The sequence below is a fragment of the Rathayibacter sp. VKM Ac-2927 genome (assembly GCF_022815525.1).
In the GTDB taxonomy this organism is placed as follows: domain Bacteria; phylum Actinomycetota; class Actinomycetes; order Actinomycetales; family Microbacteriaceae; genus Rathayibacter; species Rathayibacter festucae.
Genome location: NZ_JALGRT010000001.1, coordinates 956732 through 1069330, shown reverse-complemented (window position 1 = coordinate 1069330; position 112599 = coordinate 956732). Strand labels below are relative to the sequence as shown.

Here is a 112599-nt window from a genome sequence, read left to right as displayed (position 1 = left end):
AACGCGAGGACCGCGCCGACGACGAGGAGGAAGATCCCTGCTCCGATGCTCATACGTGCTCCTTCTGCGTGCGCCGGCGTGCGCGGGAGCGCGATGGGCACCGGCGGGCGACGCCCCACCGTAGTGCCGCGGCGGCCCGCGGCCGAAGCCCTATCCGCCACCGCCGGCCGGGGTGTAGGCGGGCCGCCCGTGCTGATCGAGCAGCCCGCGGAGCGGGCGTCTCAATCGGGGAGGACCAGCGGTGGTGACGTCCCATTCTGATCGAGTAGCCCGCGGAGCGGGCGTATCGAGATCCACCCGTGTCAGGACCTGGGTCTGCAGACCCGCCCTGCTGGGGACCGGGGTCTCGATACGCCCCTGCGGGGCGACTCGACCAGCATGAAGGGCTGCTGCCGCGTCCTTTCCCCACCGACCCCAGGCGGGCGATCGTCGGGAAACTGCTGCTGCGCCGTCCGGGGCTTCAACCCTGGACACGGCGCCGTATCGCAGCGATCGCCTCGTCCCCCGTCAGCTCACGGCGTGCGGCCCGCCCGATGATGGCGCGCAGCGCCGGATCCTCGACCTCGTGGCCTCCCAGCGCGAGAGCGGCTTCAGCGAACAGCAGATGCCGATCGATTTCGGCTCGACCCGGCTTGACCGCCCCGACCGGACGCGTCATTCCGACCTCCTTCGTCAGCATTGGTTGTCTTCTTGCAGACCGGACGCGCGCCTCAGGGCGCCTTCGATCTCGTCTCGTCCATGACTTCCGTCGCGATCCGGGTGAGCGTCTCCTCCGCCGGCAGCGTCGCCTGATCGGCCGGCGACAGCTCATACCGGCTCACGGCGACCGCCTGCGTCGAGCCGGCGAGGGAGTACTTGACCACAGTCTCGTTCTTGTCCGTCACGAGCAGGATCCCCACGGTGGGCGCATGGAGTTCGGGAATGCGCATCGTGTCGTCGACGAGTGCGACGTAGAAGCCGAGCTGGCCGGCATCGCGCGGATCGAATCTGCGGGTCTTCAGTTCGACGACGACGAACCGCACCTGCTGCCAGTTGAAGAACAGCAGGTCGACGAAGAAGTCGTCGCCGTCCACATCGAAGTGAACCTGACGTCCGACGAAGGAGAACCCTGCGCCGAGCTCGCGCAGAGTGTCGACCACCTGGAGGGTGAGTCGCTCCTCTAGTTCGCGCTCGCCGGCGTCGGAGTCGATCGCGAGGAAGTCGAGTGCGTACGGGTCCTTGGTGAGCTGCTGAGCGAGCTCCGAGTCACGGCGCTCCAGCGCGGACGAGAAGTTGGACGGAGCGGCTCCCGTTCGCTCGTGCAGTCGAGTCGCGATCTGGTGCTGCAGGACTGCTCGGCTCCACCCGTGCTCGACGTCCTGCGCGGCGTACCAGTCGCGGAGGCGCTGGTCGTCGAGCTTGTCCAGCAGCTGGATCGTGTGGCCCCACGGCAATTCGCCAACAGGCTGTTGGCGAATTAGATCCTCGGACGGCCACGCCTCTGCGAACCGCCGCGCGTAGCGCAGGTTCGACTCCGAGAAGCCCTTCATCGTCGGGAACTCAGCGCGGAGATCCGCCGCCAGCCGGGCGAGCACACCGCTTCCCCACGGCTCCGCCCGCTGCCGCTCGACGAGCGTGTGGCCGATGAACCACCACAGCGCGACGACCTCCGTGTTCGCGGTCCGCTGCACCGCGAACCGCGCCTCGTGCGCTCGACGGACGACAAGCTCGAGTGTCTGCGCGTAGCCGTCCGGGAGCACCTGGGTCATCCCTCCAGTCTCGAACGGCGATCGCTGGAGTGCGGGGGATGGCGCCTGACGGTGGTGCGGCGACGCTCTGCGCGGCGGCGGCCCCCGGCTCAGCGGTCCGCGATGCGGAGCATCACGCGGGTGCGGTCGCCGCGGGAGACGATCCGCTCGATCACCATGAAGACGCGGTACTCGAGGCGGTACTTGCGGAGGAAGACGCGGCCGAGGCGCTCGACGGTGTCGGTGTCGGAGACGATGTGCGCCTCCGCCTCGAGTGCGGTCGCTCCGTCGGCGACGCGGCCGCGGCGGTCGCAGGGGACGAGGGTCACCCGCGGGTCGTTGCGCAGGCGCTTGACCTTGCCGCTCTTGCGGGGAGTCGTGACGATCAGGTCCGCGCCGTCCCGGGCGATCCACACCGGCGTCGACACTCCGACGCCCGTCTTCCGGAAGGTCGTGAGCGAGACGAACGAGGCGTCGGAGAGGGCCGCGAGAGCGGGCGAGAGGGTCATCCTCGAAGAGTAGGGGTGCGCGGGAGCGACTCCGCAAGCCTCCCTGGCAGCTCCGATCGCCGCCGTAGGGTGGAGGCATGACCGACCCGTCCCCCCTGATCGGTCCGATCCCGGCGCCCGAGCTCCACGTCATGACGTACAACATCCGCCGCCGCATGCCCCGCCTGACCGCCCGCGCGGTCGACCAGTGGGAGCGCCGGAAGCCCCTGGTGCGCCGGCTGCTGCAGGAGGAGAGCCCGTCGATCCTCGCGGTGCAGGAGGCGCTGCCCGATCAGGCGCAATGGGTGCACGAGTCGCTCGGCGCCTCGTTCGAGGGCATGGGCTTCGGCCGCGACGCCGACCGCGGCGGTGAGCGGGTGATGCTCTTCGTCGACCGGAGCCGCTTCGCGGTGCGCGACTGGTCGCAGATCGCGCTGTCCGCGACTCCGGACGTCGCCGGCTCGCGCAGCTGGGGCAACCGGATCCCGCGCACCGCGGTGATCGCCGAGCTGACCGACCACGCGACGAACCGCGAGTTCACCGTCGTCGCGACGCACTTCGACCACCTCTCGCGGCGCTCGCGACTGCGCTCGGCCGAGCTGGTCGCCGAGCGGATCACCGACCTCGGCCGGCCCGCGATCGTGATGGGCGACACCAACACCGACGTCGGCACCGAGCCGTACCGGGCGCTGCTGGACGAGGGCGGGCTCGCGGACTCCTGGGTCGTCGCCGGCACGCACCTCACCCCGCACTGGGGCACCTACTCCAACTACCGCCCGCCGAAGGCCGGCCGCCGCATCGACTGGCTCACGGTCAGCGCCGGGGCCTTCGAGGTCGTCTCGGCGGCGATCAACGCTACCCGCTACGGCACGGCGCCGGGCTCGGACCACGAGGCGGTCCAGGCCGTCCTCCGCTTCACGAAGCCGTGACCCGACCCGCCGTGAGAGCCCGCCCCGAGAACGAGCCCGTCCTGATCTCGACCTTCATGGAGCCCCCGCGCACCCGGGGCGAGTGGTTCGCCGACGCGGTCCGCGCCGTCGGCGCCGTGAGCATCGTCGCCGCGGTGATCGGCTGGGACCTCGTCGACGTCGCCGTGCTCGCCCTCGCCGCGATCGGGCTGGTGCTGCCGCGGTTCCTCGGGATCCGGCCGGCGCTGGACGCCACCTTCGGACTGGCCCTGCTGGTCGCGTCCTGGAGCAGCGTGCTCGGGCTCTACCAGGCCTGGGCGTCGTGGGACCTCGTCGTGCACTTCGTGCTGAACGGGCTGGTCGCGGCCGTCGCCTACATCGTCGCCGCGCGCGCCGGCGTGGTGCCGACGGTGGCCGGCGACCGCGGGCCGCTCGCCCCGGCGATCGTGCTCTGCGCCTGCTTCGGCCTGTCGATGGGCGTGGTTTGGGAGTGGGGCGAGTGGGCCGGGCACCGCTTCGTCGACCCGTCGATCTTCGTCGGCTACGAGGACACGCTGGGCGACCTGGCGGCCGGCGCGGCCGGCTCGATCGCGGCCGGTGCGCTGATGCGCTTCTGGTCGGCGAAGAGCCGCGTCGTCGGCGGTCGGCGGTGACCCGCCGGCACAGCCTCCTCGCCCTCCTCGTCGTGCTGCTCTGGGGGCTGAACTTCGTCGTGATCGACGTGGGGCTCGCGGACGTGCCGCCGCTGCTGTTCCTGGCGATGCGGTTCACGGTGGTCGCGGTGCCGGCCGTGTTCCTCGTGCCGCGGCCGCAGGCGCCGCTGCGGACGGTCGCGACGATCGGCGCGTTCATGAGCCTCGGGCAGTTCGCGCTGCTCTACCTGGCGCTGGCGCTGGGGATGCCCGCGGGGCTCGCGTCGCTGGTGGTGCAGGCGCAGATCGTGCTGACGGTGCTGATCGCGGCCGTGCTGCTGAAGGAGCGGCCGACGCGGCGGCAGAGCATCGGCCTGGTCGTCGGCGTCGCCGGGCTCGTGGTCGTCGCCCTCTCGCACGGGGCCGTCGCGCCGTGGCTGCCGTTCGTGGTCTGCCTCGGCGGCGCGCTCTCCTGGGCGATCGGCAACGTGCTGACCCGGCGCGCGAAGGGCGCCTCGGGGCTCTCGCTGGTGGTCTGGTCGGCGCTGGTCGTGCCGATCCCGGCGCTGCTGCTCTCGCTGCTCGTCGACGGCGGGCCCGCGATCGCCGAGGCGATCCAGGGGCTCTCGCTCGCGGCGGTCCTCAGCACCCTGTACACGGCGGTGTTCGCGTCGCTGATCGGCTACGGCATCTGGAACTCGCTGCTCGCCCGCTACCCCGCCGCGTCGGTGGTGCCGTTCACGCTGCTGGTGCCGGTTGTCGGCGTGCTGTCGGCGTGGGTGCTGCTCGGCGAGGTGCCGTCGGTCGGCGTGCTGATCGGCGGCGCGGTGATGGTCGCGGGGCTCGCGGTCGCGACGATCCGCCGAGGCCGGCGCGATCCCGTCCTCGCCGCTGTCGGCGGTCCGGCGTAGTGTCGCCCGCATGTGCGGACGCTTCGCGATGGATTCCGAGACCGACGCTCTGATCGCGGAGTTCGTCGCGGCGGGCGGCCGGGCGGCCGACTGGGCGCCCGACTTCAGCGTCGCCCCGACCGACGCGGCGCCGATCGTGCGCGAGCACCGGCACGAGGAGTCGCTGGAGCGCGAGATCGAGCTGGCCTCTTGGGGGTTCCGGCCGTCGTGGGCGAAGGGGAAGGGGCCGTCGCCGATCAACGCGCGGCTCGAGACGGTCGCCTCGAACGGGCTGTTCCGCGGGGCCTTCGCCAAGCAGCGCGCCATCGTGCCGATGCGCGGCTACTACGAGTGGGAGGCGCGCGCCGACGGCAAGCAGCCGTGGTTCCTGCACGGGGAGGAGCCGATCCTCGCCGCGGCGGGTCTCTACGCGGCGCGCAAGGAGGGCGACGAGTGGCGGGTCTCCTTCACGATCATCACCCGCGAGGCCCGGGACGCGTCCGGCGAGGTGCACGACCGGATGCCCGTCTTCCTCACGCCCGACGTCCGCGACGCCTGGCTGAGCCCGGAGCCGCTCGCCTCCAGCGAGGAGATGCTCGCGACCCTCGACCGCGCGTCGGTCGCGGTCGCGTCGACGATCACGGCCTACCCGGTCGACCGCCGCGTGAACAACGCGCGGACGGTCGACCGCCACGACCCGGGGCTACTCGACCCGGTCCTCTGAGGCACGCCTTGCCGGAGAGCGGGGTCGGTCGCCACATCGCGCGCCAGGCAGCACTCCGCCCGGTCTGTCGGTGACCGTCGCGAATACCCTCGCCGGATGTGTTTCGCGCGCCTGTCCTCGCTGGTCCTTCTGCAGGGCGGAGGTCGGTATCAGCCGGGCCGACGACACCGTCGGCTCCTCTCGCGCTTGGACGACGAGGAGATCGCCACAGTCATGGGCCAGCGCGGGGGCATGGAGAGCGAGCCGCTGTCGGACGTCGCCGCTCGCTTCGGCGTCGTACTCGACGAAGCGTGAGCCTGAATCGACCTGCACGAACAGCACGCGCCTTCGGCCGCACGCGCGGGTCGAGGTCGCCTCGACCATCATGGTGTGCCCGGTCGACCGCTGCTCAGCTCCTCCGAGACGATGCACGATCAGCGACCTGGGAACGATCGCCGAATACGTGGGGGAAGCCATGCTGATCGAGTAGCCCGCGGAGCGGGCGTATCGAGATCCACTCACGTCGGAAGACGAGTCTGCAGACCGCCCTGTCGGGGACGGCGGGTCTCGATACGCCCCTGCGGGGCTACTCGACCAGCATGAGTGGACGCCGCGCGTCCTTCTCCTCACCACCGAGATGTGAAGCGGCTTAGCCGCTCGTTACGACGCGGGAGCGGTTACTTGGTTCCGGCGTGGCCCGGGAACGGCTTGCCGTTCAGGCTGACCTCGTCGGGGTCGACCTCGACGGTGCCGACGTCGTCGGCGCCGCCGGTGCCGGGGACGGAGACGACCTCGGCCGAGCCGGAGACCTCCGTCCGGCTGGTGGTGGGGTCCTGATTCTGGCGGACCTCGGTCTCGCGCTCGCTGCCGGGGGATTCGGCGCGGTCCTTCTCGACCTGCTCGCTGCTGGTCCGCGTGGCCGGAGCCGCGCCGTCCGTCGCGCCGATCGTCGATCCCTGCTCGTGCTCGTCCATGTGCCTCTGCCTTTCGTCGGGACCAGCCACGCTACGCGCGGCCCCTCGGGCGAGCACCCGCTTGACAGCTCGTGAGCCCCCCGTCGAGCCCTGCGGCTCGGAAGACGGACGTACTACCCTGGGGAGACGGTCGCACCGGGGGGCGCGGCGTTGCCGCAGCATCCGCCCGAGGAGGAACCGTGTCATCCCACCGAACGGGCGAGAACCGCGTCGTCGGCACGACGATCGGCGGTCGGTACACGATCGAGGAGCTGATCGGCCGGGGCGGGATGGCCACCGTGTACCGGGCCCGCGACGGGATCCTCGGCCGCTCGGTGGCGCTGAAGATGTTCGCGCCGGGTATCGACGACGCGCAGGACCTCCAGCGCAAGTCCTCGGAGATCCGGCTGCTCGCGGCCCTCAACCACCCCGCGCTGGTGACCCTCTACGACGCCGACGACGGCGGCGACGACACCGGCGGCCAGGCCTACATGGTGATGGAGCTCGCCGAGGGACCGAGTCTCGCGGAGCGGCTGGCCAGCGGGCCCGTCCTGCCGAACGACGTCGCGTCGATGGCCGCCGACCTCGGCGAGGCCCTGCACACCGTGCACGCGGCCGGAGTGGTGCACCGCGACGTGAAGCCCTCCAACGTGCTGCTCGTGCCGAGCCCGCTGACGAGCCGCGAGTTCCGGCCCAAGCTCGCCGACTTCGGCATCGCCTACCTGATCGATGCCACCCGGATCACCTCGCCGGGCACGCTGATCGGCACCGCCGCCTACCTCAGCCCCGAGCAGGCGCACGGCGACGTGCTGACCTCGGCGAGCGACGTCTACTCCCTCGGCCTGGTGCTGCTCGAGTCGCTGACCGGGCGCCGCCCCTTCACCGGATCGGCGATAGAGGTCACCCTCGCGCGCCTGCTGCGCGACCCGGAGGTGTCGGACTCGCTCGGCGGCGGCTGGTCGGCGCTGCTGAACGCGATGACGCGGCGCGAGCCGGCCGAGCGGCCCACGGCGATCGAGGTCGCGGAGTCGGCGCGCGCGCTGATCGATCCGCGCCGCGACGGACCGCCGACGGCGATCGTCGTCCCCGACGTGCCGGTCCGGGAGCCCGCCGGACCGCCGCCGACCGAGCGCATGCCCGCGACCGAGCGCTTCGCTCCGACCGCGGCCGCGACCGAGCTGCTGGACGCGACGTCGGTGCTGCCCGTGGGGGCGACCGAGCTGCTGCCCGGCGCCGCTCCCGCGACTGCGACGACCACGCAGGTCGCGCCGAGCGCAGGGGTCACGCCGCCCGCCGCCGTCGCCCGACGCCGCACCGGGCCGAGCCCGTGGCTGATCGTCGTGGTGCTCGCGCTGGTCGCCGTGGCGGTCGGCCTCGTGATCGTGCTGTTCGACGGTCCGCAGTCGCCGCTGCCCGCCGTCGACGGGGAGCTCGGCGAGCACCTCCGTCAGCTGCGCGAGAGCATCCGCTCGTGAGGGGGCCGGGCCGACGGGGCGTGAGCCGGCGGGGCCTTCGACTGCGGGCCGGGGGTGCGGTGCTCGCCGCCGTGCTCGTGCTGTCGGGCTGCTCCGCCGCGGATCCGTCGATCGATGACGGCACCGCGCAGGCCCTCGACGACGCGGTCGTGGCGGTCGCCGAGAAGGCGTCGGCCGACGACTGGGCCGGAGCGCTCACCGCGCTCGACGCGCTCCAGGCGACGCTCGACGCGGCGGTCGCCGGCGGGAACGTCCGGGAGGACCGGGCCACGTCGATCAAGGCGCAGGCCGACCTCGTGCGCGCCGACCTCGCCGCGCTGATCGCCGCCGTGCCGGCGCCCGAGGAGTCGACCGAGCCCGAGCCGGAGGAGACCACTCCCGTCGAGGAGGAGCCGCCCGCCGAGGAGACCCCGGAGGAGGAGACGCCGGCCCCGGTCGAGAGTCCCGAGGAGGAGCCGTCGCCGACGCCCGAGGAGACCGAGCCGGCCGAACCCGTCGAGCCGACCGAGCCGCCCGAGGAGGAGTCGCCGGCGCCTGCCGCCACGACGCCGGCCGCCGGTGCGCCCGCCGTGCAGGCGCCGGCGACGCAGGCTCCGGTCGAGGAGCCGGTCGAGGGACCGGGGAACTCCGGCGGGAACGGCGGCGGGAACGGCAACGGCCGCAGCCCGGAGAGCGGCCAGAACCCCGGCAACGGGAACGGCCCGGGGAAGGGCTGAGCCCCTCCGCTCCCGCGACCTACTCCTCCGTGCGGACGACCGCGTAGGACGCGTCGAGGTCGACGTCCACGTCCGTGCCGTCGGCGCGGGTGACCTCGACGTCGAAGGCGTGGTCGGCGTCGTCGCTGCGCTCGGCCTCGGTGACCGTGCCGCCGCCGACCGCGGCGATCGCGGCCTCGCTCACGCGGGTCAGCTCCTCGCCGACGAGGTCGTCGGGGTCGACCGCGCCGGTGACGCCGGTGGTGCTGTCCTCGGTGGAGCCGGTCGTGCCGCCGTCCGTGCCGTCGTTCGTGCTGCCGCCGGTGCCGCGCATCGCGTCGTCGTCCGGGTCGACGACCAGCACGCCGAAGGAGTCGTCGAGCCGCACGTCGTACTCGAGGCCGTCGTCGCCGCGCAGCTCGAGCTCGTAGCCCGGCGTGCCGTCGTCGTCGCGCTCGGCCGAGGTGACGGTCCCGCCGCCGATCTCGGCGATCGCGACCTCGCTGGCGCGGTCGAGGTCGGCGCCTGTCAGCGCGTCCGAGCGCTCGAAGCCGTCGGTCGCGGCGAAGGCGATGCCCGTGCCGGCTCCGGCGAGCACGATCGCGCCCGCGACTCCGACGATGATCCCGGTCTTCTTCTTCATGATCCGCTCCGTCTCCGGCGCCGTTCCTCGACGCCGCAGCCACTGTCCCGCGGCGCCGCTGAAGCCAGCCTGAAGCGGAGCGGACCCGGCGCCGGTCAGCGCAGCGGCACCCGCAGCGTCACTCGCGCGCCGCCCCACGGCGACTCCTCGATCGCGACGCTCCCGCCGTGCGCCGCCGCGATCTCGGCGACGATCGCGAGCCCGAGACCCGAGCCGCCGGCGTCGCGGGCGCGCCCCTCGTCCAGCCGCACGAAGCGCTCCAGCACCCGCTCGCGGTCGGCCGCCGGGATCCCCGGCCCGTCGTCGTCGACGACCAGCACGGCCGAGTCGCCCGCCCCGCGGGTCGCGATCGCCAGCCGCGCTGCGCGGTGCCGCACCGCGTTGTCGACGAGGTTCCGCAGCGCCCGCCCGAGCAGCGCCTCGTCCGCCACCGCCTGCACCGGCGAGACGCCCGAGGCGTCCACAGCGATCCCGGAGTCGCGCAGCCGCCGCACCTCGCGCAGCGCCAGGTCGTCGAGGTCGACCGGCGCCGCGAGCACGGCCAGCCGCGCCTCGTCGGCGCGCGCGAGCAGCAGAAGGCCCTCGATCAGGCCGCCCATCCGCACCGACTCCTCGGCGACCGTCGTCGCCAGCCGGGCCGCGTCGAGCCGGTCGGGGTGCGCGAGTGCGACCTCGGCGCTCTGCCGCAGGGCCGCGACCGGCGAGCGCAGCTCGTGCGAGGCGTCCGAGACGAACCGGCGCTGCCGTTCCTGGCCGTCCTCGAGGCGGCCGAGCATCCGGTTCAGGGTCTGCGCGAGCCGGTCGATCTCGTCGCCGGAGCCGGGCTCCGCGACGCGGCGGTCCAGGGCCGCGGCGGTGACGGCGTCCGCCTCCGCGCGCATCCGGTCCACCGGCCGCAGGGCGCGGCCGACGACGATCCAGCAGACGATCGCGACGAAGGCGACCAGCAGCGGGACGGCGACCGCGAGCAGACCCGCGGTCGTCGCGAGCGCCTCCGCACGGCCCTCGTCGGGCACGCCGACGACGACGAGCGAGCCGTCGTCGAGCTCCTGCGTCGCGACGACCAGCGGATCCTCGTCCGCCGGCGTCGTCGTGAACGGCTCGTCGCGCTCCTCGGTCGCGAGCGCCGGCAGGTCGTCGGCGTCCTCGCCCGCGGCGGCCACGCGCCCGTCGACGATCAGCTGGACCACGCCCTCCGAGGCCCGCACCGCGTCCGCACCGCCGCGCTCGACCAGGGTCGCGACCCGCTCCGCCTCGGTCTCGGCGGCCGTCGCGGCACTGCCCGCGAGCACCGAGGAGAGCACCAGCAGGAAGCCGGCCGCGCCGAGCACCGCCGCGAGGGCGACCACGGCGGTCGCCGCGACCGTGATCCGGGAGTGCAGGGAGCGCCGCCGCGTCGTCCCGGCCCTCACGGCAGCACCGTGTAGCCCGCGCCGCGCTGAGTGCGGATCGTCTCGCGGCCGAACGGCCGGTCGATCTTGTTGCGGAGCGTCCGGATGTAGACCTCGACGATGTTGGGATCGCCGTCGAAGTCGAAGTCCCAGACCGCGCCGAGCACATCGCGCTTGGAGACGATGTCGCCCGCCCGCGAGACGAGGTACTCCAGCACGCTGAACTCGCGGGCCGTGAGCGGGATCGCGACCCCGCCCCGCTCCACCCGGCGCGCGGCCGGATCGAGCACGAGATCGCCGACGGTCAGCACGGTGGGCCTCTCAGCGGCGCCGCGGCGGATCAGCGCCCGCAGCCGCGCGACCAGCACGGGGAAGGAGAACGGCTTGGTGAGGTAGTCGTCCGCGCCGGTGTCGAGCGCCTCGACCTGGTCGAGGTCGCCGTCCTTCGCGGTGAGCATCAGGATCGGCGTCCAGTCCTCGGCCGCGCGCAGCCGCTCGCAGACGCGGAAGCCGCTGATGTCGGGGAGCATCAGGTCGAGCACGATCGCCGCGTACTCCGCCTCCCGCGCGAGCCAGAGCGCGTCGGTGCCGTTCGTCGCGGTGTCGACCGCGAAGCCCTCGCCCTGCAGCCCCGCCTCGAGCGCGCCCAGCAGGTTGATCTCGTCGTCGACGATGAGGATGCGGATGGGAGCCTCCCGGTCTCGGCGCGGACGCCCAGGTTAACCCGCGCGTTCCCCGCGTGCGCTAAGACGGTCCGGTGACAGCCGACGCCTCCCTCGCCCGCCGCCTCGGCCTCCGCGACGCCGTCGTGATCGGGCTCGGCTCGATGATCGGCGCCGGGCTCTTCTCGGCCTTCGCCCCCGCTGCCGCGGCGGCCGGGCCGTGGCTGCTGGTCGGCCTCGCGCTGGCCGCGATCGTCGCCTGGGCGAACGCCTCCTCCACGGCGCAGCTCGCCGCGCAGTACCCCCGCTCGGGCGGCGCCTACCTCTCCGGCCGGGAGCGGCTGGGCGAGTGGCCCGGCTTCCTGGCCGGCTGGAGCTTCGTCGTCGGCAAGACCGCGAGCTGCGCCGCGATGGCGCTGACCGTCGCCGCCTACGCCGCGCCCGCGGGCTGGGAGCGACCGGTCGCGGTCGCCGCGGTCGTCGCGCTCGTCGCGGTGAACGTGCTCGGGGTGACCCGCACGGCGCTCGCGACGCGGATCCTGCTCTCGATCGTGCTCGTGGTGCTCGTCGTCGCGATGGCCGCGGCCGCCGCGTCCGGACCGGCGGTCGTCTCCGGCACCGACCGGCCCTTCGACGCCTACGGCGTGCTGCAGTCCGCCGGCCTGCTGTTCTTCGCCTTCGCCGGCTACGCCCGCCTCGCGACGATGGGGGAGGAGGTGCGCGACCCCGCCCGCACGATCCCTCGCGCGATCCTCGGCGCGCTCCTGCTCGCGGTCCTGCTCTACACGGTCGTCGGCGCCGGGCTGCTCGCGGCGCTCGGCCCGGAGCGGCTCGCCGCCTCGACGCAGCCGCTCGTCGACGCGGCCGCCGCCTGGCCGTGGACCGCGGTGCCGATCCGGGTGGGCGCGGCGGCGGCGAGCCTCGGTGCGCTGCTCGCGCTGATCGCGGGCATCGGGCGCACGAGCCTCGCGATGGCGCGGAACGGCGACCTGCCGCGGGCGCTCGCCGTGATCGACCCGGTCCGCAGCGTCCCGCGCCGCGCCGAGATCGCCGTCGGCCTGATCGTCGTCGTGCTGGTGCTCGTCGCCGACCTGCGCTCGGCGATCGGCTTCTCCTCGTTCGGCGTGCTGCTCTACTACCTGGTCGCGAACGTCGCGGCGCTGACCCAGGAGGCCCCGCACCGCCGCTACCCGCGCCCGCTGGCGGTCGTCGGCGTCGCCGGCTGCCTCCTGCTCGTGGCGACCCTCCCGCCCGCCTCGATCGCGGGCGGCGTCGCGGTGCTCGCCGCGGGCGCGGCCTACCGCCTCCTCGCTCAGTCGCGGGTGCGGCGGAGCAGCCAGACGAAGTAGGGCGCGCCGACCAGCGCGATCATCAGCCCCGCGGGCAGCTGCGAGGGCGCGATGAGCGTGCGGCCGAGGGTGTCCGCGACGAGGACGAGCAGGCCGCCGAGCAGCATCGCGACCGGGACGATGCGCCCGTGCCGCGCGCCGACCAGCGTCCGGGCCAGGTGCGGCGCGACCAGACCGACGAAGCCGACCGTGCCGACGGCGACGACGGCCAGCGAGGCGAGCACGGCGGCGAGGGCGAGCACGCCCAGGCGGGTGCGCTCGGGCCGGACGCCGAGGATCCGCGGGGTGTCCTCGTCGATCGCCAGCAGGTCGAGGCGGCGGCGCAGCCCGAGGAGCACCGGCAGCAGCACCAGGATCCCGAGCGCGACCGGCAGCACGTCCGGCAGCGAGCGGCCGTAGGTCGTGCCGGAGAGCCAGGTGAGGATCCGCGGGGTCCGCCACGGGTCGGAGTTCAGCAGCAGGAAGGCGGTCACGGCGCTCAGCGCGTAGCCGGCACCGATGCCGACGAGCACGAAGCGGTCCGGCTGCAGCCCGCCGCGCCAGGAGAGCAGCGCGATCGCGCCGAAGGTCGCGAGCCCCGCGGCGATCGCCATCGCGATCAGCACCGGCCGGCCGCCGCCGCCCAGCCCGGTGGTGACGACGATCACGGCACCGAGCCCAGCGCCGGCCGTGATCCCGAGCAGCCCCGGCTCGGCCAGCGGATTGCGCACGGTGCCCTGCACGGCGGTGCCGGCGAGAGCGAGCGCCCCGCCCGCGAGCACGGCCGCGGCGATGCGCGGCGCCCGCTCGTCGAGGGCGCGGGCGACGAGGTCCGGTGCCGCGCTCTGCAGCCAGAGGACGACGTCGCCGAGCCGCAGCTGCAGGCTCCCCGCGAGCAGGGCGAGCACGATCGTCACGGCGAGCAGGACGGCGACCACCCCGAGCACGACCCGGAACCGCCGCGCCGTCCGCAGCGTCGAGCGGACCGTCCGCGCCGACCGCGCCGCGCCGGCGTCGCGCATCCGCAGGGCGAGGACCACGATGACGAGCCCGCCGAGCACCGCGGTCGGAATGCCCGTCGGGATGGCCGTGGCTCCCTCCGGGCTGAGGATCGCGCGCAGCAGCGCGTCGGCGAGCACGATCAGCGCGGCGCCGATCAGCGCCGACGCGGGCACCAGGAAGACGTGGCGGCGCAGCGCCGGCACCCGCGCGGCCAGGAGCCGGGTGAGGACGGGGGCGCCGAGGCCGACGAAGGCGATCGGCCCGGCCAGCGTCACCGAGGTGCTGGTGAGCAGGACCGCGCAGAGCACGGCGAGCGCCCGCGTCGAGCGGACCGGGACGCCCAGCGAGGCGGCGCCGTCCTCGCCGAGGCCGAGCACGTCGAGGCGGCGCGAGAGCAGCAGGGCGAGCGCGAGGACGACGACGATCAGCGGAGCGGCGCGCGCCGACGCGTCGATGTTGAGCTGCCCGAGCGAGCCGCTGCCCCAGGCGAAGAGCCCGGTGGTGTTCTCCCGGAAGAGGATCAGCAGCATCGCGGTGCCGGAGTCGAGCGCCATCGCGATGGCCGAGCCGGCCAGGATCAGCCGGGTGCTGGAGGTGCCCGCGGCCCGCCCGGTGAGCACCAGCACCAGCGCCGCCGCGGCGAGACCGCCGAGGAAGGCGACCCCGCTGGACGCCCAGAGCGGCACGGTCAGCGAGAAGGCGGCCACCGCGGTCAGGGCGAAGTAGGCGCCCGCGGTCACCGCGAGCGTGTCGGGGGAGGCGAGCGCGTTGCGCGAGATCGACTGCAGCAGCGCGCCGGCCGCGCCGAGGGCGAGGCCCACGGCGATGCCCGCGGACAGGCGCGGCAGCCGCGAGCCGGCGAAGACGTCGCCCGCCGAGACTCCGCCGACCGCCACGTCCTCGCCGAGCAGGGCGCGCAGCAGCCCGTCCGCGCCGATGCCCGAGGTGCCCTGGGTCAGGTGCCAGAGCCCGATGAGCACGACCGCGACGGCGAGGGCCGCGAGCACGCCGACGCCGCCGAGCGCCGCGCGCCGCCCGGAGGGGGCGGTCGCGCGGCGCTCGGCGGCGGTCGGCGTCGTCGTCACTCGCCGACGATGACGTCCACGAAGGCGTCGATGGCCTGCTCGCCGGACTTCGGTCCGCCCGCGCCCCAGACGCCGGGCGGGAACTCGAAGGCGCGGCCCTGCTGCACGGCGGGCAGCGCGGACCAGACCGGGCTCTTGGCGAGCTCGGTGACGTAGCTGTCGGGGGTGCCGTCGTTGGAGTAGACGAGGTTCGCCTCGCCGACCGCGGTCAGTCCCTCGATGTCGGTCTGCGCGAGTCGGTAGGAGGGGTCGACGCCGCCGCTGCCGTAGGAGTCGTTGATCTCGTCGGTCCAGGCGCCCTCGAGGCCCAGCTCCTCGCCGAGCTCGGTGAACAGCGCGCCCTTCCCGTAGGGGCGGATGACGACGTTGCCGCTCTCGATCCAGCCGTCGAAGAACACGAACTCCGGCGTCGCGAGCGCCGCCTCGGCGACCTCGGTCTTGGCGTCGGCGAGGTGCTGGTCGAACTCCGCGAGCACCGCGTCGGCGCGCTCGGTCCGGCCGGTGGCCTCGCCCAGGAGCGAGAACACCTCCTTCATGTTGTCGATCTGGCCGCTCGCGTCCGCGCCGATGGTGGCGAGCACGGGCACGTCGCGCTCCTCGAGCTGGGCGAGCAGCTCGTCGTCGGCGCTGTACGCCTCCATCACGATCAGGTCGGGGTCGAGGCCGTAGAGGGTGTCGAGGTCCGGCTCGCCGCGCTCGCCCACGTCCGCGGTGCTCGCGGGCAGCGTCTCGGCGCTGACGTAGGTGGCGTAGTCCTCGGTCGAGGCGGCGCCGACCGGGGCGACGCAGAGCGTCAGCAGGTCCTCGGTCTGCTGCCACTCCAGCACGACGATCCGCTCGGCGGGCGCGTCGAGCTCGACGGTGCGGCCGAGGCTGTCGGTGAGCGAGACGGCGCCGGTGGCGGTCGCGGTGTCGTCGGCGGCGCACTCGGCGGAGTCGACGGTGCCGGCCGCGTCGGCGCTCTCGACGGCGGTGGTTCCGCAGCCGGTGAGCAGGAGCACTCCGACGGCGGCCGCGGCCAGGGCGGCGGGGAGGAGGGGGGCTCGGGTCATTCTTCGGTGTCCTCTCGGGAACGGGCGGGGGTCTGGTCGTGCAGGCGGACGCTGTGCTTCGAGACGCTGTGCCGGCTGACGGGGTCGATGCGCAGGTGTCCGGTCCGCTCGTCCACGGCGACCTCGACCCGCAGTCCGTAGGCCGCCTCGATGTGCTCGGCGGTGAGCACGGCGAGCGGGTCGCCCTCGGCGAGGACGCGCCCGTCGCTCAGCAGCAGCAGGCGGTCGGCGACGCGCGCGGCGTGGTCGAGGTCGTGCAGCACGACGCCGATCGCGGCCCCGTGCACCTCGGCGAGATCGCGGATCAGGTCGAGCGTCTCCACCTGGTAGCGGAGGTCGAGGTGATTGGTCGGCTCGTCGAGCAGCACCACGCCGGTGTCCTGCGCGAGGCAGGCCGCGAGCCAGACCCGCTGCAGCTCGCCGCCGCTGAGCTCGCCGGCCGCGCGCTCCGCCATCGACAGCACCCCGGTGGTGGTCATCGCCTGCTCCACCGCCTCGCGGTCGCGGGCGGACGGCCCGGCGAAGGCCCGGCGGTGCGGGTGGCGGCCGAAGGCGACGACCTCCCGGACGCTGAGGCCCTGCGGAGCGGTGCGGCTCTGCGCGAAGAGGGTCACCTCGCGGGCGAAGTCGCGGCTGCTCAGCGCGGTCGCGGGGCGGCCGCCGTCGAGGGTGACGGCGCCGCCGCTCGGGGCGTGCAGCCGCGCGAGCGCGCGCAGCAGCGTCGACTTGCCCGAGCCGTTCGGCCCGACGAGCGCCGTCACCCGGCCGGGCTCGAGCCGCACCGAGACGCCGTCGACGACGGTGCGCCGGCCGAAGCCGAGCACGAGGTCGGAGCCGGCGAGGCGCGAGGACGGGCGCGCGGGCTCGGGGGAGGGAGGCATGGGAGGAGCGGATTCCTGCGTCGGAGGGGGAAGCGGGAGGGGATCCGCTGAGTAAGGGTTGGCTTACCTTCCTCAGGCTAGGCGGCCGCACCACCGTCCGCAATCGACTGCCGACGACACCGGATAGAGCGTTCCGGCCAGGTGCAGCCGCAACCGGTCAGGAAGCGGCCGTGCGCTGATCCTGCGCGAAGGCGCCGGGAGTGGTCCCCATCACCCGCTTGAACGCCGCGATGAAGGTGCTCGGGTGGGTGTGGCCCATCAGCTCGGAGACGTCCTGCACGCTGCGCCCCTCCGCCAGCAGCGCGAGCGCCCGGTGCGCCCGCAGCGCCTGGCGCCACTGCAGGAAAGACAGTCCGGTCTGCGCGCGGAGGACCCGCGAGAGGGTCCGCTCGCCGACACCGAGGTGCTCCGCCCAATCGGCGAGCGTCCGCCGGTCGGTCGGGTCGTCGAGGAGGGCCGCGACCAGGGGCGCGAGCCGCTCGCCCTGCGGCACGGTGACGGAGTACTGCTCCGCCGACGGCGCGATGACGTCGAAGACCACCGCCTCCGCCCGCAGCCGCGCCGCCGCCTCGAGGTCGGTCCGCGCGAGCCGGGTGAGCAGCGCGGCGAGCACCGGGGTGATCTCGACGAGGACCGGCGCCGTGATCGGCACGGGCGAGCGCTCCGGATCGAACAGCGCGTCGCAGAGCGCGGTGCGCGCGGTCGTCCGCCCGGCGTGCTCCGTCCCGGCCGGGATCCAGACGCCGAAGCCGTCCGGCACGGTCAGGATCCGGTGCTCGAGCCGGACCGTCATGGTGCCGCCGCGGACCCAGACCAGCTCGTGCAGCGCGTGCCGGTGCGGCGCGAACTCGTGCGGCGCCTCGAGCCGGACGCTGCCGGCCGCGATCGCGAACGGCTCGGCGATGCGCGTCGGCGCACCGGTGTCCGCGACGACGACGGTGCTCGGCTCGCGCCGCCAGGTGCCCCGTGCGCTGTCCTCGTCCATGCCCACGATCTTAGGAAGCGCCCGCGCCGGGCAGACTGTCCCGGTGACCGCAGCGCAGATCTTCCGCGACCGCCTCGTCGAGCACATCGACGCCGTCGGCTTCGGTGCGCACGGCCTGCACGTGCTGATCGGCGACGACACGGCCGAGCACCGCTGGACGCCGGACGTCCGCGAGGACGTGCACTCCGTCGCCAAGGGCGTCTGCGTGCTGGCCGCGGGGCTGGCCGTCGACGAGGGCCTGATCTCGCTCGACGAGCCGCTGGGATCCCTGGCCGCGGATGTCTCAGCGGATCTCGGCGAGGGAGTCGCCGACCTCACGCTGCGCCGGCTGCTCAGCATGACGAGCGGCATCGACCTGCCGTGGTCGCCGACCCTGATGACGGACTGGCCGGACCTCGCCGTCGAGTTCCTCCGCCGGCCGTCCGCCGGGCCCGTCTTCCAGTACTCCAACGCCAGCAGCTACACCGCGATGCGGCTCCTGGAGACGCGGGTCGGCGACGTGGGCGAGTACGTCGACCGCCGCCTGCTGCGGCCGCTCGGGATCGAGGGCGCGGAGTGGGAGCGCTGCCCGAACGGCCGCATCGTCGCCGGCAGCGGGCTGGCGCTCCGCACGCAGGAGACCGCCCGGATCGGCCGCCTCCTCCGCGATCGCGGCGTCTGGCGGGGCGAGCGGATCCTCGCGCCCGAGTGGAGCGACCTGATGCACTCCGGGTGGGTCGCCGCGGGCACCGGCCCGGGCTACCGGCGCTACGCCCTCGCCGGCTGGGACGGCCCCGGCGCGAGCTGGCGTCTGCACGGCGCCTACGGCCAGCTGCTCGTCTTCGCGGGCGACGCGGTGGTGACGATCAGCGCCGACGACCATCCGGGCGCCGACGCGATCGCCGTGTTCATCGCGGCGGAGCGGGCGACCGTTCAGGACTGACGGCCGGCCCGCTCCCGCGGACTACTCGTCGCGGTCGGTGTACTCGCCCTCGCCGGTGGAGTCGGGACCGGAGCCCTCGGTGTCGACGTAGCTGCCCTTCTCGGTGCTCGACTCCGCGTGCGAGGAGGTGTCGACGTAGCTGCCCTCCTCCTCGCCGTCGGTGTGCGAGACGCCGTCGGTCTCGGTGTACTCGCCCTCGTCGGAGGTGTCGGTGCTGTGTCCGTCCGTGCCGTGGCCGTCCGCGTCGCCGTCCGCGAGGTGGCGGCCGCGTCGGGTCGTCTCCTCGGTCGTGCCGCCGCTCTCGGTGGTCGTGGTGGTCTCGAACTCGTCGTCGTGTGCCATGGCGGGGCTCCTCGCCTCATCGCGTCGGGTGGATGCAGTCGACGATCCTGCACCCGGTCCGCCGGTGCAAGCCGTCGCGGCTGCACATCCGCGCACCTTGACATCCGGCGCACGTCCGCGTCACGAGCAGGTCCGCGTCACCGGCACATCGGTGTCCCGGCCGCTTCGCCGTTCCCCGCCCCGAGCGCAACTCCTGTCGCGACCCGTCCGCCGCCGCCTAGCCTCCGAGCATGACTGCACGGACTGCACGCACCCGCTGGAGCGTCATCGGCCAGCTCGGCCCCCTCTTCGACGACGGCGGCTCGATGCTGCTCGTCGAGGCCCGCTCGGCCTTCGGTCGGCGGCCGATGCACCGCGCGAAGGCGCAGCTGCTGCTGTCGGCCCTGCGCCATCGCGGCCGCGAGCTCGGCGACCGCGTCGAGTACGTCCGCGCCGAGACCTTCGCCGAGGGGCTCGCGGGCCGCGACGACCTCGAGGTGATCGACCCGCCGACCCGGGGCGGCCGCCGCCTCGCCCGCCGGCTGGGCATGAGCGTGCTGCCCAGCCGCGGCTTCGTGACGGAGGAGGAGGACTTCCGCGAGTGGGCGCTCGCGAAGTCCGGCAAGCGACTCCTCTTGGAGGACTTCTACCGCTGGAGCCGCGAGCGCACCGGGGTGCTGATGCGCGGCGACCAGCCGGAGGGCGGCCGCTGGAACTACGACCACGACAACCGCAACCCGCCGCCCAAGGGCGCCTCGCGGCTCGGCCTGCCCGATCCGTGGTGGCCGGAGGAGGACGACATCGACGAGGAGGTGCGCGCCGATCTCGCCCGCTGGGAGCGCGAGGGCGCGATCCGCCTCGTCGGCGAGGACGGCCCGCGCCGGTTCGCGGCGACCCCCGCGGAGGCGGAGGCGGCGCTCGCCGACTTCGTCTCGTCGCGGCTCGGCGACTTCGGCACCTACGAGGACGCGATGCTCTCCGGCGACTGGACGATGGCGCACTCGCTGCTGAGCGCCCCGCTCAACCTCGGCCTGCTCGATCCGCGCGCCGTCATCGACGCCGCCGCGGCCGAGCACGCCTCCGGCGGCGCACCGCTCGCGAGCGTCGAGGGCTTCGTCCGGCAGATCCTCGGCTGGCGCGACTACGTCTGGCACCTCTACTGGCACCTCGGCCCGGACTACCGCGAGCGCAGCAACGCGCTCGGCGCGAAGGCCTCGCTGCCGCAGCAGCTGCTCGACCTCGATCCGGCCGGCATCGAGGCGAACTGCCTGCACGAGACCCTCGACGACGTGCGCCGCCACGGCTGGGCGCACCACATCCAGCGGCTGATGGTGCTCGGCAACTGGGGCCTGCAGCGCGGCTGGGACCCGGCCGAGCTGAACGACTGGTTCGTCGACGTCTTCGTCGACGGTACGGAGTGGGTGATGCCCGCGAACGTGATCGGCATGTCGCAGCACGCGGACGGCGGGATCGTCGCGACCAAGCCGTACTCCTCCGGCGGCGCCTACATCAACAAGATGTCCGACTACTGCGGCGGCTGCCGCTTCAACCCGAAGGTGCGCCTGGGCGAGAACGCCTGCCCGGTCACCGCCGGCTACTGGGCCTTCCTCGACCGCACCGAGCCCGTCCTCCGCGGCAACCACCGGATGGCCCAGCCCCTCGCGGGCCTGCGAGCCCTCTCCGACCGCGCCGCCGTCGTCGACCAGGAGCGCCATCGCGAGAGCTACTGACCCGACGCCTGCAGGAGCCGGGTCTCGATACGCCCTGCGGGCTACTCGACCAGCATGAGCCGACCCGCGTCGACGCGCTGTGGGCGCACTGCATGCTGATCGAGTGACCCGCGCAGCGGGCGTATCGAGATCGGTCCCGTCGGAACGCCCCCGCGACGCGAGCGTCTCCGGCTCCGCCTAGCCCGCGCGGTACACCGACACCGTCACCGCGACGGTCACCGCCGTCGTCCCGTCGCGCCCCGTCAGCAGCGCATCCACCGCCGCCGCGTCGACGTGGTGCGCGCTCGGCCCCATCAGCACCTCCGCCCGCAGCTCGCCGGGTGTCATCGCGACCGCGTAGTCCAGCTCCTCGCGCGCCACCCGCTCGAAGCCCTGCAGCTGCTCGTCGAGCCGCTCCGCCTTGCCCGCGTCGATGCCGAGCATCCCGAACACCGGGCGGATCTCGCCGAGGTGCCGCTCGCGCGGCGTCACCACGATCGCGACGCCGCCCGCCCTCAGCACCCGCCGCATCTCGGGCGCGTTCCGCGGCGCGAAGACGGTCAGCAGCGCGTCCGCACAGCCGTCGGCGAGCGGCAGCGGCTGCCACAGGTCCGCCGTCGCCACCGCGGCCCGCGGATGCGCGCGCGCAGCCCGGCGCGCCGCCGCCGCCGACAGGTCCAACCCCAGCCCGCTCGCCTCCAGCCGCGCCTCGAGGACCGCCGCGAGGTACGCGCCGGTCCCGCAGCCGAGGTCCACGACCAGCCGCGCGTCCGCCGGCACCGCCGCGGCGACCGTGTCCTGGATCGGCCGGTAGTGCCCGGAGCTCAGGAGCACGTCGCGAGCCTGCACCATCGCCGCGGTGTCGCCCGAGGTCGCGTGCCGGCCGCGCAGCAGCGAGACGTAGCCCTGGCGCGCCAGATCCGCGCTGTGGCCGAGCGGGCAGCGCAGCAGGGTCGGCCGCGGCAGCGCGTCCGGCGCCAGCGGAGCCCCGCAGACCGGGCAGGCGAGCGCGGGCAGGACCGCCGACCCGGGGACGCCCGCCGGGTCGAAGGGGTGCCGGCTCACGCGGAGCGCCCCGGATCGCGGGGCACGGAGTCGGGCTGCTCCGGATCGTGCCGTATGGCCGTGATCGCCGAGTTCAGCGTCGCGATCACCGGCACCGCGAACAGCGCGCCGGCCAGTCCCGCCACCTCGAGCCCGGTCGCGACACCCAGCACGACGGCGAGCGGATGCACCTTCACGGCCGAGCCGAGGATGAGCGGCTGCAGCACGTGCCCCTCGAGCAGGTGCACGACGACGACGACGCCGATCATGATCAGCGCCGCCACCGGTCCGCTGAACAGCAGCGCGACGACCGCCGCGAGCGCCCCCGTCACGATCGCGCCGAGGAACGGCACGAAGGAGCCGAGGAACACCACGATCGCGATCGGCACGACCAGCGGCAGCTGCAGAGCGAGCGCGCCGATCCCGATGCCGATCGCGTTGATCGCCGCGACTCCGAGCTGCGCCCGCACGAACTGGCTGAGCGTCCGCCAGCCGGCCGCGGCCCCCGTGTCGAGCGGCAGGCGCGCGGCGCGCGGCATCAGCCGGAGGAACCAGGTCCAGATCCGCCGTCCGTCCAGCAGCAGGAAGATCAGCGAGAACAGGGTGAGCAGCGCGCCCGCGAACACCTCGGCCACCTGCGAGCCGACGGCGAGGGCTCCGGAGGCGATGGTCGACGCCTGGGTGTCGGCCCAGTCGATCGCCTTCTGCGCCCAGTCGCCGAGCTGCACGTCGCTGAAGCCGAGCGGCGGGCCCTGCAGCCAGGCCTCCACGTCGTCGACCGCGTCGAGCGCTCGCTGCCCGACGCCGCCGAAGCCTGCGCGGGACTGGACGACGACGAGCCCGATCAGGCCGACCAGCGCGAGCAGGAGCGCGAGGATCGAGACGAGCACGGCCAGCGGGCGCGGCAGCCGCCAGCGCTCGAGCCGGTCCCGCAGCGGAGTGAGCAGTGCGGTGACCAGGATCGCGATCAGCACCGGCACCACGACGACCGGCACCAGCGCGACCAGCTTCACGATGAGCCAGAGCAGCGCCGCGACGGCCAGCACCCGCCAGCCCCAGGCGGCGGCGATGCGCATGCCGGGGGAGACGTCGTGCTGCTCGTCGGCCGCAGGGATCGGGGGAGTCGCGGCCGGAGTCGGGGCCGCAGGGGTCGCCACCGCGTCGCGTCCCCCGTCGCGCGGTCGGCGTCCTCGCATGTCCCCTCCGATTTCCCTCGCAGTGTACGACCGCGGCGGACGACCTGCCCGGGAGCGCTGCGCCGGAACGACGGATCCGGTTGCGAAACGGCGGGAGAACTGACGTAATGGAGGCACTATGGCCCTCACGAGCACGGTTTTCGAACGATCCACCCCCGATCCCACCGTCGTCGACGCCGCCCTGGCCGGCACGCGGCGCGGGGTGTTCTGGCTCGAGGACCCCGATGCCCCGCATCCGGCCCTCGCCGGCGCCGTCCGCGCCGACCTGGTGGTCGTCGGCGGCGGCTACACCGGCCTGTGGAGCGCCCTGCGCGCGAAGGAGCGCGACCCGAGCCGCCGCGTGGTGCTGCTCGAGGCCCGCTCGCTCGGCTGGGCCGCCTCCGGTCGGAACGGCGGCTTCGTCGAGTCGAGCCTCACCCACGGCCGCGAGAACGGCCTCGCCCGCTGGCCCGCCGAGGCCGCCCGCCTCGAGGAGCTGGGCGTGCGGAACCTCGACGACATCGAGGCGACCGTCGCCCGCTACGGCATGGACTGCGACTTGGAGCGCACCGGCTCGCTCGCCGTGGCGGTGGAGGAGTACCAGGTCGGCCCGCTCGCGGACGGCGACGGCGTCGCGGGCGGCCGCTTCCTCGACACCGCCGAGGTGCGCGCCCTGGTCGACTCGCCGACCTTCCTGGCCGGCCTGGCCGCGCCCGCCGAGCAGTGCGCCCTGGTGCACCCCGGCAAGCTCGTCCGCGAGCTCGCGCGGGTCGCGGAGGAGCTCGGCGTCGAGATCCACGAGGACAGCCGCGTGCTCGGCCTCGAGCGCGCCGGCGCCGGCGTGCTCGTCCGCACCGCGGGCGGCTCCGTGGCGGCGGATCAGGCGATCCTCGGCACCAGCGCCTTCCCCTCGCTGCTCGCGCGCACCCGGCTGATGACCGTGCCGGTCTACGACCACGTCCTGATGACCGAGCCGCTCGACGCCGCCCAGCTGGCCTCGATCGGCTGGACCGGCCGCGAGGGCCTCAGCGACGTCGCCAACCAGTTCCACTACTACCGCCGCACCGCCGACGACCGCATCCTCTGGGGCGGCTACGACGCCGTCTACCACCCCGGCGGCCGGATCCGCTCGGCCTACGAGGACCGCCCGGAGACCGACCGCGCGCTCGCCGCGCACTTCCTGACCACCTTCCCGCAGCTCGAGGGCCTGCGCTTCAGCCATCGCTGGGCCGGGGTGATCGACACCAGCACCCGCTTCGCCGCCTTCTACGGCACCGCGCTCGCCGGTCGCGTCGCCTACGCCGCGGGCTACACCGGCCTCGGCGTCGGGACGACCGCCTTCGCGGCCGACGTGCTCCTCGACCTCCTGGCCGGCGAGCCGACCGAGCGGACCGAGCTGGAGATGGTCCGCAAGCGCCCGCTGCCGTTCCCGCCCGAGCCGTTCGCGACCGCCGGCATCCAGGCCACGCGCTGGTCTCTCGACCGCGCCGACCACGACGGCGGTCGGCGGAACCCGCTGCTGCGGACCCTCGACGCGCTCGGGCTGGGCTTCGACTCCTGACGGCGCCCTCCGCCCGGTAGCGTGCTCTGCGGGGGCACCGTCGGGTGCGGGGAGGGACACGGATGCTCGCGTCAGCGCTCGAGGTCCTGCTCGCGGTCGCCGGCGCCGCCGCCGGTGCCGTCCTCGTCGTCAGCGGCGTGCTGAAGCTCGGGCGGACGGAGCGGTTCCGTGCGAGCCTCGCCGCGCTCGGTCTGCCCGCCCGCCTCTCAGCCGGCCCGCTCTTCGCCCGCGCCTTCCCCGTCGTCGAGATCGCGCTCGGCCTCGCGATCCTGCTCGCCCCGTCACCGCTGCATCGCGGCGCGCTGCTCTGCGCGGTCGCGGTCGACGTCGTCTTCCTCGTCGTCGCGATCCGGGCGGTCCGCGCCCCGGAGCCGATCGAGTGCGAGTGCTTCGGCGGCCTCGGCGACGCCAGGATGACCGGCCGCACGGTCGCGCGGAACGCCGTCCTGCTCGCGCTGGCGCTCGCCGGGCTCGTCGGGGCCACGGCACCGGCGGAGCTGCTCGTCCCCGGGGTCCCGGCGCTGATCGCCGTGCTGCTCGCGCTCGCGCTCGTCCCGGTGCGCGACCGGCTCGCCGCGCGAGCACCCGCCGCGTCGACGCCCGCGCCGGCACCCGTGTCCCCGAGCGACCTCGGCGACCTCGCCTTCCTCACCGCCGCCGGCGAGCCGATCGCCCTCGCCGAGTGGGCGGACCCGCCGACGCACCTCGTCTTCTTCTCGCCGTCCTGCATCTCCTGCCACGAGCTGGTCGAGCGCTTCCGCTGGTGGCCGAACGGCCTGCGCGAGGGCGAGGAGCTGATGCCCGTCTTCCTCGGCGCCCCCGCCGACTTCGCCGCCCACGAGGTGTTCGCCCCGCTCGTCGAGCACGCGCTCTACGACCCCGACCGGTCGATCGCGGCCGCCCTCGGTCGTGGCGCCACCCCGGGCCACGTGCTGCTGGACCCCGAGCACCCCCTCGGCGACGGCTGGAGCAGCGGCGCGTTCGAGATCGAGAAGCGGGTGCTCCGCCCCGACTTCTTCGAGGACGTCCGCCGCGGCGCGGTCGGACCCGCCTCCGACGCCGCCGGGCACGCGTGACCCCGCTCCTGGTGGTGCTGGTCCTCGCGCTGGTCGTGATCGCCGGCGCCGCCGTCGTCGGCCCGCGCCTCGGCGTCGCCTCGCCGCTCGTGCTGGTCGGCATCGGCGTGGCCGCGAGCTTCCTGCCCGTCGTCGGCCCGATCGAGATCGAGCCGGAGTGGATCCTGGCCGGGGTGCTCCCGCCGCTGCTCTACTCGTCCGCGGTGTCGATGCCGGCGATGAACTTCCGCCGCGAGTTCGGTGCGATCAGCGGACTCTCGGTGCTGCTGGTCGTCGGCACCTCGCTCGTGCTCGGCCTGTTCTTCCAGCTGGTCCTGCCGGATCTCGGCTTCGCCTGGGGCGTCGCTCTCGGCGCGATCGTCAGCCCCACGGACGCGGTGGCGACCTCGATCGTCAAGGGCACCTCCGTCTCGCGCCGGGTCGTCGCGATGCTCGACGGCGAGAGCCTGCTCAACGACGCGACGGCCCTGGTGCTGCTGCGCACCGCGATCGCGGCCGCCGCGGCGAGCTTCTCGTTCTGGGGCGCGCTGGGCTCGTTCGGCTACTCCGTGCTGATCGCGGGGATCGTCGGCGGTCTGGTCGGCTGGTTGAACCTGGCTGTGCGCCGCCGGGTCCAGGATCCGACGGTCAACACGATCCTGTCCTTCACCGTGCCCTTCCTCGCCTCCGTCCCGGCCGAGCTCCTCGGCGCCTCGGGACTGGTCGCGGCGGTCGTCGCCGGCGTCGTCACGGGCATCCGCGCCCCGCGCGAGCTCTCGCCGCAGAACCGCCTGTCCGACTCGCAGAACTGGCGGACGGTCGAGCTGGTGCTCGAGGGCACGGTGTTCCTCACGATGGGCCTGCAGGTCCGGGCGATCGTGACGAGCGTCGAGGAGGACCACGCCGGCGTCGGCCCGGCCGTGCTGATCGCGGTGGGCGCGCTCCTGCTGACGATCCTGGTGCGCGCGGCCTACGTCGCCCCGCTGCTCGGCGTGCTCAGGAGCCGCGGCCGGCTGCGCGAGCGGATGCGCCCGCGCGTCGAGGGCCTGCAGGAGCAGATGGGCACCGAGGAGGGCCGCGAGGAGAGCCTGAAGCGGATCAGCCGCGGGCGCCGGTCGCCGACCGCCCGCGATCTCGAGCGCTTCGCCACCCGGCTGACCCGGATGCTCGCCGACATGGAGTACTTCGTCCGCGCGCCGCTCGGCTGGCGCGAGGGCACGGCCGTGGTCTGGGCCGGGATGCGCGGCGCCGTCACGGTCGCCGCCGCGCAGACCCTGCCCGAGGACACCCCGCAGCGCTCGGTCCTCGTGCTGATCGCCTTCGCGGTGGCCGCTCTGTCGCTGCTGCTGCAGGGCGGCACGGTCGGGCCGCTGCTGCGCGCCATCGCCCCGGACGTCGACGAGGCGGCCGAGGAGAGGGCCCGCGAGGAGGAGCGCACCCGCGTCTTCGCCCTCCTGCGCACCAGCGCCGAGGCCGTCCAGGAGCCGCCGCCCGCGCCGGACGCGCCGCGGACCGAGGCGTTCCTCCAGGCCCAGCGGCACCGGCTCGCCGTGATCGCGGCGCAGCGTTCCGACCTCCTGGACGCCCGCGACAACGGCACCTTCGACGCCGACGTCCTCGCCTCGGTGCTCGCCGCCCTCGACGCCTCCCAGATCGACCTCGAGATCCGCGCGCGCACCGCCCGCTGATCCCGGTCCCGCGCGCCGCTCGCGGGCGACCCGGTAGCCGCCCGAAACATGAGAGTCGTACGGTGAGCGCATGCGCGCAGAACTGACCCTCGGTGCAGAGGAGGAGCTCCACCTCATCGATCTCGAGTCGAGGCAGCTCTCCCCCCACGCCCCCCAGGTGCTCGCCCGGCTGCCGAAGGAGAGCTTCTCGGCCGAGCTGCAGCGGACCACGGTCGAGACGAACACCGCGGTGGTCGACTCGCTCGACGGGCTCCGGGAGCAGCTGATCTCGCTCCGGCGCGCGGTGATCGACGCCGCGGCACCCGACGGCATCGGCATCGCGGCCGTCGGCACCGCGCCGCGCTCCGAGCACGGCGACTTCGAGCTCACCAGCACCGGCCGCTACGGCCGCATGCAGGAGCAGTACCGGATGCTCGTGGACGAGCAGCTGATCTGCGGCACTCAGATCCACGTCGGCGTCTCCGATCGCGAGCTCGCCGTGCAGATCGCGCAGCGGATCGCCCGCGACCTGCCGGTGCTGCTCTCCGCCAGCGCGAGCAGCCCCTACTGGAACGGCCAGGACACCGGCTACGCCAGCATCCGCACGATCATCTGGCAGCGCTGGCCGAGCGCCGGCGCGACCGGGCCGCTGGAGTCCGCGGCCGAGTACGACCGCCTCCTCGACGACCTGATCGCCACCGGCGTCATCGCCGACTCGAAGATGGCCTACTTCGACGTCCGGCCCTCCTCGCACGCGCCGACCCTCGAGTTGCGGGTCTGCGACGCGATGCCGATCGTCGACGACGCGGTGCTGATCGCCGGGCTCTTCCGCGGCCTCGTCCGCACCGCCGAGCTCGACATCGAGGCGGGCCGCCCGTTCCGGCACACGCCGCCGCCGATCCAGCGCGCCGCCACCTGGCAGGCGGCCCGCGGCGGTCTCTCGGGGCCGCTGCTCGACCACACCGAGCACCCCCGGCCCGTGCCCGCCGCCGAGGCGCTGCGCAGCCTGATCGCCCGCCTCCAGCCCGCCCTGGACGAGCTCGGCGACCTGGAGCAGGTGCGCGCGCTCGCCGAGGCGCTGATCGCGCGCGGCAACTCCGCCGACCGCCAGCGCGCCGTCCTCGCCGAGCGCGGCACCCTCGACGCCGTGGTCGACGCCGTCGTCGCCGAGACGCACGGCCCGGCGAGCGGCCCGATCCTGCCCGCCCCGAGCCTGCGCACCTACCGCGTCCGCGCCGGCGACGAGGCCGTCGCGACCGGCGGCCGCGCGAAGAGCGCCTACCAGCCGATCCTCGAGCACTTCCGCGGCCTCGGCCCCGAGCGGCTCGAGACCCTGCACGAGTCCCGCGACCGGCTCGTCGAGCAGGCCGGGCTCACCTTCCGCGTCGGCGAGGAGGACCGGCCGTTCCCGGTCGACCTCGTCCCGCGCGTGCTGCAGGCCCACGAGTGGAGCGAGCTCGCCGCCGGTCTCGAGCAGCGCGCCCGCGCGCTCGAGTGCTTCCTGCAGGACGTCTACGGCGAGGGCCGGGCGGTCCGGGCCGGCGTGGTCCGCGATCTGCGCGGCGCGCCGGGCTGGAGCGAGGACGCGGCACGGCTGCCCGCCGGCACGGTCCGCGGTGCCGTGATGGGCTTCGACCTGGTCCGCAACGAGTTCGGCGGCTGGCGGGTGCTGGAGGACAACCTCCGGAACCCCAGCGGCCTGGCCTACGCCCTGGGCATCCGCGCGCTGCTCGACGACGTGCTGCCCGATCTGCCGCGACCCGCGGGCCTGCTCGACGCGTCGACGGCGCTCGCCGGACTGCGCGCGACGCTCGCCCACGGGACGAAGCGCGCCGACCCGGTGCTCGGGCTGCTCTCCAGCGGAGCGTCGAGCTCGGCCTGGTTCGAGCACCGCCGGCTGGCCGAGGGCGCGGGGCTCCTGCTGCTCGAGGCGGGCGACCTCACCGTCGAGGGCGGTCGCGTCCTGGCCGGCGGCACGGTCGTCGACGCGCTCTACCTGCGGCTCGACGTCGAGCTGGCCGACCTCCTCGCCGGCGACCGCGCGATCGGCCGCGAGATCCTCGAGGTCGCGGCGGCCGGCGACGTGTACCTGGCGAACGCGCCCGGCAACGGCGTCGCGGACGACAAGGCCCTCTACTGCGCGGTGCCCGAGCTGATCGGCTACTACCTCGACGAGCGCCCGCTGCTCGAGTCCGTGCCGACGTACCGCCCCGAGGACGAGGCCGAGCGCCGGATCGTGCTCGAGCGGGTCGGCGAGCTGGTCACCAAGCCGGTCGACGGCTACGGCGGCCGCGGCGTGATGATCGGCCCGTCGGCCCCCGCGGCGCGGGTCGCCGAGCGGCGCGCCGAGATCGCGGCGGATCCGGGCGCCTGGGTCGCTCAGGAGGTGGTCCGGCTCTCCTCGCTGCCCGCCTTCTCGGGCACCGACCTGCAGCCGCGGCACATCGACCTCCGCGCCTTCGTCTTCGTCACCGGCACCGGTCCCGGCGACGTCCGCCTCGCCGACCTCGCGCTCACCCGCGTCGCGGCGGAGGGCAGCATGATCGTCAACTCCTCGCGCGGCGGCGGCGCGAAGGACACCTGGATCGTCGGAGGCTGAGATGTGCGGCATCGCGGGCGAGATCCGGTTCGACGGCGCGCGCGCCGACATCGGCGCCGTCGACCGGATGACCGGCTGCCTCGTGCACCGCGGCCCGGACGGCGACGGGCTCTGGGCGGCGGGCCGCGTGGCGCTCGGGCACCGGCGGCTGGCGATCATCGACCTCTCCGCGGCCGGCGCCCAGCCGATGGTCGACGCCGCGCTCGGCCTGACGATCGTCTTCAACGGCTGCATTTACAACCACCGCCAGCTGCGCGCCGAGCTGGAGGGGAAGGGGCACCGCTTCTTCTCCCACTCCGACACCGAGGTGATCGGCAAGGCCTACGCCCAGTGGGGCGAGGACTGCGTCGACCACCTGCTCGGCATGTTCGCCTTCGCGATCGTCGAGCGCGAGTCCGGCCGGGTGGTGCTGGCGCGCGACCGCCTCGGCATCAAGCCGCTCTACCTCGACGAGACCCGCGAGCGGATCCGCTTCGCCTCGACCGTGCAGTCCCTGCTCGCGGCCGGCGGCGTGGACACCTCGATCGACCGCACGGCGCTGATGCTCTACCTGAGCTTCCACTCGGTCGTGCCCGCCCCGCGCACGATCCTCGCCGGAGTCACCAAGCTGCCGCCGGCGACCGTCCGCGTGATCGAGCCCGAGGGCACGAGCCGCGAGCGCGTCTACTGGGAGCCGGTCTTCGCCCGCGATCCCGACCGCGCCGCCTGGACCGAGCGCGACTGGCAGGAGGCGCTGCTCGCGTCGTTCCGCACCGCCGTGTCGCGCCGGATGGTCGCGGACGTGCCGGTCGGCGTGCTGCTCTCCGGCGGCATCGACTCCAGCCTGATCGTGGCGCTGCTGGCCGAGGCCGGTCAGACCGGGCTGCAGACCTTCTCGATCGGCTTCGACGCGGCGGGCGGCGAGTCCGGCGACGAGTTCGAGTACTCCAGCCTGGTCGCGGAGCGCTTCGGCACCGACCACCACCGCCTGCCGATCGACTCCGCGCGCCTGCTGCCCGGGATCGACGCCGCGGTCGGCGCGATGAGCGAGCCGATGGTCTCGCACGACGCCGTCGCCTTCCACCTGCTCAGCGAGGACGTCTCGCAGCACGTGAAGGTCGTGCAGTCGGGTCAGGGCGCCGACGAGGTGCTCGGCGGCTACGACTGGTACCCGCCCCTGGCGCGGGTGCCGCGCGAGCGCGCCGTCGAGGCCTACGCGGACGTCTTCGTCGACCGCCCCTTCTCCGCGCTGCAGGCGCTGCTGGCGCCGGCCTGGCGCGGAGACCCCGATGCGGCGACCGCCTTCCTCGCCGAGCGCTTCGCCCGCCCCGGCGCCGACACGGCCGTGGACGCGGCGCTGCGCAACGACACCGCGGTCATGCTCGTCGACGACCCCGTGAAGCGGGTCGACAACATGACCATGGCCTGGGGCCTGGAGGCGCGCGTGCCGTTCCTCGACCACGAGTTCGTCGAGCTCGTCGGCACGATCCCGCCGGAGCTCAAGCTCGCCGACGGCGGCAAGGGGATCCTCAAGCGGGCCGTGCGCGGCATCGTCCCGGACGAGGTGATCGACCGCACCAAGGGATCTTTCCCGGTGCCCGCGATCCGCCAGCTGGAGGGGCCCTACCTGGAGCGGGTGCGGGCGGCGCTGACCGACCCCGCCGCGCGACGCAGGGGGATCTTCGATCCCGCGACAGTCGACGCGCTGCTGGCCGACCCGAACGCGACCCGCACCCGCCTGGGCTCGAACGAGCTCTGGCAGCTCGCCCTGCTCGAGATGTGGCTCCAGGAGCACGGCGTCGGCTGAGCGGTGCCGGAGGATGGAGGCATGACGCTTCCGCTCACCGATCCGCTGCAGGCCGACCGCCTGACCGCTGCCGAGGAGCTCGCGCTCGGACTCGTGCACGCCTGGGGCAGCTGGGGTCCAACGATGACCCCGGACGCCGCCCGCGTCGCCTTCCTCAGCGATCGCGGCGGGTCGCCGGAGGTCTGGGTGCAGGACGTCGTCGTCGGAGCCGAGCCGAGCGAGGCGCGCCGCATCGCCCTCACCGAGGATCCGGTGCTCGAGGTCTCCTGGTCCGCCGACTCCGCCTGGCTGGCCTGCCTCGTCGCGACCGACGGCGGGGTGCGCAGCCAGGTCTGGGTGGTCCGCCCCGACGGCTCGGACGCCCGCCGCATCGCCGGCTCCCGCGACGCCCACGCCGAGCTCGGGCCGTGGACCCGCAGCGGCCACCACGTCGTCGTCACGATCCCGTCGGCCGAGCCGGAGCAGCCGACCCGCTCGTTCCTGGTCGACCCGGTGACGGGCGAGCGGAAGCCGCTCGTCGACGGCGACCTCATCTCGGTGCTGGACCTCTCGGTGGAGGAGCGCCTCGTCGTGGTCCGCGACGGCCAGCGCGGCCAGCAGTACTGCGTGGTCGTCGACCGGCTGACCAACGAGAACCACGCGCTCCTGCCCGACTCCGGCACCGGATCCACGGACGTCGCGCTGCTGCGCCCGTCGCCGCTGCACGACACCGAGAGCCCGATGGTCGCCTACCTCGCCACCGACGTCGACCTGCCGCGGCGCCAGCTCGTCGCGATGCCGCTCGGCCCGGACGGCTGGCGCGGCCGGATCCGCCGCCTCGCCGCCCGCGACGACGCCGAGCTCGAGGGCCTGGACGCCGACGACGCCGGCCGGATGCTGATGCTGGTCTGGAACGTCGCGGGCTCGAGCGAGATCGAGCTGCTCGACACCACCACCGGCGAGCGGGTCCCGGTCGCCGGACTGCCGGGGCTGGTGGCCACGACGCCGGTGCTCTCCCGCGACGGCGGCGCCGTGATCCTGGGCGTCGAGGGCCCGGAGCGCCCCCGCGAGCTGTGGCGGCTGGACACGGCGAGCCACGAGTGGTCGCGGATCACCGGGGTGCCGACGCTCGATGCGCCGCCGCTGATCGTGCCGACCCTCGAGCGCTTCACGGGCCGCGACGGTCTCGCGCTCTCCGGCTGGCTCTACCGCGCGCCCGGGTCGACCGGGCCCGGTGCGGCCATGCTCAGCCTGCACGGCGGTCCGGAGTCGCAGGAGCGGCCCACCTTCTCCGCCCAGCACCAGGCGGTCGCCGCCGCGGGGATCACCGTGTTCGCGCCGAACGTGCGCGGCTCCTCGGGCTTCGGCCGCGACTTCGTGCACGCCGACGACGTGGAGAAGCGCCGCGGCGCCTTCGACGACGTCCTCGCCGCCGCCGCGCACCTGGTCGACGCCGGGATCGCCGACCCGGCGCGGATCGCCGTCACCGGCCGCTCCTACGGCGGCTACCTGACGCTCGCGTCGCTCGCCTTCTCGCCCGGCGTCTTCGCCGCCGGCGTCGACATCTGCGGGATGTCGCACCTGCAGACCTTCTACCGCGACACCGAGCCGTGGATCGCCTCCGCCGCCGTCACCAAGTACGGCCACCCCGAGCACGACGCGGAGCTGCTCGAGGAGCTGTCGCCGCTGAACGCGGCCGCCGCGATCGACGTGCCGCTGCTCGTCGTGCACGGCGAGCTCGACACCAACGTCCCGATCGGCGAGGCCCGGCAGATCGTCGCGGCGCTCGAGGAGCTCGGTCGCCCGGTCCGCTACCTCCAGCTGGACGGCGAGGGCCACGAGTACCGCCGCGCCGACTCGAAGGAGACGCTGCTGCGCGAGCTCCTGCACTTCCTCACCGAGACCCTCGCCGCCCCGCCCATGCTGGTCGAGTAGCCCCGCAGGGGCGTATCGAGACCCGCCGATCAGCGCGACTCGAACTCCTGGCGGAGCGTCCCGTGGATCGGGTGCGCCGGGTCGTCGCCGACCGCGCGCGCCGGGTCGTCGATCTCGACGGCGCGTCCCGGTGCGAGGTCCGCGTCACCGCCGACCATCTCCGAGACGCCGTCGAGCAGATCCTCGGCGATCCGGCTCGAGAGCCCGCTGCGCTCGCCCGGCCCGGGGTCGGTGAGCTCGTCGACCGGAGCGGCCAGCGCCGCCTCCAGTCCCGTCCGCTCGACGCCGGCCTCCGGCTCGTGCTCGATCCGCCGCGCCTGCTCGTGCTGTGACTCCGACCCCTGGGGCATCGTCGCTCCTCGTCCGTCTCCTCGCGGCAGCGTCGTCCCGATTGGGGGCCGTGCACTCCCGCCGCTGCCCCGAGCGTAGATCACGGCGCGTCCGATCGCGGCTCAGTCGAGCAGCAGCCAGGAGTGCGCCTCGACCCGCACGCCGCCGACGGTCGCCGCCTCGTCGCCGAGGTTGAGCGCGAGCCGGGCGCTCTCGCCGGCCGGCCCCTCGGCCACCAGCAGCACGGCGGTGTTCGACAGGTCGACGCTCCTGGTCCGCGCGGCGACCAGCCACGGGTGCCGGCGGCGGAAGGCGATGACCTCCTGGTGCACGCGGTAGGCGTCGTTCCGCGGCCACTCGGCCGGGTCCGCCGGGAACTCCGGCCGGATCGCGTCGTCGCCGCCCGCGCGCTCCTCCTTGACGCCCTCGAGCCCGCGCTCGTCGCCCGAGTAGATGCTCGGCACACCGCCGACGAAGCCGAGGATCGCGACGGCGTGCCCGTGGTGGCGCGGGTCGCTGATCGCGCTGGCGAGCCGGGTCACGTCGTGATTGCCGACGAAGGTCAGCGGCACGAACGTCTCCAGGAACTCCGCGTGCCGCTGCAGCGTCCAGTCCAGCTCGAAGAGGTTGCCCTCCTCGATCGAGCTGCGCACCGACTTCCAGAGCTCGTACTGCGTGACGGAGTCCAGACCCGACTCCCGCACGTAGCCGGCGTAGTCGCCGTGGATGACCTCGCCGACGAACCAGGCCTCGGGGAAGCGCTCGCGCACCGGGTCGATCGCGGCGCGCCAGGAGGAGGGGTCCACCGCGTAGGCGGCGTCGAGCCGCCAGCCGTCGATCCCGCGCTCGAGCCAGTGGCTCAGCACGGCGGAGACGTGCGCGGCGACCTCGGGGTTCGCGGTGTCGAGCTCGACGAGCGCCTCGTGGCCCTCGAAGACGTCGACCGGCAGGCCGTCGACCTCGCGCGCCGCGCCCGTCCGCCGGAAGCGCCCGGCGGCGGGGGAGCCCTCGCCCGCCGCGACGGCCTCGCGCCACCACGGGTGCTCGCGGCCGACGTGGTTGAAGACGCCGTCGAAGACCAGGCGGATCCCGCGCTCGCGGCAGGCCGCGATCAGATCGTCCAGGTCGCGCTCGTCGCCCAGGCGCGGGTCGACCCGGAAGTGGTCGACGGTGTCGTAGCCGTGCGTCATCGAGGCGAACACCGGCCCGAGCAGCAGGCCGTTGCAGCCGAGCGCGAGCAGGTCGTCGAGCCAGGGCAGGATCCGGCGCAGGCGGTGCTGCGGCTCGTCCCCGGGCTGCGGCCCGTCGGCCGAGGTCGCCTCGGCGCCGAGGAACGCCAGCGGGTGGATCTGCCACCAGATCGCCGTCGAGATCCAGCCGTCCGTCGTCGTCTCCGCCACTGCGGCCGCCTCTCCCGGCGGGCTCGGGTGCGCGCCGTCGGCGAGTGTAGCGACGGCCCCTGACATCGCCTCCCAGCCGCTCCCGACGGCTCCGCGGGCTGCCGATCGGCGTGTTTCCGGGGATTCCGTCGCGCGAATCGCCGCCGATCCGGGATCGGGCTGGTAGGTTACGGACGGTCCGACCGGTCGACGGGGTCCGTCCCCGGCCGTTGGACGACACACAACCACCAGCTGTTCTCAACAGCGCGAACGTCCTGGGAGGACACTCCAATGGCTGACAAGTCGCTCAACCGCACCGAGCTCGTCGCGAAGATCGCCGCCGACTCCGGCCAGAGCCAGGCCGCCGTCAACGGCGTCCTCGACTCGCTCTTCTCGACCCTCGCCGACTCCGTCTCCAACGACGTGAAGGTCACCATCCCCGGCTGGATCGCCGTCGAGCGCACGTCCCGCGCCGCGCGCACCGGCCGCAACCCGCAGACCGGCGAGACCATCCAGATCGCCGCCGGCCACTCGGTCAAGGTCTCGGCCGGCACCAAGCTCAAGGCCGCCGCCAAGTAGTCGCGGTCCGCGCCCTCACGGCGCAGCAGTTCCACTCGAAGACCCCGGCCCTCCGCCGGGGTCTTCGTCGTCCTGCCGCCCCCCAGCCGCGAGAACGTAGGCTTGCCGGGTGAATCGAACCGTCCGGATCGCGGGCCCGGCGCTCCTGCTCGTGGTCGCCGCCCTCGTCGCGCTCCTGGCGGCGCTCGCATTCGGCGGCGGTTCGGCCGCACCGCTCCTGAACGACCCGGGGCCCGTCGTCCGCTTCGGCCTCCCGGTCGCCAAGCTCGCGGTCAACCTCGGTGCCGCCGGCATGATCGGCTCGCTCGTCCTGACGCTGTTCGCGCTGAGCCCTCGCGCGATCGCGAAGCGCACCGGCGCCCCCGCCGAGGCGGAGCCGCGCACCGAGTACACGATCGCGCTCGACGTCGCCGCCGCGAGCGCCGCGTTCTTCGCCGCCGCCTCCGCGCTGACCGGCTTCTTCACCTTCCTCAACGTCACCCAGACGCCGCTGAGCCTCGACCGCGACTTCGGCACGAAGCTCAGCTACTTCATCGGCAGCATCCCGGTCGGCCAGGCCTGGCTGATCACCACCCTCCTCGCCGCCGTCGTCACCGTCCTCTGCTTCGCCGTGCGCAACCAGACCGCCCTCGTCTTCGTCACCGCCGTCGCGCTCCTGACGCTGCTGCCGATGGCGCAGCAGGGCCACGCGGCCGGAGCGAGCGGCCACGACGCCGCGGTCACCGCCCTGGGCCTGCACCTGGTCTTCGCCGCGATCTGGCTGGGCGGCCTGCTCACGATCGTCGCGCTGCGGCCGCTGCTCGGCGGCGCGCGCCTGCTGCCCGTGCTCGGCCGCTACTCCAGCCTCGCCCTCGTCAGCTTCATCGTGGTCGCCGCCTCGGGCTACATCAGCGCCGAGCTGCGGCTCGCGACGCTCGGCAACCTGCTCACCGGCTACGGCGTGCTGGTGCTCGTGAAGGTCGCGGCGCTGACCGCGCTCGGCGTCTTCGGCCTCGTCCAGCGCCGCTTCCTGATCGCCCGGATGCGCAGCGCCGGCGGAGCGGGCGGGCGCAGCTTCTGGTGGCTCGTCGCCGCGGAGATCGCCTTCATGGGCATCGCCTCCGGCGTCGCGGCGGCCCTCGCGCGCACGGCGACGCCGGTCGACCAGGTCGCCGCGACCGAGCTGACGAACCCGACCCCCGCGGAGCTGCTCACCGGCGAGCCGCTGCCGCCGGCGCCGTCCGCCCTGAACTTCCTCACCCTCTGGAACGTCGACCTGGTCTGGCTTCTGGTCTGCGGCTTCGGCATCGCGTTCTACGTCGCCGGCGTCGTGCGCCTGCACCGCCGCGGCGACCGCTGGCCCGTGCACCGCACCGTGCTCTGGATCGCGGGCATGCTGCTGCTGGCGTACATCACCAACGGCGGCGTCAACGCCTACGAGAAGTACCTGTTCAGCGCGCACATGCTCGCGCACATGGTCCTGACCATGGCCGTCCCGGTGCTGCTGGTCCCGGCCGCTCCGGTCACGCTGATCGCGCGCGCCGCGGCCCGGCGCACCGACGGCTCCCGCGGCGGCCGGGAGTGGGTCCTGCTCGCCGTGCACTCGCGCTTCGCCACCGCGATCTCGCACCCGATCGTCGCGGCGCTGCTGTTCGTCGGCTCGCTCTGGGGCTTCTACTACTCGCCGCTCTTCCGCTGGGCGACGACCGACCACATCGGCCACGAGTGGATGATCGTCCACTTCCTGATCACCGGCTACCTCTTCGTGAGCGTCCTGATCGGCGTCGACCCGAGCGTGCACCGCGTGCCCTACCCGATGCGCCTGCTGCTGCTGCTGGGCACGATGGCGTTCCACGCCTTCTTCGGCCTGGCGCTGATGACGGGGGAGGGCCTCCTGCTCGCCGACTGGTACGGCGCGATGGGCTGGGGCACGAACGCCCTCGACGACCAGCAGGCGGCCGGCGGCATCGCCTGGAGCATCGGCGAGATCCCCACGCTCGCCCTCGCGATCATCGTCGCGGTGATGTGGAGCCGCTCGGACGCGCGCGACTCCAAGCGGCTCGACCGCCAGGCCGACCGCACCGGCGAGGCCGAGCTCACCGCGTACAACGACCGCCTGGCCGCCCTGCAGAAGCGCGGCTGACCCGGGGCGCCCCGCCCGGACGGACGTCCCGCGACAGCTCCGAGCGGGCTCCGCGGGCCCTTCCTAGGCTGGCCGCTGCTGTCCGACCTCGCCCGCGTCCGCGGGCTCGAGGCGCAGCACTGCGAGAAGGGGAGCGCATGATCGAGGCACGAGGCCTGACCAAGAGGTACGGAGCGAAGACCGCGGTCGACGGGATCGACTTCACCGTGGCGCCGGGGAGGGTGACCGGGTTCCTCGGGCCCAACGGCGCCGGCAAGTCGACGACGATGCGGATGATCGTCGGTCTCGACCGGCCGTCCGCCGGTTCGGTGCTGGTGAACGGCCGGCCCTACCGCGAGCACGCCGCACCGCTCGCCGAGGTCGGCGCCCTGCTCGACGCCAAGGCGACGCACCGCGGCCGGACCCTCCGCGACCACCTGCGCGTGATCGCCGCGACCCACCGCATCCCGCGCTCGCGCGTGGAGGAGGTCATCGAGGTCGTCGGCCTCGGCAGCGTCGCGCGCAAGCGCGTCGGCGGCTTCTCGCTCGGCATGGGCCAGCGGGTGGGCATCGCGACCGCGCTGCTCGGCGACCCGCGGACCCTCCTGCTCGACGAGCCGGTCAACGGCCTCGATCCGGAGGGGGTCCGCTGGGTCCGCGACTTCGTCCGCGCGAAGGCGGCGGAGGGCTGCTGCGTGCTGCTCTCCTCGCACCTGATGAGCGAGATGGCGCAGACCGCCGACCACATCATCGTCCTCGGCCGGGGCCGGATCCTCGCCGACGCCCCGCTGGACGACTTCCTCGCCGAGGCGCGGCCGCGCGTGCGCGTCGAGAGCCCGGACTCGGTGCGGCTCGCCGCGCTCCTCGCCGCCCGCGGTGCTGCGGTCGCAGTCACGGGCGGCGGGCTCGAGATCGAGGGGCTCGAGGCGCCGGTGATCGGCGCGCTCGCCCACGAGGCCGGAGCGGTGCTGCACGCGCTCACCGCGCTGACCCGCTCGCTCGAGGAGGCCTACGTCGCGATGACGGCCGACGCCGTCGAGTACACCGCCACCCGTCCCCACGGATCCCAGCCCCTCGAAGGAGCCACCCGATGACCGCGACCGCCCCGAGACCCGTCCGCGACGCCTCGAGCGGGGTGAGGGTCCGCCTCGACGGGGTCGTCCTCTCCGAGCTGCTCAAGCTCGTCACCGTCCGCTCGACCTGGTGGTCGATCGTCGTCTCGGTGCTCCTCGCGCTCGCTCTGGCTCTCGCCCTCGGCGCCGTCGTCGCGCCGCCGAAGGAGGGTTCCGTCTCCGCATTCGTCGCGGGCGGCGCGACCCTGCACCTGCAGTTCGTCGGCCTGGTGATCGCCGTCCTCGGTGCGCTGTCGCTCGGCGGTGAGTACTCGACCGGGATGATCCGCTCGACCTACACCGCCGTACCGCGCCGGGTCCCGTCCCTCCTCGCCCGCGGGGTCGTCGTGGCCGTCGCGTCCTTCGTGGTCGGCGTGCTCACCTGCGTCGGCTCGTTCGCCGTCATCGGCGGGATGCTCGCGGCGAAGGGCACGCCCACCTCGCTGCTCGACGACGGCGTGCTCGGCAGCCTGCTCGGCGGCGGCCTCTCCCTGGCGGTCATCGGCGCGTTCTCGGTCGCCGTGGCGGCGCTGCTGCGCAGCACGGCGGCCGCCATCGGCCTCTCGGTCGGCGTGCTCTTCGTGCTGCCGCTGCTCGCGAGCATCGCGGGCGGGCTGCTGCAGGCCCAGTGGATCATCGACGTCAGCCCCTACCTGCTCTCGAACCTCGGGCTGGCCCTGTCGAGCGTCCCGAGCGAGGGCTCGGGCGTGGAGCAGATCAGCACGACGTCCGCGCTGCTCGCCAGCGCCGGGTGGCTTCTCGCCGTCTGGGTCCCGGCACTGACGGCGACCCGCGTCCGCGACGTCTGACCGCGGCGCCGGGGTGCGGGGGTCGGCTGGGTACAGTGGAGCGGTGACCCAGCCGACCCTCTCCGACGAGCAGCAGCGGGTGTTCGACCTCATCGAGAACACCCGCGAGCACCTGTTCGTGACGGGCCGCGCCGGCACCGGCAAGTCGACCCTGCTCAACCACCTGAGCTGGAACACCGACAAGCAGATCGTCATCTGCGCACCGACCGGTGTCGCCGCGCTGAACGTCGGCGGGCAGACGATCCACTCGCTCTTCCGGCTCCCGATCGGGGTCATCGCCGACTCCGACCTCGATCAGCCGCCCGAGCTGCGCAAGCTGCTGAACACCATCGACACGCTCGTCATCGACGAGATCTCGATGGTCAACGCCGATCTCCTCGACGGCATCGACCGCAGCCTCCGCCAGGCGCGGCAGCGCCGGTCCGAGCCGTTCGGCGGCGTCCAGGTCGTCCTCTTCGGCGACCCGTTCCAGCTCGCGCCCGTCCCGGGCGATCCGGAGGAGCGCGCCTACTTCGCCGACCGCTACCGCTCGCTCTGGTTCTTCGACGCGCTGGTCTGGCAGGAGGCGCCGCTGCGGATCATCGAGCTCGGGAGGATCCACCGTCAGAGCGACGAGCGCTTCAAGTGGATGCTCAACGCCGTGCGCTTCGGCATGGTGACCAAGGAGATCGCGGACGTCCTCAACGCCGCCGGCGCCCGCACGCCGCCCGAGAACGACGCGATCACCCTCGCGACCCGCAACGACACCGTCAACCGGATCAACCAGACCGCCCTTGCGCGGCTCAAGGGCCCGGTCAAGACGGCCTCGGCCGAGATCAGCGGCGACTTCGGCGGCCGCGCCTACCCGGCCGATCAGAACCTCGAGCTGAAGATCGGGGCGCACGTGATGTTCCTGCGCAACGACGCCGAGCAGCGCTGGGTGAACGGCACGATCGGCCGCGTGACCAAGGTCGCCGGCACGGTCTGGGTCGAGGTGGACGGCGAGGTGCACGAGGTCGAGCCCGCGACCTGGGAGCGCTACCGCTACTCCTACTCCGCCGCGACCAAGAAGCTGACCCGCGAGATCGTCGCCGAGTTCGCGCAGTTCCCGCTGCGCCTGGCCTGGGCCGTCACGATCCACAAGTCGCAGGGCAAGACCTACGACTCCGCCGTGGTCGACCTCGGGCAGCGCGCGTTCGCCCCCGGTCAGACCTACGTCGCGCTCAGCCGCATCACGAGCCTCGAGGGGCTCTACCTCACCCGGCCGCTCCGGCCGAGCGACATCATCGTCGACAAGGACGTGCTGCGCTTCATGTCCGAGCGCCGGGCCGAGCCCGCGGCCGTCGCGGAGCCGGAGTCCGCGTCCTCCTGAGCGCCTGAGCGCCCGAGCGGCACGTCAGGCCGCGGCGCGCGAGCCGGCCAGGTCGCGGAACACCGCGGTGGTCAGCCGATACGCCTCCGCCACCTCGGCGATGACGCGCTCGCGCTCGTCCTCGTCCCAGCCGGCCGCGTCGAGCTGCTCGCGGTAGACCGCGCGGAAGGCGGACGGCGTCGCGATCTCGCCGTAGAGGTAGAAGCCGACGCCGTTGGTCTCGAAGCCGAAGCGCCGCTGGAGCAGCGTGCGGACGATCGAGCAGCCGGACAGGTCGCCGAGGTAGCGGGTGTAGTGGTGGGCGACGAAGCCGCCGCTCCAGCCGCTCGCGACGGTGCGGATCCGCTCGACGTAGGCCGCCGTCGAGGGGAGCGGGGCGATGCGCGAGCGCCAGTCCTCGCCGACCAGGAAGCGCAGGTCCTCCGCGATCGCCGGCAGGCGGGTGAGCTTGGGCGAGATGAAGGGTGCGGCGACCGGGTCGCCCGCCATCGCCTCCGCCACGGCCTCGAGCGCCTCGTAGACGAAGTAGTGCTGCGCGATCATCGCGACGTAGTCGTCCCGGCTGCCGGACCCGGTCATCAGCGCGGTCATGAAGGCCGACACCTCGTCGTCGGCGCCGGACCGACCGAGGCGCACGTGAAGGGCCTGCGAGAACGGGATGACGTTCGAGACGTTCGACACGGCGGCCTCCTTCGGCGTCTTAGGTTGCCCTTACCTTAGCTCGAAGGCACCGCGGTCGCCAGGGCAGGTCTCAGTGCGAGTGCCCGCTGTCGGTGACCGTCGTCATCATCCCGCCCATGTCGTGCGAGCCCTCGGAGGAGGCGGACAGCGCCGGCGTCGCGAGGGCGGAGACGAGGAGCGCGCCCGCGAAGAGGCCGAGGACCGCGCGCGGGGCCGAGACGGGCCGCTCCACCGTGCGCTGCGAGCGGAGGGTGGCGGCGACGACGGCCGCGGCCACGAGCTGCAGGGCACCCGCCGCGAGAGCCGGCAGGGGATCGCGCAGCAGACCGGCGGCGATCGCGAGGACGAAGCCGGCGACGGTGACGCCGGTGACGGCGAGCGCGGTCCGCGGGAGGACGATCCGGCCGCGGGCGAGGACGACGACGCCCCAGGCCAGCTCAGCGACGCCGAGGGCGGCGAGCGGGAGGGTCCCCGCGTCGAGCTGCCCGGCGGCGAGGGAGAGGTGCACGAGACCCGCGCCGATCCCGGCGAAGGCGGCGTTTCCACGGGCGACGGTGCTCATCGCGGTCTCCGATCGTGGTGGAGGAGGCAAGAGGAAGAGGCCCCGGATCGACACACCGCATCGTGTCGTCCGGGGCCGTTCAGTCCGTCCGCCGCGGAAAACGGCGGGCCCACGGCGGACGGAGTCTAGGGGGAGCGGACGGATCCGCTCCGGGTCAGGCGGTCGCGGTGCGCGCCCGGGCGCCCTTGTCGGCGGTGAGACCGACTCCGAGGAGGACGAGCGCGCTGGCGAGGTGCAGAAAGTGATCGGCGGTGTTCAGCGCGAGCACGTTCAGGGCGGTGTTGACCAGGAAGAAGCCGACGACTCCGAGCAGCAGGTAGACCGCGCCGACGGTCGTGTTGACCGTCTTGGCCGCCGAGGTGGTGGAGAGGCCGGCGATCAGCAGTGCGCCGCCGATGAGCAGGTGCGCGATGTTGTGCAGCGGATTGACCTCGAAGATCCCGAGAAGCAGTCCGCCCTCCGTCGCGAGGAACTGGACGCCGCCGGTGACGACGAAGCCGAGCAGTCCGACGACCACGTAGACCGCGCCGAAGAGCGTGGCGAGCAGCCGGTTCGGTGATGTGCGCATGATTCCTCTTCTCCTTCCGGGCAACGCCTCCGCGTCGCTTGTTCTTTCTTCGTAGCAGCCGCTCAGACGGTTTGGAAAAGGGGTGGCCGGATCCGGATCCGCGTGGTCGCGGGTCACGGTCGGGACACGAAAGCCCCCGCGCACGGCCCCCGCCCCGTGCTGCGCGAGACCGCGCCCGTACAGTGAAGGAGTTCCAGCACGCGTCTTCGGGGGGAGTCGAACGGCATGATCGGTGGCCGCAGGCCGACCCGGGTCGGAGCTCTCGTCGTGCCCGCCCTGGTCCTCGCCCTCACCGGCTGCACCGGCGGTGCCGACTCCGTCGTCCCCGATGCGCTGCCCGGGCCCGTGCCCGACGACCTGGCCATCGCCCTCTCCGGCTTCCTCGTCGAGGCGCAGAGCGTCGCCGGGGCTTCCGGTGTGGTCGCAGGCGTCTGGTCGCCCTGGGCCGGCGGCTGGGAGACGGCGATCGGCACGATCGGCGACGAGGCGAACACCCCGGTGACCACCGACGCGCATGTGCGCCTCGGCACCGGCGGCACCGAGGCGATGACCTGCGACGTCGTCGTCGCGCTCGCCGAGAAGGGCACCCTCGACCTCGACGCGGACGTCGGCGACGCGCTCACCTCCCTCCCCGGCATCGAGGGGATGACCCTCCGCCAGCTCTGCTCGCACACCTCCGGCCTCGCCGATTTCCGCTCCGTCCTCTGGCCGACCGTCGTGCAGAACCCCGCCCGCGAGTGGCCCACCCTCGAGCTGATCTCGGCCGCGCAGGTCAGCGCGCCGATCGCCGAGCCGGGCGCCGCCTGGTCCGAGTCCTCCACCGGCCCGCTCCTCGCGGGCGTGGTGGCGACGCAGGCCACCGGTCGCAGCATGCAGTCGCTCTACGACGAGTACGTCGTGCCCCGCTACGGCCTGAGCAGCACCGGCCTCCCCGGCGACTCGGAGCTCGAGCTGCCCGCCCCGGCGATGCTCGGCTTCTCCGCCGCCCTCGATCCGCGCTCCGGCGCCGTCCAGTGCGAGGTCCGCCGCGACCTCTCCGCGGCGTCGCCCTCCTCGCTCGGCGCGGCCGGCGGCGCCGTCACCGATCTCGACGATCTGCGCCGCCTCGCGCAGGGACTCGCGACCGAGCCCGCGGGCGACGCGATGTGGGCCGATCCCGTCCCGCAGGGGCAGGGGCGCGCGGAGTGGCTGCTCGCCGGTCTCGGCGGCCACGAGGCCGGCCCGCTCCGTGGCTTCTCCGGCATCGCGCCGGGCTTCCTCACCGCCGCCTACTCCGACCCGGAGTCGGGGCTGACGGTCGCGGTCGCCTTCAACAGCTCGACCGCCGGCGAGGGCTTCGCCGCCACGACCGCGCGCGCCCTCGCGGCGATCGCGGTCGAGCAGGGGGCGGCGACCGGCGCCGCCGGGCTGCCGCAGCTGCCCTGGACGGCCGACGGCGAGCGCGGCGCGGTGCAGGGCGCGCAGCCGCGCTGCTGAGCCGTCCTACCCTGGGTCCATGCCCATCACTCCCGATACCAAGGACTGGACCTGGGTGCTCGAGCGCCCCTGCCTCGAGTGCGGCTTCGACGCCTCGCTCGTGGAGTCCGACGCCGTCCCCGCGCTGATCCGCCAGAACGCCGCCGCCTGGCCCTACGTCCTCGAGCGCGAGGACGCCGCCGGCCGCCCCGACGACGAGACCTGGTCGCCGCTGGAGTACGCCGCGCACGTGCGCGACGTGCACCGCATCTACCGGCTGCGCCTCGGGCTGATGCTCGAGGGCGACGACCCGCTGTTCCCCAACTGGGACCAGGATGTGGCGGCGGTCGAGGAGCGCTACGACCAGCAGGACCCCGCGGCGGTCGGCCGCGAGCTCGTCGAGGAGGCGGCCCGCATCAGCGACGTCTTCGAGGGGGTCGACGGCCGGCAGTGGCAGCGGCCGGGTCGCCGCAGCGACGGCGCGTCCTTCACGGTCGAGACGATCGCGAAGTACTACCTGCACGACGTCCAGCACCACCTGCACGACGTCCAGGGCTGAGCACCCGGAGCCGGCTCGCCGGGCGGTGCGTCAGCAGTCGATCAGCTGCGGGTTGAGGAAGGACAGGGTCCGCGCGTAGGCGAGCGCGGCGGCGGACGGGCTGACCGACTCCCGCAGGGTGGCGTTCGCGAAGTGCCGCCCGGTGTCCGGGTAGGTGTGCGCGGTGACGGGCGTGCCCGCCTCCTTCAGCCGGCCGACGAACGACTCCGGGTCGTCGCCCTCGGGCCACTCGTCGCTCTGCGCGTAGTGCAGCAGCGTCGGGCAGGGCACCAGCGCGTGCTCCTCCCGGCCGAGGGTCGCGTAGTAGGCGACCACGGCGTCGACGAGACCGGTGGCGGCGACGAGCAGCGCCAGCCGCCCGCCGAAGCCGAAGCCGATGAGGGCGGAGCGGGCAGCGCCGGCGGCCGATCCGGTGCGCACCGCGTCGGCGACCGAGGCGAGGGCGCGGTCCTGCGCGGCCATCGCGGCGAGATCCCGCGCGTCCTCGGCTGCGAGCGTGGCCCAGCCGTCGTAGAGGTCGGGGACGAGCACGTGGTAGCCGTGCTTCGAGACTGCCTCGGCGAACGGCTCCAGCCAGGGCAGCCGGCCGAACACGTCGTGCAGGATCACCACGACGGGGCGACCGGGGTGCCCGTACTCGAGGGCGATGCCCGGAGACGGGATCTGGACGAGCTCGCTCATCCCTCCACCCTGCACCGCGGGACGGCCCGATCGGCCTGTCGGCGCCGATCCCGTCGGCGTGTCGCGATCCGGACTCACCGCTCGACGGTGAAACCCTGCTTGGCGCCGTACTCCTCCAGCTCGGCCTGCCAGTCGAGCAGCCCCGCCTGGAGGGTCGTCTCGCCGGTGTAGGCCGTGCCGACGGAGTCGTTGAACACCGCGGCCGCGTAGACCTGGTAGGGGAGGAAGCGGACGTCGTCGGGGGCGTTCTCCGACGCGGTCGCGTACTCCCTGTTGACGGCCTGCCCGCCGAAGTACTCGCTCGGCCGGTCGAGGAACGCGGGCGACTCGGTCGCGGCCCGGTGGGCGGGCCAGAGTCCGGAGTCCCGGATGACGTCCACCCCGTCGCCCGCGGTGGCGTAGGTCAGGAAGTCGACGGCGAGCTCCTTGCTGACGCTGCTCTCGAGCACCGAGAAGCCGCCGCCGCCGTGCTCGGCGGTCACGCTCCCGCCCGGCTCCCACTGCGGCAGCTGCGCCACGCGCCAGTCCCCGGCGGCGTCGGGGGCGCTCTGAGTCAGGGCGGAGGCCATCCAGCTGCCGGCCGGGAGCGTCGCGATCCGGCCCGCCGCGAGCATCTTCCGCCACTCGTCGCTCCAGTCGGCGACCGGGGCGAGCAGCCCGCCGTCGAGCAGGCGCTGCCAGTTCTCGGCGTACCGCGCGGTGCCGGGGTCGGCGAGATCGATGGCGACGGCGGTGCCGTCCACGGAGAAGGGCCGGCCGCCGGCCTGCTGGATGAGGCTGGTGGCGAGTCCGGGATTGCCGACGTCGTTGAGGATGTACACCTCCGGGTCCGCCGCGTGCAGCTGCTCCGCGGCGCCGACGTACTCCTCCCAGGTGCCGGGCACCGCCACGCCGAGCCGCTCGAAGACGGCGCGGTTGTAGAACAGCACCATCGGCCCGGAGGCCCAGGGCAGTCCGTAGACGGTGCCGTCCACCTGGGACGCCGCCCACGGCCCCGGCGCGAACTCCTCGGAGAGCTCGTCGGCGCCGAGCGGCCCCAGGTCCGCGAGGGCGCCGGAGAGGGCGAACTGCGGGAGCGCAGTCGAGTCGAGGAAGGCGACGTCCGGACTCCCGGATCCGGCCGCGATCACGTTCTGCAGGGCGGTGTACTGCTCGTCGCCCGTGCCCACGTCGACCACGTCGATCTCGACCCCGGGGTGCGCCTCCTCGTAGAGCTCAGCGACCTCGGGCAGCTGGTCGTCCCAGCTCCACACGAGCAGGGAGTCGTCCTCGGCCTCCGTGCGATCGGCGCAGCCCGTGAGCGCGGCCGCGAGGGCGGCGACGGCGAGTGCCGCCGCCGGGCGGGAGTGGTGCCGGAGAGACATCGTCGTCCTTCGCTCGATCGTGGTGCCGTCCCGGAAGGGGGAGGCCGTCGCCGATCCTACGAGACTCCAGGTCAGGATGGTTGCCTTACCATGCCCTCATGTCTGCAGATGACGCGCTCGAGGCGATCCCCCCGCCGGACTTCCTCGACGAGCTCCTGGACGAGCTGAGGCTCCGGAGGAGCCACTATGGGGAGATGACCGACGTTCCGCGCCGCCCCTCACTGGCTGACGTGGCACGCCTCGCGGGCGTCGCGCCCGTCACGGCCTCGCGGGTCGCGAACGGGCAGACGAACGTCGTCCCCGCGACGCGGCAGGCCGTCCTGGAGGCGATGCGCACCCTCGGCTACCGGCCGAACAGCGCCGCGCGCGCCCTGAAGAGCGGCTCGTTCCGCACCCTCGGGGTCGCGGTCTTCAGCCTGGACACCCTCGGGATGATGCGGACCGTGGACTCGATCGCCACTGCAGCGGCGGAGGCGGGCTACGCGATCACGCTGGTGCCGGTCTCGGCACCGAGTCAGACCGGGCTCAACGGCGCCTTCACCCGCTTCGGCGAGCTGGCGGTGGACGGCCTCATCGTGGTCGTGGAGACGTACCTGCGGGACACGGCGCAGCTGGTCCTCCCCGAGATCCCCCGGGTGCTGGTCAACGCGGCCGCCGGCGCCCAGGGGCCCGTGGTCGACGCCGACCAGGCGGGCGGCGTCCGGGCCGCGGTCGAGCACCTGCTCGGGCTCGGGCACCGCACGGTGCACCACATCGCGGGCCCGCGCGGCTCCTTCGCCGCGGAGCGCCGGGAGACGGCGTGGCGGGAGGCGCTCCTCGCGGCGGGCGCACCTGTGCCGCCGACCCGCTACAGCAACTGGCGCTCGGACGGCGGCTACCTCCAGGGCGCCGCCCTGGCCGAGACCGGCGACTGCACGGCCGTGCTGGTCTCCAGCGACGAGGCCGCGCTCGGGGTCTACCGCGCCTTCGCGGAGCACGGCCTGCGGATCCCCGAGGACGTCAGCGTGGTGGGCTTCAACGACATCCCGGAGGCGCAGGACTTCTCCCCGCCGCTGACGACCGTCCGGCAGGACTACCGGGCGGTCGGGGCGAAGTGCGTCGAGCTGCTGCTCGAGCAGCTCTCGAACGGCGTCAGCGACGACCCCGTCCTCGAGCTCGTGCCGACCTCGCTGATCGTCCGGGCGAGCACCGCGCCGCCCGCGACCCGCTAGGCCGTCGGGCGTGGCCGGCCTCGCCGCGGTGATCGCCGCGCTGGAGCGGACCTGGCCGGAGAACCGGGCGGTGAACGTCGTCTTCCACGGCCACAGCGTTCCCGCGGGCTACTTCGCGACGCCCCTGATCGATCGGCGCGCCTCCTACCCGCACGTCGTCGCCGGCCTGCTGGCCGAGCGCCACCCGCACGCCGTCCTCAACGCGATCGTCACCGCCATCGGCGGGGAGCACTCGGAGTCGGGCGCGCTCCGGATGGGCGAGGTGCTCGGCCACCGCCCCGACGTCGTGGTCCTCGACTACGCGCTGAACGACCGGGCGATCGGGCTCGAGCGGCCCCGCCGCGCGTGGGAGTCGATGATCGACCGGACGCTCGAGTCGGGAGTCGTCCCCGTGCTGGTCACGCCCTCGCCGGACCTGACCGCCGACCTGACCGACCCCGCCGACGACCTCGTGCGGCATGCGGAGCAGATCCGCGGACTCGCCGAGCGGGACGGTGTGCTGCTGGCGGACCCGTTCCGGGTCTTCTGCGCGATGCACGAGGGCGGCGAGCCCCTGGCCGGTTTGATGTCGCAGGTGAACCACCCGAACGGGCGGGGCCACGCGATCATCGCGGTGGAGATCCTCGCGCTGTTCGCCGAGACGGAGCCGGCGGGGGAGGGGGTCGGAGCGAGTGACGGGAATCGAACCCGCGCCATCTGCTTGGGAAGCAGAAGTTCTACCATTGAACTACACTCGCGCGGCGCCGCTCGGGCGCATCACGCCATGCTAGCAAGCCCCGCGCCCTAAGCTCGCCTCGTGCTGCTCTCCGATCGCGACATCAAGCTCGAACTCTCCTCCGGCCGCGTCGGGCTCTCGCCGCACGACCCGGCGATGATCCAGCCCTCGTCGGTGGACGTGCGGCTCGACCGCTTCTTCCGGCTGTTCGACAACCACCGCTACCCCTACATCGACCCGGCCGAGGACCAGCCCGAGCTGACGCGCCTGGTCGAGACCCCGGCGGGCGAGGCGTTCATCCTGCACCCCGGCGAGTTCGTGCTCGGCTCGACCTACGAGGAGGTCGCGCTCCCGGACGACATCGCCGCGCGGCTGGAGGGCAAGAGCTCGCTGGGGCGGCTGGGGCTGCTCACGCACTCGACGGCGGGCTTCATCGACCCGGGCTTCACCGGGCACGTCACGCTCGAGCTGAGCAACGTCGCGACGCTGCCGATCATGCTCTGGCCGGGGATGAAGATCGGCCAGATGTGCTTCTTCCGCCTGAGCTCGCCCGCCGAGCAGCCCTACGGCTCGGCGGCCTACCTCTCGCGCTACCAGGGCCAGCGCGGCCCCACCGCCTCCCGCTCGTCGCTGAATTTCCACCGCACCGACGTCTACGGCGACTGACCCCCTCCGCGAGATGCCACTTGTGCACGCGACACGCCGTGAAAGGCGTGCACAACTGGCATCTCGCGGGAGCGGAGCGGTCAGCCGAGCAGGCGGGGGAGCTGCAGCACGAGCCAGGGGGAGAAGGCCCAGGGGGTCGCTCGGACGGCGGCGAGCGTCGCCTCGGGGTCGACCCACTCGACGTCCATGACCTCGTCGGCGCGCGGGTTCAGCGCATCGCGGCTCGACACGGTCGCGGTGTAGACGGGGCAGATCTCGTTCTCGACGATCCCGGAGGCGTCGACCGCGCGGTAGCGGAAGTCCGGCAGCGCGACCTCGAGCGTCTCGAGGCGGGCACCGAGCTCGCGCTCCGCGCGGCGCACCACCGCGTCCTCGATCCGCTCGCCGGGGGCGGGGTGCCCGCAGAACGAGTTGGTCCACACGCCGGGCCACGTGCGCTTGCCGAGCGCGCGCCGGGTGACCAGCAGCGCGCCGTCGGGGGCGAAGACGTGGCAGGAGAACGCGAGGTGCAGGCGGGTCTGCGTGTCGTGCACGGTCGCCTTGTCCGCCACGCCGACGGCGGCCCCGGACTCGTCGAGGAGGACCACCTCCTCGAGGAGATCCAGCTGCTCGAGCTCGTCGGTGCGCACGGCGATTCCTTCCGAAGTCATGACCGTAAGTCAAGCACGACGACGGAACTCAGCCGGCTTATTGCTAGAGAAGCGAGTTTGTTAGCCTCGACCCCGTGGATACGCGCGACCCCGTGGTTCTCTCCCGAAGGCGGCAGGAGCACGTCGATGCTGTCCTCGACCGGTTCTTCTCGCTGGCGCGCTCGCGCGCGACCCGGCTCGGACCCCGCTACCTGACCCTCTGGCAGACCATCGAGGCGAACACCCGCGGCGGCAAGCGCTTCCGCCCGCTGATGGTGATCTCGGCCTACGAGGCGCACGGCGGCCAGGACCCGGAGGCGTCCGCCCACCTGGGCGCGGCCTTCGAACTGCTGCACACCGCGCTGATCGTGCACGACGACGTGATCGACCGCGACTTCGTCCGCCGCGGCGGCCCCAACGTCTCCGGCAGCTACCGCGACGAGGCGACGACCGCCGGCCTCTCGATCCCGATCGCCGAGCACCGCGGCACCTCCGTCGCCGTCATCGCGGGCGACCTCGCGCTCACCGGCGCGCACCGCCTGGTCGAGGGCGTCGGCGCCTCCGACGGCGTCCGCGCCCGCCTGCTCACCCTGCTCGACGAGGCCGTCTTCGCCTCTGCCGCGGGCGAGCTGGCCGACGTCGACTTCTCGCTGATGCCCGGCATGCCCTCCGTCGACGAGGTGCTCGAGATGGAGCGGATGAAGACGGCGGTCTACTCGTTCGAGGCGCCGCTGCAGGCCGGCGCGATCCTGGCCGGCGCCGACGACGCGGCGGTCGAGGCGCTCGGCGAGTTCGGCCGCGGCATCGGCATCGCCTACCAGATCGTCGACGACCTGCTCGGCGTCTTCGGCTCCGAGGGGCAGACCGGCAAGACCACGCTCGGCGATCTCCGCGAGGGCAAGCGCACGGTGCTGATCGCGCACGCGGCCGGCACCGACCGCTGGCCGGAGATCGAGGGGCTGATCGGCGACGAGCACCTCGACCCGGACACGGCGGAGCGGGTGCGCTGCATCCTCGAGGAGTGCGGCTCGCGCGGCTACGCGGAGGCGCTCGCGAGCGACTTCGCGAACCGGGCCTGGGACGCGCTGCACACCCCCGCGGTCACGGAGGCGTTCCGCACCGAGATGCGGCCCCTCGTCTCCAGCGTCCTCGGGCGCACCCGATGACCGCCCGCCACGCGCGGATCTCGGCCCCGATGCCGGTCGACACCCGCCTGCGCCGTACGGTGGCACGATGAGCCGGCAGAGCGAACTGTACGACCGCGTCGCCCATGAGGCGTCCGCGCAGGTGATCCGGCGCTACTCCACCTCCTTCGGCCTGGCGACCCGCCTGCTCGGCCCCGGTGTCCGCGAGCGCGTCGAGGACGTCTACGCGCTGGTGCGCGTGGCCGACGAGATCGTGGACGGGGTCGCCGAGGAGGCGCACCTCGATCGCGCCGCCGTCGAGGAGTCGCTCGACGCCTTCGAGGCCGAGACCGAGCGCGCGCTCGTCAGCGGCTACAGCGCGAACCTCGTGATCCACGCCTTCGCCCGGACCGCGCGGGCGACCGGCTTCGGCACCGAGCTCACCGCACCGTTCTTCGCCTCGATGCGCGCGGACCTCCGCGAGACGGTGCACACCCCCGAGTCGTTCGAGAGCTACGTCTACGGCTCGGCCGAGGTCGTCGGGCTGATGTGCCTGCACGTCTTCCTCGCCGCACCCGACGCGGGCCTCGTCTCGCCCGCCGCGCGCGAGCGCCTCGTCGCCGGCGCCCGTCGCCTGGGCTCCGCGTTCCAGAAGGTCAACTTCCTCCGCGACCTGGCCGCCGACGTCGACGGCCTCGGCCGCAGCTACTTCCCGGGCGTCGACCCGCGGGCGTTCTCGGAGACCGACAAGGCGGCCCTGCTCGCCGACCTCGACGACGACCTCGCCGCCGCCGGCGCGATCGTGCCGGAGCTGCCGCGCTCGAGCCGCCGCGCCGTGCTGCTCGCGCACTCCCTCTTCGCCGCCCTCGCCGACCGGATCCGCGTCACCCCGGCGGAGGAGCTCCTCCGAGCTCGAGTCAGCGTGCCGACCGCGACGAAGGCGGCGCTCGCCGCCCGGGCAGCGGTCTCGACCATCGGCCCGCGCCTGGGCACCGGCCCCGCCCGCGCCTCGCGCTCGGCGAGCGGCCCGCACCGCGCCGTCGTGATCGGCGGTGGCATCGGCGGCCTCGCCTCCGCCGGCCTGCTCGCCCGCGACGGCTGGGACGTCACGCTGCTCGAGCAGCGCGAGGTCGTCGGCGGCCGCGCCGGCTCCTGGGAGCGCGACGGCTTCCGCTTCGACACCGGCCCCTCCTGGTACCTGATGCCCGAGGTGTTCGACCACTTCTTCCGCCTGATGGGCACGAGCGCCGCCGAGCGCCTCGACCTCCAGCGCCTCGACCCGGGCTACCGGGTCTACAGCCAGGGCATCGAGGAGCCGATCGACGTGCTCGCCGATCTCGAGTCGAACCTCGCCCTGTTCGAGAGCATCGAGCCCGGCGCGGGGGCCCGGATGCGGGTCTACCTCGAGTCGGCCCGCGACACCTACGAGGTCGCCAAGCGCCGCTTCCTCTATACGAGCTTCGCGTCCTTCCTCCCGCTGCTGCGCCGCGACGTGCTCAGCCGCACCGGCCGGCTCGGCCGCCTCCTGCTCACCCCGCTCGACACCTTCGCGGCGACGGCGGTCACCGACAACCGGCTCCGGCAGATCCTCGGCTACCCGGCCGTCTTCCTCGGCTCCTCGCCGTTCGCGGCGCCGAGCATGTACCACCTGATGAGCCACCTCGACCTGGCCGACGGCGTGCTCTACCCGATGGGCGGCTTCACCCGCCTGATCGCGGCGGTCGCCGAGGTGGCGGAGGAGGCGGGCGTCACGGTCCGCACCTCCTCGCCCGCCACCCGCATCCTCACGACCCGCGCCCCGCGCGGCAGCCGGCGCGGTGCCGAGGTCGTCGGCGTCGAGTACGAGGGGCCGGAGGGGACGAGGCGGCTCCCGGCCGAGCTCGTCGTCAACGCCTCGGACCTCTTCACCACCGAGCAGTCGCTGCTGCCCGACGAGCTGCGCAGCTACCCGCCCGAGTACTGGGAGAACCGCGAGCCCGGCCCGAGCGCCGTGCTGGTGCTGCTCGGCGTCCGCGGCGCGCTGCCGCAGCTCGAGCACCACACGCTGCTGTTCACGAGCGACTGGCGCGAGAACTTCGGCCGGATCTTCGGCGAGAACCCCTCCGTCCCCGATCCCGCGTCGATCTACGTCTGCCGCCCGAGCGCGACCGACCCCGGCGTCGCTCCCGAGGGTCACGAGAACCTCTTCGTGCTCGTGCCGATCCCGGCCGACACCTCGATCGGCCACGGTGGCGTCGACGGCGCCGGCGACGCGCAGGTCGAGGCGATCGCGGACGCCGCGATCCGCCAGATCGCGACCTGGACCGGTGCCGAGGACCTCGCCGAGCGGATCGTGGTGCGCCGCACCATCGGCCCGGCCGACTTCGAGAGCGACCTCGGCGCCTGGCGCGGCTCGATGCTCGGACCGGCGCACATCCTCTCGCAGAGCGCGTTCTTCCGCTCCGGCAACGCCAGCGCGCACGTCGACGGGCTGCTCTTCGCGGGCAGCTCGACCATCCCGGGCATCGGCCTGCCGATGTGCGTGATCAGCGCCGAGGTGATGCTCAAGCGCGTGCGCGGCGACGTGTCGACCGAGCCGCTGCCGGTGCGCGAGGCGCCCTCGGCGCCGGTCGCTCCGAGCGTGGCTCCCGAGCCCGTGGCCGAGCCCGAGCCCGTGCCCGAGTCGGTCGCGGTCGCGGGGGAGTAGCGCGTGGGGGTTCTCTACCTGCTCGCGCTCGTCGTCTCGATCACCGGGATGGTCGTGCTCGACCGGCGCTTCGGCCTGTTCTTCTGGGCGGACGCCCGCCGTGCCGCGATCGTGCTCCCGGTCGGCGTCGCGTTCTTCCTGCTCTGGGACCTCGCCGGGATCGGCCTCGGCGTCTTCTTCCGCGGTGAGACGCCGTACATGACCGGGCTGCAGATCGCGCCGGAGCTGCCGATCGAGGAGGTCCTCTTCCTCACGCTGCTCTGCTACCTGTCCATGGACGTGCACGGGTTCCTCGCGAAGCGGGCGGAGGCGCGCGCGTGACCTACCTGCTCCTGAATGCGGTGTTCCTCGCGGCGGTCGCGGTGCTGCTCGTGGTCGCGCTCCGCCGCGGCCGGCTCCGGCTGCCCGCGCTGCTCGGCACCCTCGCCGTGCTGCTCGTGATGACCGCCGTCTTCGACAACATCATGATCGGCGTCGGGCTCCTCGTCGCCTACGACGACGACCTGATCTCCGGCATCCGGATCGGCGTCGCGCCGATCGAGGACTTCGCCTACGCGATCGCCGCCGCGCTCGCGCTGCCGGCGCTCTGGACCCTCCTGCCCGCCCGGCGCCGGAGCGCCCCGTGAAGCGGCTGCGCGCGCTGTTCGTCTCGAGCCGCCCGCTGAGCTGGGTCAACACCGCGTACCCGTTCGCCGCGGCCTACCTGCTGACCACCCGCGAGATCGACCTCGCCTTCGTGCTCGGCACCCTCTACTTCCTGATCCCTTACAACCTGGCGATGTACGGGATCAACGACGTCTTCGACTACGAGTCCGATCTGCGGAACCCCCGGAAGGGCGGCGTCGAGGGCGCGGTCCTCGATCGCAGCGAGCACCGCGCGACGCTCGTCGCGGCCGTGGCGACGAACGTCCCGTTCCTGATCGCGCTCGTGCTGCTCGGCTCGCCGCTCTCCTGGCTGGTGCTGGCGATCAGCGTCTTCGCCGTCATCGCCTACAGCGCGCCCGGGCTGCGCTTCAAGGAGCGGCCGTTCGTCGACTCGCTCACCTCGGCGACGCACTTCGTCAGCCCCGCGGTCTACGGCCTCGCGCTCGCGGGCACGACGGCGACGCCGGGTCTGTGGGCCCTCCTGGTCGCGTTCTTCCTCTGGGGGATCGCCAGCCACGCCTTCGGTGCGGTGCAGGACATCCTCGCCGACCGGGCCGGCGGCATCGGCTCGATCGCCACGGTGATCGGCGCGAAGGCGACGGTGCGCTTCGCGATCGGCGCCTACGTCGCCAGCGGGCTGCTCCTGCTGCTGCTGCCCTGGCCGGGAACCCTCGCCGCGCTGCTGGCGATCCCCTACGCGCTGAGCGTCTGGCCGTACCGCTCGCTGACCGACGAGCAGGCCGAGCGGGCGAACGCGGGCTGGAAGCGCTTCCTCGCTCTGAACTTCCTCACCGGGTTCCTGGTGACGCTGCTGCTGATCCTGTTCTGGCTCGCGACCTGATAGGAGCTGCTGATCAGTCGCTCGTCCGGGCGGCGGCGGCCGGCGTCTTGACCGGCAGCAGCAGCGCGAGCCCCGCGGCCAGCACGACGACCAGCCCGAGGATGCCCCAGTACTGCACGTCGGCGTCGCCCGAGACGCCCGCGGCGATCGAGACGGCCGCGGCGAAGGCGGCCGGCGCGAGGAACGACGCCGCACGACCGGTCGTGGCGTAGAGACCGAAGATCTCGCCCTCGCGCCCCTCCGGGATCAGCCGGGAGAGGTAGCTGCGGCTCGCCGACTGCGCGGGGCCGACGAACAGGCACAGCAGCAGGCCGAAGACCCAGAACGCGGTCGCGCCGGCGTCGTGCAGGAGGAAGACGGCGCCGCCGCAGACGATCAGCCCGATCAGCGAGGCGACGATGACGGACTTGGGCCCGAGGCGGTCGTCGACGGCGCCGACGGCGATCGTCGCGACCCCGGCGACGATGTTCGCGGCGATCGCGAAGAGGATGACCTGGCCGGCGCTGAAGCCGAAGGTGCCCTGCGCGAGGACGCCGCCGAAGGTGAAGACGCCGGTCAGGCCGTCGCGGAAGACGGCGCTCGCGAGCAGGAAGGCGAGTGTCGTCGGGCTCTCGCGGCGGAGCGCCCCGATCTGGCGGAAGAGCGCGCGGTAGGACTCGAGGACGCTCACCCGCTCCCCGCCGCCGACCCGTCCCGGGAGCTCCGGCACCGCGAACAGCACCGGCAGTGCGAAGACGGCGAACCAGACACCGGCGAGGAGGATCGAGACGCGGACGTCGAGGCCGTCCTCGCCGGTGACGCCGAAGAGCCCGACCTCGGGGGAGATGAAGCCGAAGTAGAGGATCAGCAGGAGCGCGATGCCGCCGACGTAGCCCATGCCCCAGCCGAAGCCGGACACGCGACCGACGCTCGCCCGGGTGGAGACCTGGCTGAGCATCGCGTTGTAGTTGACGCTCGCGAACTCGAAGAAGACCGTGCCGACGGCGAGCAGGCCGAGCCCGAGCCAGAGGTAGGCCGGGTCGGGGCGGACGAGGAACATCAGCAGGATGCACGCGACGACGACCGCGGAGTGCAGGCCGAGCCAGCGGCGCCGGCTCCCGCCGAGGTCGGCGCGGCGACCGGTGACCGGGGCGATCACCGCGACGACGACACCGGCGCCCGCGAGGGTCCAGCCGAGCGCGGCCGAGACACCGCTCGGCGTGCCGAAGAGGCCGTCGGTGGTGAGGTAGACGGTGAAGACGAAGGTCGTGACGACGGCGTTGAAGGCGGCGCTGCCCCAGTCCCACAGCCCCCAGGCGAGGACGGGCCAGCGGCCGGTGCGGGGGCGGGGGGCGGTTCCGGCGGTCATGGACTCACCGTAGGGGGAGCCGGAGAACGGGAGGTAGCGTGACGTTTTCTGCAGCCTGAGAGTTGAGTCGAAGCGACTCAGGTTTTCAGCTCTCGACTTGACTCCCCGCGACCCATGCGTAAACTTGAGCGTGCGGGGCTCAACTCCCGCGAACGACTTTCCCGAAGAAGATCCACCAGTGAGGGGCGGCCCGACGGCCGCCCGCGAAGGAGAAACACGCATATGTCCCGTGCCGTAGGCATCGACCTGGGAACCACCAACTCGGTCGTGGCCGTCCTCGAAGGTGGCGAGCCCACCGTCATCGCCAACGCCGAGGGCTTCCGCACCACCCCGTCCGTCGTCGCGTTCACCAAGGACGGCGAGGTGCTCGTCGGCGAGACCGCGAAGCGCCAGGCCGTGACGAACGTCGACCGCACCCTCGCCTCCGTCAAGCGCCACATGGGCACCGACTGGACCTTCGCCGTCGAGGACAAGAAGTACACGCCGCAGGAGATCTCGGCGCGCATCCTCGGCAAGCTCAAGCGCGACGCCGAGCAGTACCTGGGCGAGAAGGTGACCGACGCGGTCATCACCGTCCCGGCCTACTTCAACGACGCCGAGCGCCAGGCCACGAAGGACGCCGGCGAGATCGCCGGCCTGAACGTGCTCCGCATCATCAACGAGCCGACCGCCGCGGCGCTCGCCTACGGCCTCGACAAGGGCAAGGAGGACGAGCTCATCCTCGTCTTCGACCTCGGTGGCGGAACCTTCGACGTCTCCCTCCTCGAGGTGGGCAAGGACGACGACTTCTCCACCATCCAGGTCCGCGCGACCTCGGGTGACAACCGCCTCGGCGGCGACGACTGGGACCAGCGCGTCGTCGACTACCTGGTCAAGCGCTTCAAGGACTCGACCGGCGTCGACGTCTCGAAGGACAAGATCGCGCGCCAGCGCCTCAAGGAGGCGGCGGAGCAGGCCAAGAAGGAGCTCTCCTCGAGCACCTCGACCAGCATCCAGCTGCCCTACCTCTCGCTCACCGAGAACGGCCCCGCGAACCTCGACGAGACGCTCACCCGCGCCAAGTTCGAGGAGCTCACGAACGACCTGATCGAGCGCACCCGCAAGCCGTTCACCGACGTCATCGCGGAGGCCGGTGTCAAGGTCGACGACATCGCGCACGTCGTCCTCGTCGGCGGCTCGACCCGCATGCCCGCCGTGGCCGAGCTCGTCAAGAAGCTCACCGGCGGCAAGGAGCCCAACAAGGGCGTCAACCCGGACGAGGTCGTCGCCGTCGGCGCCGCTCTGCAGGCCGGCGTCCTCAAGGGCGAGCGCAAGGACGTCCTGCTCATCGACGTCACCCCGCTCTCGCTCGGCATCGAGACCAAGGGAGGGATCATGACCAAGCTCATCGAGCGCAACACGGCCATCCCGACCAAGCGGTCCGAGACCTTCACCACGGCCGACGACAACCAGCCGTCCGTCGCGATCCAGGTCTTCCAGGGCGAGCGCGAGTTCACCCGCGACAACAAGAACCTGGGCACCTTCGAGCTGACCGGCATCGCGCCGGCGCCGCGCGGCATCCCGCAGGTCGAGGTCACCTTCGACATCGACGCCAACGGCATCGTGCACGTGTCCGCCAAGGACAAGGGCACCGGCAAGGAGCAGTCGATGACGATCACCGGCGGCTCGTCGCTGCCCAAGGACGACATCGACCGCATGGTGCGCGAGGCCGAGGAGCACGCTTCCGAGGACAAGGCCCGCCGTGAGGCCGCCGAGGTCCGCAACAACGCCGAGACCCTCGCCTACTCGATCGACAAGCTGATCAAGGAGAACGAGGACAAGCTGCCCGAGGACGTCAAGACCGAGGTCCAGGGCGACGTCGACGCGCTGAAGACCGCGCTCGCCGGCGACGACGACGCGGCCGTCAAGACCGCGTTCGACGCCCTCAACGCCTCGCAGACCAAGATCGGCCAGGCCATCTACTCGCAGGACCAGGCCGCGCAGAGCGCCCCGCAGGACGCGCCGGCCGAGGACGAGAAGAAGGACGACGAGGACATCGTCGACGCCGAGGTCATCGACGAGGACGAGCCGAAGGACACGAAGTAGCGATGGGGAAGCACAACCAGGAGCCGGACAACGGCGTGCCCGAGGACGAGCCGACCAGCGGAGCCGAGGCGGCCGAGTCCGCCCAGGACACCGAGGGCCTGATCGAGGCCGAGGGTCCCGACGTCGAGACGACGCTCTCCGACGCCGACCTCTCGTTCCTCTCCGGTCAGTCCGACGCCGAGACGCTCGCGGCCGAGCACCTCGCCGACCTCCAGCGGGTCACCGCGGAGTACGCGAACTACCGCAAGCGCACCGAGTCGAACCGCCAGGTCGACAAGGAGCGGGCGATCGGCGACGCGGTGAAGGTCATCCTCCCCGTGCTCGACGACATCGACCGCGCCGAGAAGCACGGCGACCTCGCCGAGGGCGGTCCGTTCACCGCCATCGCGCAGAAGCTGCGCGGCGGCATCGAGAAGCTCGGGCTGGTGAAGACGGGCGCCGTGGGCGACCTGTTCGACCCGAACATCCACGAGGCGATCTTCCAGCAGCCCACTCCCGGCGCCGAGACCTCCACGGTCGCGGACGTCGTCGAGTCGGGCTACTACCTCGGCGGCTCGCTGCTGCGCGCCGCCAAGGTGGTCGTCGCGGTCCCCGCCGACTGACCCGCCTCCCGCACCACTGCGGAGCCTCCGCTCCCGAGCAGGGGCCGTCCCGAGCACGGGCGGCCCCTGCCGGGTGGCGGGGGCCGCGCACCACGACGCAGGCCGCACGACGGCACGGGCCCCACGACGACCCGGGCCGCAGGACGGCACAGGCCGCACTACCGAGAAGAAAGAGGCGCATGGCCAGCCAGGATTGGTTCGACAAGGACTTCTACAAGATCCTCGGTGTCCCGAAGGACGTCTCCGCGGCGGACCTGAAGAAGACCTACCGCAAGCTCGCCCGGCAGTTCCACCCCGACTCCAACCCGGGGGACGCGAAGGCCGAGGCGCGCTTCAAGGAGATCAGCGAGGCGTACACCGTCCTCTCCGACGCCGAGCACCGCAAGGAGTACGACCAGATCCGCGCCATGGGCTCCGGCGCCCGCTTCACGGCCGGCGGCCAGCCCGGCGGCTTCGACGACGTCTTCGGCAACGTCTTCAACCAGGGTGGCGGCGGCCGCACCTCGTACAGCACTCAGCAGGGTCCGCCCGCCGGCTTCGAGGACATCCTCGGCGGCATGTTCGGCAACGCGGGCGGCGGCCGCTTCGGCCAGCCCAGCGGCGGATTCCGCGGCTTCGGCGGCCCGCAGAAGGGCGCCGACGTCACCGCCAGCACCACCATCGACTTCCGCACCGCCACCCAGGGCGACACCGTGCAGCTGCAGACCGGCGAGGGCCGCGCGCTCTCGGTCCGGATCCCGGCCGGGGTCGCCGACCAGCAGAAGATCCGCGTCCGCGGCAAGGGCCGCCCGAGCCCCGACGGCGGCGAGCCCGGGGACCTCGTGCTCACCGTCGCGGTGCGCAAGCACCCCGTCTTCGAGCGCGACGGCCTGAACCTGCGCGTCACCGTCCCCGTCACCTTCGTCGAGGCCGTCTTCGGCGCGACGATCGAGGTGCCGACCCTCGGCGGCGACCCGGTCAAGCTCCGCGTCGCGCCCGGCACCCCGAGCGGCCGCGTGCTGCGGGTCAAGGGCCGCGGCGTCGCGACCGGCAAGGGCACGGGCGACCTGCTCGCCGAGATCCAGGTCGCGGTGCCCGACCACCTGTCCGGCGCGGCGCGCGACGCCCTCGAGGCCTACGCGGCCGCCGAGCCGTCGGACAACCCGCGGGACGACATCCTGGAGAAGGCCCGCTACTAGCGCGGTCCGGTAGGAGCGCTGCCCGGTCCCGTGCGGGCCGGCCGGAGAGGAGGAGACGTGGACGAGAGCACCCCGGTGTTCGCGATCGCGGTCGCCGCCGACCTCGCCGGCATGCATCCGCAGACCCTGCGGCAGTACGACCGGCTGGGCCTCGTGCGGCCGACCCGGACGGCCGGCAAGTCGCGGCGGTACTCGATGCGCGACGTCGTGCAGCTGCGCGAGGTCGCCCGGCTCTCCTCCGAGGGTGTCTCGCTCGAGGGCATAGCCCGCATCCTCCAGCTCGAGAACCAGGTGCTCTCGCTGTCGCAGCGGGTGCGCGAGCTGGAGTCCGCGCTGGCCGACGAGCTGCTCAACCGCCCCGGCCGCCGGGTCTTCGCCGCGGGCCTCGAGGGCGACGTCGTCACCCTCCGGCACGGCACGCGCGCGCAGCGGCGGACCGAGCTCGTGGTCTGGCGGCCGCTGCCGCGCGGCGGCGGCGAGGATGCCGACACCCCCTGAACAGGGCTAGCCTGACGGGGTGCTCGGAACGGACCGGGCCGCTGAGAGGGCACCATGACTCAGGACGACCGCGGCGACGACGCCGCGACGCCGGACGCCGAGACTTCCGACTACAGCCGCGAAGACTACGCGATCCACGCGACCCGGAGCGAGCTGCCGCTCTTCGCGGACGCGGTCGCCGATCGGCGCAACGACTCCGACTGGCTCTCCTCGCTCTCGGGTGTCCTCGGCGGCACCGAGAAGGACACCGCCGCGGCCGCCGCGCAGGCGGCGCTCGAGCGCCGCGCGCGCAGGACCGACGGGCCCTGACCACCCTCCTGGGGCCGGTGGGTCTCGATACGCCCCTGCGGGGCTACTCGACCAGCAGGTGAAGGCGAGGGCCGCCGGCTACTTGCGGGCCGGGATGCGCAGGGGTGCCGGGGCGCCGAGGCGGCCGCCGCTGAGGCGCTGCAGGATCTCGGAGCCGAAGGGCACAGCGCCGACGAGACGGCGCGCGTCGACGTGCTCCTCGTCGGAGTAGCTCACGAGCACGTAGACGCCGACGACGACGATCGCGGCGATGGTGGCGACGCGGACCGGGATCTGGTCGACCGCGCCGCCTCCGCCGTCGACCGGCTCGGCGAGCGTGACGCACATCAGGAAGACCGTCGCGTAGACCGCCAGGTGCCGGTGGGTGCTGCGCCAGGGCCGTGAGAGCGCGGCGATCGGCAGGATCCACAGCGCGTACCACGGGTGGATGGCGGTCGACGCGGTGACGAAGGCCAGCAGCGCGCCGGTCAGGCGGGCGAGCGGGTCGATCGCCCGTCGCGACAGCATCAGTGCGCCGGCGATCAGCCCGGCGGCGAGCAGGGCGAGCATCTTGACCACGGCGATCGCCGTCGCCGGGTCGTGGCCGGTCATCTGCACGGCCGTGGAGACCGCGACGACGACCGCGGACATCGGCGCGTACCAGTGCAGGATCGAGCCGGGCACGATCATCGCGCCGATCCAGCCCACGCCCACGCCCGCGGCGAGGCCGATCGCGACCACGACGGCGAGCGCGCCGGCGCCGCTCCAGGCCCAGGCGCGGATCCGCTCGCGCAGCGTCGCGTCGTGGCGGAGCCAGAGCAGCGCGAGCACCGGCAGTGCGAGGACCGCCACCGGCTTGACCGCGATCGCCGCCCCCATCAGCAGCACCGCCGCCACCCGGCGGTCGGTGTGCCCGTAGTAGAGCGAGGCGAGGATCAGCGCGATCATCACCGAGTCGTTGTGCCCGGCGACGACGAAGAGGACGAGGGTGAGCGGGTTGGCGACGAGGCTCCAGGCGGTGAGCGGGACGGACAGCCCGCGCAGCCGGGCGAGCCGGAGCGCGTAGACGGCGCTGACCGCGACCCCGGCGACGGAGAGCGCCCGGAGCATCGCGATCGAGAGCTCGGGGAAGGTCCAGCCGGCGACGTGCACGGCGGTCTGCTCGGCGAGCAGGTAGAGCGGGCCGTAGGGCGTCGGGGTGTCGGCCCAGCGCGGATCGACGCCGAGGGCGAACCAGCCGGGGAGGGTGGCGACCCCGCTGGAGTACGGGTTCACGCCGGCCGTCATCAGCCGGCCCTGCGCGACGTAGGAGAACATGTCGCGGCTGAACAGCGGGACGGCGAGCAGCAGGGGAGCGGCCCAGGCCAGCGCGGCGACCAGGATCGCCCGGACCGAGCCGGGCCGGTCGTCCAGCGCGACCGCGCGCAGGCGCAGCCAGGCGACGAGCAGCAGGATCCCGCCGCCGACGACGGCGACGACGCCGAGCTCGGTGGCGCCGGCGGAGGCGCGCAGTGCCGCGATCAGCGGCCAGCTCCGGATCGGCGAGTCGAGCGGCAGGTAGCCGACCGCGAGGGAGCCCGCGAGGATCGCGAGCGAGCCGATCAGCCCGACCGCCAGGGGCGCCGCCGTCGACAGCAGCGGCGCGCGCAGGCGGATGCCCTGCGTCCGGACTTCGTCCGGTCGTCGTGTCGTCCCCCGAGTCACCATCCCGGCCACGCTAGGGGACTCGAATCGGAAAGCGGTGGACAGGCGGTGAACGGTTGACCAGCGGACTCTCAGGCGTTAGCGGAGTCCGGCGCGGCCTCGGCGAAGCGGATCTGGTTGCCGAACGGATCGATGAGATCGAGCGCGAAGCCGAACGGCGACCGGGTGATCCGCGGATTGAGGTACGGGTACTCCTTCGAGTCGAGCTCGGCGTGCAGCTCGCGCACCCCGCGGAGGGCCACGTGCACCGCCGCTCCGGGACTCCCGTCGCGGTGGTGCTCGCTCAAGTGCAGCCGCAGACCCGACCTCGAGACCTGCAGGTAGAGCGGTGCGTCGCGCGAGGCGCGGTGCTCCCAGTCGACCGTGAAGCCGAGGTAGTCGACGTAGAACTCGCCCGCCTTCGCGACGGAGAAGATCCTCAGGATCGGCACAGCCGCCTCCAGCCGGACCGCTTCCAGGCGCGGAACGTCGCCTCCGGTCGGATGGTCTCTGGCGCGTCGTCTCGTCTCCACGCCACGAGGCTAGCCGCCCGCGCGAGGGCCGCTCGCCAGCGGCGTCGGCCGACGCCGCTCCGCTCAGTCGAGGAGGCCCCGCTCAGTCGATGAGGCCCCGCTCAGTCGATGAGGTCCAGGGCGCGCAGCCGCTCGAGCGTGTCGACCCCGGCGGGCGGGCAGCGGTGCGCGTCGGCCCCGGTGATCCAGTGCAGCGCGTCGATCTCGCCGCTCGCGCGCGGCTCGCCGGCGAGCTCCGCGGCGAAGACGGTCATGTGCACCTCCCGCCCCTCCGGCTCGCCGTGCGCCTGGGTGCGGACGGTGAAGAGCTCGCGCAGGGCCGTGGGCGCGGTGCCGAGCTCCTCCTCCGTCTCGCGCGCCGCCGCCTCGGCGCTCGTCTCGCCCGGGTCGACCTTGCCGCCCGGGAGGTAGACGACGTCGCGTCCGCGGGCCGTCACCATCAGCACGCGGCGCTCGCGCAGGACGGCGACCGCGGAGACGACGAGGGGAGGGAGGCTGCTCATCCCGCCATCATGCCCGCGGACGGACCCCGCCGCGGTCGGCCGCCGGGCCCGCGGCTACCATGGACGCACACCAGAAGGACGCGCGCAGCCGGCGCGCGCCAGGGCCCCGTGCGCCCGAACAGCTAGGAGCTCCCCGTGGCAGAACCCACCACCCTCGACAAGGTCGTCACCCTCGCCCAGCACCGGGGGTTCGTCTTCCCCTCCGGCGAGATCTACGGGGGCACCCGCTCCGCCTGGGACTACGGCCCCCTCGGCGTCGAGCTCAAGGAGAACATCAAGCGCCAGTGGTGGAAGGCGTTCGTGCAGGGCCGCGGCGACGTCGTCGGCCTCGACTCGGCCGTGATCCTGCCGACCGCGATCTGGAGCGCCTCCGGTCACGTCGGGGTCTTCTCCGACCCGCTGACCGAGTCGCTGATCACCCACAAGCGCTACCGCGCGGACCACCTCTTCGAGAAGTACGAGGAGGTCAACGGGCACGCCCCCGAGAACGGCCTCGCCGACATCCCGGACCCGGAGCACCCCGACAAGATCGGCCAGTGGACCGAGATCAAGCAGTTCTCCGGGTTGATGAAGACCTACCTCGGCGTCGTCGACGACGAGTCGGGGCTGCACTACCTCCGCCCCGAGACCGCGCAGGGCATCTTCACCAACTTCGCCAACGTGCTGCAGAGCGCGCGCAAGAAGCCGCCGTTCGGCATCGGCCAGATCGGCAAGGCGTTCCGCAACGAGATCACCCCCGGCAACTTCATCTTCCGCACCCGCGAGTTCGAGCAGATGGAGCTCGAGTTCTTCGTCGAGCCCGGCACGGACGAGGAGTGGCAGGAGACCTGGATGCAGCTGGCCTGGGACTGGTTCGTCGACCTCGGGATCTCGCCGGAGAACATCCGCCAGTTCGAGCACCCGAAGGACAAGCTCTCCCACTACTCCAAGCGCACCGTCGACATCGAGTACCGCTTCAGCTTCGCGTCGGGCGAGTGGGGCGAGCTGATGGGGGTCGCGAACCGCACCGACTTCGACCTCAAGACGCACATGGAGCACTCCGGCAAGGACCTCTCCTTCTTCGACCAGACGAAGAACGAGCGCTTCGTGCCGTTCGTGATCGAGCCGTCCTTCGGCCTGACCCGCGCGCTGATGGCGTTCCTCGTCGACGCCTACGAGGAGCAGGAGCTGCCGCCGAACGCGAAGGGCAAGGTCGAGACGCGCACCGTGCTGCACCTCGACCCGCGTCTCGCGCCGGTGAAGGTCGCCGTGCTGCCGCTCTCGCGCAACGAGGCGCTCTCGCCGCTCGCCCGCGAGGTCGCCGACCGGCTCCGCGCGCTCTGGAACGTCGACTTCGACGACTCCGGCGCGATCGGCCGACGCTACCGCCGCCAGGACGAGATCGGCACGCCCTACTGCGTGACCATCGACTTCGACTCGCTCGAGGACAACGCGGTGACCGTGCGCGACCGCGACACCATGAAGCAGGAGCGCATCCCGCTCGACCAGCTGGAGACCCACCTCTTCACGGGCCTGCGCGGCGCCTGACCCTTCTCGCGAGAGGCCACTTGTGCCCGCCTCCCCCGGCGTGTCGCGTGCACACGTGGCATCTCGCGGAGGGCGTCAGCGCTCGCGGGCGAGGAGGGCGTAGACGAGGGTCGAGGTCCACTCGCCCTTGCAGTACTCGTCGTCGAGGTGGTGCGCCTCGAGGCGCAGGCCGAGTCGCTCGCAGAGGCGGGCGGAGGCGGTGTTGCGCGCGTCGAGCTGTGCGACGATCCGGTGGGCGCCGAGCCGGTCGAACGACAGCTCGATCAGGGCGCGGGCGGCCTCCGTCGCGAAGCCCTGCCCCTGCGCCTCCGGGTGCAGGACCCAGCCGATCTCGACGCCGGCCTGCTCCGTCGAGGTCGCGATCAGCGTGAGATCCCCGACGACCCGGTCGGCGAGCGGCCCGGAGCGCGGCACGATCGCGAGCACGACGACGTCACCGTCGGCCGCGAGCCGGTCCGACGGCAGCCGGACGGCCAGGTGCGCGCGCGACTCCTCGGGGGTCCGCACCGGCCAGCGCAGATAGCGGACGGCCTCCGGGTCGCCCTGGTAGCGGGCGTGGTCCTCGGCGTCGTCGAGCGAGAGCGGACGCAGCAGCAGCCGCTCCGTCTCGATCGGCTCCGCCTCGTACGGGAGCCGGAGCGGCGTCACGCCGAGGCCGCGGACGCGCCGCCGGCCTCGAGCGGGCGGGCGGCGGTGCGCTCGGCCGGCACCTCGATGCCGAACAGCGCCTCGAGGCCGGTGAGGTACGCCTCCTGCTCGCCGGCGCGGGCATAGTCCCGGGCGCGGACGCTCGGGGTGTGCAGCAGCACGCCGGCCAGGTGCCGCAGCGCCTGCTCGGTGCGGCCGTCCTCGTCGCCGCGGGAGCGGGCGCGCTCGATCTCGGCGTCGAGCGCGTCGAAGACGTGGGCGCGGAGGGCGACCACGGCGGGGGTGAGGCTCTTCTCGTCGGCGACGTCGGAGAACTTGCGGACGGCCTTGTCGACCAGGGCGCGCGCCTGGGTCGACGCGTCGAGCACGTCGAGCGGGGCGTGCAGGCTGATCGTCTCGAGGTCGAGCAGCTCGACGCCGGTCACGGTGGTGACGTCGGCGGCGACGTTGCGGGGGAGGCCGAGGTCGATGATCAGCTGGCGCTCGCGGGAGAAGCCGCGCAGGCGTCCCTCCGCGAGGATCGCCGCGTCGAGGACGGGCTCCTGAGTGGTGGTGCAGGTGATGACGACGTCGGCGGCGACGGCCTCGGTCGCCAGCTCGGCGCCGTCGATCGGGCGCAGCGCGCGGCGGGTCGCGAAGCCCTCGGCGCGGCCGGAGGGGGAGTGGACGGCGATCTCGAGCACGCCGCGGTCCCGCAGCGCGGCGACGGTCGCGCGGGCGTAGCTGCCGGTGCCGATCAGCAGCACCCGGGCGGCGCGCCAGTCGGTGATGCGGCTGGAGGCGAGGTCGAGGGCGAGGCGCACGATCGAGCGGCCGGCGCTGCCGAGGCCGGTGCGGTTCTTGATCCCGCGCGAGGTCTGCGAGGCGCGCTGGAAGAGGCGCTCGAGCTCGGAGGAGGTGGTGCCGAGGCGGCGGGCCTCCTCGAGCGAGCGGCGGACCTGGCCGGCGATCTCGCCCTCGCCGACGACGACGGACTCGAGCCCGCTGGAGACGGCGAAGAGGTGCTCGGCGACGCGGTCGCCCGAGACGACGGAGAGCGAACTGCGCAGCTCCTCCTGCTCGACGCCGGTCGCGGCGCTCACCGCGGCGGTGGCGGCCTCGACGGTCACGGCCTGCGCGGCGGTGAGCGGCTCGTCGATGTCGAGGTAGGCCTCGAAGCGGTTGCAGGTGGCGACGACCACGGCACCCGAGACGAAGTCGATGCCGTCCGAGAGCGCCGACGCGACGGCGGAGGAGTCGACGGAGAGCTTCTCGAGGAGATCGAAGCTGGCGTTCTTGTGCGACGCCGTCAGACACAGAAGCACCAGGGCAGTCTACCCGGGGCGTCCGGGGGTCGGCCGCGGTCCTGGGGAAGACTGCACGAATGCTCCCGGATCAGCGGGGCCTGGAATAATGCCGCGGTGACCTCCCCCATCGCCGGCCTGCTCGATCCGCTGCACCCGCTCGCCTCCGGGCGCACGGCCGACTCCTCCCTCCTGCGGGCCTACCGCTCCGATCGACCGGAGTCGACGCCCGTCTGGTTCATGCGCCAGGCCGGTCGCAGCCTGCCCGAGTACCGGGCGCTGCGCACCGACACCCAGATGCTCGACGCCTGCCTCGACCCGGCGCTCGCGAGCGAGATCACCCTGCAGCCGATCCGCCGTCACGGCGTGGACGCGGCGATCTTCTTCAGCGACATCGTCATCCCGCTGCGCCTCGCGGGCGTGGCGGTCGACATCGTCCCCGGGCGCGGACCCGTTCTCGAGAAGGCGGTGCGCACCGCCGCGGACGTCGACGAGCTGGTCGCGCTCGATCCGGCCCTGCTCGACGAGACGCTCGAGCCGATCCGCGAGGGCGTCCGCCGCACGGTCGAGGGTCTGCGGGAGATCGGCGAGGGCGGGACGCCGCTGATCGGCTTCGCCGGCGCCCCCTTCACCCTCGCGGCCTACCTCGTGGAGGGCGGGCCGTCCAAGGACCACATCCGCGCCCGCACCCTGATGCACGCCGACCCGGAGGCCTGGGCCCGGCTGATGGAGTGGACCGCCGAGGTCACCGGCCGCTTCCTCCGCGCGCAGGTGCTGGCCGGGGCGAGCGCCGCGCAGCTCTTCGACTCCTGGGCCGGCGCGCTGTCCCTCGCCGACTACACGGCGCACGTGGCTCCCGCCTCCTCGCGGGCGCTGACCCACGTGCGCGACCTGGCCTACGACCACGGCGAGATCCGCCGGAACGTGCCGATCGTGCACTTCGGTGTCGGCACCGGCGAGCTGCTCGGCGCGATGCACGGGATCGGCGCGGACGTCGTCGGCGTCGACTACCGGATCCCGCTCGACGAGGCGAACCACCGGCTCGGCGGCTTCGTCCCGGTGCAGGGCAACGTCGACCCGGCGCTGCTCTCCGCCCCGTGGGAGGTGCTGGCCGGGCACGTCGACGACGTCCTCCGCCGCGGCACCAGCGCGCCCGCGCACGTGCTCAACCTCGGCCACGGCGTGCCGCCCGAGACCGACCCCGACGTGCTGACGCGCCTGGTCGCGCACGTGCACGCCTGGCGGCCATGACGGAGGGGAACAGCACCGAGGGGCACGGCACCGGGGCCGGCGCCGACTACGACGTCGCGGTCGTCGGCGGGGGAGTGGCGGGGCTCGCCGCCGCCGCCGAGTGCCTGCGGATCGGCCTGCGCGTGGTGGTGCTCGAGGCGGGCGACGCGGTCGGCGGCTCGGTCGCCCCGCTCGAGATCGCCGGAGCCGTCCTCGACGCCGGCGCCGAGAGCTTCGCCACCCGCGGCGGTCACGTCGAGAAGGCGCTCGCCGCGCTCACCCTCGACGGCCGGCCGCTCGCCGAGTCGATCGTCGAGCCGCGGACCGGCGGATCCTGGCTGCACCTCGCGGGCGGGCGCTCCGTCCCCTCCCCGCGCGCCGGGATCCTCGGCATCCCCGGCACCCCGCTCGCACCCGACGTCGTCCGCGCGATCGGCCGCCGCGGCGCCGCGCGCGCCTGGCTCGACGCCGTGATGCCGGTGCTGCGGATCGGCCGGGCCCACTCCCTCGCCGAGCTGGTGCGCACCCGGATGGGGCAGCGGGTCCTGGACGATCTCGTGGCGCCCGTCGTCTCCGGCGTCTACTCCAGCCGCCCCGAGGACATCGACGTCGACGCGGCGGCCCCCGGGCTGAACGGGGCGATCACCCGGGCGGGCTCGCTCGCCGGCGCGGTCGCCGCCCTGCGCGCGAACCTCCCGGCCGGCGTGGCCGTCCGCGGGATCGACGGCGGGATGCACCGGCTGGTCGCCGCGCTCGTCGAGCGGATCGACTACCTCTCCGGCGAGATCCGGGTGCGGACCGGCGTGACCCGGCTCGAGGGCGACGGCGAGCCGTTCCTGCTCACCCTCGGCGACGGCGCGGTGCTCAGCGCCCGCGCGGTAATCGTTGCGACGCCGGAGCGCGACGCGCGCGAGCTGCTCGCCGGGATCGTCCCCGCCGTGCGCGACGAGGCGGCCGAGGTGCTGCACGACTCCGTCGAGCTGGTCACCCTCGTCGTCGACGACGCCCGCCTGGACGCCGCCCCGCGCGGCTCCGGCGTGCTCGTCGCGCCGACCGCCCGGGACGTCACGGCGAAGGCGATCACCCACGCCACCGCGAAGTGGGCCTGGCTGGCGGCCGGCCTGCCCGCGGGACGGCACGTCCTCCGCCTCTCCTACGGGCGCCCGGGCGAGCATCCGCCGCTGGAGGGCGCGAGCGACGCCGAGGCGGCCGCGACCGCCCTGCGCGACGCGTCGATCCTGCTGGGGATCGAGCTCGACCCGGCGACCCTCGTCGACTCGGCCCGGGTGCGCTGGGCGAACGTCCGCCCGGCCGCGGCGCTCGGCCGCCGCGCGCACCTGGAGGCCTTCCGCGCGGCGCTCGCCCCGGTCGCCGGGATCGCCGTCACCGGCACCTGGCTCGCGGGGACCGGGCTGGCCTCGGTGCTCCCGCACGCCGCCGAGACCGCCGCTCTTATCCGCCGCCGACTGGTGCGTCAAGGCGTCGGCATACCGCGCGAAGAATATGACGGCGACGGCTACTCTGGGTCGGAGGCTCCCGCATGACTGCGGCGTGCCCCGACACGAGTGGTCATCGACCGCGTGAACGAGCCGCGAGAGCGGCCCAGGACGAGGAGTAGGCGTGAAGGGCAAGATTCTTTTCGTGGCAGGAGCCGCAGCCGGCTACGTGCTGGGAGCGCGTGCCGGTCGGAAGCGGTACGAGCAGATCGCCTCGGCGGCGAACAAGTTCTGGCAGACGCAGCCCGTGCAGGACGTCGCGGGCGCCGTCGGCGGAGCCGCCAAGACGCAGCTCAGCACCGTCTCGGACAAGGCCTACGAGCTCGTCCGCACCGTCGTGGTGAAGGCGGTCTCCGGCGGCAAGAAGGCCCAGGGCGCCTCCTCGGCCGAGGCGACCGCCGCGGCCCGCTCGGCCGCGTCGAAGGTCGACGAGGCCGCCGCCGCGGCCGGCTCCGGAGGATCGACGTCGTCGTCCTCCACCAGCAAGGCGTAGTCCTCATCCCTCCGGGCCGTCCGTTCGGCCGAGGCCCGGCACGACCACCCTCCGAGGAGCCCCCGTGGTGAACGAACGCAATCCGAAGAACGCCCGATCGCTGGGCGAGCTGGTCAGCGACCTCCCCGGTCTCGTGATCGAGCTCGTCAAGGCCGAGATCGCGTCCCTCAAGAACGAGCTGTCCGGGAAGGCGAAGAGCGCCGGACTCGCGGTCGCGCTGTTCGCGGTCGCGGCCTTCTTCCTCCTCACCGCGTGGGCGACCCTCGTCACCTTCGCGATCATCGGCATCGCCTCCTGGCTCCCCGCCTGGCTGTCGGCGCTGATCGTGACCGTGTTCTTCCTGCTCGTGGCGGTCGTGCTGATCCTGGTCGGCGTCAAGTCGATCAAGAAGGCCGTCCCGCCCGTTCCGCAGGACTCGATCGAGAGCATCAAGAAGGACGTCCAGGCGTTCAAGGGAGTCGGCAGCTATGACAACTGATCGCGCTGTATCCAGCACCACGCCCCGCTTCGTCGACCCGGCGGAGCTCCAGCCGAGCCAGCTGAAGGCGGACATCGAGCGCGCGCGCACCGAGCTCGCCGCGACGCTCGACGCCATCGAGTACAAGGTGAACGTCCCGCGCAAGGTGCGGAACGTCCAGCGGACGCTCGAGCGCAAGGTCTCCGTCGTGCGCAAGCACCACCCCGAGGCGCTGATCGCCGGGGCCGCCGGTGCTGCCGCCGCGGTCGGCCTCGTCGTCTGGGGCATCGTCCGCGCCGTCGTCGAGGACTGACCCCACCCGCCTCACCTCCTGCGCCGAGGGGTCCGGATCGCTAGCGCTCCGGACCCCTCGGCGCCAGAGCTCCTCCCGCTTTTGTGCATCCGCACGAGCGGAGGGATGATGGATCAATGACCGATCAGACCGCCGACACGGCGGGTCCCGTTCAGTCCGCCCCCGACACGAGCGCCGCTCCGGCGCCGCAGCCCCCCGCCGATCAGGATCACTCCGATCAGGCCCTGGGATACACGCTCTGGGCGGTTCTCCGCAGGGATCCCTCACGTCCGTTCACCCTCTCCGCCGACGAGGCCGCCCAGGCGGCCGCCGGCTACGAGGACACCGTCGCGCGGCTCGCGGGCGAGGGCGTCACGGTGCGCGGCACCTACGACGTCTCGGCCCTGCGAGCCGACGCCGACATCATGCTCTGGCTGACCGGAGCCGCGCCCGAGGAGCTGCAGCGCGCCTACCGGGATCTCCGCCGCACCGAGCTGCTCTGCGCGCTGCTGCCCACCTGGAACGCGATGGGCGTGCACCGCGACGCCGAGTTCAGCGCGAACCACCTCCCCGCCTACATGCGCGGAAAGGCGCCCGCCCGCTGGCTGACGGTCTACCCGTTCGTCCGCTCCTACGAGTGGTACATCCTCCCCGAGGAGGAGCGCCGCACGATGCTCGCCCAGCACGGCCGTCAGGGCTCGCGCTTCCGCTCCGTCCTGACCAACACGGTGGCCTCGTTCTCGCTCGGCGACTACGAGTGGATCCTCGCGCTCGAGGACGAGGAGCTGGTCAACCTGGTCGACCTCATGCGCGATCTGCGAGCCACCGAGGCCCGCCGCCACGTGCGCGAGGAAGTCCCCTTCTACACCGGTCGGCGCATCGAGGCCGACCAGATCGCCGAGGTCCTCCGATGAGCAGCACCGTCCCCGCCCCCGAGGCGCGCGACTTCGCCGAACCCGTCCCCGAGGTCGCCGAGGGCGTCCTCGTCCGCGGTGCCACGCCGGCCGCGGCGTCGGGCCCCGAGCACGTCACCGAGCCGGTCGCCTACGACGCGATCCTGCTCGCCGGCTTCGGCGGCCCCGAGGGCCAGGACGACGTCATCCCGTTCCTGCGCAACGTCACCCGCGGCCGCGGCATCCCGGAGGAGCGCCTCGAGGAGGTCGCCCACCACTACCGCCACTTCGGCGGCGTCAGCCCGATCAACGCGCAGAACCGCGCGCTCAAGGCCGCCCTCGAGGCCGAGCTCGCGAACCGCGGCATCGACCTGCCGGTGCTCTGGGGCAACCGCAACTGGGCGCCGTACATGAGCGAGGCGGTGACGGAGGCGAAGGAGCGCGGCTTCTCGAACCTGATCGCCATCGCCACCAGCGCCTACTCCTCCTTCTCCTCCTGCCGGCAGTACCGCGAGGACTTCGCGGCCGCGCTCGACGCGACCGGCCTCGAGGGCGAGCTGCGGATCGACAAGGTCCGCCAGTTCTTCGACCACCCCGGCTTCGTCATGCCGTTCGTGAAGGCCGTCCACGACGGGCTCGACGAGCTGCGCTCGCGCCTGCCCGGGCTGGACGTGGCGACCGAGGTCGAGGTGCTCTTCGCGACGCACTCGATCCCCTCCACCGACGCCGCGCGCAGCGGCCCGCACGAGCGGCACGAGGACGGCACGGTCGTCGACATCCACCACTTCGGCGACGGCGGCGCCTACGAGGCGCAGCACCTCGCGGTCGCGGAGGTCGTGATGGCGGCTGCCGGCGCGGAGGACGTGCCGTGGCAGCTCGTCTACCAGTCGCGCTCCGGCCCGCCCACCCAGCCGTGGCTCGAGCCCGACATCAACGACGCGATCGCCGAGCTGCCCGCCAAGGGCCGCAAGGCGCTGGTGATCGTTCCGCTCGGCTTCGTCTCGGACCACATGGAGGTCATGTGGGACCTCGACAACGAGGCGCTCGAGACCTCGGAGGAGCACGGCCTCGTCGCCGTCCGCGTGGCGACGCCGGGCACCGACCCGGTCTACGTCTCCGGTCTCGTCGACCTGGTGATGGAGCGGGTCAACGGCACGCCCGTGGAGGACCGTCCGTCGATGACGGCGCTCGGCCCCTGGTACGACGTCTGCCGTCCCGGCTGCTGCGAGAACGTGCGCGCGGGCTTCAAGCCGGCGCTGGCGGGGATCGCGCCGTGACGGGCGGGGTCGCCCTGTGACGGGGAGCATCGCCCCGTGAGCATCCGAGTCGGCACCCGCGCGAGTGCGCTCGCGGTGGCGCAGACCCGGATGACCGCCGATCGGATGGCACAGGCCGCCGGCGTGCCGGTCGAGCTGGTGCGCATCGAGTCCGACGGCGACCGGATGCGCGGCTCGCTCGCCTCGCTCGGCGGCACCGGGGTCTTCGTGAGCGCGCTGCGCGACGCGCTGCTGGCCGGGCGCTGCGACGCGATCGTGCACTCGCTGAAGGACCTGCCGACGGCGCCGGTCGAGGGCCTCGTCCTCGGCGCGGTGCCCGAGCGGGAGGATCCGCGCGACGCGCTCTGCGCCCGCGACGGCGCGACGCTCGCGACGCTGCCCCGCGGTGCGCGGGTCGGCACCGGCTCACCGCGGCGTCGCGCGGCGCTGCTCGCAGCGCGCCCCGACCTCGAGATCGTCGACATCCGCGGGAACATCGACACCCGGCTCGGCCGGGTGGCCGACGGGAGCTCGTCGCCGCTGGACGCGATCGTGCTCGCCCTGTCGGGGCTGCGGCGCCTCGGGCGCACCGACGCGGTCACCGAGGTGCTCGACTTCAGCGTCTCGCCGCACGCGCCCGGTCAGGGTGCGCTGGCGATCGAGGTCCGGGACGAGGAGCCGTCCGACGATCTGCGCGCGGCCCTCGCGGCCGTCGAGCACGCCCCCACCCGGGCGGCGATCACCGCCGAGCGGGCGCTGCTGGCCGTGCTCGAGGCGGGCTGCGCGGCGCCGATCGGCGCGAGCGCGACGGTCGAGGCCGGCCGTGTGGTGACGCGCGGCGTCGTCTTCGCGGTCGACGGCTCTGCGTCCCTCTCTCGGGAGGTGGCGGAGCCGATCGATAACGGTTCGGTCGACGGACCTCGACACCTGGCGGTTTCGCAGTATGGTGGTCGCGAACTGCCCGTCGTCGAAGCCGCGTTCCGTTGCGGCTCTCTGCTCGCTGACGCGCTTCTCGGTGCGGGTGCCGCCCAACTCGCACCTCTGGGAGCCTCTTCGTGATCGTGCCCGCCGCCTACTCCCAGTGGGAGAAGCCGTTGCAGGGCTGGCGTGTCCTCGTCCCCCGCGGAGGTCCGTGGGGCGACGGCGTCGCCGGTGCCCTGCGCGCGAAGGGAGCGTCGCCCGTCGTCGCGCCCATGATCAACTTCGCGCCGACCGACGACTTCCCGGCGCTCGAGCAGGCCCTGGCCGACCTCGAGGCCGGCGCCTTCGACTGGATGACGGTGACCAGCGCGACCACGGTCGACGTGCTGTCCCTGCTGCGCACGACCGTGCCGGCGGGGACGAAGGTCGCCGCCGTCGGCGAGACCACGGCCGCGGCACTCGTGGCGGCCGGCTACTCCGTCGATCTCGTCCCGTCCGAGGACAACTCGGCGAAGGGCCTGCTCGCCGAGTGGGAGCAGGCGACCGGCGGGCAGCACCCGCTCCGGGTGCTCACGCTGCGCTCCGAGATCGCGAAGCCGCTGCTGACCGAGGGCCTGAAGCGCATCGGCCACGACGTCCGCTCGGTGGTCGCCTACCGCACCGTCGGCGTGCAGGTCGAGGACCGCGTCGTCGCCGATGTCGCGAGCGGCGCCGTCCACGCCATTCTGATCACCTCCGGGAGCGTGGCCGAGCAGGTGCAGAAGCAGCTCGGCCCGGTGCCCGAGTCGACGCTGGTCGCCGCCATCGGCCCGCAGACCGCCAAGGACGCCCGCGCGTTCGGCCTGCGCGTCGACGTCGTCGCCGACGAGCGCTCGGCCTCCTCCCTGATCGAGGCCGTCGCCGGCGTCGCCGCGGAGCGCGCGCCCCGCTGACCGACGCTCTTCGCGCACAACATCAGCCAGGAGTCGATCTCATCGCCCACGGGCGATGAGACGGCCTTTCAGCTGATGTTCCTGCGGCGGCGCTGTGCCGGCGTCCAGAGGTGCTTCTGTCTTCGGATGAGCGTCAGCAGGACTTCCTCTGTCCGCGGCCGATCGTCCATGATCTGGTGGTTGTCGAGCCGGATGCAGAGGTACTCCTGGCGGGCGAGTTCGAGGTCGCGCCGCCGGTCCTTGTAAAACTGCTCTGCGCTCGAGTGGTAGCGGTAGCCGTCGCTTTCGACGACCATCCGCTCGCCGACGATCCCGCTCACTCGGCCGACACGGGGGATGTGCACCTGGGGACGGAACTGCACGCCGAGTGCGCGCGTGCAGACGCGGGTCTTGCTCTCGAGTCCGGACTGACTGCGTCCGTCGACGCGGTCGAAGACCGAGCGCTTTCCGGCGGGAGCGACGGTGCGGAGTGCCTGCACGTCGTCGACGCCCAGGAGCCCGATGTCGAGGGCGGAGTCGATCGAGGCGATCGCGTCCACCTCGCTCACGCAGGTCACGAGATGCAGAATCGCGGCGCCGATCCCGTCTCGCGCGAAGGACCGGCGGCCCTGGCCCGGCCAGCGACGCCAGTGCCCGACGACTCCGGGCCGGGAGTCGTGAACGGACGAGTCGCCCAGCGCCACGTGGAGGACCGGTCGCTCGGACGTCCAGACGCCGAGATGACGGAGGAGGGACACGCAGGTCAGCACTCCGCCTGCTCTGATCGCTGCGACCTCGATGGGCGACGCTCCGGCGAGGGCGTACCAGCCGCGACGCACCCGGACGACGGTTCCATCGTCGAGAGCACGATCGAGGGTCGAGCGGTTGATGCCCGCGTCGACGAGGGCGCGTGCCGGAGCGAAGCCGCCGCCGGCCGCGAGGAGAGGAGAGAATGCACGCGCTGAAATCTCGCGGCTGCCGACCTGGTGCGGGGCTCAGCGGAGTCGATTCAGGGGACAGACCGGCAAGCGGGGCGCTTGGTGAGGACTCACCATCAGCTGTGCACCACGGTCACCGGCGATGGCGGTCGAGATGGACTGTCAGCTGATGTTCTGCGGTCAGGGGGCGCGACGCGAGCCCGGCTTAGGCTGGAGGCATGACCGCGATCCGCCCGCGGCGCCTCCGCACGACCCCGGCCCTCCGCCGGCTCGTGCGGGAGACGCGCGTCCACCCCGCCCAGCTCGTCCTCCCGCTCTTCGTCGCCGAGGGGATCACGGAACCTCAGCCGATCGGCTCGATGCCGGGGGTGTCGCACCACTCGCTGGACAGCGTCCGCCGCGCGGTGACCGAGGCGGCCGAGGCGGGGCTCGGCGGCGTCATGCTGTTCGGCGTGCCGACCACCCGCGACGCGGTGGGCTCCGGAGCGACCGACCCCGACGGCGTGCTCAACGCCGCCACGCGGGTCGTCGTCGAGGAGGTCGGCGACGCGCTCGTCGTGCAGACCGATCTCTGCCTCGACGAGTTCACCGACCACGGGCACTGCGGCGTCCTCGACGCGCACGGCCGGGTCGACAACGACGCGACGCTGCTCCGCTACGAGCAGATGGCGCTCGCGCAGGCCGAGGCCGGCTCGCACCTGCTCGGGCTCTCCGGGATGATGGACGGCCAGGTCCGCGCGATCCGCGCGGCCCTCGACGGCGCCGGCCACCTCGACACGGCGATCCTCGCCTACTCCGCGAAGTACGCCTCCAGCTTCTACGGCCCCTTCCGCGAGGCCGTGCAGTCGACGCTCGAGGGCGACCGCCGCACCTACCAGCAGGACCCGGCGAACCGCCGCGAGGGGCTGCGCGAGGCGACGCTCGACCTCGCCGAGGGCGCGGACGTCGTGATGGTGAAGCCGGCGATGTCCTACCTCGACGTGCTCTCGGACGTCGCCGCGATCTCCGACGTGCCGGTCTGGGCGTACCAGGTGTCCGGCGAGTACGCGATGATCGAGGCCGCCGCCGCGAACGGCTGGATCGACCGCGAGGCCGCGATCGTGGAGTCGGTCACCGGCATCGTCCGCGCCGGCGCCGACGCCGTGCTCACCTACTGGGCCGTCGAGCTGGCGAACGATCTGCTGAAGTAGGCACATCCTCCGTGAAGGGTCCGCGCCGTATCGTGGTCGGGTGACTCCCACCGCGAACGACACCCTGTACGAGCGTGCCCGGCACGCGATCCCCGGCGGCGTGAACTCGCCGGTCCGCGCCTTCCGCTCGGTCGGCGGGACCCCGAGGTTCATGGTGTCGGCGACCGGCCCGTACATCACCGACGCCGACGGCCGCGAGTACGTCGACCTGGTCTGCTCCTGGGGTCCGGCCGTCCTCGGCCACGCGCACCCCGAGGTCGTCGCCGCCGTGCAGGAGGCGGCGGCTCGCGGGCTCTCCTTCGGCGCGTCGACCCCGGCCGAGACCGAGCTCGCCGAGCTGGTGGAGGCGCGGATCACGGCCGGCGGAGTGTCGCCGATCGAGAAGCTGCGCCTGGTCTCCACCGGCACCGAGGCGACGATGACCGCGATCCGCCTGGCCCGCGGGGTCACCGGCCGCGACCTGCTGATCAAGTTCTCCGGCCACTACCACGGCCACTCCGACGGCCTGCTCGCCGACGCCGGCTCCGGCCTCGCGACGCTCGCCCTGCCCGCGTCGGCCGGCGTCACCGCGGCCACCGCCGCGCAGACGATCGTGCTGCCCTACAACGACCTCGACGCGGTGCGCGCGGTCCTCGCCGAGCGCGGCTCCGAGATCGCCGCGGTGATCACCGAGGCGGCCGCCGCGAACATGGGCGTCGTCCCGCCCGCGCCGGGCTTCAACGCGGCACTGGCCGAGCTCGTGCACGCCAACGGCTCGCTGCTGATCATGGACGAGGTGCTCACCGGCTTCCGCGTGAGCGCCGGCGGCTGGTGGGGGCTGGAGAACGCGGGCGCCGGTGCGGATGGTGCCGAGGCGCCCTACGTCGCCGACCTCTACACCTTCGGCAAGGTCATCGGCGGCGGGATGCCGGTCGCGGCGCTCGGCGGCCGCGCGGACGTGATGGACCACCTGGCCCCGCTCGGGCCGGTGTACCAGGCGGGCACGCTCTCCGGGAACCCGGTCGCCGTGGCCGCCGGCATCCGCACCCTGCAGCTCGCCGACGACGCCGTCTACGCCTCGCTCGACCGCACCGCCGTGACGCTGCAGCGCGAGGTCTCGGCGGCGCTCTCGGCCGAGGGCGTCGTGCACACGGTGCAGAGCGCGGGCAGCCTCTTCAGCTTCATGTTCACCGACATCGGCGGACCGGTGCGCGACTACGCCCAGGTCCAGGCGCAGGAGTCGTACCGCTACCCGGCCTTCTTCCACGCGATGCTCGACGCGGGCGTCTCGCTGCCGCCGTCGGTCTTCGAGGCGTGGTTCGTCTCGGCCGCGCACGACGACGCGGCGATCGGCCGGATCGTCGACGCGCTGCCGGCCGCCGCGCAGGCCGCGGCGGCAGCGCGCCCGCAGGAGTCGGCGGTCGCGCCGGGGATCAGCCCCAGCGCGACACCGACTTCGGCAGCACGAAGACGAGCGCGAAGGCGGCGATCGCCATCAGCGCGCTGACCAGCATCGCCGGGGCCGCGGCGTCGAGGAAGCCCGAGGCGACGGTGTCCGGGCCGGTGATGACCAGGCCGCCGAAGAGGATGCTGCCGATCGCGGCGATGCCGACCGCCGAGCCGATCCGCTGGATCGCCGAGATCACGCCACTGGCCGCGCCCGCGTCCTGCGGGTCGACCGTCGAGACGATGAACTGCACGTTCGGCGCGATGAAGAAGCCGTTGCCGATGCCCGCGATGAACAGCGGCGCGAGCAGCTGCCAGTTGGTGATCGAGTCGGGCGTCGCGGTCAGCAGCACCAGCCACACCCAGATCAGGCCGACGGCGAGCAGTCCGCTGCCGAGCACCAGGACGTTGCGGCCGAGCTTCGCGGTGAGGCGGTTGCTCTGCGAGGAGCTGACGATGCTGCCGATCGCGAAGGGGATCGAGACGAGGCCCGACTCCAGCGCCGTGTGGCCGAGGCCGGACTGCCAGAGCAGCGAGATGGTGAAGAAGATGCTCGTGAAGGCCGCGAAGTAGACCAGCGCCAGGATCACGCCGCCGGTGAAGGCGGGGTGGCGGAACAGGGTCGGCGGGACGAGCGGCGCGCGGCCGCGGCGGGTGTACGCGACCTCCCAGGCGCCGAACGCGGCGAGGAGGATCACGCCGCCGGCGATCGAGAGGAAGGTCCAGAGCGGCCAGCCCTCGTCCTCGCCCTGGATCAGCGGCACGAGCAGCGCGACGAGCCCGCCCGAGACGAGGATCAGCCCGAGCCAGTCGACGCCGCCGCTCGGGGCGCGGTCGCCGTCCTGGAGCTCGCGGCGGGTCGGCAGCAGCATCGCGGCGGCGATGAGCGTCGCGACGCCGATCGGCAGGTTGACCCAGAAGACCAGGCGCCAGCCGTTCTCGTCGCCGAAGGCCTGGATGATCAGACCGCCGATGATCGGGCCGAGCGCCGACGAGACGCCGAGGACGGCGCCCATCACCGCGAACGCCTTGCCGCGGGCGGGGCCGCGGAAGAGGATCTGGATGTAGGCGTTGACCGCCGGGACGAAGATCCCGCCCGCGAGGCCCTGCACGACGCGCGCGATGACGAGTTGGACGTCGTCGGCGGCCAGGCCGCAGGCGAAGCTCGCGACGGTGAACAGCGCGACGCCGCTGACGAAGACCCACTTGTGCCCGAAGCGGTCGCCGAGGCGGCCGGCCGGGATCAGCGCGAGGCCGAAGGCGAGCGCGTAGCCCGAGATGATCCAGGAGAGCGTCGACTCGGAGGCGTCGAGGGTGGTGCGGATCGTCGGCAGGGCGACGTTCACGATGGTGGTGTCGAGCAGGGCGATGAACATGCCCGCCAGGAGGACCACGAGGGAGCGCCAGGCGCGGCGGTCGGGGGCCGGCGGGGCGCCGGTCACGCGGTCGGACGACGTCTCGGTCATGCGGAGGGAGGCCTTTCGAGAGGCGGGAGAAAGGGGGAGGGGGAGCGGGACCACCCATCGGGGGTACGACCGCATGTGAACTCTCGCAGGAGCACCCGGGTTTCTGCACGCCTTGGCCTGTGGGGGCCTTCAGGTGCGGGGGCGGAACCGCCGTCAGCGGGGGCGGAACCGCCGTCAGCGGCGGCGGGACTCGGCGGCGCGGGCGCAGTCGATGCAGAGGTCGGCGGTGGGGCGGGCCTCGAGGCGGGCGGCGCCGATCGGGCGGCCGCAGCGGGCGCAGTCGCCGTAGTCGCCGGCGGCGAGGCGCGCGCGGGCGGCGGCGAGATCGCGCTCGGTGCGCGCGAGAGCGTCGCGCACCCCGGCCATCCGCGACCACTCCGCCGAGAGCGGGGTGCCCTCCGGATCGTGCTCGTCGTCGGCGGTGCCGTCGGCGCGGTCGAGGAGGAGCTCGCGGAGGGACTCATCGAGTGCGGCCGCCTCGCGCCGAGCCTCGGCCTGCCGCTCGGCGAGGCGCACGTCGAGGAGTCGCCGCTCGTCCGGATCCGTGGCCATCCCTCCATGCTGCCACCGCGACCCCCGGGCGCCGAGTGCGATGGGCGGGGCAGACTAGGGGCATGCCCGTCGTGACCGTGCTCCCCGACCGCCTCGAACTCCGCCTGACCCGCGCCGAACGGGTGCTCGCCCTGCACCGCGGCGACGTCGTCGTCGAGCGCTCGAGCATCCGCTCGGCGACCGTCACCGAGGATCCGTGGATCTGGGTGCGCGGGATCCGGGCGCCGGGGACCGCGGTGCCCCTGACCCTCGCGGCCGGCACCTGGAAGTTCCACGGCGGCAAGGACTTCCTGCTGATCAAGCGGACGGCCGCTGCGGTGGTGATCGACCTCGTCGACGAGGAGTACTCGCGCCTGATCGTCAGCACGAAGCACGCCCCGGAGCTGATCGCGGCGCTGCAGCTGGGGACCGCGACCTCGGCGATCCCCGTCATCGAGACGGATGACCTCGTCGTCGTGCCGGCCGTCGCCGAGCAGGCCGCCGAGCGCCTGGCTGCAGCGCAGGCGGAGGCGGAGCGCAGGGACGAGCAGACGCCCGCGGAGGAGACGCTCGCGGAGGAGACGCCTGCGGAGGAGACGCCGGCCGAGAAGGAGACCGTCGCGAAGAAGCCCGCGGCGAAGAAGGCGCCCGCGAAGAAGCCGGCGCCCGAGAAGTCGGCGCGCGAGAAGCCGGTCGCTGAGAAGACCGCCACCGAGGCGCCTGCGCCCGAGAAGCCCGCAGCGAAGAAGCCGACCGCGAAGAAGCCCGCCGCGAAGCCGCGCCCCGACTCCTCCGTGGGTCACGCCTCCGCCGAGCCCAGTGGCGCGACCGAGGCCGCCGAGTAGCTCGGACCGCCGCGCGACCCGAGCTCCGGAGCGTCAGCCCCGGACGTCGACCAGCGTGCGCCCGTGCGCGCGCCCTTCCAGCAGGTCGGCCGCGGCGTCGATCGCGCCCGCGAGCGGCACCGCCGTGGTCAGGCCGTCGAGCAGCTCCAGGTCGAGGTCGTGGGCCAGCCGGCGCCAGGCCTCCTCGCGGAGCTTCCTCGGTGCCTCCACCGAGTTGATGCCCGCGAGCGTCACTCCGCGCAGGATGAACGGCATCACCGTCGCGGGCAGGTCGCCGCCCTGCGCGAGACCGCAGGCGGCGACGGTCCCACCCCAGCGGGTCTGCGCGAGCGCGTTGGCGAGGGTGTGCGAGCCGGCGGAGTCGATCGCGCCTGCCCAGCGCTCGGACTGCAGCGGCCTGCCCTTCTCGGACAGCTCGGCCCGGTCGAGGACCTCCGTCGCGCCCAGGCGCTGGAGCAGCTCGCCGTGCTCGTCCGCGCGCCCGGTCGAGGCGACCACCTCGTGGCCGAGCTTCGCGAGCAGCGCGACGGCGAGGGAGCCCACGCCGCCCGAGGCGCCGGTGACCAGCACCGGTCCGTCGCCGGGGCGGACGCCGTGCCGCTCGAGGGCGAGGACGGCGAGCATCGCGGTGAAGCCGGCGGTGCCGATCGCGCCGGCGCGGGCGGAGGAGATCGCGCCGGGGATGCGCAGCAGCGACGCGGAGTCGACGCGGGCCCGCTCGGTGAAGCCGCCGTCGAAGCGCTCGCCGAGGCCGGCGCCGTTGAGCACCACGCGGTCGCCGGAGTCGAAGCGCTCAGCTGCGGCGCCGTCCGCGTACTCGACCGTGCCGACGACGTCGATGCCCGCGATCAGCGGGGTGCGGCGCACCACACCCGGCCGGCCGGCGAGAGCGAGGGCGTCCTTGTAGTTCACGCTCGAGTACTCGACGGCGAGGGTCACGTCCCCGTGCGAGCGGTCGGGATCGTCCCGCTCGGTCAGTCGTGCGCGATTCGGGGTCTCGGTGTCGGAGGAGGAGTGCTGCTCGACGACGACGGCTCGGAACATGAGCCCACGCTACGCCCGAGCGCGCGGAACGCGCCCGGGCGGCGGGGTCAGTTCAGCGGCCGGGTGCCCTCGGGCAGCGCGCCGCCGGCGTAGAGGGCGGTCGCCGCGTCCTGCAGGGCGGTCAGCGCGACGCGCTGCGTCCACGGTCCGTAGGAGACGCGGGCGAGGCCGAGCTCCTCGAATCGCGCGGGCGATTGCGAGCCGGGGACGCCGATCACGCTGACCCGCTGGCGGCCGAGCGCGGCCACGAGGGCCTCGAGCTCCGCGTCCTGGAGCAGGCCGGGGACGAAGAAGCAGGTCGCCCCCGCGTCGAGGTAGGCGCGTCCGCGCTCGATCGCGTCGGCGAGCACCTCGCCGCGGTCGCGGTCGCCGGCGCGGAGGAAGACGTCGGTGCGGGCGTTGAGGGCGAAGGGCACGGCCTCCTCCTCGGCGGCGGCGACCGCCTTCTCGACGGAGCGCAGCGCCTCGGCGAGCGGCTTCGCCTGGTCCTCGAGGTTCGCGCCGACGACGCCGACCTCGATCGCGCGGCGGATCGTCTCGCCCGCATCGCCGTAGCCGGCCTCGAGATCGGCCGAGACGGGCACGTCGACCGCGGCGACGATCCGCTCGATCATCCCCAGGTGCAGGTCGAGCGGGATCCGCTCGCCGTCCTCGTAGCCGAAGGTCGCGGCGATCGAGTGGCTCGCCGTCGCGAGCGCCCGGGTCTCGGGGAGGGCGGTGATCGTGGTCGCCGAGACCACGTCCCAGACGTTCACCACGCTCAGCAGCTCGGGGGCGGTGTGGAGGTCGACGAGGGTGCGGCCGCGCGCTTCGATGCTCATCCGAGCACCGTAGCCCGCTCCGCGACGTCCCCGCGGTGCGCCGCGCAGGCCGCGCTCCCGCAGCCCTCGCAGACGACGAGCTGGGCGCGGCAGGCGGGATCGGCGCAGTTGCGCATCCGGCTGGTCGGCGCCGCGCAGACGGCGCAGCGGCCGAGCACCTCGGCGTCCGGGGAGAAGGTCAGCGAGCCGCGCCCGTCGAAGACGTAGAGCGCACCGCGCCAGAGCCCCGTGTCGCGGCGGGCCTCCTGGTAGCGGACGATGCCGCCGTCGAGCTGGTACACCTCGCCGAAGCCGCGGGCGAGCATCAGGCTCGAGAGCACCTCGCAGCGGATCCCGCCGGTGCAGTAGGTGACGACCGGCCGGCCCTTGAGGTGGTCGTAGGCGCCGGAGTCGAGCTGCTCGACGAACTCCCGGGTGCTCGCGACTCCCGGCACGACGGCGCCGTCGAAGCGGCCGATCTCGGCCTCGAAGGCGTTGCGCCCGTCGAAGAAGACCACGTCGTCGCGCTCGGCGACCAGGGCGTCGACCTCGTCGGGCGCGAGCCGAGTGCCGGTGCCGACGACGCCGGACTCGTCCACCCGCAGCTCCTCGGGCGCTCCGAACGACACGATCTCCTCGCGCACCTTCACCGAGAGCCCGGGGAAGTCGACGCTGCGACCCTCCTCGTCCAGGCCCGAGCCGTCGCTCCACTTCACCTCGAGACCGCGGAAGGCGGAGTGCTCGCGGGTGCGGCGGACCCAGCGCTTGAGCGCATCCATCTCGCCGCCGAGGGTGCCGTTGACACCGTCCTTCGAGAGCAGGACCCGGCCGCGCAGGCCGAGGTGCTCGGCGAGCTCGCGCTGCCAGAGCCGGACGGACTCGGGGTCGGCGAGCGGCACGAAGCGGTAGAACAGCAGGATCTTCGGCAGCACCGGGTCATCCTACGAGGGCCGGGCCGGGTCGGCCGAAACGCTCCGGCAACGCGGGTGTGACAGCATCTCCCGGTGACCGACGCCCCTCTCCCCGTGCCGCACAGCCGCTTCGAGGACGTCTTCGGCCTCGTGACCGGTGCGTTCGTCGTCTCGCTCGGCCTGTTCCTGCTCCGCGCGAGCGAGGCGGTGACCGGTGGGACCGCGGGGCTCGCGCTTCTGCTGGGCTACGTCGTGCCGATCCCGTTCGGTGTGATCCTGATCGTCGTCAACCTGCCGTTCCTGGCGCTCTCGCTGTGGAAGAAGGGCTGGCGGTTCACCCTCCGGACGATGTCCTCGATCGTGCTGGTGTCGGTGCTCGCCGGGCTGCACCCGCTCGCCTTCGGCACGATCCGGATCGATCCGGTCTACGGGGTGCTCACCGGCGACGTGCTCGCGGGGATCGGCCTGCTCATCCTGTTCCGGCACGGCTCGAGCCTGGGCGGTTTCAGCATCCTGGCCCTCCTCGCCCAGGAGCGGCTGGGCTGGCGGGCGGGCTACGTGATGATGGCGCTCGACGCCTGCGTGGTCGTCGCGGCGCTGCTGGTGGTACCGCCGCTCAACGTGCTGATCTCGGCCGCGGGCGTCGTGGTGCTGAATCTGGTGCTCGCCTTCAACCACCGGCCCGGGCGCTACCTCGGTTCCTGAGCGGCGCAGCGTGAGCGGCGCAAGCCCTCGACCCGCGGCCGTCGGTTCCTAGGCTGGTCGGAGGCGCGCGACTGCCGCGCCCGAACGGAGAACCGGATGTCCGACTGGAACTACGACCCCTACGCCCGCCTCGGCGAGGTGCCGACCTTCACCCTCGAGAGCGACGACATCAGCGACGGCGCAGCGCTCGCCCCGCGCCACTACGGCGAGGGCTCGGGCGGCGAGGACGTCTCGCCGCAGCTGCGCTGGTCGGGAGCGCCCGCCGAGACCAAGAGCTTCGCGGTGACCGTGTTCGATCCGGACGCGCCCACCGGCTCGGGCTTCTGGCACTGGGCGGTCTACAACCTGCCGGCCGACACGACCGAGCTGCCGACCGGCGCCGGGGCGGCCGGATTCGAGCTGCTGCCCGCGGGCGCTCAGACGCTGCCGAACGAGATGCGGCTGCGCCAGTTCATCGGAGCGGCACCGCCGGACCGCGAGCACCGCTACTTCTTCGTCGTGCACGCGCTCGACGTCGAGGAGCTCGAGCTCGACCCGGAGTCGACGCCGGCGATCCTCGGCTTCAACGTGCACTTCCACACGCTCGCGCGTGCGGTGCTGGTCGCGACGGCGACGCCGGACGGCGCGAAGGGCTGACGACGGCGGGTCTCGGTGCGCCGCTGCGCGGCTGCTCGACCAGCAGGGAGCTTGCTGATCGAGCAGCCCGCGCAGCAGGCGTCTCGAGATCCGCGCTACCCGAAGAGGGTGCGCGCCTCCTCGTAGCGGGAGTCGGGCACCGTCTTCAGGGTGCCGAGGGCCTCGGCGAAGTCGACGTGGTAGATGTCGGTGCCGCGCAGGGCGACCATGCGGCCCCAGTGCTCGGCGACGACGGAGTCGGCCGCGGCCATGCCGAGGCGGGTGGCGAGCACGCGGTCGAAGGCGCTGGGGGTGCCGCCGCGCTGGATGTGGCCGAGTGTGGTGGCGCGGGTCTCGATGCCGGTGCGGTCCTCGATCATCGGGGCGAGCATCTCGCCGATGCCACCCAGGCGCGGACGGCCGAAGGCGTCGAGGCCGCGCTCGGAGTGCGCGTCGTCCATCGAGTCGAGCGAGAAGCCCTCGGCGACGACGACGAGCGGGGCGCGACCGCGGTCCTGGGCGCTCTGCACCCACTCCACGATCTGCTCGATCGAGGTCTTCTTCTCGGGGATGAGGATGACGTGCGCGCCGGCGGCCATGCCCGAGTGCAGGGCGATCCAGCCGACGTGGCGGCCCATGACCTCGGCGACCATGCAGCGGCCGTGCGAGTCGCCGGTGGTGCGCAGGCGGTCCATCGCGTCGGTGGCGATGCCGACGGCGGTGTCGAAGCCGAAGGTGTAGTCGGTGGCGCCGAGGTCGTTGTCGATGGTCTTCGGGACGCCGACGATCTTGAGGCCCGCGTCGGTGAGGCGCTTCGCCGCGGCCAGGGTGCCCTCGCCGCCGATCGCGATGATCGAGTCGATGCCGTTGCGGTCCATCATCTCGGCGATCTTCTCGGGGCCGCCGTTGTCGCCCTCGAAGGGGTTCGTCCGGCTCGTGCCGAGGATCGTGCCGCCCTGCTTGGCGATGCCCTGGATCTCGGGCCGCCCGAGGGGGAGGAGGTCGCCGTCGACCACTCCGCGCCACCCGTTGCGGAAGCCCACGAATTCTTGGTCGTACACCTTGATGCCCTTGTACACGGCACCGCGGATGACGGCGTTCAGCCCGGGGCAGTCGCCCCCGGAGGTCAGGATCCCGATCTTCACCCGCTCAGAGTAGAGGACGCGGGCACGGGGTCGGGTCGCCCGCTCCGGCCGGAGACGACGAAGGGCCCCTCCTCGCCGCCTCGAGGAAGGGCCCTTCGTCGTTCAGGGACTAGAGAGTGTCAGTGACTAGTTGGCCTGGCTGGTGTTGACGACGCCGTTGACACCGGCGGGGAAGAATCCACCGGAGGTCGCGGCCTTGCTGTTCAGGTAGACGACGTTGAGGACCTGGCCGGGGTTGCGGCTGAAGGCGATGCCGTTGGCGTCGGTGGGCTGGATGTTGGCCTGCCCGTCGACCTTGACGCCCTGGTCGTCGTCGGTGGGGCCGTCGAGGCTGTCGCGCGCGTCGGACAGCTTGCCCGCCTGCACGTCGAGACCGGCGCTGTAGATCGCCGAGCGGATGGCACCGGCGTGGTACGCCTCCACCGCGAGGATGCCGGCGGCCGCCTCCAGGTAGAGCTTCGACTGGATGAGGGGGGCAGCGCCCTTGTAGGCGGTGACTCCGACGTCCTCGAAGACGAAGGCGCCGAGCAGGAAGTTCTGCTCGTTGAGGAACGGGTCGAACGTGCCGCCCGCGGGGATGAGGCCGGCCGCGGCTGCCGCCGCGTTGAAGCTGGCCTCGAGGTTGATGGAGGGGCGGGCGACGGCGGCAGCGCCGAGCTGGCCGCGGAGGAACTTGACGTGCGCCTTCTCGTCGTTGGCGACCTCGCGGGCGAAGGACTTCAGCCACGGGGTCTTGAACGGGACGGCGCGGCCGCCCTTGACGCCGCCGAGCTTGCCGGTGCCGCCGGTGTCGCTGCTCGCGAGGCCGGAGCCGGTGACGGCGCGGAGGTAGAACTCGGCCTCGAGGTACTCGAGGTTGAGCGCGAAGTTGAGGACGGCGGCGTCGCCGGGGCCCTCAGCGGCGACCTCTTCGGCCGAGGCGGCGGGGGCGGAGGCCAGGGCCGCCGCGCCGATGCCGAGTCCGGCGACGCCGGTGGCCTCGAAGAAGCGGCGACGGTCGAGAGCCGTCTCCGAGCTCCTGACGATCGCGTTGCGGATGAATGTGGTGTCGAACATGTGCGCATCTCCAGTGATAGGCGGTTGGCCGGGCTGACGGACTGTGCCGCGACAGCGCGAAACTACGCCCGGAATCGGGGCGCTGCCTAGCGGAATCGGGCGATCCAGATTGCGCATGTGTTCATCCGGTCTGAACCAATCCGGGGCGCCCGCCGCTCCGAACACGTCGTGGATGGCAGTTCTGCGGGGCACCTGATCAGCCGCCCGTTCCGGGGTCCCTCGGCCAGTGTCGGCGGCCGCGGTTAGCATCGCTGCGTGTCGTCCGCCGTCCCCGCTCCCGTGCCGTTCCTGGCCACGGTCTACGCGCCCGCCGTGCCGGTGAGCCTCGCGCTCACCCTCCGCACGCTGCTGCGCGGCTCGGGCGACCCGACGATGCTCATCGACGCGACCGGCTTCTGGCGCGCCTTCCGCACGCCGCTCGGCCCCGGCACGCTGCACCTGCGGCAGGCGGCCGACGGCGCCGTGCACGCGCGGGCCTGGGGCGAGGGCGCGGAGTGGCTGATCGATCACGTGCCCGAGCTGCTCGGCCACGGCGACGACTGGAGCGCGCTCGATCTCTCCGCGCACGGTCCGCTGGCCGAGGTGCTGCGCCGCTCGGCGGGGCTGCGGCTGACCCGGGCGAACCTCGTCTTCGAGATGCTGGCGCCCTCGATCCTGGAGCAGAAGGTCACCAGCACGGAGGCGTGGCGCGCCTACCGCGCGCTGGTGCGGCTGCACGGCGAGCCGGCTCCCGGGCCGGTGCCGCTGCACGTGGCGCCGTCGGCCGAGCAGTGGCGCCGGGTCCCGTCCTGGGACTGGCACCGGGCGGGTGTCGACCCGCGGCGCTCGCGCACCGTGCTCACGGCGGCGCTGGTGGCGAAGGGGCTCGAGCGCACGCTGGCGCTCGGCCGCGGCGGCGAGGTCGTGGCGCAGCGCCTGCAGTCGGTGCCCGGCATCGGGCCGTGGACGGCGTCCGAGGTGATGATGCGGGCCCACGGCGACCCGGACGCGGTGAGCGTGGGCGACTACCACCTGGCCGCGGCGGTCGGCTTCGCGCTGACCGGGCGCCTCGGGGTCGACGACGACGGGATGCTCGAGCTGCTCGAGCCGTGGCGCGGGCACCGGCAGCGGATCATCCGCCTGATCGGGACGAGCGGCGCGCGCAAGCCGCGGCACGGCCCGCGGATGACGATCCAGGACCACCGGTGGCACTGACCCGCCGGGTGCTCTGAGGCGGTTCCGCTCTCAGGCGCCGAGCGCCTCCAGCACCGCCATCGCCGCGTTCTGGCCGCCGATCCCGGAGACCCCGCCGCCGCGGCGCGCGCCCGCGCCGCAGAGCAGCACCCGCGGGTGCTCGGTGGCCACGCCCCAGCGCTGGGCGGGGGTGTCCAGCGGCTCGTCGTCCTCCGCGAACGGCCAGGACAGCGGTCCGTGGAAGATGTGGCCGCCGGGCAGGCCGAGGCTCTCCTCCAGGTCGCGGGTCGTGCGCGTCTCGATGCAGGGGTTCCCGTCGGCGTCCAGGAGCAGCAGCTCGCGGATCGGCTCGGCGAGCACGGAGTCGATCGAGTCGAGGATCGCGGTCTCGAGCTGCTCGCGCGTCGGAGCGTCGTCGCCGGTCAGCAGCCGGTCGGGGACGTGCAGGGCGAAGACGGTGAGCGTGTGCGCGCCGCTCGCGGCGAGTTCCGGGGAGAGGATCGTCGGATCGGTCAGCGAGTGGCAGTAGATCTCGCAGGGGATCGGCGAGGGCACGCGGCCCTGCTCCGCGGCGCGGTGGGCCTCGTCGAGCTGGCGGTAGCCCTCGTTGACGTGGAAGGTGCCACCGAAGGCCGCCTCCGGGGCGACGCTCTCGTCGCGCAGGCGCGGCAGGCGGCGCAGCACCAGGTTCACCTTCACCTGGGCGCCCTCGGGGCGGACGGCCTCCGGGCGCACGGTCTCGGGGCGCAGGGCCTCGCCGCCGCCGCTCAGCAGCCGGTCGAGGACGAACGGGGCGACGTTCGAGAGCACGAACCGCGCCCGCACCCGCCGACTGCGCGGTCCGCGGCGGTAGACGACGTCGCCGGCCGGGTCGACGCTCGTCACCTCGGCGCCGGTCAGGATCCGGGCGCCGGCGTTCCGGGCCGCCCGCTCCAGCGCGCCCGAGACGGCGCCCATGCCGCCGACCGGGACGTCCCAGTCGCCGGTGCCGCCGCCGATCACGTGGTAGAGCAGGCAGCGGTTCTGCGCGAGGTCGGCGTCGCCGGCCCCGGCGAAGGTGCCGATCAGCGCGTCGGTGAGCAGGACGCCGCGCGCCGCGTCGCCGGCGATGTTGTGCTCGATCACCTCGCCGATCGGCCGCTCGATCATCGCCCGCCAGATCGCGTCCTCGCCGACGAGCCGCCGCGCCTCCTCCCGGCGCAGCAGCGGCTGGGTGAGGGTCGGCCAGAGGGCGCGCGCCAGCCGCGAGGTGTGCCGGGAGAAGTCGGCGAAGGTCTCGGCGTCCTCCGGCGTGCCCATCCGCGCGAAGGAGTCCGCGGTCGCCAGGGCGTCGCCGGTGTCGACGAGCAGCCCGCGCGTCGGATCGGCAGGGTCGGGCGTGTAGGAGGAGTAGTGGCGGCGCACGAGCGGCACGTCGACCCGCAGATCGGCGAGGATCGACGGCGGCAGGAGGCTGACGAGGTAGGAGTAGCGGCTGAGCCGCGCCTCGACGCCGCGGAACGGGTACTCCGAGACGGTCGCGCCGCCCGCGCGCGCACCGCGCTCGAGGACGAGGACGTCGAGTCCGGCTTGGGCGAGGTAGGCCGCCGCGACCAGGCCGTTGTGACCGGCGCCGACGATCACGACGTCGACCGAGGGATCGACCGCGGCGGGGGTGTCGGAGCGCAGCGGGCCGGGCGCGGTGCCGCTGCGCTCGGAGAGGTCTCGGGTGCGGTGCCTGTCGCGTCGGGCCATGGTTCCCAGTCTGGCGCGCGGCGGTCAAGGCTCGTCGCTGCGCAGCGCCTCCGTGACGAACTCGCGCAGGGAGAAGAGGATCTCCTCGCTCGAGCGGCCGCTCGCCTCGACGAGGCGGCCGGTCAGCCAGGTGAGGCAGATGACCGCGGCGCCGGCGACGTCCGAGGAGGTGGGCACGACGACGCCGTCCTCGTCCAGCACGCCGTTCTCGATCGGGCTCAGCGCGCGCTCGAGGACGGCGCGGTTGACGGTGCCGGTCGCCTCGCCGTCGTAGGACGCGGAGCTGTCGATCAGGGCCTGCGCGGCGATCATCGCGGCGCGGGGGATGGGCAGCGGATCCATCGGGGTCTCCGATCGCGAGCGGGAGTGTCGGGTGCGCCCATGGTGCTCCTCCGCCGGGCTCGCGTCCATCGCCCCTTGACGGCGTCGTCCACAGCGGCAGTTCTCCGTCGAGTGTCCACAGACGGGGCGACACGACCGGCCGTCGCACCGGCTCGGGCATAGCCTCGGGGGATGGAGAAGTCGACGCCCTCAGCCGTGCCCGGGAACGACCCGGAGCAGGACGAGACGATCGACCCGCAGGACCGGACGGAACCGCAGGACCCGACGGACGAGACGACCGAGCCGGACGAGCCGACCGAGCACGACGAGCCGGTCGAGCACGACGAGAAGATCGACCGCCACGCCCTGAGCGAAACCGGCCAGTACCAGACCGGAATGGCGCTGCGGCTGCCCCGGCAGAAGCCCGAGTTCGACGTCGAGGCGCCGATCCTGTCGCGCGTCGAGGCGCTGGTGCGCCGCTGGCTGGTGCGCAGCCGGGCGTTCCCGGTCGACCCCGCGGCGCAGCGCCTCGCCGGTGTCCTGCAGGATCCGAACGGTCTCGACTTCACGGTCGGCTTCGTCGACGGGGTCGCCCGCCCGGAGGACCCGGTGGTCGCGGCCGAGAACCTCGCCGCGCTGACCGCGAAGACCCCCGCGTTCCTCCCCTCCTACCTGCGCGCCGCGGTCGCGACCGGCGGCGCCGTCGGCCCGGTGCTGCCGTGGGTCGTCGTCCCGGCGGCCCGCCAGGTGCTGCGCCGGATGGTGGGCCACCTCGTCGTCGACGCCTCCGACGCCCGGCTCGGCTCGGCGATCCGCCGGCTGCGCGAGGGCGGCGACCGCCTCAACCTCAACCTGCTCGGCGAGGCCGTGCTCGGCGAGCGCGAAGCCGACCGGCGCCTCGAGGGCACCCGGCGGCTGCTCGAGCGCGACGACGTCGACTACGTGAGCATCAAGGTCTCCAGCATCGCCAGCCAGCTCTCGATGTGGGCGTTCGACGAGGCCGTCGACCGCGTCGTGCAGCGGCTGACCCCGCTCTACCAGTTCGCTGCGGCGAGCCCGGAGCCCAAGTTCATCAACCTCGACATGGAGGAGTACAAGGACCTCGACCTCACAGTCGCGGTGTTCCGCCGTCTCCTCGAGCAGCCGGGGATGCAGCAGCTCGAGGCCGGCATCGTGCTGCAGGCGTACCTCCCCGACGCCCTCGGCGTGCTGGCCTCGCTGACGGAGTGGGCGACCGAGCGCCGGCGGCTCGGCGGAGCGCCGATCAAGGTCCGCGTGGTGAAGGGCGCGAACCTCGCGATGGAGCGGGTGGACGCGGCGATCCACGACTGGCCGCTCGCGACGGTCGGCAGCAAGGCCGAGGCCGACACGAACTACAAGCGGCTGCTCGACTACGCGCTGCGGCCCGAGCGGACGGACGCGGTCCGGATCGGCGTGGCCGGTCACAACCTCTTCGACATCGCCTGGGCCTGGATCACCGCGAACGAGCGCGGCGTCGCCGACGCCGTCGACATCGAGATGCTGCTCGGCATGGCGACCGGTCAGGCGCGCGCCGTCCGCGAGGACGTCGGCCGGCTCCTGCTCTACACGCCGGTCGTGCACCCGCGCGAATTCGACGTCGCGATCTCGTACCTGATCCGCCGCTTGGAGGAGAACTCCAGCCCGGAGAACTTCCTCTCGGCCGTCTTCGAGCTCGAGGACGAGAGCGTGCTGCAGCGCGAGCTCGGCCGCTTCCGCGCCTCGCTCGAGGCGCTCGACGACACGGTGCCGACCCCGAACCGCACCCAGGACCGCCTCCGCGAGTGGTCGTCCGGCTCCGGCCTCCGCCTCGTGCGCGAGCACGCCGGCGCCGGCGCCCGCGTGCAGGACCCCGCCGCCGAGGGTCTCACCGAGGCGGTGCTGGGGCTGCGCCGCGGCTCCGGGGCCAGCGCGGCGACCAGCGCCTTCCGCAACGAGCCCGACACCGACCCGGCGCTGCCGGGCAACCGCCGCTGGGCCCGGCTGATCACCGATCGCATCGCGCGATCGACCATCGGCACCCTCGCGGCCGACCGCGCCCGGATCACCGACGCGGCGGAGCTGCAGGAGCTGCTGCGCCGGGTCGCGCTCCGGGCGGAGCGCTGGGGCGAGCGCCTCGGCTACGACCGCGCCGCGATCCTCGACCGCGCGGGCCTCGTCCTCGCGGCCAACCGCGACCGGCTGATCGAGGTGATGGCCTCCGAGACCGGCAAGACGGTCGCCGAGGCCGACCCCGAGGTGTCCGAGGCGATCGACTTCGCCCACTACTACGCCACCCGCGCCCGCGAGCTGGACGCCGTCGGCGGCGCGACCTTCGTGCCCGAGCGGGTGACCGTGGTCGCGCCGCCGTGGAACTTCCCCGTCGCGATCCCGGCCGGCTCGATCCTCGCGGCGCTCGCCGCGGGCTCCGGAGTCGTCGTCACGCCGGCCCCGCAGGCCCGGCGCTCGGCCGCGGTGCTCGTGGAGGCGCTCTGGGACGCCGGGATCCCGCAGGACCTCGTCGCGCTCGTCGACCTCGACGAGGAGACGCTCGGCCGCGCCCTGATCACCGACCCGCTGGTCGACCGGGTGCTGCTCACCGGCTCCTACGAGACGGCGAAGCTCTTCCGCTCCTGGCGCCCCGACCTGCCGCTGCTCGCCGAGACCAGCGGCAAGAACGCGATCGTCGTCACCCCGCACGCGGACTACGACCTCGCCGTCGCCGACATCGTGCGGAGCGCCTTCGGGCACGCCGGGCAGAAGTGCTCGGCCGCCTCCCTGGTGATCCTCGTCGGCTCGGTCGCCCGCTCGAAGCGGTTCCGCGCGCAGCTGGTCGACGCCGTGACGTCCCTCCGCGTCGGCTGGCCGAGCGACCCGGCCGCCGCGATGGGCCCGCTGATCGAGAAGCCGACCGGCAAGCTCGCGCACGCGCTGACCACCCTCGGTGCGGGGGAGTCCTGGCTCGTCGAGCCGAAGCGCCTCGACGACACCGGGCGGCTGTGGTCACCGGGCGTGCGCGAGGGCGTCACCGAGAACAGCTACGCCCACCTCACCGAGTTCTTCGGCCCGGTGCTCGGCATCATGCACGCCGCGACCCTCGAGGACGCGATCCGCCTGCAGAACGCCACGGACTACGGCCTCACCGCCGGGCTGCACTCGCTGCACTCGGACGAGCTCGCGCTCTGGCTCGACTCGGTCGAGGCCGGCAACCTCTACGTCAACCGCGGCATCACCGGGGCGATCGTCCGCCGCCAGCCGTTCGGCGGCTGGAAGCGCTCCTCGGTCGGCGGCGGCGCGAAGGCCGGCGGCCCGAACCACCTGATCGGGCTCGGCTCGTGGAAGCCCTCGCCGGCCCGCCCGTCGACGACCCTGCACCTCCGGGGCCTCGACGACCGCGCCCGGCAGTTCATCGAGGCCGCGCAGTCCTCGCTCCAGTTCGAGCAGTTCGACCTGCTGCGCCGCTCCGCGCTCTCGGACCAGCTCGCCTGGGCGACCGAGTTCGGCGTCGTCACCGACATCTCGAAGGTCGGCGTGGAGCGCAACCTGTTCCGCTACCTCCGGGTGCCGGTCGCCGTGCGGCTGGCCGACGGCGGCGACCTCGGCGAGCTCCTCCGCGTCATCGCCGCCGCGCTGCTCGTGCGAGCGCGCCTGGACGTGTCGACGTCGATCCCGCTGCCGCCCAAGGTCGCCGGGATGCTCGCCGGCGACGAGCTGCTCGAGATGGCGGGCCTGGCGCCGAAGGTGGTCGTCGAGTCGGACGCGCAGTGGCTCGCCCGCGCCGCGGCCGGCCGGATCACCGCCTCGCGGATCCGGATCGTCGGCGACATCGTCTCGGACCGGGTCGACGAGTTCGGCGGACCCCAGGGCGGCACCGCGCCGTCGCTCGGCCCGGACTCCTCGATCGAGGCGCTGCAGAGCGTCCGCGACTCCACCCGCTCCTTCACCGACGTGGTCAGCGGGATGACCCGCGGCAGCACCGGCAAGCCCGTCCCGCTCGTGCGCGCGGACGGCTCGCGGGTGCCGCTGTCGACGGCGCTCGCCGAGGCGCTCGGCGGCTCGCCCGACGTCGCCATCTACGCCGACCCCGTCACTCCGGCCGGCCGCGTGGAGCTGCTGCCCTTCCTCCGGGAGCAGTCGATCTCGATCACCAACCACCGCTTCGGGGCGCCGATCGACCTGTCCGACGACGTCGTCTGAGCTTGATTCCGAGCCGCCCCCTGTGCGGCTCGGCGCGGTCGGCTCGCGAGGGGGGCGTGTTCCAGGGAGCGGGGTGCGTTCGGCTTCGTGGATTCGCTGGCACGCGAATCCGCGGATCGCCTCGTGCGTGGTCGTCGATCTCGGAGGCGGGACGTCGCACAGTCCTGCTCGCTTGCTTACTTGTCGCGGCAACAAAGCGGTAGGGTGGGGGGATGGATGACGGGGGAGCGGCGGGTGCCGACGGTACGCGCTGGCTCACGCAGGAGCAGCTGGCGGCGTGGCTGCGGTTCGTCGCGGTGGTCGAGCTGCTGCCCGGCGCGCTCGACACCCAGCTGCAGCGCGACGCCGGGCTGACGCACTTCGAGTACATGACGCTCGCGATGCTGTCGGAGGCACCCGACCGGGCCCTGCGGATGACCACGCTCGCCGCCCGCACCAACGCCACCCTCCCGCGGCTCTCGCACGTCGTCACCCGGCTCGTCGCCCGCGGCTATCTGGAGCGCCGGCCGTGCCCGACCGACGGGCGCGCGACCAACGCGGTGCTCACGGATGCCGGGCTGCAGAAGATCGTCGACACCGCCCCGGGTCACGTCGCGACGGTGCTCGCCGACGTCATCGACCCGCTCGACGCGGAGCAGATCCCGCAGCTCGCCGACATCATGACGCGGATGCTCACCCGCCTGGATCCAGAGGGTCGGATGACCGTCGACGCCGTGCGCTCGGCGCTCGGCGATCCCGGCCGGCAGGACGGCGAGGACCCGGCCGACCGCGACTGCTGAGCCCCTGGCGGCCATCCCCATCGCGTGCCATCCTCGTCCCGTGCGCTACACGACGACGCTCTTCCAGATCGGCAACAACACCGGCATCGAGGTGCCGCCCGAGGTGCTCGACGCGCTCGGCGGCGGCAAGCGGCCCGCGGTGATCGTCGTCGTCAACGGCTACGCCTTCCGAGGCACGATCGGTGCGATGGGCGGCCGTGCGCTGATCTCCTTCTCGTCGGAGAAGCGCGCCGCGTCGGGTCTTGCCGGCGGGGACGCGATCGAGGTCGACCTCGAGCTCGACTCCGCCCCGCGCACGGTCGCCGTGCCGGAGGACCTCGCCGCCGCGCTGAGCGCGGCCGGGGCCACCGCCGCCTTCGACGCCCTCTCGCCGAGTGCGCGGAAGGCCCACGTCACCGCCGTCGAGGGCGCGAAGGCCGCTGAGACGCGGGCGCGCCGCGTCGCTGCGGTCGTCGCGAAGCTCGACTTCTGACGCCGGTGGATCTCGATACGCCCGCTGCGCGGGCTACTCGATCAGCATGAATGCCGCTGGGCGGGCTCCTGCACCACGACGGCGGAGGGGTGGGGCGTCCGCCCCCGGAGTAGTCACAGCGGCTGACGCGCGGTGCGTCATGCGGTCGATAGGCTGCCGATCGGCGCGCCACGGGGGAGTGCCGCAGGGCGCACGGGCGCCGGAGTCGGGGGACAGACATGGGTGCGGTTCGACGATGGGTGTTCCCGATCCTCTGGCTGGTGGTCATCGGGGCCGTCGCGGTCGCGCTGGTCAAGATCGCGTTCTTCCCGGACGGGTCCGCTGAGGCCGACCCGACCGTCCCCACCGGTGAGCTGACCGAGCCGACCGTCGTCGTCGGCCGCGGCACCGTCACCAACGACCTCACGCTGCAGGGCACCGTCGCCGCCGACCCGGCCGTGCCGGTCAAGGCGACCGCCGTCGGCACCGTCGACGACGTCTACATCACCCAGGGCGCGACCGTCGCCTCGGGCGACCTGATCTACGACATCCGCGTCGAGACCGTGCGCGATCCCGTCGAGACCACCGGTGCCGACGGCCTGGTCACCGTCACCCAGCCGCCGCCCTCCGTCCGCTTCGAGCGCGTCTACGCGCCGGCCGCCGGCGTGCTCAGCGCCCTCGGCGTCATCCACGACCAGGCCGTCGCGGTCGGCGAGGTCACGGGCCAGGTCGCCCCGCCGACCTACGCCGTCACCGGCTCGATCGACGCCGAGCAGCTCTACCGGATCCAGAACCGGCCGACCGAGGCGCAGATCGCCGTCACCGGCGGGCCGGCCGCCTTCACCTGCACCGGGCTCACCATCACCACCCCGCTCGCCGGCGAAGGCGAGACGCCCGCGGGCGAGACCGGCGGCACGGGCGCGACCGGCGGATCCGGCACCAGCTTCCGCTGCCAGGTCCCGGGCGAGGTGACCGTGTTCCCCGGCCTCGCCGCCACCGTCACCCTCGCGGGCGGCCTCGCCGAGAACGTGCTCGTCGTGCCGACCACCGCCGTCGAGGGCACCACCGAGTCGGGCGTCGTCTACCGCCTCGCCGAGGACGGCTCGACCGAGGAGGTCCCGGTCACCCTCGGCCTCACCGACGGGATCAGCATCGAGGTCACCGGCGGCGTGGACGAGGGCGCCGAGATCCTGCAGTTCGTGCCGGGCGCCGCCGCGGGCGAGGGCGAGCAGCTCGAGGGGAACTGCGTGCAGAACGCCGACGGCTCGGTGTACTGCTCGTGACGGACGGGCTCGTGACCGACGGGAAGCGCACGATCCTGCGGCTCGAGGGGATCCGCAAGGTCGTCCCCCTGCCCGACGCACCCCCGCTGACGATCCTCGACGGCGTCGACCTGGAGGTCGGCGAGGGCGACCACGTCTCGGTCGTCGGCCGCAGCGGCTCCGGCAAGTCGACGCTCCTGAACATCCTCGGCCTGATCGACGAGCCGACCGAGGGGCGGATGCTGCTCGAGGGGAAGCCCACCGAGTCGCTCTCCTCGCGGGCCCGCGCGCGGATCCGCGGCGGCAGCATCGGCTTCATCTTCCAGCAGTTCAATCTGCTCGAGGGCCGCACCGCCCGCGAGAACGTGATGACGCCGCTGCTCTACGCGACCGGCACCGAGTTCTGGCGGCGGGCGTCGCTGGCCGCCGAGATGCTGGAGCGGGTCGGGCTGGGGCACCGGGTCGACTCGATGCCCGGCCGGATGTCCGGCGGCGAGCAGCAGCGGATCGCCATCGCGCGCGCTCTCGTCCGCCGTCCGCGGCTGATCCTCGCCGACGAGCCGACCGGCGCGCTCGACACCGACACCGGGGAGAGCGTGATGAGCCTGCTCGACGAGATCGCCCAGGAGTCCGGCTCGGCCCTGGTCACCATCACCCACGACCCGGCGATCGCGGCGCGCGCCGAGCGGCACTACCGGCTCGACCACGGCAGGCTCAGCGCCTCGACGTCCGCGACCGCCGCCCCCGCGACGAGCTCGGGGCGGCACTGATGGGCGGCCTCACCGGCGTCGTCGGCGCGATCGTCGAGGCGTGGACCGAGCTGCGGATCCACCGCGGCCGCGTGCTGCTCTCGCTGATCGGCGTGGCGGTGGCCGTCGCGGCGCTCACCGGTGTCGTCGCCGCGGGCGGGATCGCCCGGCAGGCGAACATCGAGGTCTCGGAGCGCAGCGGCGGCCGGCCCGCGAGCCTCTACATCAGCGCCTACACGACCGGCCCCGAGGGCGTCGTCGACCCGGTCGTGATGCAGAACGCCTGGGAGAAGGTGCTCGAGCGCTACCGCATCGACTACGCGAGCCGCACGACCTACGGCGGCACCCGCGTCCAGTTCACCGACGGCGCGGTCGACGTCGGGATCACCGCGGTCGACCAGCCCTACGCGGAGATGCACCGGGTGGAGCTGACGAGCGGCAGCTGGTTCGCCGAGGGCGACGAGCGGCGGCTCGCTCCCGCTCTCGTGATCAACGAGGTCTTCTGGGACCGCCTCGGGCGCCCGGACCTGCGGACCCACCCGACCGCGACCCTCCTCGGCGGCGAGCACGACACGACCGCGGTCGTGATCGGGGTGACGCCCTCGAACCAGTACGACACCACTCCGAGCGCGATGATGCTCGTCGACGCCTACTCGGCCGTCGCGCCCGAGGCGGACCCCGCGTTCGGCGGGCCGCAGCTGCCGAACTACGAGATGTGGGTGCCGCTCGAGATCGCGGACCCGCTGATCGAGGCCGTCAAGCGCGACGTCACCGCGGCCCTCGGCCCGGGCTTCGAGGCGGACGTCTACCGGCAGGACTACCTCAGCTACGACTCCGACCCGTTCGCGGTGCTGACCTGGGTGATCGGCGGTGTCGCCGGCCTCGTGCTGGCGCTCGGCGCGCTCGGACTGCTCAACATCGCGCTCGTCACCGTGCGGCAGAGGATCCGCGAGATCGGCATCCGGCGCAGCTTCGGCGCCTCCTCGGGGCGGATCTTCTTCTCGATCATGATGGAGAGCGTCGTCGCGACGGTCGTCGCCGGCGTGGTCGGCGTGACGATCGCGGTGATCCTGGTGACGAACCCGTGGACGGTCGCGCTCGTCAAGGAGAACGGGATCAGCGACATCCCGCCGTTCCCGGTCGAGGCGGCGCTGCTGGGGCTCGGGGCGGCGACGCTCGTGGGCGCGCTGGCCGGGCTCGTGCCCGCGATCGTGGCGGTCCGGGTGAAGGTGATCGACGCGATCCGGTACTGAGCTCCGGAGGCGCGTGCCGGCTCAGGGCAGGGTGAGCACCAGCTCGTCGCCGTCGCGCTCGACGCCCGCGTCGGAGTAGTGCGGGATCCGCGGGAGCCCGCGGGTGGTCTCGGACTCGTGCGCGCCGACGACGACGACGCGCATGCCGGCGGCGAGACCCGCGAGGATCCCGGCCTCGGCGTCCTCGAAGACGACCGCGTCGGCCGGGTCGACCCCGAGGAGTCCGGCGGCGGCGAGGTAGCCGTCGGGGGCCGGCTTGCCGTGCACGACGTCGTCGGCGGTGACGACGGCGGCGGGGGAGGGGACGCCGGCGGCGGCGAGGCGACCGGCGGCCAGCGCCGGGCTGGCGGACGTGACCAGCGCGACGCGGTCGCGGGGGAGCGCGGCGAGGAAGGCGACGGCGCCGGGGATCTCCACCGTCCCCTCGGTGTGCTCGAGCTCGTAGGCGTTCAGCTCGTCGACGATCCCGGCGACGTCGCTGCCCGCGGGAGCGAAGCGGCGGACGCTGTCCTCCGCGCGGACACCGTGCACGGCGCCCAGGACGACGGCGGGGTCGAGGGCGAAGCGCTCGGCGAAGGAGCGCCAGATCGTCTCCACGATCGCGGTGGAGTCGACGAGGGTGCCGTCCATGTCGAAGAGCAGGGCGCGGGCGCGGAGGAGGTGCGGCATCCGTCCATCCTGGCGGAGGCGGGCGCACGGCGTCCGCTCAGGCGCGGCAGAGGTCGTGGCAAGGCCGCGCCCAGGTGCGACCGGGGATCGCGGCGATACGCTCGTCTCCGACGGCGGGCAGAGCGCCCGAAGGGGAGCGGAGGACGCGATGACGGACGACCAGGGCGGCAACGAGCACGGCGACGACCGGAACGGCGAGCAGGAGCGGGGCGCTGCCTCGGCCTCCGGACCGCGCGCCGGCTGGTACCCGGATCCCGCGGGCTCGCCGCGCCAGCGCTGGTGGGACGGCCAGGGCTGGACCGACTCGCTGCGCGATGCCCCTGCCGCGGCTCCCGCCGCCCCGACCCCTCCCGCCGCCCCGACCCCTCCCGCTGCCCCGACCCCTCCCGCTGCGCAGAACGCACCGCAGCCGCCCGCGGCGCCGCAGGCGCCGATCGTGCCGCCCGTTTCCGGCCCCGCCTACGGCGAGACCTCGAGCGGCCAGGCCACGAGCTACGGTCAGTCGGCGTCCGGTCAGTCGGCGCCCGAGCGCGAGATCCCGCAGCAGCCGCGGTACGGCGAGCAGACGCCGCAGCAGCCGTACGCTCAGCAGCCGCAGTACAGCCAGCAGCCCCAGTACGGCCAGCAGCCGCCGCAGGAGTACAGCCAGCAGTACCCGCAGCAGTACGGCCAGCAGCCCGGCCAGCAGCCCGCCTACGCCGGCCGCCCCGCGCCGCAGCCGCGCGACCCGAGCATCGTCACCAGCACCCCGTGGATCTGGGTCGTCGTGCTCCTGCCGCTGCTGTCGGCGCTGTCGATCTTCCTGCTCTCGCCGGGGGCCATCGCCGACTCGGCGGTCTCGTCGACCTACGGACCGCGAGCCTCGATGGGGATGTCGACCGCCTACCTCGTCGGGCTCGGCGCCGTCCAGGTCGTCGGCTTCCTGATCTACGCGGCCGAGGTCGTCTTCGCGTTCCTCGACTACCGGCAGCTGAAGAAGGCCGGCGTGCAGCGCCCGTTCCACTGGGCCTGGGCGTTCCTCGCCGCTCCGTACGTCTACGTGATCGGGCGCAGCGTCGTCGTGAAGCGCGTGACCGGCGGGGGCCTGCTGCCGCTGTGGATCTTCCTCGGCGTGGTGGCGGTCTCCTTCATCATCGCGATCGGCTGGACCGCGGCGCTGTTCTCGGAGATGATGCAGACGTTCCCGAGCTCGGGACTCTGATCCTTCGCGGGACTCTCGCCCGCTGAGATCCGCGAGACCGGGGGAGGCCCACTGTGATCAACGGCGACGTGTCGTTCTGGTGGGCCTCCCTCGGTCGTTCCACGCCCCGGGCCGCGCTTCCCGGTCCGCTCGATGTCGACGTCTGCATCGTCGGCGCCGGCTACACCGGCCTGTGGACGGCGTACTCGCTCGCGAAGGCCGACCCGTCGCTGCGGATCGCGATCCTCGAGCAGCGCTTCGCCGGCTTCGGCGCCTCCGGTCGCAACGGCGGCTGGCTGACCAACGAGATCACCGGCGGCGTCGCCTCCTACTCCCGGACCCACGGGAGCGAGGCGGTCGACCGCTTCCAGCTCGCGATGAACGAGACGGTCGACGAGGTGATCGCGGCCGCGGCCGCCGAGGGGATCGACGCCGACATCGTCAAGGGCGGCGAGTTCCAGGTGGCGCGCGGCGAGGCGCAGCGGGCCCGGCTCCTGGCCACCGCGGCGGCGGCCCGTGCCCGCGCTCACACCGACGTCGAGCTGCTCGACGAGCGGGAGACGACCGCGCGGATCGCGGTCAGCGGCGCGTCGGCGGGCCTCTGGCACCCGCACTGCGCGCGCCTGCACCCCGCGAAGCTCGCGGCCGGGCTCGCCCGCACGGTCGAGGCGCTGGGCGTGCGGATCTTCGAGGACACCCGGGTGGAGGAGATCCGACCCGGCGCGGCCGTCACACCCCGCGGGGTCGTCCGCGCGCCGATCGTGCTGCGCGCGACCGAGGGCTTCACCGCCGGGCTCTCCGGCCACCACCGCGAGTGGCTGCCGATGAACTCGTCGCTGATCGCGACCGAGCCGCTCGCGCCCGAGGTCTGGGACGAGATCGGCTGGGCCGGCCGCGAGACCCTCGGCGACGCGGCGCACGCCTACATGTACGCGCAGCGGACGGCCGACGACCGGATCGCGATCGGCGGGCGGGGCGTGCCCTACCGCTTCGGCTCCCGGATCGACCGGGACGGGGCGACCGACCCGCGCACGGTCGGCCGGCTGCGCGAGATCCTCGAGCGGTTCTTCCCGGTGCTGCGCGGCGTCGGGATCGAGCACGTCTGGTCCGGCGTGCTCGGTGTCCCGCGTGACTGGCACGCGACCGTCGGGCTCGACCGCGCCACCGGTCTCGGCTGGGCGGGCGGCTTCGTCGGCACCGGCGTCACTGCGACGAATCTCGCCGGGCGCACGCTGCGCGACCTCGTGCTCGGCGAGAGCACGGCGCTCACCGAGCTGCCGTGGGTGGGCCACCGGGTGCGGCCGTGGGAGCCGGAGCCGCTGCGCTGGCTGGCGGTCACGTCGCTCTACCGCGCCTACGGCCTGGCCGACGCGGCGGAGGCGCGGGGCCGGGCGACGACGTCACCGCTCGCAACGCTCGCCGACGTGGTCGCGGGCCGCTCGCACTGAGGCGGGAGCGCTCTTGCTAGGCCTCGCCGCGCTGGATCAGGCGGGAGAGCACGATCGCGGAGCGGGTGTGGTCGACGTTCGGCGCGATGCGCACCTTCTCGAGGGCGAGCTCGAGGCTCGGGATGTCGCGCGAGCGGATGTGCACGATCGCGTCGGCCGAGCCGGTGACCGTGCCCGCGTCGACGACCTCGGGGACGGCCGAGAGGATGCGGCGCAGCTCGTCGGGGGCGACCGTGCCGCGGCAGAACAGCTCGACGTAGGCCTCGGTGGCCATGCCGTCGACGGCGGGGTCGACCTTGATCGTGAAGCCGCGGATGACGCCGTCGGCCACCAGCCGGTCGACCCGGCGCTTCACGGCGGACGCGGACAGCCCCACGACACCGCCGATGTCGCCGTAGCCCGCGCGGGCGTTCTGGCGCAGCAGATCGAGGATCTTCCGATCGATGTTGTCCATGCGTCGAGCCTAGGGGCGGGGTCGGAGCCGCGCCGGGCACCCGCGCGATCACGGCGGGTCCGCGCCTGATCACGGCGGGTCTCGATACGCCCTGCGGGGCTGCTCGACCAGCACGAAAGGCGCGCCGGCGCGCACGAGCGCCACATCATGCTGATCGGGCGGGCCGCGGAGCGGACCGCTCCATGCTGATCGAGTAGGCCGCGGAGCGGGCGTACCGAGATCCACCCGCGTCAGACGGACGAGTCTGCAGACCCGCCCTGCTGAGGGCGGCGGGTCTCGATGCGCCCCTGCGGGGCTGCTCGACCAGCATGACTCGGCGCGGGGGAGGGAAGGGTAGCCTTGCCTTCTGCCGAGCGAGGAGAGGGAGGCGCCGCATGCCCGCCTTCCTGGACGAGCTGGGGTTCGCGGAACTGCTCGCGGCGCTGTTCGTCATCGTGCTGGTGCGGGCGCAGGCGACGTACTGGGTCGCGCGGGCGGTCGTCACCGGGGCGGCCTCGCGGCGGTGGGGGCGGTGGCTGGAGTCCCCGGCGCTGAAGCGCGCGTCGGCACTGCTCGCCCGCTACGGCGCGCCCGCGGTCACCGTGAGCTTCCTCACCGTCGGACTCCAGACGATGATCAACGCGGCGGCCGGAGCGGCCCGCATGCGCTTCGGCGTCTACCTGCTTGCGATGCTGCCGGGCTGCGCGGCCTGGGCGCTGATCTACGCGACAGTCGGCTTCGCCGTGCTCTGGGCGGTGATCGGCGCCGCGGCCGGCTCGCCGCTCGGCGTCGCGGTCCTCGTCGCGCTCGCGGCCGCGGTCGTGACGGCGGTCCTGCTGCTCCGCCGGCGCGGCATCGCCCGCTGACAGCCCCGCCAAAGTACCTCGGCACAGCACTGGCCAAAACACCTCGCTCGGCTATATAGTTGCACTCGGTCAATAGTTGACCGCCGTCAACTAGTACCGCCGCATCGCCACCGGTGCCGCACGTGAACAAGGAGCCGTATGTCCCGCGCAGAGCGCACGCGCACTCGAGAAGAGCGCACCACCCCCACCGGCCCCGACGGGGCCATGTCCCACCGCCAGGTGCTCGAATCCCTCAGCGGACTGCTGCTGGGCATGTTCGTCTCGATCCTCGCGGGCACGGTCGTGTCGACCTCGCTGCCGCTGATCATCTCCGACCTCAAGGGCGACCAGAACGCCTACACCTGGGTCGTCACCGCGACGCTGCTCGCGACCACCGTCTCCACCCCGCTCTGGGGCAAGTTCGCCGACCTCTTCAACCGCAAGCTGCTCATCCAGCTCGCGCTCGCGATCTTCGTGATCGGCTCGGCCGCGGCCGGGTTCTCGCAGGACACGAACATGCTGATCGTGTTCCGCGTCTTCCAGGGCCTCGGCGCCGGCGGACTCGCCGCGCTGAGCCAGATCATCATGGCCGACATCATCAGCCCCCGGGAGCGCGGCAAGTACGCCGGCCTCTTCGGCGGCGTGATGGCCATCGGCACCGTCGGCGGCCCGCTGCTCGGCGGCGTCGTCACCGACGCGTTCGGCTGGCGCTGGAACTTCTTCATCGCGCTGCCCGTCGCGATCGTCGCGATCATCCTGCTCCAGGTGACGCTGCGCCTCCCCGCGCACCCCAAGCGCACGGTCAAGATCGACTACCTCGGCGCGGTCCTCATCGCCGGCGGCGTCTCGCTGCTGCTGATCTGGGTCTCGCTGGCCGGCAAGAACTTCGAGTGGGCCTCGTGGGAGACCGCGGTCATGGTCGGCGGCTCCGTCGTGCTGCTGGTCGCCGCGGTGATCACCGAGCTCACCGTCGCCGAGCCGATCATCCCGATGGGGATGTTCAAGAACCGCACCTTCAGCCTCGCCGTCGTGGCGAGCATCTCGGTCGGCGTCTCGATGTTCGGCGTCGCGGTCTTCCTCGCGCAGTACATGCAGCTCTCGCGCGGTGCCACGCCGACCCAGTCGGGTCTGCTGACGATCCCGATGATGGCCGGACTGCTGATCGCGTCCACCATCTTCGGCGGGATCATCTCGCGCACCGGCAAGTGGAAGGCGATCATGGTGACCGGCGGCGTGCTCGCGGTCGTCGGCACCTTCCTGCTCAGCACCCTGCGCTACGACACGAACCTCGTGCTGGTGGGCGTCTTCATGGCGATCCTCGGCGCGGGCCTGGGCATGCTGATGCAGAACCTGGTGCTCGTCGTGCAGAACTCGATCGACATCAAGAACCTCGGCGTCGCGACCAGCGCGGTCACCTTCTTCCGCAGCCTCGGCGGCACCGTGGGCGTCTCGGTGCTGGGCTCGATGCTCGGCACGGTGATCGCCGACCACATCAAGACCGGCATCGCCGGCCTCGCGCCGGCCGACCAGGCGATCGCCGCCCAGGCGCTCGGCAGCGGCACGATCCCGCAGGTCAACACGCTCCCGGACGCCGTGCGCGTCGTGGTCGAGAGCGCCTACGGCATCGGCGTCGGCGACGTCTTCCTCTACAGCATCCCGCTCGCCGTCATCACGCTGATCGCGGTCCTGCTGCTGCCGAACGCGCCGCTCGGCACGATGAACGCCGTGCAGCGCAAGACGGAGCCCTCGGGCGTCGTCGCCGGCGCGGAGGACGCGCTGATCGCGGCCTCCGACGGCCAGGCGGGCCTGCGCCCGGTCGGGCAGAGCGTCCGGAGCGACAGCGCGGTGCACGCGGAGGACGCCGTCCACGACGACAGCTCGCACGGCCGCCACGCGGCTCCCGTCGCCCACGCCCGGCACGCCGCGACCACCACCGGCGCGATCGACGTGGCCGAGCGCCCCTGATGACCGCCGCACCGGCCGTCCCGACCGCCGCCCCGGCGAGCGCGCTGCTCCAGGTCGAGGAGCAGATCACTGCGCTCGCCGTGCAGGTCCGGACGGCCGTGCGCGACGCGGCGGCGAGCATCGACCCCGGGCTCCCGCCGTTCGGGCTGCGGCTGCTCCGGATGCTGGAGCGCTGCGGTCCCGTGCACTCGAGCGTCGCGGCCGAGCGCCTCGGCGTCGACCGCAGCGTGATCAGCCGGCAGATCCGCCAGCTCTGCGCGCTGGAGCTGGTCGGGACCGCCCCCGACCCGGCCGACGGCCGCGCCCGCTTCCTCACGCTCACCGAGCACGGCCGCGAGCGGATGGGGGACCTGGGCGGGCAGCAGCGCCAGCGGATGCAGGAGGCCCTGAGCAGCTGGCCCGAGGCCGATCTGCTCGCCTTCGCCGGCTACCTCGAGCGGCTCACGACCGCGGACTGACCCCGGTCGGCCCGTCGGCCGGCGACCCCACCAGCGCCGCCACGTGCACGACGAAGGCGCGGCGGCGCTCGCGGGTGCCGTCACCCCCGCGCTGGGCGAACGGCGTCAGGTGCCAGATCTCGCAGAGCCCGAGCAGGGCGATGAAGAGGTCCTCCGCCGACCAGCTCGCGTCGACGATCCCCGCCTGCTGCCACTCGAGCACGCGGGCCTCGGGAGCGGGTCGGCTGCCGAGGCGCTCGCCCGCCTCCTCCCAGACGCCGCCGCCCTCGAGTCGTGCCCAGGTGAGCAGGCGGAGGAACTCGGGGCGGTCCCAGACGTGGTCGAACATCCGGCCGGCGAGGTCCGGCAGGTCGGCCGCCTCGGCGAGCAGTGTCGCGTCGAGCGCCTCCAGGGCGCCGACCACGGTCGAGACGAACAGGCCGCGCTTGCCGCCGTAGTAGGCGTAGAGCCGCTCCTTGTTCAGGCCTGCCGCCGCGGCGACCCGGTCGACGCGCGCTCCGGCGAAGCCGTGCTCGGCGAACTCGGCCGTCGCGGCGCGGAGGATGCGCTCGCGGGCGGGGACCGCCGCATCGTGCTCGATCTTCTTCTCGCTCACGCTCACACCTCCGGGCGCTCGAACTGTACACTCGTCGATGCCCAACCAACCAGTTGGGGTGGTTCAGCCCCAGAGACGCGGCTCGGATCCGGACCCGCCGGTCCCGCTCCCTCCGCTTCGAAAGGCTCAGCAATGCCCGCGCCCTCCTCCTCCCGCCGCTGGTGGGTCCTCGTGATCCTCGCGATGACCCAGCTCGTCGTCGTCCTCGACGGCACGATCGTCACCATCGCCCTGCCCGCCGCGCAGGCCGACCTCGGCCTCACCGACGTCGAGCGCCAGTGGGTCGTCACCGCCTACGCACTCGCCTTCGGCGCCCTCCTCCTGCTCGGCGGCCGCATCGCCGACTACACGGGCCGCAAGCGCACCTACCTCATCGGCATGGTCGGCTTCGGCGCGGCCTCGGCCTGGGGCGGCGTCGCCTCCTCCGGCACCGAGCTGATCGCCGCCCGCGGTCTGCAGGGCGCCTTCGCCGCGCTGCTCGCCCCGGCCGCCCTCGCGCTGCTCACCGTCTCCTTCCCGGGCGGGCGCGAGCGCAACACCGCCTTCGCGGTCTTCGGCGCGGTCGCCGGAGCGGGCGCCGCGGTCGGCCTCGTCCTCGGCGGTCTGCTCACCGAGTTCGCCGACTGGCGCTGGTGCCTCCTGGTCAACGTCCCCGTCGTGCTGGTCGGCGTCGTCGCCGGCGCGCTGCTGGTGACCGAGAGCCGCGCCGAGGGCCGCAACCGCTTCGACATCGCCGGCACGATCACCGTCGCGCTCGGCCTCGCGAGCCTCGTCTACGGCTTCACGCTCGCCGAGCAGGGCTGGCTCCGCGTCGACACCCTCGGCTTCCTGCTCGCCGGTGTCCTGCTGCTCGCGGTCTTCGTCCGCATCCAGGCCCGCTCCGACCACCCCCTGCTGCCCCTGCGCATCGTCACCGACCGTATCCGCGGCGGCGCGTTCCTGATCCAGGCCATCGTCGGCAGCGTCATGATCGGCTCGACCCTCTACCTCACGCTGCACCTGCAGCTCGTGCTCGGCCTCGCGCCGCTCGAGGCCGGCCTCGCGAACCTCCCGATGACCGTCACGATCATGATCGTCGCGGGCATCGCCACCAAGCTGCTGCCGACCGTCGGGCCGCGCCTGCTGATGATCGTCGGCCCGCTGATCGCGGCCGCCGGCCTGCTCTACCTCAGCCGCATCACCGCGGACGGCTCCTACCTCGTGCAGGTGCTGCCCGGCCTGATCCTGCTCGGCGTCGGCATGGCGATGATCTTCGTGCCCGTGCAGAACGTGGCGCTGACCGGGATCGCCGGTCACGACGCCGGTGCCGCGGGAGCGACCGCCAACGCCGCGATGCAGATCGGCGGCTCGATCGGCCTCTCCGTCTTCACCACGATCTACGCCGGAGTCGCGGGGGAGCAGTCCTCGCCGGTCGCCTTCGTCGACGGCTACTCCGCGGTGTTCGTCGCCGCGGCCGTCGGCCTGGTGCTCGCTGCGGTCATCGCGTTCACGATGATCCGGATCAAGAGGGAGCAGTTCCTCGCGCAGGCTCCGCGGGAGGCCGTCGCGCACCTCGGCTGATTAGGCTGGAGAGGACATGCGCGCCCTCACCGACCAGCAGATCCGCGACTCCTTCGTGAACGCCTCACGCAAGGAGGTCGCGGATCTCTCGCTCCCCGCCGGCTTCGACGACCTCGACTGGGAGTCGTTCGACCATCTCGGCTGGCGCGACAAGAAGATCGGCCGCCGCGCCTACGTCGTCGTGCCGCTCGAGGACCGGCTGGTGGGCGTCCTGCTCCGCCAGGCCGACGCGAACCCGCGCTCGCGGGCGCAGTGCTCCTGGTGCCGCGACATCCGCCTGCCCAACGACGTGGTCTTCTTCGGCGCGAAGAAGGCCGGCCCGGCCGGGCGCGCGGGCGACACCCTCGGCACGCTGGTCTGCGCGGACTTCCAGTGCTCGGCCAACGTCCGCACCCGGCCCTCGGTCGCCTACGTCGGCTTCGACGTCGAGGCGGCGAAGGCCGAGCGGATCGCGACCCTGCGTGCGAAGACGACCGGCTTCGTCCGCGAGGTGCTCGGCGAGAGCTGAGCCGCCGCCCTCAGTGCCGCCGTCTCAGCGCCGCGTCGACGCGCGGACGTGCATCCGCTCGCCCTGGCGCCCGAACAGGCTGAGGAACTCGACCTGCTGCTCGTCGGCCCGGCCGAACCAGTGCGGCACCCGGGTGTCGAACTCCGCGGCCTCGCCCGCCGGCAGGACGATGTCGTGCTCGCCGAGCCGCAGCCGGAGCCGGCCGATCAGCACGTAGAGCCACTCGAAGCCCTCGTGCGTGCGCTGCTGCTCCGGCGCGGGAATCGGTCCGGCGGGGATCGTGGTCTTGAAGGCCTGCAGGGCGCCCGCGTCGCGGCTGAGCGGCTGGATCCGCATCCCGTGCCGGGTGAACGGCCGCCCGTGCACGCGCGGGTCCTCGGGCGCGGCGCCGACCAGCTCGTCGAGCGGCGTGCCGAGGGCGCGGGCGATCGGGAGCAGCAGCTCGAGTGTCGCGCGCCGGCCGCCGCTCTCCAGACGGGAGAGCGTGCTCGCGGAGATGCCGGTCTCCGCGGCGAGTGAGGCGATCGTGCGGTCGCGGCGCAGGCGGAGGCGCTTCAGCCGCGGTCCGACAGCGGCGACGATCTCGTCGTCGGAGGGAGTGTCGTGCTCGGGGTGCATGCCCCGATCCTGGCACGCGGGCCGCGCGGTCGTGCCGGAACGGCACGGATCCTCGACGCGACCGCCGCCGCCGCCGGATGCTCGGGACATGACCGCTTCAGACCTCCCCGACGTCCTCATCGCCGGCGCCTCCTTCGCCGGCCTCGCCGCCGCCACCGCCCTCGGCCGCAGCCTCCGCGACGTGCTCGTCGTCGACGGCGGGCCGCCCCGCAACGCGCCCTCACCCGGCGCCCACAACGTGCTCACCCGCGACGGCACCGCGCCGGTCGAGCTCGCCCGCCTCGCCCGGATCGAGGCCGAGGGCTACGGAGTGCGCGTCGTCCCGGGGCGGATCGTGTCGGCCTCGACCGCCGACGGCGGCGTCACCGCGACCCTCGCCGACGGCACCGTGCTCCGCGCCCGCCGCCTGCTGCTCGCCAGCGGCTCCACCGACCGGCTGCCCGGGATCCCGGGGCTCGCCGAGCGCTGGGGCCGCGACGTGCTGCACTGCCCGTACTGCCACGGCTTCGAGGTGCGCGGGCGCCGGATCGCGGTGCTCGGCAGCGGCTTCTCCGGCCACCAGGCGCAGATGTTCCGCCAGCTCAGCGACCGGGTGTCGATCCTCACGAACGGCGTCTTCGCGCCGGGGGCGGAGGAGGCCGAGGGACTCGCCGCCCGCGGCATCGAGCTGATCGACGGCGCCGTCACCGAGGTCCTCGTCGAGGACGACCGCCTGGTCGGCGTCGTCGTCGACGGCCGCCGGATCGAGCTCGACGCGCTGGTCGTCGGCCCCCGCGTCGAGGGCAACCTGCCCGACGGCCTCGGCCTCGAGCTCGTCGACCACCCCTCCGGAGCCGCCCGGCACCTCACCGTCGACCCGATGGGCCGCACCACCGCGCCGCGGGTCTTCGCCGCCGGCTCGCTGGTGAAGCCGATGTCGCAGGTGATGGCGGCGGCCGCCGACGGCCTGCGCGTCGCCGCCGCGATCAACTACGACCTCATCGAGGAGGAGATCGCCGCCGCGGTCCGCGCCACGAGGGGCTGACCGGCGCTCGGGGTCGTCGGCCGGTGAATACTGGACCGATGACCCCGCCGCGCCCCCTCGAGCAGTCCTCCAAGCTCCGCAACGTCCTCTACGAGATCCGCGGCAAGGCGCTCGTGGAGGCGTCGCGGCTGGAGAGCGAGGGGCACCGCATCCTCAAGCTGAACACCGGCAACCCGGCCGGCTTCGACTTCGAGGCGCCGCACCAGATCGTCCGCGACATGATCGCCGCGATGCCCAGCGCGCACGGCTACAGCGACAGTCGGGGGATCCTCTCGGCCCGCCTCGCGGTGACCTACCGCTACGAGGAGGTCCCCGGCTTCCCGCCGGTGGATCCGGAGTGGGTGTTCCTCGGCAACGGGGTGTCCGAGCTGATCACGATGACGCTGCAGGCGCTGCTCGACGACGGCGACGAGGTGCTGATCCCGGCGCCCGACTACCCGCTCTGGACGGCGATGACGAGCCTCGCCGGCGGCACCGCGGTGCACTACCGCTGCGCGGAGGACGACGGCTGGCAGCCCGACCTCGAGGACATCCGCTCGAAGATCACCGCGCGCACGAAGGCGATCGTCGTCATCAACCCCAACAACCCCACCGGCGCCGTCTACACCCGCGAGGTGCTCGAGGGGATCGTGGCGCTCGCCGAGGAGCACTCGCTGCTGCTGCTCGCCGACGAGATCTACGACCGGATCCTCTACGACGACGCGCAGCACATCCCGCTGGCGTCGCTCGCACCCGACCAGCTCTGCCTCACCTTCAACGGGCTGTCCAAGACCTACCGCGTCGCCGGCTACCGCTCCGGCTGGCTCGCCATCACCGGGCCGCGCGAGCACGCCGCGGGGTTCCTCGAGGGGATCACCCTGCTCGCCTCGACCCGGCTCTGCCCCAACGTGCCGGGGCAGTACGCGGTGCAGGCGGCGCTCTCGGGCGTGCAGTCGATCGAGGCGCTGATCGCGCCCGGCGGTCGGCTTCGGCGCCAGCGCGACGCCGCCTGGAAGGGGCTGCAGGCGATCCCCGGAGTCTCCTGCGAGCTGCCGATGGGCGCGCTCTACGCCTTCCCGCGGCTCGATCCGGAGGTGCACGAGATCCGCGACGACGGGCGGCTCGTCTACGATCTGCTGCTCGCGGAGCACATCCTGCTGGTGCCCGGCACCGGCTTCAACTGGCCGACGCCCGATCACCTGCGGATCGTGACGCTGCCGGAGGAGCGGGTGATCTCGGAGGCGATCGAGCGGCTGGGGAACTTCCTGTCGTCGTACAAGCAGTAGCCGCTCAGACCCTGCGGT

Annotated in this window: 109 protein-coding genes, 1 tRNA gene and 1 pseudogene (2 of these 111 only partly in view); 66 read left to right on the top strand and 45 right to left on the bottom strand. The window is 73.4% G+C overall.

What is annotated here, in order from left to right; all coding sequences use genetic code 11:
• From MT353_RS05120 to MT353_RS05105, 4 genes are all read right to left on the bottom strand, one after another.
• A protein-coding gene (locus MT353_RS05120) for a DUF6458 family protein (protein ID WP_123444811.1) crosses the window boundary here: on the bottom strand, positions 1-53 show its 5' portion. 205 nt of this gene lie to the left of the window's left edge; 53 of the gene's 258 nt are visible here — the first part of the coding sequence; its start codon is at positions 51-53; its stop codon lies off the left edge, out of view.
• 407 nt (positions 54-460) lie between these two features.
• Positions 461-679, bottom strand: a complete 219-nt coding sequence (locus MT353_RS05115; RefSeq protein WP_243600398.1) for a hypothetical protein — start codon at positions 677-679, stop codon at positions 461-463.
• 31 nt (positions 680-710) lie between these two features.
• Positions 711-1748 (bottom strand): YhcG family protein, encoded by a 1038-nt coding sequence (locus tag MT353_RS05110; protein WP_243623732.1) that lies wholly within the window; start codon positions 1746-1748, stop codon positions 711-713.
• 89 nt (positions 1749-1837) lie between these two features.
• Positions 1838-2236: a PPOX class F420-dependent oxidoreductase gene (locus tag MT353_RS05105; protein ID WP_123734842.1), complete on the bottom strand. Its 399-nt coding sequence runs from the start codon at positions 2234-2236 to the stop codon at positions 1838-1840.
• A gap of 77 nt (positions 2237-2313) precedes the next feature.
• Here MT353_RS05105 and MT353_RS05100 point away from each other — a divergent pair, with 77 nt between their 5' ends.
• From MT353_RS05100 to MT353_RS05085, 4 genes are read left to right on the top strand one after another with little or no spacing between them, the layout of a single operon-like run.
• On the top strand, positions 2314-3144 hold the full coding sequence (locus tag MT353_RS05100) for an endonuclease/exonuclease/phosphatase family protein (protein ID WP_123734401.1): 831 nt from the start codon (positions 2314-2316) through the stop codon (positions 3142-3144).
• Positions 3141-3776 (top strand): hypothetical protein, encoded by a 636-nt coding sequence (locus MT353_RS21875; protein WP_243623731.1) that lies wholly within the window; start codon positions 3141-3143, stop codon positions 3774-3776. Before MT353_RS05100 ends, MT353_RS21875 begins: the two co-directional genes overlap by 4 nt.
• Entirely contained in the window at positions 3773-4666 is an 894-nt protein-coding gene (locus tag MT353_RS05090; RefSeq protein WP_243600400.1) for an EamA family transporter, read from the top strand. Before MT353_RS21875 ends, MT353_RS05090 begins: the two co-directional genes overlap by 4 nt.
• Before the next feature lie 10 nt (positions 4667-4676).
• Complete coding sequence (locus tag MT353_RS05085) at positions 4677-5369, top strand: SOS response-associated peptidase (RefSeq protein WP_123701670.1); 693 nt, start codon at positions 4677-4679, stop codon at positions 5367-5369.
• 656 nt (positions 5370-6025) lie between these two features.
• On the opposite strand, the gene MT353_RS05080 is transcribed toward MT353_RS05085, so the two are convergent.
• Positions 6026-6322: a hypothetical protein gene (locus tag MT353_RS05080; RefSeq protein WP_243600402.1), complete on the bottom strand. Its 297-nt coding sequence runs from the start codon at positions 6320-6322 to the stop codon at positions 6026-6028.
• A gap of 179 nt (positions 6323-6501) precedes the next feature.
• Here MT353_RS05080 and MT353_RS05075 point away from each other — a divergent pair, with 179 nt between their 5' ends.
• Both MT353_RS05075 and MT353_RS05070 read left to right on the top strand, forming a co-directional pair.
• Entirely contained in the window at positions 6502-7776 is a 1275-nt protein-coding gene (locus MT353_RS05075) for a serine/threonine-protein kinase (RefSeq protein WP_243623729.1), read from the top strand.
• Between the two features lie 59 nt (positions 7777-7835).
• A complete protein-coding gene (locus MT353_RS05070) occupies positions 7836-8492 on the top strand; it encodes a hypothetical protein (protein WP_243615910.1) in 657 nt (218 codons plus the stop codon).
• A 19-nt stretch (positions 8493-8511) separates the two neighbouring features.
• On the opposite strand, the gene MT353_RS05065 is transcribed toward MT353_RS05070, so the two are convergent.
• The 3 genes from MT353_RS05065 to MT353_RS05055 all read right to left on the bottom strand — a co-directional run bounded on the left by MT353_RS05065 (position 8512) and on the right by MT353_RS05055 (position 11191).
• Positions 8512-9114: a PepSY domain-containing protein gene (locus tag MT353_RS05065; RefSeq protein ID WP_243623728.1), complete on the bottom strand. Its 603-nt coding sequence runs from the start codon at positions 9112-9114 to the stop codon at positions 8512-8514.
• A gap of 95 nt (positions 9115-9209) precedes the next feature.
• Positions 9210-10526: an ATP-binding protein gene (locus MT353_RS05060; RefSeq protein ID WP_243623727.1), complete on the bottom strand. Its 1317-nt coding sequence runs from the start codon at positions 10524-10526 to the stop codon at positions 9210-9212.
• The gene (locus MT353_RS05055) at positions 10523-11191 is read right to left on the bottom strand and encodes a response regulator transcription factor (protein WP_243623784.1); all 669 of its coding nucleotides are present in this window, start codon (positions 11189-11191) and stop codon (positions 10523-10525) included. The genes MT353_RS05060 and MT353_RS05055 overlap by 4 nt, the downstream gene beginning before the upstream one ends.
• Before the next feature lie 71 nt (positions 11192-11262).
• Here MT353_RS05055 and MT353_RS05050 point away from each other — a divergent pair, with 71 nt between their 5' ends.
• The gene (locus MT353_RS05050) at positions 11263-12516 is read left to right on the top strand and encodes an APC family permease (protein WP_243600406.1); all 1254 of its coding nucleotides are present in this window, start codon (positions 11263-11265) and stop codon (positions 12514-12516) included.
• On the opposite strand, the gene MT353_RS05045 is transcribed toward MT353_RS05050, so the two are convergent.
• The 4 genes from MT353_RS05045 to MT353_RS05030 form a co-directional block, all read right to left on the bottom strand.
• Complete coding sequence (locus MT353_RS05045) at positions 12480-14582, bottom strand: iron ABC transporter permease (RefSeq protein WP_243623726.1); 2103 nt, start codon at positions 14580-14582, stop codon at positions 12480-12482. The two genes, MT353_RS05050 and MT353_RS05045, sit on opposite strands and share 37 nt — an antisense overlap.
• On the bottom strand, positions 14579-15634 hold the full coding sequence (locus MT353_RS05040; protein WP_243623725.1) for an ABC transporter substrate-binding protein: 1056 nt from the start codon (positions 15632-15634) through the stop codon (positions 14579-14581). The genes MT353_RS05045 and MT353_RS05040 overlap by 4 nt, the downstream gene beginning before the upstream one ends.
• On the bottom strand, positions 15631-16515 hold the full coding sequence (locus tag MT353_RS05035; protein WP_243600408.1) for an ABC transporter ATP-binding protein: 885 nt from the start codon (positions 16513-16515) through the stop codon (positions 15631-15633). Before MT353_RS05035 ends, MT353_RS05040 begins: the two co-directional genes overlap by 4 nt.
• A 157-nt stretch (positions 16516-16672) precedes the next feature.
• Positions 16673-17500: a helix-turn-helix domain-containing protein gene (locus MT353_RS05030; protein WP_123734413.1), complete on the bottom strand. Its 828-nt coding sequence runs from the start codon at positions 17498-17500 to the stop codon at positions 16673-16675.
• A 43-nt stretch (positions 17501-17543) separates the two neighbouring features.
• On the opposite strand from MT353_RS05030, the gene MT353_RS05025 reads away from it, so the two are divergent.
• Positions 17544-18422, top strand: coding sequence for a serine hydrolase (locus tag MT353_RS05025; RefSeq protein ID WP_243623724.1), 879 nt, complete (start codon positions 17544-17546; stop codon positions 18420-18422).
• A gap of 21 nt (positions 18423-18443) precedes the next feature.
• Here MT353_RS05025 and MT353_RS05020 read toward each other — a convergent pair whose 3' ends face one another.
• On the bottom strand, positions 18444-18764 hold the full coding sequence (locus MT353_RS05020) for a hypothetical protein (protein WP_243623723.1): 321 nt from the start codon (positions 18762-18764) through the stop codon (positions 18444-18446).
• A gap of 230 nt (positions 18765-18994) precedes the next feature.
• Here MT353_RS05020 and MT353_RS05015 point away from each other — a divergent pair, with 230 nt between their 5' ends.
• Positions 18995-20473 carry a cryptochrome/photolyase family protein gene (locus MT353_RS05015; protein WP_243623722.1) on the top strand — a complete coding sequence of 493 codons (1479 nt, stop codon included), beginning with the start codon at positions 18995-18997 and terminating at the stop codon, positions 20471-20473.
• Between the two features lie 177 nt (positions 20474-20650).
• Here MT353_RS05015 and MT353_RS05010 read toward each other — a convergent pair whose 3' ends face one another.
• Together MT353_RS05010 and MT353_RS05005 are read right to left on the bottom strand one after the other, a co-directional pair.
• The gene (locus MT353_RS05010) at positions 20651-21517 is read right to left on the bottom strand and encodes a methyltransferase domain-containing protein (protein ID WP_243623721.1); all 867 of its coding nucleotides are present in this window, start codon (positions 21515-21517) and stop codon (positions 20651-20653) included.
• Positions 21514-22692 (bottom strand): AI-2E family transporter, encoded by a 1179-nt coding sequence (locus tag MT353_RS05005; protein ID WP_243623720.1) that lies wholly within the window; start codon positions 22690-22692, stop codon positions 21514-21516. Before MT353_RS05005 ends, MT353_RS05010 begins: the two co-directional genes overlap by 4 nt.
• Positions 22693-22810: 118 nt before the next feature.
• Between MT353_RS05005 and MT353_RS05000 the strand changes: the two genes are divergently transcribed.
• The 6 genes from MT353_RS05000 to MT353_RS04975 all read left to right on the top strand — a co-directional run bounded on the left by MT353_RS05000 (position 22811) and on the right by MT353_RS04975 (position 33253).
• The gene (locus tag MT353_RS05000; RefSeq protein ID WP_243623719.1) at positions 22811-24232 is read left to right on the top strand and encodes an FAD-binding oxidoreductase; all 1422 of its coding nucleotides are present in this window, start codon (positions 22811-22813) and stop codon (positions 24230-24232) included.
• A gap of 62 nt (positions 24233-24294) precedes the next feature.
• Positions 24295-25308 carry a MauE/DoxX family redox-associated membrane protein gene (locus tag MT353_RS04995; protein WP_243623718.1) on the top strand — a complete coding sequence of 338 codons (1014 nt, stop codon included), beginning with the start codon at positions 24295-24297 and terminating at the stop codon, positions 25306-25308.
• Complete coding sequence (locus MT353_RS04990) at positions 25305-26975, top strand: sodium:proton antiporter (RefSeq protein WP_123444837.1); 1671 nt, start codon at positions 25305-25307, stop codon at positions 26973-26975. The genes MT353_RS04995 and MT353_RS04990 overlap by 4 nt, the downstream gene beginning before the upstream one ends.
• A 70-nt stretch (positions 26976-27045) precedes the next feature.
• The gene (locus MT353_RS04985) at positions 27046-29553 is read left to right on the top strand and encodes a glutamate--cysteine ligase (RefSeq protein ID WP_243615904.1); all 2508 of its coding nucleotides are present in this window, start codon (positions 27046-27048) and stop codon (positions 29551-29553) included.
• Between the two features lies 1 nt (position 29554).
• Positions 29555-31339 (top strand): N-acetylglutaminylglutamine amidotransferase, encoded by a 1785-nt coding sequence (locus MT353_RS04980; RefSeq protein WP_243600419.1) that lies wholly within the window; start codon positions 29555-29557, stop codon positions 31337-31339.
• Positions 31340-31360: 21 nt separating this feature from the next.
• Positions 31361-33253, top strand: coding sequence for a S9 family peptidase (locus tag MT353_RS04975; protein ID WP_243623717.1), 1893 nt, complete (start codon positions 31361-31363; stop codon positions 33251-33253).
• A gap of 29 nt (positions 33254-33282) precedes the next feature.
• Here the strand turns inward: MT353_RS04975 and MT353_RS04970 are convergent, their stop codons facing one another.
• Positions 33283-33603 carry a hypothetical protein gene (locus MT353_RS04970; protein ID WP_123734868.1) on the bottom strand — a complete coding sequence of 107 codons (321 nt, stop codon included), beginning with the start codon at positions 33601-33603 and terminating at the stop codon, positions 33283-33285.
• A gap of 102 nt (positions 33604-33705) precedes the next feature.
• Positions 33706-34983 (bottom strand): alpha-amylase family glycosyl hydrolase, encoded by a 1278-nt coding sequence (locus MT353_RS04965; RefSeq protein WP_243600421.1) that lies wholly within the window; start codon positions 34981-34983, stop codon positions 33706-33708.
• Positions 34984-35253: 270 nt separating this feature from the next.
• Between MT353_RS04965 and MT353_RS04960 the strand changes: the two genes are divergently transcribed.
• From MT353_RS04960 to MT353_RS04940, 5 genes are all read left to right on the top strand, one after another.
• Positions 35254-35541: an HU family DNA-binding protein gene (locus tag MT353_RS04960; RefSeq protein WP_055786347.1), complete on the top strand. Its 288-nt coding sequence runs from the start codon at positions 35254-35256 to the stop codon at positions 35539-35541.
• Positions 35542-35650: 109 nt separating this feature from the next.
• The gene (locus MT353_RS04955; RefSeq protein WP_243623716.1) at positions 35651-37663 is read left to right on the top strand and encodes a cytochrome c oxidase assembly protein; all 2013 of its coding nucleotides are present in this window, start codon (positions 35651-35653) and stop codon (positions 37661-37663) included.
• Positions 37664-37800: 137 nt separating this feature from the next.
• Positions 37801-38736 (top strand): ABC transporter ATP-binding protein, encoded by a 936-nt coding sequence (locus MT353_RS04950; RefSeq protein WP_243623715.1) that lies wholly within the window; start codon positions 37801-37803, stop codon positions 38734-38736.
• Positions 38733-39563 carry an ABC transporter permease gene (locus MT353_RS04945; protein ID WP_243623714.1) on the top strand — a complete coding sequence of 277 codons (831 nt, stop codon included), beginning with the start codon at positions 38733-38735 and terminating at the stop codon, positions 39561-39563. Before MT353_RS04950 ends, MT353_RS04945 begins: the two co-directional genes overlap by 4 nt.
• Positions 39564-39606: 43 nt before the next feature.
• A complete protein-coding gene (locus MT353_RS04940; protein WP_123734872.1) occupies positions 39607-40914 on the top strand; it encodes an ATP-dependent RecD-like DNA helicase in 1308 nt (435 codons plus the stop codon).
• Positions 40915-40938: 24 nt separating this feature from the next.
• Here the strand turns inward: MT353_RS04940 and MT353_RS04935 are convergent, their stop codons facing one another.
• The 3 genes from MT353_RS04935 to MT353_RS04925 form a co-directional block, all read right to left on the bottom strand.
• The gene (locus MT353_RS04935) at positions 40939-41595 is read right to left on the bottom strand and encodes a heme oxygenase (biliverdin-producing) (RefSeq protein WP_243600425.1); all 657 of its coding nucleotides are present in this window, start codon (positions 41593-41595) and stop codon (positions 40939-40941) included.
• Between the two features lie 70 nt (positions 41596-41665).
• Positions 41666-42157: a hypothetical protein gene (locus MT353_RS04930; protein WP_123734874.1), complete on the bottom strand. Its 492-nt coding sequence runs from the start codon at positions 42155-42157 to the stop codon at positions 41666-41668.
• A 154-nt stretch (positions 42158-42311) separates the two neighbouring features.
• Positions 42312-42725, bottom strand: a complete 414-nt coding sequence (locus MT353_RS04925; protein WP_123734875.1) for a DUF4383 domain-containing protein — start codon at positions 42723-42725, stop codon at positions 42312-42314.
• A gap of 267 nt (positions 42726-42992) precedes the next feature.
• On the opposite strand from MT353_RS04925, the gene MT353_RS04920 reads away from it, so the two are divergent.
• Both MT353_RS04920 and MT353_RS04915 read left to right on the top strand, forming a co-directional pair.
• On the top strand, positions 42993-44201 hold the full coding sequence (locus MT353_RS04920) for a serine hydrolase (RefSeq protein WP_243600427.1): 1209 nt from the start codon (positions 42993-42995) through the stop codon (positions 44199-44201).
• 19 nt (positions 44202-44220) lie between these two features.
• The gene (locus tag MT353_RS04915) at positions 44221-44739 is read left to right on the top strand and encodes a DinB family protein (RefSeq protein ID WP_132434862.1); all 519 of its coding nucleotides are present in this window, start codon (positions 44221-44223) and stop codon (positions 44737-44739) included.
• 30 nt (positions 44740-44769) lie between these two features.
• On the opposite strand, the gene MT353_RS04910 is transcribed toward MT353_RS04915, so the two are convergent.
• Both MT353_RS04910 and MT353_RS04905 read right to left on the bottom strand, forming a co-directional pair.
• Positions 44770-45420 carry a dienelactone hydrolase family protein gene (locus MT353_RS04910; RefSeq protein WP_123734878.1) on the bottom strand — a complete coding sequence of 217 codons (651 nt, stop codon included), beginning with the start codon at positions 45418-45420 and terminating at the stop codon, positions 44770-44772.
• 74 nt (positions 45421-45494) lie between these two features.
• Positions 45495-46784, bottom strand: a complete 1290-nt coding sequence (locus MT353_RS04905; protein WP_243623713.1) for a sugar ABC transporter substrate-binding protein — start codon at positions 46782-46784, stop codon at positions 45495-45497.
• A gap of 98 nt (positions 46785-46882) precedes the next feature.
• Between MT353_RS04905 and MT353_RS04900 the strand changes: the two genes are divergently transcribed.
• A complete protein-coding gene (locus tag MT353_RS04900) occupies positions 46883-47995 on the top strand; it encodes a LacI family DNA-binding transcriptional regulator (protein ID WP_243623712.1) in 1113 nt (370 codons plus the stop codon).
• 10 nt (positions 47996-48005) lie between these two features.
• Positions 48006-48590: pseudogene (locus tag MT353_RS22110) on the top strand (SGNH/GDSL hydrolase family protein); the annotation flags it as partial.
• A gap of 71 nt (positions 48591-48661) precedes the next feature.
• Here the strand turns inward: MT353_RS22110 and MT353_RS04895 are convergent.
• Positions 48662-48732 (bottom strand) — tRNA-Gly (locus MT353_RS04895).
• Positions 48733-48791: 59 nt separating this feature from the next.
• Between MT353_RS04895 and dcd the strand changes: the two genes are divergently transcribed.
• Positions 48792-49376 carry a dCTP deaminase gene (gene dcd / locus MT353_RS04890; protein ID WP_123444853.1) on the top strand — a complete coding sequence of 195 codons (585 nt, stop codon included), beginning with the start codon at positions 48792-48794 and terminating at the stop codon, positions 49374-49376.
• Between the two features lie 80 nt (positions 49377-49456).
• On the opposite strand, the gene idi is transcribed toward dcd, so the two are convergent.
• Positions 49457-50026: an isopentenyl-diphosphate Delta-isomerase gene (idi, locus tag MT353_RS04885; protein ID WP_243600430.1), complete on the bottom strand. Its 570-nt coding sequence runs from the start codon at positions 50024-50026 to the stop codon at positions 49457-49459.
• Positions 50027-50100: 74 nt separating this feature from the next.
• Here idi and MT353_RS04880 point away from each other — a divergent pair, with 74 nt between their 5' ends.
• From MT353_RS04880 to MT353_RS04855, 5 genes are all read left to right on the top strand, one after another.
• Entirely contained in the window at positions 50101-51171 is a 1071-nt protein-coding gene (locus tag MT353_RS04880) for a polyprenyl synthetase family protein (protein ID WP_243581010.1), read from the top strand.
• A 67-nt stretch (positions 51172-51238) separates the two neighbouring features.
• Entirely contained in the window at positions 51239-53815 is a 2577-nt protein-coding gene (crtI, locus tag MT353_RS04870) for a phytoene desaturase family protein (protein WP_308197507.1), read from the top strand.
• Between the two features lie 3 nt (positions 53816-53818).
• Positions 53819-54136, top strand: coding sequence for a lycopene cyclase domain-containing protein (locus MT353_RS04865; RefSeq protein ID WP_243600431.1), 318 nt, complete (start codon positions 53819-53821; stop codon positions 54134-54136).
• On the top strand, positions 54133-54441 hold the full coding sequence (locus MT353_RS04860) for a lycopene cyclase domain-containing protein (RefSeq protein ID WP_127888373.1): 309 nt from the start codon (positions 54133-54135) through the stop codon (positions 54439-54441). Before MT353_RS04865 ends, MT353_RS04860 begins: the two co-directional genes overlap by 4 nt.
• Positions 54438-55301: a prenyltransferase gene (locus MT353_RS04855; protein ID WP_243600432.1), complete on the top strand. Its 864-nt coding sequence runs from the start codon at positions 54438-54440 to the stop codon at positions 55299-55301. The genes MT353_RS04860 and MT353_RS04855 overlap by 4 nt, the downstream gene beginning before the upstream one ends.
• Before the next feature lie 13 nt (positions 55302-55314).
• On the opposite strand, the gene MT353_RS04850 is transcribed toward MT353_RS04855, so the two are convergent.
• The gene (locus MT353_RS04850; RefSeq protein ID WP_243600433.1) at positions 55315-56649 is read right to left on the bottom strand and encodes an MFS transporter; all 1335 of its coding nucleotides are present in this window, start codon (positions 56647-56649) and stop codon (positions 55315-55317) included.
• Between the two features lie 222 nt (positions 56650-56871).
• Here MT353_RS04850 and dnaK point away from each other — a divergent pair, with 222 nt between their 5' ends.
• The 5 genes from dnaK (at position 56872) to MT353_RS04825 (ending at position 61321) form a co-directional block, all read left to right on the top strand.
• Complete coding sequence (gene dnaK, locus MT353_RS04845) at positions 56872-58734, top strand: molecular chaperone DnaK (protein WP_123444861.1); 1863 nt, start codon at positions 56872-56874, stop codon at positions 58732-58734.
• A gap of 2 nt (positions 58735-58736) precedes the next feature.
• On the top strand, positions 58737-59336 hold the full coding sequence (locus MT353_RS04840; protein ID WP_123444862.1) for a nucleotide exchange factor GrpE: 600 nt from the start codon (positions 58737-58739) through the stop codon (positions 59334-59336).
• 179 nt (positions 59337-59515) lie between these two features.
• Positions 59516-60514 carry a DnaJ C-terminal domain-containing protein gene (locus MT353_RS04835; protein ID WP_243600434.1) on the top strand — a complete coding sequence of 333 codons (999 nt, stop codon included), beginning with the start codon at positions 59516-59518 and terminating at the stop codon, positions 60512-60514.
• 57 nt (positions 60515-60571) lie between these two features.
• A complete protein-coding gene (locus MT353_RS04830) occupies positions 60572-61012 on the top strand; it encodes a heat shock protein transcriptional repressor HspR (protein ID WP_123701775.1) in 441 nt (146 codons plus the stop codon).
• A 54-nt stretch (positions 61013-61066) separates the two neighbouring features.
• Positions 61067-61321 (top strand): hypothetical protein, encoded by a 255-nt coding sequence (locus MT353_RS04825; RefSeq protein ID WP_243600435.1) that lies wholly within the window; start codon positions 61067-61069, stop codon positions 61319-61321.
• 78 nt (positions 61322-61399) lie between these two features.
• Here the strand turns inward: MT353_RS04825 and mptB are convergent, their stop codons facing one another.
• From mptB to MT353_RS04810, 3 genes are all read right to left on the bottom strand, one after another.
• Positions 61400-63007 carry a polyprenol phosphomannose-dependent alpha 1,6 mannosyltransferase MptB gene (gene mptB, locus MT353_RS04820; protein WP_243623711.1) on the bottom strand — a complete coding sequence of 536 codons (1608 nt, stop codon included), beginning with the start codon at positions 63005-63007 and terminating at the stop codon, positions 61400-61402.
• A gap of 68 nt (positions 63008-63075) precedes the next feature.
• Entirely contained in the window at positions 63076-63516 is a 441-nt protein-coding gene (locus tag MT353_RS04815) for a glyoxalase superfamily protein (protein ID WP_260311744.1), read from the bottom strand.
• A gap of 101 nt (positions 63517-63617) precedes the next feature.
• Positions 63618-64019 carry an NUDIX domain-containing protein gene (locus MT353_RS04810; protein ID WP_243600438.1) on the bottom strand — a complete coding sequence of 134 codons (402 nt, stop codon included), beginning with the start codon at positions 64017-64019 and terminating at the stop codon, positions 63618-63620.
• Positions 64020-64154: 135 nt separating this feature from the next.
• Here MT353_RS04810 and MT353_RS04805 point away from each other — a divergent pair, with 135 nt between their 5' ends.
• Positions 64155-65546 (top strand): glycine--tRNA ligase, encoded by a 1392-nt coding sequence (locus MT353_RS04805; protein ID WP_123444868.1) that lies wholly within the window; start codon positions 64155-64157, stop codon positions 65544-65546.
• A gap of 75 nt (positions 65547-65621) precedes the next feature.
• Here MT353_RS04805 and MT353_RS04800 read toward each other — a convergent pair whose 3' ends face one another.
• Together MT353_RS04800 and MT353_RS04795 are read right to left on the bottom strand one after the other, a co-directional pair.
• On the bottom strand, positions 65622-66194 hold the full coding sequence (locus MT353_RS04800; RefSeq protein ID WP_243623710.1) for a GNAT family N-acetyltransferase: 573 nt from the start codon (positions 66192-66194) through the stop codon (positions 65622-65624).
• Positions 66191-67498: a glutamyl-tRNA reductase gene (locus tag MT353_RS04795; protein WP_243623709.1), complete on the bottom strand. Its 1308-nt coding sequence runs from the start codon at positions 67496-67498 to the stop codon at positions 66191-66193. Before MT353_RS04795 ends, MT353_RS04800 begins: the two co-directional genes overlap by 4 nt.
• A 96-nt stretch (positions 67499-67594) precedes the next feature.
• On the opposite strand from MT353_RS04795, the gene hemE reads away from it, so the two are divergent.
• The 9 genes from hemE to MT353_RS04750 all read left to right on the top strand — a co-directional run bounded on the left by hemE (position 67595) and on the right by MT353_RS04750 (position 75447).
• Complete coding sequence (hemE, locus tag MT353_RS04790; RefSeq protein WP_243615242.1) at positions 67595-68728, top strand: uroporphyrinogen decarboxylase; 1134 nt, start codon at positions 67595-67597, stop codon at positions 68726-68728.
• Positions 68725-70251: an NAD(P)/FAD-dependent oxidoreductase gene (locus tag MT353_RS04785; protein ID WP_243615243.1), complete on the top strand. Its 1527-nt coding sequence runs from the start codon at positions 68725-68727 to the stop codon at positions 70249-70251. The genes hemE and MT353_RS04785 overlap by 4 nt, the downstream gene beginning before the upstream one ends.
• Before the next feature lie 97 nt (positions 70252-70348).
• The gene (locus tag MT353_RS04780) at positions 70349-70696 is read left to right on the top strand and encodes a YtxH domain-containing protein (RefSeq protein ID WP_185020476.1); all 348 of its coding nucleotides are present in this window, start codon (positions 70349-70351) and stop codon (positions 70694-70696) included.
• Between the two features lie 64 nt (positions 70697-70760).
• A complete protein-coding gene (locus MT353_RS04775) occupies positions 70761-71174 on the top strand; it encodes a phage holin family protein (protein WP_123733381.1) in 414 nt (137 codons plus the stop codon).
• Complete coding sequence (locus tag MT353_RS04770; RefSeq protein WP_123444872.1) at positions 71164-71466, top strand: DUF3618 domain-containing protein; 303 nt, start codon at positions 71164-71166, stop codon at positions 71464-71466. Before MT353_RS04775 ends, MT353_RS04770 begins: the two co-directional genes overlap by 11 nt.
• Positions 71467-71582: 116 nt before the next feature.
• The gene (hemQ, locus tag MT353_RS04765; protein WP_243600444.1) at positions 71583-72359 is read left to right on the top strand and encodes a hydrogen peroxide-dependent heme synthase; all 777 of its coding nucleotides are present in this window, start codon (positions 71583-71585) and stop codon (positions 72357-72359) included.
• Positions 72356-73615: a ferrochelatase gene (locus tag MT353_RS04760; protein WP_243623708.1), complete on the top strand. Its 1260-nt coding sequence runs from the start codon at positions 72356-72358 to the stop codon at positions 73613-73615. Before hemQ ends, MT353_RS04760 begins: the two co-directional genes overlap by 4 nt.
• 36 nt (positions 73616-73651) lie before the next feature.
• A complete protein-coding gene (hemC, locus tag MT353_RS04755; RefSeq protein ID WP_308197455.1) occupies positions 73652-74653 on the top strand; it encodes a hydroxymethylbilane synthase in 1002 nt (333 codons plus the stop codon).
• Positions 74653-75447, top strand: a complete 795-nt coding sequence (locus MT353_RS04750) for a uroporphyrinogen-III synthase (RefSeq protein WP_132435642.1) — start codon at positions 74653-74655, stop codon at positions 75445-75447. The genes hemC and MT353_RS04750 overlap by 1 nt, the downstream gene beginning before the upstream one ends.
• 68 nt (positions 75448-75515) lie before the next feature.
• Here the strand turns inward: MT353_RS04750 and MT353_RS04745 are convergent, their stop codons facing one another.
• Positions 75516-75995 carry an endonuclease domain-containing protein gene (locus MT353_RS04745; RefSeq protein WP_243623707.1) on the bottom strand — a complete coding sequence of 160 codons (480 nt, stop codon included), beginning with the start codon at positions 75993-75995 and terminating at the stop codon, positions 75516-75518.
• 587 nt (positions 75996-76582) lie between these two features.
• Between MT353_RS04745 and hemB the strand changes: the two genes are divergently transcribed.
• Both hemB and hemL read left to right on the top strand, forming a co-directional pair.
• Positions 76583-77554 carry a porphobilinogen synthase gene (gene hemB / locus MT353_RS04740; RefSeq protein ID WP_243615245.1) on the top strand — a complete coding sequence of 324 codons (972 nt, stop codon included), beginning with the start codon at positions 76583-76585 and terminating at the stop codon, positions 77552-77554.
• Positions 77555-77594: 40 nt separating this feature from the next.
• Positions 77595-79040 (top strand): glutamate-1-semialdehyde 2,1-aminomutase, encoded by a 1446-nt coding sequence (gene hemL, locus MT353_RS04735; RefSeq protein WP_243623706.1) that lies wholly within the window; start codon positions 77595-77597, stop codon positions 79038-79040.
• On the opposite strand, the gene MT353_RS04730 is transcribed toward hemL, so the two are convergent.
• Together MT353_RS04730 and MT353_RS04725 are read right to left on the bottom strand one after the other, a co-directional pair.
• Positions 78967-80445: an MFS transporter gene (locus MT353_RS04730; RefSeq protein ID WP_243623705.1), complete on the bottom strand. Its 1479-nt coding sequence runs from the start codon at positions 80443-80445 to the stop codon at positions 78967-78969. The two genes, hemL and MT353_RS04730, sit on opposite strands and share 74 nt — an antisense overlap.
• A 174-nt stretch (positions 80446-80619) precedes the next feature.
• Positions 80620-80997, bottom strand: coding sequence for a TraR/DksA C4-type zinc finger protein (locus MT353_RS04725; RefSeq protein ID WP_243600448.1), 378 nt, complete (start codon positions 80995-80997; stop codon positions 80620-80622).
• Positions 80998-81059: 62 nt separating this feature from the next.
• On the opposite strand from MT353_RS04725, the gene MT353_RS04720 reads away from it, so the two are divergent.
• Positions 81060-81821, top strand: a complete 762-nt coding sequence (locus MT353_RS04720; RefSeq protein ID WP_243600449.1) for a hypothetical protein — start codon at positions 81060-81062, stop codon at positions 81819-81821.
• Positions 81822-81854: 33 nt separating this feature from the next.
• Here MT353_RS04720 and MT353_RS04715 read toward each other — a convergent pair whose 3' ends face one another.
• The 3 genes from MT353_RS04715 to MT353_RS04705 are packed head-to-tail and all read right to left on the bottom strand — an operon-like array spanning position 81855 to position 84597.
• Entirely contained in the window at positions 81855-82865 is a 1011-nt protein-coding gene (locus MT353_RS04715) for an MDR family oxidoreductase (protein WP_243615247.1), read from the bottom strand.
• A 47-nt stretch (positions 82866-82912) separates the two neighbouring features.
• Complete coding sequence (locus MT353_RS04710; protein ID WP_243615248.1) at positions 82913-83686, bottom strand: isocitrate lyase/phosphoenolpyruvate mutase family protein; 774 nt, start codon at positions 83684-83686, stop codon at positions 82913-82915.
• Positions 83683-84597, bottom strand: a complete 915-nt coding sequence (locus MT353_RS04705) for a rhodanese-related sulfurtransferase (protein ID WP_243615249.1) — start codon at positions 84595-84597, stop codon at positions 83683-83685. Before MT353_RS04705 ends, MT353_RS04710 begins: the two co-directional genes overlap by 4 nt.
• A gap of 72 nt (positions 84598-84669) precedes the next feature.
• On the opposite strand from MT353_RS04705, the gene MT353_RS04700 reads away from it, so the two are divergent.
• Together MT353_RS04700 and MT353_RS04695 are read left to right on the top strand one after the other, a co-directional pair.
• Positions 84670-85281: a YitT family protein gene (locus MT353_RS04700; protein ID WP_243615250.1), complete on the top strand. Its 612-nt coding sequence runs from the start codon at positions 84670-84672 to the stop codon at positions 85279-85281.
• A 96-nt stretch (positions 85282-85377) separates the two neighbouring features.
• Positions 85378-85917: a YbhB/YbcL family Raf kinase inhibitor-like protein gene (locus MT353_RS04695; protein ID WP_159423505.1), complete on the top strand. Its 540-nt coding sequence runs from the start codon at positions 85378-85380 to the stop codon at positions 85915-85917.
• A 95-nt stretch (positions 85918-86012) separates the two neighbouring features.
• Here the strand turns inward: MT353_RS04695 and MT353_RS04690 are convergent, their stop codons facing one another.
• Complete coding sequence (locus MT353_RS04690; protein WP_123701816.1) at positions 86013-87041, bottom strand: 6-phosphofructokinase; 1029 nt, start codon at positions 87039-87041, stop codon at positions 86013-86015.
• A 126-nt stretch (positions 87042-87167) separates the two neighbouring features.
• Positions 87168-88097, bottom strand: coding sequence for a ferritin-like domain-containing protein (locus MT353_RS04685; RefSeq protein WP_123701817.1), 930 nt, complete (start codon positions 88095-88097; stop codon positions 87168-87170).
• Positions 88098-88352: 255 nt separating this feature from the next.
• Here MT353_RS04685 and MT353_RS04680 point away from each other — a divergent pair, with 255 nt between their 5' ends.
• Complete coding sequence (locus MT353_RS04680) at positions 88353-89291, top strand: DNA-3-methyladenine glycosylase (RefSeq protein WP_132434812.1); 939 nt, start codon at positions 88353-88355, stop codon at positions 89289-89291.
• A 30-nt stretch (positions 89292-89321) separates the two neighbouring features.
• Here the strand turns inward: MT353_RS04680 and MT353_RS04675 are convergent, their stop codons facing one another.
• Together MT353_RS04675 and MT353_RS04670 are read right to left on the bottom strand one after the other, a co-directional pair.
• A complete protein-coding gene (locus MT353_RS04675) occupies positions 89322-91004 on the bottom strand; it encodes an NAD(P)/FAD-dependent oxidoreductase (protein ID WP_243623704.1) in 1683 nt (560 codons plus the stop codon).
• A gap of 24 nt (positions 91005-91028) precedes the next feature.
• Positions 91029-91346: a hypothetical protein gene (locus MT353_RS04670; RefSeq protein WP_123701821.1), complete on the bottom strand. Its 318-nt coding sequence runs from the start codon at positions 91344-91346 to the stop codon at positions 91029-91031.
• A 375-nt stretch (positions 91347-91721) separates the two neighbouring features.
• On the opposite strand from MT353_RS04670, the gene MT353_RS04665 reads away from it, so the two are divergent.
• The 6 genes from MT353_RS04665 to MT353_RS04640 all read left to right on the top strand — a co-directional run bounded on the left by MT353_RS04665 (position 91722) and on the right by MT353_RS04640 (position 100013).
• On the top strand, positions 91722-95519 hold the full coding sequence (locus tag MT353_RS04665; RefSeq protein ID WP_374204686.1) for a proline dehydrogenase family protein: 3798 nt from the start codon (positions 91722-91724) through the stop codon (positions 95517-95519).
• A gap of 212 nt (positions 95520-95731) precedes the next feature.
• Positions 95732-96298 carry a MarR family winged helix-turn-helix transcriptional regulator gene (locus MT353_RS04660; RefSeq protein WP_159423502.1) on the top strand — a complete coding sequence of 189 codons (567 nt, stop codon included), beginning with the start codon at positions 95732-95734 and terminating at the stop codon, positions 96296-96298.
• A 40-nt stretch (positions 96299-96338) separates the two neighbouring features.
• Positions 96339-96770, top strand: a complete 432-nt coding sequence (locus MT353_RS04655; RefSeq protein ID WP_243623702.1) for a DUF1905 domain-containing protein — start codon at positions 96339-96341, stop codon at positions 96768-96770.
• Positions 96771-97009: 239 nt separating this feature from the next.
• On the top strand, positions 97010-98032 hold the full coding sequence (locus tag MT353_RS04650) for an efflux RND transporter periplasmic adaptor subunit (protein ID WP_243623701.1): 1023 nt from the start codon (positions 97010-97012) through the stop codon (positions 98030-98032).
• A gap of 11 nt (positions 98033-98043) precedes the next feature.
• A complete protein-coding gene (locus MT353_RS04645) occupies positions 98044-98781 on the top strand; it encodes an ABC transporter ATP-binding protein (protein WP_123735562.1) in 738 nt (245 codons plus the stop codon).
• Entirely contained in the window at positions 98781-100013 is a 1233-nt protein-coding gene (locus MT353_RS04640; RefSeq protein WP_132434806.1) for an ABC transporter permease, read from the top strand. Before MT353_RS04645 ends, MT353_RS04640 begins: the two co-directional genes overlap by 1 nt.
• A 21-nt stretch (positions 100014-100034) precedes the next feature.
• Here MT353_RS04640 and MT353_RS04635 read toward each other — a convergent pair whose 3' ends face one another.
• Positions 100035-100682 (bottom strand): HAD-IA family hydrolase, encoded by a 648-nt coding sequence (locus MT353_RS04635; RefSeq protein ID WP_132434804.1) that lies wholly within the window; start codon positions 100680-100682, stop codon positions 100035-100037.
• Between the two features lie 148 nt (positions 100683-100830).
• Between MT353_RS04635 and MT353_RS04630 the strand changes: the two genes are divergently transcribed.
• Together MT353_RS04630 and MT353_RS04625 are read left to right on the top strand one after the other, a co-directional pair.
• Positions 100831-101883, top strand: coding sequence for a DUF2510 domain-containing protein (locus tag MT353_RS04630; RefSeq protein ID WP_243623700.1), 1053 nt, complete (start codon positions 100831-100833; stop codon positions 101881-101883).
• Between the two features lie 53 nt (positions 101884-101936).
• Complete coding sequence (locus tag MT353_RS04625; RefSeq protein ID WP_243600456.1) at positions 101937-103310, top strand: FAD-binding oxidoreductase; 1374 nt, start codon at positions 101937-101939, stop codon at positions 103308-103310.
• 16 nt (positions 103311-103326) lie between these two features.
• Here MT353_RS04625 and MT353_RS04620 read toward each other — a convergent pair whose 3' ends face one another.
• Positions 103327-103764, bottom strand: a complete 438-nt coding sequence (locus MT353_RS04620) for an Lrp/AsnC family transcriptional regulator (RefSeq protein ID WP_055786568.1) — start codon at positions 103762-103764, stop codon at positions 103327-103329.
• 374 nt (positions 103765-104138) lie between these two features.
• Between MT353_RS04620 and MT353_RS04615 the strand changes: the two genes are divergently transcribed.
• From MT353_RS04615 to MT353_RS04605, 3 genes are all read left to right on the top strand, one after another.
• Positions 104139-104609 (top strand): DedA family protein, encoded by a 471-nt coding sequence (locus MT353_RS04615; RefSeq protein ID WP_243600457.1) that lies wholly within the window; start codon positions 104139-104141, stop codon positions 104607-104609.
• 204 nt (positions 104610-104813) lie between these two features.
• Entirely contained in the window at positions 104814-106553 is a 1740-nt protein-coding gene (locus tag MT353_RS04610) for an MDR family MFS transporter (protein WP_243600604.1), read from the top strand.
• Positions 106553-107011, top strand: coding sequence for a MarR family winged helix-turn-helix transcriptional regulator (locus MT353_RS04605; RefSeq protein ID WP_123444897.1), 459 nt, complete (start codon positions 106553-106555; stop codon positions 107009-107011). The genes MT353_RS04610 and MT353_RS04605 overlap by 1 nt, the downstream gene beginning before the upstream one ends.
• Here the strand turns inward: MT353_RS04605 and MT353_RS04600 are convergent.
• Positions 106995-107606 (bottom strand): TetR family transcriptional regulator, encoded by a 612-nt coding sequence (locus MT353_RS04600; RefSeq protein ID WP_185020073.1) that lies wholly within the window; start codon positions 107604-107606, stop codon positions 106995-106997. The two genes, MT353_RS04605 and MT353_RS04600, sit on opposite strands and share 17 nt — an antisense overlap.
• A gap of 132 nt (positions 107607-107738) precedes the next feature.
• Between MT353_RS04600 and MT353_RS04595 the strand changes: the two genes are divergently transcribed.
• Together MT353_RS04595 and MT353_RS04590 are read left to right on the top strand one after the other, a co-directional pair.
• A complete protein-coding gene (locus MT353_RS04595) occupies positions 107739-109166 on the top strand; it encodes an MFS transporter (RefSeq protein WP_243600459.1) in 1428 nt (475 codons plus the stop codon).
• 16 nt (positions 109167-109182) lie between these two features.
• Positions 109183-109674, top strand: a complete 492-nt coding sequence (locus MT353_RS04590; protein WP_243600460.1) for an FBP domain-containing protein — start codon at positions 109183-109185, stop codon at positions 109672-109674.
• A 24-nt stretch (positions 109675-109698) separates the two neighbouring features.
• Here MT353_RS04590 and MT353_RS04585 read toward each other — a convergent pair whose 3' ends face one another.
• Complete coding sequence (locus MT353_RS04585) at positions 109699-110292, bottom strand: helix-turn-helix domain-containing protein (protein WP_243615258.1); 594 nt, start codon at positions 110290-110292, stop codon at positions 109699-109701.
• A gap of 88 nt (positions 110293-110380) precedes the next feature.
• On the opposite strand from MT353_RS04585, the gene MT353_RS04580 reads away from it, so the two are divergent.
• Both MT353_RS04580 and MT353_RS04575 read left to right on the top strand, forming a co-directional pair.
• The gene (locus MT353_RS04580; protein WP_243623699.1) at positions 110381-111316 is read left to right on the top strand and encodes an NAD(P)/FAD-dependent oxidoreductase; all 936 of its coding nucleotides are present in this window, start codon (positions 110381-110383) and stop codon (positions 111314-111316) included.
• 38 nt (positions 111317-111354) lie between these two features.
• Entirely contained in the window at positions 111355-112581 is a 1227-nt protein-coding gene (locus tag MT353_RS04575; RefSeq protein ID WP_123701857.1) for a pyridoxal phosphate-dependent aminotransferase, read from the top strand.
• Between the two features lie 4 nt (positions 112582-112585).
• Here MT353_RS04575 and MT353_RS04570 read toward each other — a convergent pair whose 3' ends face one another.
• Positions 112586-112599 carry the end of a response regulator gene (locus MT353_RS04570; RefSeq protein WP_243600462.1) on the bottom strand. The gene runs 664 nt beyond the window's last position, so the window shows 14 of its 678 coding nt (coding positions 665-678); its start codon lies beyond the right edge, outside the window; its stop codon occupies positions 112586-112588.

Coding starts and splice junctions, on each gene's coding strand:
- MT353_RS05115 (WP_243600398.1), bottom strand. CDS start 679: ATGCTGACGAAGGAGGTCGGAATGACGCGTCCGGTCGGGGCGGTCAAG.
- MT353_RS05110 (WP_243623732.1), bottom strand. CDS start 1,748: ATGACCCAGGTGCTCCCGGACGGCTACGCGCAGACACTCGAGCTTGTC.
- MT353_RS05105 (WP_123734842.1), bottom strand. CDS start 2,236: ATGACCCTCTCGCCCGCTCTCGCGGCCCTCTCCGACGCCTCGTTCGTC.
- MT353_RS05100 (WP_123734401.1), top strand. CDS start 2,314: ATGACCGACCCGTCCCCCCTGATCGGTCCGATCCCGGCGCCCGAGCTC.
- MT353_RS05085 (WP_123701670.1), top strand. CDS start 4,677: ATGTGCGGACGCTTCGCGATGGATTCCGAGACCGACGCTCTGATCGCG.
- MT353_RS05080 (WP_243600402.1), bottom strand. CDS start 6,322: ATGGACGAGCACGAGCAGGGATCGACGATCGGCGCGACGGACGGCGCG.
- MT353_RS05065 (WP_243623728.1), bottom strand. CDS start 9,114: ATGAAGAAGAAGACCGGGATCATCGTCGGAGTCGCGGGCGCGATCGTG.
- MT353_RS05040 (WP_243623725.1), bottom strand. CDS start 15,634: ATGACCCGAGCCCCCCTCCTCCCCGCCGCCCTGGCCGCGGCCGCCGTC.
- MT353_RS05035 (WP_243600408.1), bottom strand. CDS start 16,515: ATGCCTCCCTCCCCCGAGCCCGCGCGCCCGTCCTCGCGCCTCGCCGGC.
- MT353_RS05030 (WP_123734413.1), bottom strand. CDS start 17,500: ATGGACGAGGACAGCGCACGGGGCACCTGGCGGCGCGAGCCGAGCACC.
- MT353_RS05020 (WP_243623723.1), bottom strand. CDS start 18,764: ATGGCACACGACGACGAGTTCGAGACCACCACGACCACCGAGAGCGGC.
- MT353_RS05015 (WP_243623722.1), top strand. CDS start 18,995: ATGACTGCACGGACTGCACGCACCCGCTGGAGCGTCATCGGCCAGCTC.
- MT353_RS05005 (WP_243623720.1), bottom strand. CDS start 22,692: ATGCGAGGACGCCGACCGCGCGACGGGGGACGCGACGCGGTGGCGACC.
- MT353_RS05000 (WP_243623719.1), top strand. CDS start 22,811: ATGGCCCTCACGAGCACGGTTTTCGAACGATCCACCCCCGATCCCACC.
- MT353_RS04995 (WP_243623718.1), top strand. CDS start 24,295: ATGCTCGCGTCAGCGCTCGAGGTCCTGCTCGCGGTCGCCGGCGCCGCC.
- MT353_RS04985 (WP_243615904.1), top strand. CDS start 27,046: ATGCGCGCAGAACTGACCCTCGGTGCAGAGGAGGAGCTCCACCTCATC.
- MT353_RS04980 (WP_243600419.1), top strand. CDS start 29,555: ATGTGCGGCATCGCGGGCGAGATCCGGTTCGACGGCGCGCGCGCCGAC.
- MT353_RS04975 (WP_243623717.1), top strand. CDS start 31,361: ATGACGCTTCCGCTCACCGATCCGCTGCAGGCCGACCGCCTGACCGCT.
- MT353_RS04970 (WP_123734868.1), bottom strand. CDS start 33,603: ATGCCCCAGGGGTCGGAGTCACAGCACGAGCAGGCGCGGCGGATCGAG.
- MT353_RS04960 (WP_055786347.1), top strand. CDS start 35,254: ATGGCTGACAAGTCGCTCAACCGCACCGAGCTCGTCGCGAAGATCGCC.
- MT353_RS04950 (WP_243623715.1), top strand. CDS start 37,801: ATGATCGAGGCACGAGGCCTGACCAAGAGGTACGGAGCGAAGACCGCG.
- MT353_RS04945 (WP_243623714.1), top strand. CDS start 38,733: ATGACCGCGACCGCCCCGAGACCCGTCCGCGACGCCTCGAGCGGGGTG.
- MT353_RS04930 (WP_123734874.1), bottom strand. CDS start 42,157: ATGAGCACCGTCGCCCGTGGAAACGCCGCCTTCGCCGGGATCGGCGCG.
- MT353_RS04925 (WP_123734875.1), bottom strand. CDS start 42,725: ATGCGCACATCACCGAACCGGCTGCTCGCCACGCTCTTCGGCGCGGTC.
- MT353_RS04915 (WP_132434862.1), top strand. CDS start 44,221: ATGCCCATCACTCCCGATACCAAGGACTGGACCTGGGTGCTCGAGCGC.
- MT353_RS04910 (WP_123734878.1), bottom strand. CDS start 45,420: ATGAGCGAGCTCGTCCAGATCCCGTCTCCGGGCATCGCCCTCGAGTAC.
- MT353_RS04905 (WP_243623713.1), bottom strand. CDS start 46,784: ATGTCTCTCCGGCACCACTCCCGCCCGGCGGCGGCACTCGCCGTCGCC.
- MT353_RS04900 (WP_243623712.1), top strand. CDS start 46,883: ATGTCTGCAGATGACGCGCTCGAGGCGATCCCCCCGCCGGACTTCCTC.
- idi (WP_243600430.1), bottom strand. CDS start 50,026: ATGACTTCGGAAGGAATCGCCGTGCGCACCGACGAGCTCGAGCAGCTG.
- crtI (WP_308197507.1), top strand. CDS start 51,239: ATGAGCCGGCAGAGCGAACTGTACGACCGCGTCGCCCATGAGGCGTCC.
- MT353_RS04850 (WP_243600433.1), bottom strand. CDS start 56,649: ATGACCGCCGGAACCGCCCCCCGCCCCCGCACCGGCCGCTGGCCCGTC.
- dnaK (WP_123444861.1), top strand. CDS start 56,872: ATGTCCCGTGCCGTAGGCATCGACCTGGGAACCACCAACTCGGTCGTG.
- MT353_RS04840 (WP_123444862.1), top strand. CDS start 58,737: ATGGGGAAGCACAACCAGGAGCCGGACAACGGCGTGCCCGAGGACGAG.
- MT353_RS04835 (WP_243600434.1), top strand. CDS start 59,516: ATGGCCAGCCAGGATTGGTTCGACAAGGACTTCTACAAGATCCTCGGT.
- MT353_RS04825 (WP_243600435.1), top strand. CDS start 61,067: ATGACTCAGGACGACCGCGGCGACGACGCCGCGACGCCGGACGCCGAG.
- mptB (WP_243623711.1), bottom strand. CDS start 63,007: ATGGTGACTCGGGGGACGACACGACGACCGGACGAAGTCCGGACGCAG.
- MT353_RS04810 (WP_243600438.1), bottom strand. CDS start 64,019: ATGAGCAGCCTCCCTCCCCTCGTCGTCTCCGCGGTCGCCGTCCTGCGC.
- MT353_RS04785 (WP_243615243.1), top strand. CDS start 68,725: ATGACGGAGGGGAACAGCACCGAGGGGCACGGCACCGGGGCCGGCGCC.
- MT353_RS04770 (WP_123444872.1), top strand. CDS start 71,164: ATGACAACTGATCGCGCTGTATCCAGCACCACGCCCCGCTTCGTCGAC.
- hemQ (WP_243600444.1), top strand. CDS start 71,583: ATGACCGATCAGACCGCCGACACGGCGGGTCCCGTTCAGTCCGCCCCC.
- MT353_RS04760 (WP_243623708.1), top strand. CDS start 72,356: ATGAGCAGCACCGTCCCCGCCCCCGAGGCGCGCGACTTCGCCGAACCC.
- hemB (WP_243615245.1), top strand. CDS start 76,583: ATGACCGCGATCCGCCCGCGGCGCCTCCGCACGACCCCGGCCCTCCGC.
- MT353_RS04730 (WP_243623705.1), bottom strand. CDS start 80,445: ATGACCGAGACGTCGTCCGACCGCGTGACCGGCGCCCCGCCGGCCCCC.
- MT353_RS04725 (WP_243600448.1), bottom strand. CDS start 80,997: ATGGCCACGGATCCGGACGAGCGGCGACTCCTCGACGTGCGCCTCGCC.
- MT353_RS04720 (WP_243600449.1), top strand. CDS start 81,060: ATGCCCGTCGTGACCGTGCTCCCCGACCGCCTCGAACTCCGCCTGACC.
- MT353_RS04715 (WP_243615247.1), bottom strand. CDS start 82,865: ATGTTCCGAGCCGTCGTCGTCGAGCAGCACTCCTCCTCCGACACCGAG.
- MT353_RS04710 (WP_243615248.1), bottom strand. CDS start 83,686: ATGAGCATCGAAGCGCGCGGCCGCACCCTCGTCGACCTCCACACCGCC.
- MT353_RS04695 (WP_159423505.1), top strand. CDS start 85,378: ATGTCCGACTGGAACTACGACCCCTACGCCCGCCTCGGCGAGGTGCCG.
- MT353_RS04685 (WP_123701817.1), bottom strand. CDS start 88,097: ATGTTCGACACCACATTCATCCGCAACGCGATCGTCAGGAGCTCGGAG.
- MT353_RS04675 (WP_243623704.1), bottom strand. CDS start 91,004: ATGGCCCGACGCGACAGGCACCGCACCCGAGACCTCTCCGAGCGCAGC.
- MT353_RS04670 (WP_123701821.1), bottom strand. CDS start 91,346: ATGGATCCGCTGCCCATCCCCCGCGCCGCGATGATCGCCGCGCAGGCC.
- MT353_RS04665 (WP_374204686.1), top strand. CDS start 91,722: ATGGCGCTGCGGCTGCCCCGGCAGAAGCCCGAGTTCGACGTCGAGGCG.
- MT353_RS04660 (WP_159423502.1), top strand. CDS start 95,732: ATGGATGACGGGGGAGCGGCGGGTGCCGACGGTACGCGCTGGCTCACG.
- MT353_RS04640 (WP_132434806.1), top strand. CDS start 98,781: ATGGGCGGCCTCACCGGCGTCGTCGGCGCGATCGTCGAGGCGTGGACC.
- MT353_RS04635 (WP_132434804.1), bottom strand. CDS start 100,682: ATGCCGCACCTCCTCCGCGCCCGCGCCCTGCTCTTCGACATGGACGGC.
- MT353_RS04630 (WP_243623700.1), top strand. CDS start 100,831: ATGACGGACGACCAGGGCGGCAACGAGCACGGCGACGACCGGAACGGC.
- MT353_RS04620 (WP_055786568.1), bottom strand. CDS start 103,764: ATGGACAACATCGATCGGAAGATCCTCGATCTGCTGCGCCAGAACGCC.
- MT353_RS04615 (WP_243600457.1), top strand. CDS start 104,139: ATGCCCGCCTTCCTGGACGAGCTGGGGTTCGCGGAACTGCTCGCGGCG.
- MT353_RS04610 (WP_243600604.1), top strand. CDS start 104,814: ATGTCCCACCGCCAGGTGCTCGAATCCCTCAGCGGACTGCTGCTGGGC.
- MT353_RS04605 (WP_123444897.1), top strand. CDS start 106,553: ATGACCGCCGCACCGGCCGTCCCGACCGCCGCCCCGGCGAGCGCGCTG.
- MT353_RS04595 (WP_243600459.1), top strand. CDS start 107,739: ATGCCCGCGCCCTCCTCCTCCCGCCGCTGGTGGGTCCTCGTGATCCTC.
- MT353_RS04590 (WP_243600460.1), top strand. CDS start 109,183: ATGCGCGCCCTCACCGACCAGCAGATCCGCGACTCCTTCGTGAACGCC.
- MT353_RS04585 (WP_243615258.1), bottom strand. CDS start 110,292: ATGCACCCCGAGCACGACACTCCCTCCGACGACGAGATCGTCGCCGCT.
- MT353_RS04580 (WP_243623699.1), top strand. CDS start 110,381: ATGACCGCTTCAGACCTCCCCGACGTCCTCATCGCCGGCGCCTCCTTC.
- MT353_RS04575 (WP_123701857.1), top strand. CDS start 111,355: ATGACCCCGCCGCGCCCCCTCGAGCAGTCCTCCAAGCTCCGCAACGTC.